Below are 111,419 nucleotides of genomic sequence, written 5' to 3' on the forward strand. Positions count from 1 at the left end.
CGAGGAATTCGTTGACCGCTGCGGCGAAGCCGTCGGGGTCGTTGGCGTAGACGAAGTGGTCGGTGTCGAGTTCGACCAGGCGGGTGTGGGGGCGACGCTCGGCCATGGCCTGGGCCTGGTCGGCGGGAATGGCGCCGTCGCTGCCGCGGATGATCAGGGCGGGGCAGGTGCCGGCGAGCCAGTCGGTCCAGTGGTCGCCGTGGACCTGCTCTTCGGAGTCGATGATGTCGAGTGGATGGAACGGCAGGCTCCAGGTGCCGTCGGCGCGTTCGCGCACGAGCGCACCGAAATGGCTTGCCAGTGGGCCCATTTCGTCGATGAGCTGTCGTCGGGTGGGCGCCTGGTGGGGCAGGGCGCGCAGGAATTCGAACGGGTTGGTGCCGTCGAGTCCGAGTGATACGGCCATGTCGGCGTTGATGATCGCCTCGACGCGTTCGGGATGCCGGGCGGCGAGCTGGTAGGCATTGAGCCCGCCGACCGAGTGCCCGAGCAGCACCGCCCGCTCCAGGCCGAGGTGGTCGAGCAGCGCCAGCACGTCGGCGACGTATCCCTGACGCGAGTAGTCCGCCGGGCGGTCGGAGTAACCGTGTCCGCGCTGGTCGAGTGCGATCAATCGCCAATCGGGACCGAGGCGCTGGGCCAGCCCGGTGAAGCTCTCGGCGTCGGACATGTGGCCGTGCAGTGCCAGCAGCGGGCGTCCGGTGCCGCCGAAGTCGAGGTAGGACAGGCTGCGGCCGGCGATGTCGAAGGAGGTGCGGATGGTCGTCGTGGTCATTGTCGGGCTCCGTTCTCGTTGTGCTGACATGACAGTAACGAGGGTTAGACAAATGTGCAAGACATTTGTATAAGACGGAGGTTCTACGTTGTTTCCGCAGGTGAAGGTGGTGGTGAGGAAGGAGGGTGCCGGTGACCCCATGGCGCTCGCTTGGTCATGTTGCGAATCTCGGCCCTCGTCCGATGATGCCTATAGCACCGTGTCGACGCGGTGCGCAGCCGCCGCTTCGGCGGCCCGGAGAGGAATGATCGCTATGCCGAGCGATGTCGATGATCCCCGTCCCACCGGTGCCGACAACACGCCGGACGAGCCCGCTCCCGTACCGGTCGAACTGCCGCCCGACCGAGATTGGGTGAAGTTCGAGCCGGTTATGCGGGAGGCGGTGCCAACCGATTTCCTGACGCGGCCCTTCGATCGTGACGAGGGATGAGTGACCAAGGCAAGGAATACGCGGCTCACATCGCCGGTGAACTGAAGGCCGAACACGATCGGCGCGATGCCGTGAACAGCCGTGCCGCAGCGTCACTCACCGCGACCACGGCTCTGGTCACGTTGGTGGTCGCCGTATTCACCGTCTTGAAGGGTAAGGATTTCACCCTCGACGGAGGCGCCAAACTCACGCTCGTCGTCGCTCTGCTCGCGATGCTCGCCACCGCCGCGCTGTCGCTGCTCGCCGGATTGGCGAAGTCCTACGACGCCGTCGATCTCGACACGCTGCGCGCCATGACGAACGCGCACTGGACCGATTCCGAAACCACCGCGCGCAATATCACCGCGTTCTGCAACATCCGCTCACTTGAGACACTGCGCAAAGGAACGAACCTCAAGTACCGAATTCTGTGGGTGGCCGGAATCTGCCAGATCGCCGCCGTCTTCGCCTTGATCGTGTGCACGGGCTTCGTCGTCCTCTGACACGCGCGTTCAGCGCGAGTTTCGGAAAACGGCACGGATTTCGGCGGCGATCGGCGCGTCGTGCGGGGTGAACCGCCGATTGGGTTGAAACGGTGTGTCCCGCATCGCAAGTCGTCACACTGGAGGCAGACAACGGTGTTCCCTCTTTCGGTAACGACTACTGGGGTTGTTCGACATGACTACAACGAGGGATCTCGAGGGCTCGCTGCCGCAGCTGGCCCGACGCGCATGGCAGATGATCGCGGCAACCGGGGTGTTGTCGGTTCTGCTGGGCGTTCTCGTTCTGGCCTGGCCCGGTCCGACGCTCGTCGTCGCCGGGGCGCTGTTCGGCATCTACTTGGTGGTGTCGGGAGTGCTGCAATTGGTCGCCGCATTCGGTGAGCACGCGCCGCCCGGACTGCGAGCATTGGCATTCATCAGCGGTGCGCTGTCGCTGATTCTGGGTTTCTTCTGCTTCCGTGACGTGCTCGAGTCGATTCTGCTGCTGGCCTTGTGGATCGGCATCGGCTGGATGTTCCGCGGCGTCACCCTGCTGATGGCCGCGCTGTCGGACCCGGCGGTGCCCGCCCGGGGCTGGCAGGCATTCTTCGGACTCGTCGTCGTGGCCGGCGGCGTCGTTCTGATCGTCTCCCCGATCCGCTCGCTCACGGCGCTGACACTCGTCACCGGATGGTGGCTGATCGCCCTCGGCATCGTGGAAATCGCCCACGCCATCCGAATGCGCCGCAGCGCCACCGAATCCCAGGGCGGGCCGTAACGACATTCGGACCCGCCCGGCGGGTGGTCCGTTTGCGGACGAGCAGTGTGTAATGCGTCGATGTGAACTCTCTCAGTAAGGGAGAGGCCTCCGATGTCAGCTGTTCGTGCCTACAAGCAACCGTCTGAGTAATCCTGCGAAAGATCGCTAGCGTGCCCTCATGGACACCATGGCGGTTGTGGAAGACCTCGACGTCCCGGTCGTCTCGGCTGCCGAGACAAGCGGACTGGTCGTCGAGATCGCGGCAATGGACTTGGAGCCGCCCGCTCTGACGGGCCGGGTCCTGCTCCACTGTGCCGATGGCGCACCCCGTCGGGTGCCGACCGTTCTGACCGACTGGGCCATCTCGATGCTGGCCGCCGACCGACTCCACCGCCGCACCGACGGCACCTCGCTGTTCCCCTGCCGAGCCGAATTCAGGATCGTCGACGGAATCATGGAAGTCACTGTGCTGTGAGCCAGGGCGAGAATTCGCGGATCGGAACTCGCGGACTCCTCCCGGTGCCGCCGTCGAAACTCGTACCGGCCGAAGATAATTCGCATCGCCTCGGACCGGCCCGGAGCGTCGAACACGCATGCCGTTCGATCGTGTGACTGGGGTTGTGACAATGCGTGGCGGTGATCGCCCTGTTTACCGAGATTGGTTGGGGCGAGGTTATCTGCGGGTTAGTTCGAGGCGCAGGACCTCGGCGACGGCGTGTGGGCGGAGTGAGGGGGCGAGGTGGCCGCCGGGGATAGAGATCGTGTTGATGCCGAGTAGGTTGGCGAGGGCGTGTGTGCAGGAGGGGATTATGCCGGTTGTGGTGGTTCCCACGGCGGGCAGGAGTTTGCTTGCGTGCTGGCGGAGGGCGTCCGGGTCGGGGTGGTAGCGGCGTACTGCCGGGGCGTCGTGTGTGAGGAAGTAGGTCAGGTTTGCGGCGCTGTCGGCGTCGGGGATCGGAAGGGCCGTGCCGTCTTCGCGGTCGGTGGGGTCGAGTTCGATCAACTGGGCGAAGCGGGACATTGCCGCGGCCACGCCGGCCGTGCGGTGGGTCTGCTCGATCTCGCGTTGCGTCTCGGCCAGTGCGCTTCGGTCCGGTTCCGGCAGGAGTGCGGACAGCGGTGGTTCGTGTGCGAGCACCACGCGCACGGCGCCGGGGTGCCGGGTGAGCAGTTCCAAGGCGACGACCGCGCCGATGCTGCTGCCGAACACCGCGGCAGGGGCGTCGGTCACCGCGGCGAGGACGGCTGCGGCGTCGTCGGCGTGCACGGACAGCGTCGCGGGCCGGGCTGGTGAACTGCTGCGGGACAGTCCGCGCCGATCGAACGCGACCACGGTGAAATCGGATTCCAGCCGCGCGGTGAGTTCGGCGTAGGCGTCGGCGTCACCGGCTCCGCCCGGGAGCAGCATCAACACCGGCCCCGCCCCGGTGGTCCGATAGAAGATCCGGGCACCGGTGACCTCGAGTACGCCCTCCATCACGCACCCCACGATCGCCCGTGCGTCCGCGCGGCGGGCCCGCCCTGAGCCCGGCCGGACTGCGCTTCCCGAGGTGCTGGTGACAGCATGTCGTGCATCACTACTCCCGAATTCTGTGTTCACTGCGCGGGGCCCCGGAGCTCCGGGAGTGCCGCCAGCATCAGGCACAGACCGAAAAGTGTTGCGGGGAAGGACTGCTCGATGATGCCGAGTAGGGTGACAACGGCGCAGACGAGGAATGCCGCGTAGCGTGGCCGGTTGTGTGCGTTCCTCGGCATCGGCGTCATTTCCGTTGGGGGCGAGGTCAGGGGGTGCACAGCCCATCGTCGGTGCCCGGGGTGGTGGTGGGCGAGTGACAGTTCTCGGGAGCTGTCGTGTCGGAGACAGGGAGCCGAAAGTGTCTCGTATGCCGGAGGATTTGCGGGTGCGCCGCACTCGTGTGGCGCTGCGTAACGCGGTGATCGAGCTGGTGGAGCAGCACGGGTTCGACCGTGTCACCGTGGCGGCGATCTGCGAGCGGGCGATGGTCAGCCGCGCGGGCTTCTATCGGCATTATCGCGATAAGTATCAGCTGGTGGAGCACATCTTCGACGACGGGGCCGCGGTGCTCGTCGACGGCGCCGACGAGCCCGGCGCCGCGGACCCGGCGACCCGGTTGCGGCGGTTCTTCGATCATGTCGCCGCCCATGACCGCTGGTATCGAGTATTGCTCGGCCCCAAGGGAAGTCCGTGGTTCGCCGCGCGGGTGCACCGCAGCTTCACCGGCATGCTCGACGCGCGCCTGCGGCTCGACGAGCCCGGCGCGGACCTGGTCGCCACCGTGCTGGGCGGCATGCTCACGCACACCCTGATCTGGTGGCTCGACCACGGCCGTCCGATGTCCTCCGCCGCGCTCGCCTCGTACTGCACCGCGTTGGCGGGCGCGGTCGTCGAGCGCGCGCACCAGCTCCCCGCCGCGACGGCCGAAACGCCCACCTGCTGAACATGTTTCGGACGGCCATCGGTACGCGTCCGGCTATCCGAGTCGATCGACTGTTCGCGCCGCGGCCGCCGCGCCGGATTGGTAGCACGCTTCCAGCGACGGGCTGCACAGGTAGTCTCCGGCCAGCTCCAGCCCGGCGATATCGCTCAGCTCGTGCTGTACCTTGCCGACGAACTCGGTGTGGAAGGGCGGATAGCCGCAGTAGCCGACGGTGCACCGCCATGCCGCAACGGTTCGGCGGGTCGGCACGGGCTTGTCGAAGTGGTTCGTGAGGCGCCTTTCGGCGTCGGCGAGCCACGTCCGAAGTTGTTGCGGAGTAGGAGGTTTCGTGCCGGGCCGACCGGTGAACGTATATCGGACGAGTTCGCGCCGGTCGGTGCTCTGCACAGCGGCCGTGCGGCACGACGCATCGTCCAGGGCGAGTACGGCGAGGTCCGGGGGGAAGAGGCCGCGGTCGTATTCGACCAACGCGACGGTCGCCGGCCGGTACCGCAGCCGGGCGAGCAGCGCCGCCAGCGCCGGGAATTCGTCGGCGACCAGGTCGGCGGCGGCCCTGGCGGGTGTCGCGAGGACCACGGCGTCGTAGTTCGTTCGCCGGTGCACGCCGTCGGGATCGATGACCTCGAGGCCGCAGACGCGCCCTTTGCGGACGATCAAGCGTGTCGCCGTGGTGCTCGTCCGCAGCCGCACCCGCTGCGCGAGTGCGGCGATCACCGGCGCCAGACCGTCGCTGAGTTGCTCGAAGTCGTCGCAGACGGTGGCGGCGGTGGCGCCGAAGGAGCCCAGGTAGACGTCGTCGGGGTCGGCGCCGTGCGCCCAGGCGGTCATCGGCCGCAGCACCGCGTCGGCGATCTCCGGACCGAAATGCGCGCTCAGGGGCTTGTGGTCGCCGATCTCCGCCAGCTTCGCGAAATAGCGCGAGTCGGGTCCGCCGTCGGCGCCGCGGGCCCGTGTCATGAGGTATGTCAGCTTGGCGATGTGGTGCGGTGCCGCCCCCATGTCGATCAGGTGCCGACCGATTCGAGCCCTGACACGCGGGTCCAGGTCGTGGCCCGCGCCGTCGGACACCCGGACCGGCGGTACCGGGTACGGTTCGAGCGCGAAAGGGCCGAGCGCGCCGAGGAATTCGCGCACACCGGTGTATTTGTGCCCGATCAGTCGGGCGCCGGCCAGTACCGATCGTCCGCCTATCCGCCCCGCGCCGAACCGGCCGCCCGCGGTCGGCTGCCGTTCGATGATCTCGACTCGGCAGCCCGCTCGGTGCAACTGGAAGGCGGCGGCCGATCCGGAGATGCCACTGCCGACGACCGCGACGTCACCCGCCATGGTCAATTTCCGAGCCAGTAGTGGCGGTGGCTGAACGCATAGGTGGGCAGCGGGATTCGCCGCGCGCCGCGATGCCAGGCGGCCCAGTCCACCGCCGTGCCCGCCGCGTGTGCGCGTGCCAACGCGGTCGCGAGGACCGCGGCGTCGTCGGCCTCGTGGTCGCCGGGCGACAGCACACCGGCGGTGACGACGTCGGACGCGGCGCCCTCGACGGCGTCGCACACAACGGAAGCCGCTGCGCCGCAGCCCAAGTCGAGGAAGATCGACGCGGTCTCCGTGAGGGCCGCGGCCGCCTCCCGAACCAAGGTCTCGTCACCGGCCGTGTCTCCCTCGGCCGCGACGACCTTCTCGACCGCGTCGGACAGCGAATAGTCGCCGCGGAGATACGCCTGCGCGATCTTCCCGACTCCGGCGCCGATCGCGCGGTCGACGCGCACTCCGAGGGAACTCAGGAGTCGATGGACGGCGACGGTGGTGGCGAATGTCGCGGGCGCGGCGATATCGGTTGGCGGCGGCGGGGATTCGATATCGAAAGCCACAGTAGGCAGGTGGGGGACGGCGGTGGAGAACGCCTGGCACACCTCGTCGAAACTGTCGCGGAAGGCCGGGAACGCGGCATGGAGTCCGCGCCCGCTGCCCGGCCGCCAATGCCACTCCGGCGGGAACACCAGCACCGTCTCGGCATCCGGTGATGCCGTGCCGCGCACCACAACTGGGGAGTCGCGGTCGGCGGCGAGCGCGGCCGAGCCCTCGACCATGTCGTCGTATTCGTGTCCGATGATCAAGCCGCGGTGAGCAAGCCGCGCTCTCGTCGCCGCGAGCGAATAACCTATGTCGTCGAGTCGCGGGCGGTCCGGCTCGGTCAGCCGCTCGACGAGGCGGCCCGCCTGCGCTCGTAGTGACTGTGGTGAATGCGCCGACACCACCCACACGTACACCGGCGGTCGCGGTCGCTCGTCACAGTGTGAATCTTCTTCTGCGGGCGCCTCTTCCATGACCACGTGCGCGTTGGTGCCGGTGATGCCGAACGACGAGACCGCCGCGCGGCGCGGCCGCCCGGTGTCGGGCCAGTCCCGCTGCCGGGTAACGAGTGTGAGCCTGTCGGGCCGCCACTCGACATGCGGTGTGGGATGGTCCGCGTGGAGGGTCGGGCCGACGATCCCGTGCCGCATCGCCAGCACCGTCTTGATCATTCCGGCCACGCCCGCCGCGGCAAGCGTGTGGCCCATGTTCGATTTGATCGATCCGAGCAGCACGGGCTGCTCGCGATCGCGTCCATAGGTGTCGAGCAGGGCGTTGACCTCGATCGGATCGCCGAGCACGGTCCCGGTGCCGTGGCCTTCGACGACATCGACGTCACGGGACGAGAGACCGGCGGCACCCAGCGCGTCTTCGATCACGCGCCGCTGGGCCGGGCCGCTGGGGGCGGTGAAGCCGTTCGAGGCGCCGTCCTGGTTGACCGCGGTTCCCCGCACGAGCGCCAGCACCTGGTGTCCGTGGTGACGAGCTTGCGAGAGTCGTTCCAGCAGAAGCACTCCCACGCCCTCCGACCAGCCCGTGCCGTCGGCCGCCGCGCCGTAGGCCTTGCAGCGTCCGTCCGGCGCCATGCCGCGTTCGGTGCCGGCGGCGAACATGTCCGGGGTGGCCATGACGGTGGCGCCGGCCACCACCGCCAGCTCGGTTTCCCCCGACCGCAACGAGCCGACGGCCTGGTGGAGGGCCACCAGCGACGAAGAACAGGCGGTATCGATCGTCACCGCGGGACCCTCCAGCCCGAAGCTGTAGGCCAGCCTGCCCGAGGCCGCCGACGCGGCCACCCCCGTCATCAGAAATCCGGCCAGGCCGGCGAGCTGATCGCCCGCCAGTGGGCGGTAGCGCCCGTCCAACCGGGCGTAGGAACTGGCGAACAGGCCGACGTAGACACCGGTGTTGCTGCCGCGCAACGTCGTCGGGTCGATGCCGGCGTCCTCGAACGCTTCCCAGGTCACCTCCAGGAGTTGTCGTTGCTGCGGGTCCATGGCCAGCGCCTCGCGCGGGCTGATGCCGAAGAACCGGGCGTCGAAGTTCCCCGCGTCGTGCAAGAAGCCGCCGCGGGCGACGACGCTGTGCCGATCCGGGTCCATCCCCGCCAGGACGGCGGTATCCCAGCCGCGTGCGGTCGGGAAGCCCGTGATGACATCGCGCCGCTCGAGCACCATCTGCCACAGTGCGGCCGGTGAGTCGACGCCCCCGGGGTACCGGCATCCCATACCGATGATCGCGATCGGTTCGCGGGCGCGAACTTCCCACTGGCGCAACTTCTCTCGCGCGACGTGCAGCTTGTGCGCGGCGGTGCGCACATAGGTTCGCAATTGTTGCTCGTCAGCCATGTGATTCCCCCTCGACCGCGCTCAACGGTCTGCGGTCACGGCGGTCAGGTGCATGAACGACACGATGAACCGGCCCGATTCGGGCACCATGCACAGCAGGGTGTCGCCGGGGGAGATCATGCCCTCGGTCATCATTTCGTCGAGGATCAGATAGATGCTCGCGCTGCCGACATTCCCGACTCGGGTCAGGTTGCTGTACCAGTTCTCCTCTTTGCCGGCCCGCACGCCGCGGCGTTTGAATTCGCCGAGCAGCAGCTCTTTCATCCGCTCACTGGAGTAGTGCACGGGAAACCAGGTGACCTCGGCGGGATCGAAACGGTCTGTGCCGAGCAGGCGTTCGTATTCGGCGATACCGACATCGACCAAGTGCGGCAGCAGCGACAGTTTCTGTCGTGGCGCCATGGCCCCGTCGCGGACGGCCTCGGTGGCGGTGGCGTAATCGCCCCAGGTCTTCGCGCACTCGTTGGAGTTGCTGCCGAAGAACATGCACGCCTGTTCGGTGTTGGCGTACGAGGTGAGCGAGATCCAGTCGATGCGGAGGCTGACCCCCTGCGGGGCGGGCTCGTCACGCACGACGACGGCACCGGCGCCGTCGGAGAGCATGTAACGCAGAAACGCCGTCTCCATCGGAAGCGAACCGTTCTCGACCACGGACCGCATCTCGGCGTAGCGGGAGCTCTTGAATCCGCGGGAGGCGAATTCGCTCGCCACCACCGCCGCGGTGTTTTTCTCGCCGATAGCGACCTGCAAGTACGCGTCTTTCAACGCCATCATTCCCGAGCTGCAGATGCCGTGCGCCGTCATGACTTCCATCGGCGCGTACCCGAGTTCGCCGTGGATCATGCTGGCGTGGCCCGGGCCGAGCAGATCCGGAATCGTGGTCGCCGCTGCCAGCAGCTGCACCTCGCCGTCGGCGAGGCCCGCCCGGTCGACTGCCCGGCGCACCGCCTCGGCGGCCATCCGGGTGTTCGAGTAGACCGTGCGCTGCTCGGTGTCGATGGCATAGTGCCTGGTCTTGATGCCGCTGTTGGTGAGGATCATGTCCCGCAGGTCCGCGGACGCCAGGCCGGCGCGGCCGATGTAGTCCTCGATCTCCTCGTTCGGCACCGGCGGGCCGGGCAGGAAGTGGCCGGTGGCGGTGATGTAGGCGCTCATCCGGTCACGCTCCGGTGTTGCTCTGGTCCGCGGCCAATTTGCTCTCCAGAAGTTCGGTGAAGTCCCGGAAGGTCCGGACGCCCGCGATACGCTCGTCGTCGAGCTCGATTCCGTAGTTCTTCTTCACCAGGTCCGCGATGGCGAGCAAACCCAGCGAATCGACACCGAGTGCGGTCAACGCGGAGTGCGTCTTGATTTCCTCCGGCTCGATCCCGTAATGGGATTCGAGATACCGGAATATGTCCTGCTGAATATCTTCCGCGATCGACATGTCACACCTCGGTTCACTCTGCCGGGCCGGCTCGCTGTCGTCCTGAAGCCTGCGCCGCCAGTGTGGCACCGGGAAATGTTCGCAGTCAACAGATCGTCCCCGAATATGCTTGCGGGACAATCTATTTCGATCGGCTCAACCCCTACGCCCGCACCCCTACGGCGGGCGCGCGGCGCCTTGACCGGGTAGCGGGCGCTCCGATACGGTCCGAGCGCTCGATATTTTTTTCATTTCGGCACGGCCCCGAAGGTGGCGACGCCATGGAATCCGAATATTCATCCGAGACCCCCGCTGTCCGGCGCGCGGTCGTGTTTCACTACTCGCAGACCGGCCAGCTCACTGACACCGTCGAGGCGTTCACGCAACCTTTGCGGGCGGCCGGCTGGCAGATTCGCCGAGTCGATATCGCACCGGCGCACGGGTATCCGCTCCCGTGGTCGCTGCGCCGCTTTTTCGGCATCTTCCCGGACTGCGTGAATCCGGCCGCCGCCATCGATCTGAAGACAGCTCCGGACCAGCTGCGCACCGATCCCTCGGAGCTGGTGATCCTCGGGTATCAAATCTGGTTTCTCGCGCCCTCGCTGCCGATGCGGACATTGCTCAATCAGGGTCCGCATCTGGTAGCCGGACGAAATGTCTTGTCGTTGATCGCCTGTCGGAACATGTGGTATTCGGCGGCGCTCGAGGTGGACCGGCGACTCGGCCGACTCGGCGCGGAGCATCTCGGGGTGGTCGTCGCGACCGATACGCGTCCGCAGTTGCTCACCATCCTGAGTACGCTGCGCTGGCTGCTGCACGGCAAGCGCGACGGCGCGGTCCTGGGCCGGGCGGGCGTCACCGAGGCGGAACTCGAGCGAATTCGCCAGTGCGGCACGGCTTTCGCGCGCGGCGATACGCCGGTGTCCGGTGCCCGGGTGGTGCACCATCTCGCCGCGGCCGACCGCGCGGCCGGCCGGCTGTTCCGCTACTGGGGCGCGCTGATCCGCTCGGTGTCGCGCCGGCGGCTGCTGTCGGCGGCGGTCCTCACGGCGTTCGTCTGCTGGCTGACCGGCGCCATCGTGCTGATGCCGCTGATCGCGCTGCTGGCGCTGCCGTGGCGCCGTCGCATCGATCGGACCACGGACACCGCGCTCGCGCCCCTGACCCAGCTCCGCCGACCGCTCGGCGCATTCACCGACGCGATACCGGATTTCACGTTGCGCCGCGGACAGGACGAGGTTGCCGCCGCCGAGCTGGCCGCCGACGGCATGGCCCTGCTGTTCTGCGCCGCGTCCGGACGCGCCTGGCAGGACGCGGTCGGCTACGTCAGGATGATGGACACCACGCCGATCACCGCCGTCCCGCTCTCGCGCAGCACCGACCCGTCCGAGCCCTGCCACCGCGATCCGTCGGGTGCGGTGTTCGACACCTACGGACTGTCCGGCGGCGTCGCCGTCCTGCTCCGGGACAGCGGCACGGTCGCGTCGGTCCTCCCCGGGAGCGACCCCTACCAGGAACTCATCGGAGCGGTCCGCGTCCGGGCCCAGTCCGCGGCGAACGAGCGGTCATGACTCGATACGGTCCGAAAGTCCTGCCGCCCGTGTGGATCTCCCGTATCGCCGGATGGGCGTACACGCGGTTTCGCCGGCTGTTGTCGCGCGTCGTCCCGGCTCCTCTGGCAGTGCTGGACCTCGCCAACGGATGGCTGCCCACCCAGGCCATCTACGTCGCCGCGGCTCTGGGCATCGCCGAGATGCTGGAGGACGGCCCGCTCTCGGCCGAGGAGATCGCCCGCCGAGCCGACGCCGACCCCGGCAGTACGTATCGACTGCTGCGCGCGCTGTCCGGCTACGGCATCTTCACGCACCTGGCGTCGGATCGCTTCGCCCTCAACGCCATGGCCGAGCCGTTGCGTACCGCGTCGCGGCAGACCGTCCGGCCGCTGGTGCTCGCGTCGGGTGATCCGGTGCTGTGGGCCACCCACGGTCAACTCCTCGGCGCCGTGCGCACCGGTCGATCGGGACACGAATTGGCCCACGGCACCACCGGTTTCCGTCATCTGGAAGCGGCTCCCGAACTCGCCGCGAAATTCCACGAAACAATGCGGGTGACGACCGCGATGAGTGTGCGTCCACTGCTGACGGTGTACGACTTCGGGCAATTCGGTCGCATCGTGGACGTCGGGGGCGGCTCCGGCGAGCTGGTCGCCGCCATTCTCCGGGCACACCCGGGGCTGCGCGGCACCGTCTTCGATCTGGCGTCGGCGACCGGCCGTGCTTCCGAAACATTCAGGCGGGCAGGCGTTTCCGATCGCGGCGCCATCGAGAACGGCTCCTTCTTCGATGCCGTGCCGCCCGGCGCCGACGCCTACCTCCTCAAGAACATCATCCACGACTGGCCGGACGAGACGGCCGTGGAAATCCTGCGCTCGGTGCGCTGCGCCCTGCGTCCGTCCGGCCGATTGCTCCTGATCGAGTGCGTGGTGCCGAGCGATCGCAACCGGCCGCACTTCAGCCACTGGCTCGATCTCCAAGTGATGCTCACCATCGGAGGCCGCGAACGCACCCGCGACGAATACGCGGAACTGTTGGCACAGGCGCAATTTCGGATAGACCGGATCGTTCCGACCATCACCCCGCTGTCCGTCGTGGAAGCCGTCCCGATCTGACCGGCGGGCGTGGCGGGTGTCAGCCGGTCGTACTCAGCCGGAACCGTAGTTCGGTGCGCCTGCGTACCTGCAACTTTCGGTAGACCCGCGTGAGGTGCTGTTCCACCGTGCTGGTGGTGATTCCCAGGGTGACGGCGATATCGCGGTTGCGCAGACCACGCGAGGCCAATTCCGCCACCCGCTGTTCGGCTTCGGTCAGGTTCTGGTTCGTCGATTCCGGTCTGGGTATCGGCGGCTCGCCGACGAGCCGCCGGACCAGTGGTTCCGCGCGGCATTGCCGCGCCAATCGCACCGCCGATCGTCGGATCGCCTGCGCGGGATCGGATTCGCCGGTCGATTCGAGAGCCTCCGCCAGATCGGCCAGTGCGGTGGCATGTTCCAGACGGTCGTCGGCGTGCCGCGCGATCCATTCGGCACGGCGCAGCAGTGGAATACGATCCGGCGGCGGGAGTGTGGCCGCGAGCAGTCGCAGCGACACCCCGGCGCTCGGATGTCCGTGCACCGTACCCACGTGGCGCAGATGCTGCTCGGCCGCCGCCCGTGCCCGAGCCGGCTCGCCGGCGTGCAGGAAACCGAGCGCCAGGTCGTTGCGCCAGGCCACCAGTCCGGCGATATCCAATTCCCAGCGGCGCATCAGGGCGCCGCCGAGTTCGAAGTCCGTCAAGGCATCCTCGACGCGGCCCGTCGCCAATGCCAGATGCCCTCGCGCGTGCAGGTACGGCAATGCCAGGCGGGACTCGAACACGCTCAACGGCACGTCGCGATCCAATTGGAGATAGGCCTGCTCGTATTCGCCCGCGACAGTGAGTGCTCGCACGTGGTAGGCCAGCGGCCGCGCCACGAGCATGCCTTGGTTGGCGGCCGGGACCTGATTCAATGCGCGCACCGCGCATTCGGCCGCCGTCTCGACATCGCCTTGCCGCACCGCGATCTCGGCCCGCAGGCCGGCGAAGATCGCACGCCACGTAGGGGACGAGCGCGCGACGGCCTCGGCCGACACCGCATCGCACCACGCCGCGGCGACATCGAGATCACCGGCATAAATCAGCGCCTCCAGCGCGGCGCTCAATGCCTCGACAGTGCCGGAATCCAACCGAAATCGCGACAGCAGGCGATGCGCCACGATCGTCGCCGCGGAACCCGCGCCGTCCGCCAATGCCGCGACCAATTGCGTGGCGAGCGGATACACCGTGCCGGTCTCCGGCGCGCTGGGAATCGGCCGCGATTCGCTCCGTACCGATTTCGCCGACGATTCCGGATAGGTGTAGCCGACCCACTCCCGCAGAAAGGCGGACTCCGCGTCCGGAGCAGCCCGTTCCAGCAACTCCATTGCGGTCCAGGCGTCGTCGATGCGGTCGTGCCACAACAGGAACCGCACCGCGCTGCCCAGTGACAGCGACGGCAGCGTGCCCGCCCGGACCGCCGCGTGGACGCGGGCGAAATTCCGGGTGGCCGCGGACGGATTGACCCGCCACTCCACCGTGGTCTGCAGCGCGGCCAGCGCCGCTCGCTCCTCGGTATGGGTGGCGATCCGGTAGGCGGCGTCGAGGTATTCGGCGGCACGACCGATCCGATCCAGGACGAGCGCTTGCTCGGCGGCGCCGCGCAAAACCTTTGTCGCCCAGGGATAGCGCGGGCCGCCCGCCCACAGCAGCTGGTCCGCGACGGGCATCGGTTCCGCGCGGTCCCGATACAGCACGACGGCAGCCGCTTCGTGAAGACGCCGCCGTCTCTCCCACCGCATCGCGTGCCGGACGAATTGTGCGAGTTCACAATCCCGCAGTCGTAATCCGTCCAATACGCCGTCGGTCTCGAGAATATTCACAATCCGTTGCACCGCCGAGGTCTCGACGGACAGCACCGCTGCAATGCGCTCTAGGGAAACATTCTGATCGAGTATTGCAATCGCCTCGGTTACGGCGGTGAATTCACCGCCGAGTTCGAGCAGCCTCCGATGCACCTCCGATGCGGCCACCCGGTCCCCGACCGGGGCATACTGCGTGGTAGTGGGCGTGGTCGCCGGGCCGTCGGCACCCGCGTTCTCGAAGTCGACATGCATCAGCCGCTCCCCCTTCTGATGCCCGAACCTGCCGGACTCGTCGAGGCATTCGGGAAATATTGTGATGTGAGCGACAGCGCTGTCGCGGTAAGCCTGCGGCACCGAATTTTCCGATGAGCACGCGGCTACGCAACAAGAACTCGATTCCTCAGATAACCGGAGCCCGCGCTCGATTGTCAACCTGAGATTCGCGACATCGGCACCGATAGGGGGTCCCGATTTTCTGAACGGGGGAGGGCGCGGTTCGCCGCGATATCGGTTTACCGGTTGTCGTACGCGGCCACGTCGACCGGTGTGGCCGCGGCTGCCGTCTCGCCGGTGCCGTCAGGAAGCGCTTCGCGGTGCGTCACCGGCCTTGTGGGTGGTGCGGGGATCACGGTCGTCGTTCGGGCGGACGGTGATGACGATTTTGCCGCGGGCGTGGCCGGTTTCGAGGGCGCGGTGGGCGGTCGCGATGTCGTCGAGGGGGTGGGCGGCGTCGACGATCGGGTGGAGTTCGCCGGTGTCGACGTGATCGGCGAGGGTGATCAGGTCGGCGCGGCGGGGACGGATCGCGGTCAGCCGGATGCGGGGGCCGAGAGTGAGCAGCGAGAGTGCTGCGGGGCCGAGGGCGGTGGGACTGAGCGACAGGATGCGCCCGCGCCGGTGCAGCAGGCGGCGGTAGGTGGGGAGATGGGAGCCGTGGCAGTCGAGCACCGCGTCGAACGGGCCGGTGAGGGTGGTGGGGTCGGTGTAGTCGGCGACGTGGGTGGCGCCGAGCGCGCGACACAACTCGTGGTTGGCGGGGCCGGCCAGGGCGGTGACGGTGACGCCGGTGGCGGCGGCGAGCTGGATGGCGGTGCTGCCGACGCCGCCCGCCGCGCCGACGATCAGAAGCCTGTGCCCGGCACGGACTTTCAGGATCGCGTGTAGTGCGCGCAGGGCGGTGACGCCGACGCTCGGAAGCGCTGCCGCCTGGCGGAGGTTGAGGGCGGCCGGTGCGGGGGAGAAGGTGTCGGTTCCCGCGGTGATGTAGTCGGCGAGCGAGCCGGTGCGCCCGGTGGGGTCGGCGAGGAATCCCCACACCCGCTGCCCGATCGCGGCGTCGGTGACCTTGCCGCCGACCGCGGTGATCTCGCCGGTGAAGTCGAGACCGCTGCGTTTGGGGAACCGCCGGCGCGAGACCAGCTTCATCTGCCCCGCACGGATTTTGACGTCGGCGGGATTGACCGCGGCGGCGTGGACGCGGATCAGCACCTCTCGTGGGCCCGGGCGGGGACGCGGGACCCGGCGGACGCACAACACCTCGGGTCCGCCGTAGCGGTCGTATTCCACCGCCCGCATGGTGTCGGCCGCCGCGATACCGGTGACGCGCGGAGACGGGATGGTCGTGTCGGTCATGTCGAAAACCTCTTCGGGACAGGTCGTTTCGATCGGGCGTGCTGTACCGACGATCGTGCTGTCCGGGCCGAGGAGCGGCCAGTGACAACCCGGGCGATCCGTCTCGTTACCGACAGGGAGCCGTCATTGTCACGTATCGAGAATCTGCCGGATAGCGTCGTCGCCGACGAGCCGCTCGCGGCTGCGCCGAATGTCCCGGAGCTCCCGGAAACCTAGGCGTCGGAAACCGGTGGGACGGTCAGGAGGGTGTGGTAGGTGGCCGTGTCGGGGGGTTCACCGACGGGGCGGCCCTCTGCCTCGACCCAAGCGTGTGCCGCAGTGGGTGCGGTACGTACTCCGGTGCACCAGGTCGGCCAGGTGCCGGTGAGGCGGCACAGCACTGCGGTGGCGAGGGAACGTTGCAGGCAGTACCGGCCGGCGCACCGGGTACTGACCGCGGTGACGGCCTCGCGTGCCCGGAGCGCTCGGGCGTGGTCGGCGGGTGCGGCGCCGCGACGCAGGAGGGTCAGCACCGCGCGGAGGCGGCGTGGGGAAAGTCGCGCGAGGACTCGCGCGACTGCGACGGCGATGTAGGGGCCGACGCGTCGCGACAGCGGCGGCGGAGTGGCCGCGGCCAGGATCTGATCGTGGTTCATGAGGATTCGACGAGGTCGGCGCGGGCCAGCTGGGTCAGAAGGTCGGCGACGTCGGCCGCCGCGCGCTCGCGGGCGACCGGCCGGGATTCGGTCAGTCGGCGGACCACCTCGTCCTCGGCGACACCGTCCAGCAGGGCGGCGAGGATCTCGGTGCCGGTCGGGTTGAGCTGCCAGTATCGGCCGTTTCGTTCGTCGAGGAGAATCGTGCCGTCTGGCGTAGCGCACAGACTGACGTCGTCGCGGAGTCGGTTCATTTCCAGGCGCTCCTTCGCGGCCGTCCGTGGATCGTGGGGGTGTCGGTGCGGGATAGGTAGGTGGGGACGGGGTGCGCGGCGAGATCGCGTAGCCATTCCTCGGCCCCCAATGTGTTGTCCAGCTGAGTGAAGCCGCCGGTGAGCATGGCCGGACCGGCGACCGCGCGGCGCAGTGCGGGTGCGTCGACCAGGCCCCTGGCGGCGAGGCGGGAATCCTCGGCCCAATCCATGAGTTCGCGGCGATGCGCCCGCAGGCCCCGGAACCATTCTTCGGTGCAGTGATCCTTGGTGCTGCGGTGCAGAATTCGCGGCGGGACGATGCCCCGCATGGCCGCGGCGAGCAACGGTTTGTACGACCACGGGTCGCGCGCGTGTTCGGGGAGAACGCTCAGGCAGGCGTTCACAATGGAGTCGTCGCAGAACGGGCTGTCGGTGTCGAGGCCGGTCTGCTCGGAGATCTGGGCGAGAACCCGGGCTCCTCGACCGGCTTCCCGGATCTGATGTATCCAGGCATGTCTTCCGCGATCGTCCGACAAAGGTGTCGCCTCGCCCGCGGCGGAACGCAGGAGTTTCCCGAGCATGCGGGCGGCGTCCTCGTCGGCCCACGGCGGCAGCCGGAATCTCTCACCCCATTCGCCCGGCGTCGATGCGATATCGGTATCCCGCAGTCGGCCATTCGCCGCGAGAAGCCAGCGGGAGTAGGTGCTCCGAGAGGCCGACAGGCGAATGCTCGCGCCCAGGCTCCAGCGGCCGCGCGCCCGCAATCCGGTGAGGTGCCGCAGCGCCGCCAGTGGACGGCGGCGCAGGAATCCGTGCACATACTGGGCTGGTGGCACGACGAGATAGTCACCGCCGTGACCGGTCAATCGGAGCGAGGCGCCTCGCGCGACCATGAGTTCGGCTATCGCGCGCTGCTGCGCACGGTCGCGGACGATGCCCATGGGTTCATCCGCGGGAGGGTGGCGATGAGCCGAATCCGCGAGAAACTCGGGCAATTCGAGCGATGGAAAGACGAGCCGTTCGACCCCGGGCAGATGTTCGGCGGCGTATTCGGCATAGGCGTGGTCCTCGTTGCCCGGAGCCGACCAGTGCAGAGAGGCGGTGACCAGGCGAGCGCCGGCCTGTGCGGCGAGGAAGCACACCGACGTCGAATCCATTCCGCCCGACAGATCCGCGCCGACGACCTCTCCCGGACGGACCCGCAACGCCACCGCCTCGCGCAGGGCGCGGCGCAGTGCGGCGGCGCCCTGATCGAATCCCGCGTCGGCGGGCGGGGGCCGCCACCACCGCGTCGTCCGATGTGTCCCCTCACGTGCGAGCAGTAGCGCGTCATCGGGTGCGACGGCGTGCACTCCCCGCCACATCGCGCGGCCGCTCAATGGATAGGGCAGCACGGGATAAGCGAGGTGAGCCGCCAATTGCCGGTCGTCCACGTCGGCGTCGATCAACCAGGCCAAGGTGCGCGCCCGGTCCGCGCCCACGGTCACACCGTCGACCGTGGCGTGGAAGCACCTGCGTGAGCCCGACGCCGACCCACGGAGATAACAACTGCCGTCCATGGAAGCGAGCAGATGGTAGCTGCCGGAAAGGGCCTCGGCAGCCGTTTCCACGTCGGCCGGGCCGCGCACTCGGCGCACGCGCGTTTCGAGTTCGGCGGGCGAAGCGGAGGACTTGCCGAAGACGGCCAGGACCGAATTTCCGGCCCGCGCCACCGTCACTTGATCGTCGCGCCAATTGCCGAGCAACCAGGGCCGTCCGGACGGATGCGGAATCGCCCGGTCGGCCCGCGAGCGCAGCCGCGCGAGCGTGTCGCCGATTCGGATGTCCGGCACGCAGACGAACCAGCATGGCGTTTCGTCGCGCATGATCGATCTCCCTTGCGCAGAAAGGCGAATGGCCCGGGACCGGTGCGGCCACGGGCCACCGCGGCACACGAACTAGTAGTTGGAGCCCCAGGCGCTCGGGTAGCCCTCGATGATCACGTAGCTCGCACCCTGTGTCACCTCGGCGAACTTCCCGACCTCCACGAGCATCGGCGGTTCGTACACGGTGTCGTCGTCGAATCTCCGGACGGAATCCATTGCGGTACCTCGATTCTGTCGATGCCTGCTCCGAACGTTCCGTGCCGTTCGAAGCCCGGCCACGCTAAGGCCGGGCGGCCGGGAGGGGTCCCGCGCCCGAGGTGAGGTGTCGCGTTTTTGCAATCGCGGACGGTGGTGGTGCTGCGAGGCTGGTCGCCAGTTGTTCTGTTGCGGAAGGAAAGCTCATGGCAGTCGCTACGTTGAAGATGCTCACCCTGGACAGTGCCGACGCGCGGCGAGACGCGGAGTTCTGGGCGGCGGCGCTCGGCTGGGAGATCGCGCACGCGCAGGCGGAGTACGCCATGCTCACCGGTCCGGATCACGCCCTCGGGTTCGGCACCGTCGCGGATTATCAGGCGCCCGCCTGGCCGAACGAGAACGGCACCAAGCAGTTCCACCTGGATCTGGCGGTCGAAGACCTCGAGATGGCCAGTAAGCAGCTGGTCGAGCTGGGCGCTACGGTGCCGGAGTTTCAGCCGGGCGAGACCTGGCGGGTGCTGCTCGACCCGAGCGGCCACCCGTTCTGCCTTACGCTCGCCGCCAACTGGGGTTAGACCAGGGGGTCGCGCTAGAGGTGCGCATCGTGGGCGAGGCGCACCGATAGAAATACCGCACAGTCGGTACAGGATGAGTCCGGCGGGCGGCAGCCCCATGAATTCGGGGCGAGGTGGGCACATTCTGCGTGGGTACGGTGGATCTCACCGCCGAAGCCCGAGGTCGGGGGTACGCCGTCGGACTCCGCGGTGCCCAATCATTCTCGTCAGATCGGAGTTGCCCCATGCGATTCGTGGGCTTGCTCGCTCTCGGCGCCGCCGCGACACTCACTGCGGTCGCGTACGCCGACGCCGCCGGACCGGACACCACCGCCGCACCGGCGCCGACCGTCACCGTCGCACCGCCCACGACCGACCCGACCACCGTCGCACCGCCGACCACCACTGTCGCGCCGCCGACGACGACCGTGGTGCCGCCGACCACGACCGTGGCGCCCACGACGACCGTCGAACCGCCGACCACCATCTCACGGTCCCCGGAAACGACGACTACCACGCCGCCCCCGCCGGCACGGGAAGGGTTCTACTGCGGCAACGGATTTCGCGGATACGAAGTGCGCGCGGACTACATCCCGTGCGATACGGCCCGCCAGGTGACCGACGCTTATGCCGCCGAGTACCCGCGCTGGGCCTCCGGCGTCGTGATCACTGTCTCGGCGGCCGGGGCGAGCTGGGATTGCAGGCAGCGGTTCGACTTCGACGAGGACTATCAGGAGTGCGTGAACAGCGCACGCCCGGCCCAGCGCGCACTGCTGTACTCGGAGTTCGGATTCGCCGGGGCGGGGACGGGTTCGTCGGGCCGATAACGCCCCGCGCCGCATTCGCGGCCGGTCGGCTCAGCCCTGCACGACTACGTCGTACACGCTCGCGCCCCCGTTCGGGCACCAGACCGACACTTTCCGCGGTCCGGGAGGCACGTTGTCGTACAGACCGGATCCTTCCACCCGGGCGACAGCCTGCCCAAAGCCGGGTCAGGCGGTCGCGTCGAGGGTGGCGCGGGCTGTGGTGACGGTGGCTGCGGCTGCTGAGCAGGCGTCGTCGACGGTTCGGCGGCCGAGCCCGCATGCGGTGGCTACACCGTAAGCGGTACGCCCCGAAGCGTTTTCGAAGAGTTCCAATGCCCGGATGCTGTCGTCGACAGCGTCGGGGCTGACGACACCGGCGATGAGTTGCCAGTCGGGATCGAGTCGCCGCAGTGGACGGTAGAACGCCGGGTCCAGCGGCGCCGGGTCGGCTCCGTAGGCGCAGGGGACGTGCACGACCGGCAGCGGCACTTCGCGCTGACGCAGCAGCCGGGAGACCCGGCCGAGCAAGTCGACCACCGGCCCCAGGCTGTCGGGTGTGAGGAGGTTCTTGTGTTTGTGGTCGCCGTAGCACAGGTGCAGGGTCGTGGCCGCGCCGATCTCGTGGGTGCGGGCGAGGAAACCGCCGAGCTGGCGGGCGAGCAGCGGCCCGAACGACCACTGGGACCGCAGCCGCGCGGCCTTCACCATGCCGAGTGTCGCGATGGGCGACTCCACCTGCCATATCACCCGATCCCCGTATCGAGCTGTCACCTCGGACATTTCCTGTAGCACCGCGGCGGTGAACACCGGCAGCTGCCGCAGGGCGGCGACGACCACATTGAGGTTGCGGACCGCGGGCGCCACCGGCAGGCCGAGCGAAACCGCCGCGCCGGCGAAAACGTAGAGTGCCAAATCCAAGGGATTGGGCTGGCTGATCTGTACTCGCTTGTCCGCCAACTCCGGCCGATCCCGCTGCAGCGCTTCGAATTCCGAGACGATGGCACCGATTCGCTGCACGCGCCCCATCGCCACATCACGTGGTTCCAGGACGTGGCCGGGCCGCACACCGTAGCTGCGCATATCGCTGTAGTCGGCATAGTCACCGGGGCGGAGGACTTCGAAGGCCTCGCGGTTCTCGAGAGCGCGCAGATAGCCGACGACCCAGCCCGCGTCGAGGTCGCGCGGCACCGCGGTCAGCGGCCAGCCGGCACTGCGATCGGCGAACCACTCCAGGATTTCTCGATCGCCCGTCATCAGTGCCTCGGGCAGGCTACCGACGAAATGCGCGTACCTGGTCACAGCGGCTCCGCTCGCTCGATCGGCCGCGGAGAACCGGCGGGTATCGCTACGACGACGCTCGTCCTGCGGCGCGATGTGTGGACGAGCGGATCGTATGCCGGTCCGCGGGCGGGCGGTTCGCCGTGGCTGGGAAGGTAATCACCGCTCACCAGCGGCGCCGGGAGTGCTGCTCCGGTCCCGACAGCTTCAGGATCGGCTCAGCGAGGCCGCCTCGCGCTGCCACGAGAGCAGTGTCTGTTCCCACGTGTGGTGTATCCGGTCGAGGCCGGGGAGTCCGGCGCTGGCTCGGAAGCATGCGCTGGCGGTGTCTCCGTTGACGAGGAGGAGCACGCTCAGCGGGAGGCCGCCGAGGGTGGTGGTGATCGGGTCGATCGCGGTGACAGGGTCGCCGTGCAGCGCGAGGGCATGGCGCAGAACGACATTCGACACCGAGGTCGGAGCGCGGCGCGGGGTCGAGAGCGCGGAGAAGGTCGCGCGCATGGCCCATGCGGGCGTGGTGTCGAAGTTGCGGCGCAACGCTGCCCGGACGGTGGGCGACTTCAACGGCACGGTGGCGTCGACGGTGCCGGCGAGCCGTTTGTCGAAGGGGAGCGGCGTTCCGGGCAGCCGGAGGTAGGAGATGGATGTTCTGTTGCCCGCCAGCGCGACCTCGTCCGGGCGGCGCACGTTGGCCGACACCAGGAACGGCATGTCGGGCAGGTCGGCGCCGCCGCGCACCTCGCTCTGCCAGTCGGCGAGCACGTGGGCGAGCGCCGCGACGTACACGTCGTTGCGGGTGCAGTCGAAAGCGCGGGCGATGTCGGTGAGCGTATCGGTGGGCACGCGGCTCCAGGCGAATCCGACCTCGTGGGTGGGCCGGCACCCGGGCACATCCCAGGTGCCCATGCCGCGGAGGCTCCGCAGATCCGTTGCGAGGCACTGCATTCGCGTGCGGATCGACGCACGCGGAGACTGCGCGAAGCCGTGATACGCCGCCGACGATTCGCTCTCGGGGACGCCGGGCGCGAACAGCGACTCCAGTGTGCGAAGCATGCCCGCGCCGTCCTGCGCGCTGTGGTGCACCAGATACAGCAGGGCGTATCGATCCGGCGCGTAACCACGTAGCAACCACATCCGCCAGTGCGGCGCGTCCTCCGGCAGCGGCGTCTTCGCCAGCTCGACGACGGCCTGCTCCAGCTCTTCCGCCACGGGCACAACGTGTTCGGCGACGTGGCCGTTCAGGTCCACCTCGTCGACCACCGACCAACGCCGCGCTCCCCGCGGTATCCAGGCCGCCAAAGCCGGGAGCGCGGCCAGCCGGCTCGCGATGTGCTCACGAATGTCACCCAGCTGCGGCGGTTGCCCGTCGAAGTGCAGAACCGCGCCGATATTCAGCTGAATTTCGGAAGAGACCAAACCACGTAGCGTCCGATCCATTGCCGTAGTAGGCATGTCGAGGGTGCTCATCCTGCGGTTCCCTTCCAATCTGCGGCTTCGGCGGCAGCGCCGCGTCCACGGCAGCTTTCCACAGCGTCGGGGCGGCCGCAACGCGTGTGGTTGTATATCGTTGAGCGGCAGCCGATTCGCCGATATCGGAGGTGCCGGGCGTGGGTTCGGCGGCGTTGCCGCGCGGGGAGCCGCTGGCCAGGCAGCCGGTGGCTGCGCCGATCCGCCGGGGGAACAGGAAGATTGGCACAACTACGCGGCGGACAGTAGGCTGCTCGGCGCAGCGGCACATGTTCGGCGGCCGAAAGCGGGAATGCGTGAATGCCCGCGTCCCCAGCAGACACGAATATGCGGAGTCCCATTCTTGAGTACCACACAGCCTCGGCCGAAAATCTCGGCCTGCCCGGTCGTCCACGGCTCACCGATAGCCTCCGAAGGCCCGCGGGTACCGCTCCACTCACCGGAATTTGCTGCGGATCCGCACCGCGCTTACGACGAAATGCGGAGAACGTACGGCTCTTTGGCTCCGGTCGAACTCGCGCCGGGCGTGCCGGCCACATTGGTGGTCGGGTACACCACCGCGCTCCGAATCCTCAACGATCCCGAACACTTCCCCGCCGACCCACGCGTCTGGCAGCAGAACATTCCGGCCGACTGCCCCGTCCGGCCACTGATGGAGTGGCGCCCCAACGGAACTCGGAACGACGGGGCGGTGCTCCAGCGCTACCGGCAGGCAATTACCGGAAGTATCAAAGCGGTAGATCTCTACACTCTCGATGCCACCGTGGAGAAGATCGCCATCCCGCTGATCAACGGCTTCTGCCAGACCGGTGCCGCCGATCTGATCAGCCAGTACGCGCTGCCGCTCGCATTCGCGGTCACCGATTCCATGCTCGGCTGCCCGCCGGAGATCGGACAGCGAGTCGCCTCGGGCATGGTCGCGATCCTCGAAGGAACCGATGCCGAAGCGGGCAACACGATGATCGCCGAGGCCCTGCTGGAACTGCTGGCCCTCAAACGGTCCGAGCCCGGCAACGACATCACCTCGCTGCTGCTCCAGCACCCCGCCGAACTCGACGACTTGGAGATCATTCACCAGCTGACGAGTTTCTACGGCGGAATCGAATTGGAACAGAACCTGATCGGCAACACCCTGCTGCTGATCCTCTCCGACGAACGCTTCGGCGGAAGCGTCGTCGGGGGAAACCTGTCCACCCGCGACGCGCTCGACGAAGTCCTGTTCGACAATCCGCCGCTGGCGAACCAGCTCACCACCTATCCCCGTCAGCCGGTCCTCATCGATGACGTCTGGCTGCCCGCACATCAGCCGATCGTCATCAGCATGGCCGCCTGCAACAACGACCCCGCGATCCGCACCGGGAATCTCACCGGCAATCGCTCGCACCTGGCGTGGGGCATCGGGCCACACGCCTGCCCGGCGCAGTCGCTGGCCTACCTGATCGCTCAGGGCGCGGTCGATCAACTTCTCGACGCGCTGCCCGACATCCGGCTGGTCGTATCGGCCGACGTGCCGGCCTGGCGGCCCGGCCCCTTCCACCGCGCTCTGGCGGCCCTGCCGGTCACCTTCCCTCCCTCTGTTCCGTTGCGCGGGTAGACGTTCGAGCGCAGGTCAGGGGATTCGGGTGCCGAGCGCGGCGACGGCTCGGTCGGCCGCGATCAGGGCGCTGTTGATCGAGATCTCGCCGCGCATCCCCGGCGCGGCGACCATGTCGCCGACGAGGTAGACGTCGTCGCCGCGGTCGATGGCGGGGCGGTCGTGCCAGGTGTGGCCGGGCAGGTCGAGTGCGCCGGTGCGGTTCCTCGCCGTCGCGGTGCGGTGAAAAGTGGTGCGGGAGCGCCGGTCCGGGATGGTCAGGTCGGCGAACGCCTCGAGTCGACGATGCGCGTCCGGCGCGGATTCACCGGCGCGGATGGGCATCTGCAGTTGGTAGAGCGACTCGCCGGCCGGGGCGACGGTGTCGTCCTGCATGGTGTAGCTCTCGTGGAAACCGCCCTCGTCCAGGTCGAATACCAGTGTCCGGTCGCGGCGGGAGGCGGTGACCGCGATGTCGAGCAGCGCGGTGTGGCCGCTGCGCCAGTCCAATGCGGGGTCGCCGAGCAGGCGGCGGGCGGCGTGCAGATCCGTCGCGACGATCACCGGACCACCGGTGGGCACTTCGTCGATCCGGGCGCCGGTCTCGATCCGCACACCGAGTTCGGTTGCGCGAGTGGTCATGTCGTCGATGACGTGCTGCCATCCGCCGCGCACCCAGCGCACCGCCGGAACCGCGGGACCGAACACCCGGCGGATCAGACCCCAGACGAAAGCCGCTGAGAGGCCGCCGGTCTCGGCGTCGTAGGTGACGACGCTGATCGCGTTGGCCAGCTGTGTCGCGGTGTGCTCGCCCCACCGCGAGGCGGCCCAGCTGTGGAACTCGACGTCGACCGGCGCCTTGGTGCCGGTGCTCGCCTGCGCGCGAATCATGCCCGGCGGCGGCACCTTCCGAATGCGACCGCCGGCCCGGAAACCGAGTCGCGCCCAGCCGCCGATGCCCGGCCATCCCAGGTCGGAGACGAAGCCGTGCCGCTTCAGCCATGCGTAGTGCGGGCCGTCCGCGTAGAACACATGCGCGCCCTCGTGCACCACATACGGCGGGGGTGTGGCGCGGCCGCGGCCGCCCAGGCGGTGATGTGCCTCGAAAAGCCGTACCGGGACGCCGGTTTCGGCGGCGGCGATCGCCGCGGTCAATCCGGCGAGCCCGCCCCCGATGACGGTGAGGTGTGCGTTCACGGTGTCCCCTCTTCCTCCGCGCCCGCCCGGTGCAGGCGGGCGACGACCATTTCCGCCGTCGCGCGCAAGTAGCGCTCGGGATCGACCTGGGTGGGGTGCTGCCCGCCGAAGGTGTCGCTGATCAGCCAGTAGTGCGCGATCGCGCCGACCAGCACCGCTGCGGTGGCCTCCCAATCCTGGCTCGCGCCTTCGGGTCCGGCGAGCTCGAGCAGGCCGCGCAGGACCGCGGTGACGAACACCATGTACTCGTCACGGCGGAACACCTCGAGTACGGCGGTGTCGATCGAGTTGTCGCGCAGCAGGATTCGGTTGACGTCCCGGTCGTGTTCGAGCCGGTTCAGACCGATGCCGAACAGCATGGTCAACTTGTCGACGGTCGAGGCGCCCGGGGCGAGCGAATCCAGCCACGCCGTGATCGAGAAGTCCTCGGCCAGCAACGGCCCCCACTGGCCGCGCTCGCCCAGCCGTGTCCGGACCGCCTCGATCAGCAGCTCGTCCTTCGCCCGGAAATGCCGATACAGCGCGCCCGACCCAGCGGAAAGCCCTGCGGCCTTCTCGATCTGGGTCACGGTCGTGCGCGCGTATCCCTGCGCGCCGAACAGGCGCAACGCCTCGCTGATGATCCGATCCCGCGTCGAGTCGCCCATGACCACCTGTAAGTAAGTGCTTACTTTCATCCCAGCCTACGGCTGGAGCGCCGCCGCGCGCAACCGCGCCGCCGCGAAAACCTCCTCTGGTTCCCGCGAGTTCAGGAGTACAGCAAGGTGTTCACGACGCGTTGGGCGAATTCGCGGCTCGGGACCGGCAGGGGAGCGTGGTCGCCGTCGGCGATGATCCGCAGTGGCGGCTGTCCCGGCGCGGTGGTGAGCCGGGCCACGTAGGTGCTCTCGTCGATGCGCAGCAGTTCTCCCGGGGGCAGCGATTCGACTCCGCTGTAGTTCGTTTGGGGATCGAACACAATCCCGTACGACCACCAGGCGTCGTGACCGCTGGAGGGTTGGTCGCGAGCGCCGCTGGAGTAGGCGACGAGGCAGTAGTCGTTCTCCGGCGAGATGTCGGCCGGTGTCGTCAGCGGGCCGATGATGTCGAGAGCGACGGTGCACAGCCGATTGCTCCGAACCTGCACGGCGAGATCGCTGATGCCGACACCGGGCGATGGTGGCGTGGGGACGAACACCCTGTACCCGGGAAGCCGCGGCCCCGGGCCGGTGAGCCGCGGGACGACGGCCGAGGCGGCTTGGACGGCAAGGGATTCGGTGCTGTCGACCTGATCGTTGCCGGGCGCGGGGGATACGGTGAGGGAGAGCAAGGGCCTCAGGTTCAGGCCTGCGGGCAGATCGTCGACGAGCCGGACCGTCAGCACGGTGCCCGCGACCACGTCTCGGTCGGCGGTTCTGATCCTTGCGGTAGCCGGCTTGCCCGCGATCGGCGGACGCGAATCGCCGGTCGTGATGTCGCTCAACGCCAACCTGGCCCGCAGCCGCGTCGTGTACACGCCGCAGGAACCGTCGTGGTGTCGTCGCAGTATCGCCGCCTCGCCCAGGAACGTCTGCCATTGCTGCGGGCCCGCGGCCGCGCACAGCACCTGCGCCTGCGTCTCGGGCAGCAGGTCGGCGACCTGCTGCCCGGTCGGCATCGCGACCGGCCGCTCGGGATAGTCCGCCGGATCCGGTGGCGGTATCGGGGCGATCGACTGCGTCGTGGTTACGTCCCGCCGGGCGGCGTAGTCGTCGCTCACCGCGCAACCGGCCGACACCGACGCCACCGCGACCGCGGCAATCACCAGCCGAGCACATCGTGTGCGCATGACGACCTCTTCTCCGAATCGACGACGCTCCGGGCACACCGGGCTCGGTAGAGCGTCGCCTCTCGGTCTTGCCATTCGCTTAACAAGCCTTGCGATATCCGGGTAACCAGGCCGAACGGCGGCGCCTGCTATGACACCGGCGTGATGTCGAGCGAAAGGCGTTGTAGTGCGGCCAGTTCGCGGAGGACGGGCGTGCCGGTGGGGGTGATCGCGGCGGTTGTGCGACGTTCGTGGTCGATGGCTATCGCGAGGGGGGTCGTGGCGATGTTGAGTGTCCGAGGGAGGGTGTCGTTGTAGAAGTAGATCGGGAGCCAGGCGGGCAGGTGGGTTGTCTGGGACTCGCCTGCCGGGCCGGATTCGGTGAGGACCGTCAATCCCGGTATGGGCTCGTCGAGAGCGTTCAGCAGTCGATCGCAGTGGCCGCAGTGCGGGCTGACTATCAGCAGCACCGACGGTCGGCGGATTTCGTGGAGGGTGGTGACGGTCCCGTCCGCGGCGAGTAAGGGGAGTGGCGGAAGGAGGGCGCCGATCAGCAGTTGTGGTGGTCCGTCGTGTTCGAGGGTGAAATGTTCCAGCGCAGGCGCGAGCCGAGTGAGCAGCCCGATCAGAAGCACCGATTGCACGACGACGACTGCCGATACGGTTGCCAGGACGAGGATCCAGGGCCAGCTCATGCGGTCACCTTTCAGAATCGAGGACCGCACTCAGCGGCCGGTACAGCGACACCACCTTGCGACCGGCCGCCACCAGCTGTCGGCCCACAGACCCGAGGACCACCAGTAGCAGGGCCGCCCAGCCCGACTCGTCGGGCAATGACAACTGACCGGGCACGCGAGGACCCGGAACCGGGACGAGTGCATCGACGGGGACGATCACCACCACTGCCGCCATGGCGGCGAGCAACAGGTTCCGGGCGACCAGTGCCCACCCGATCTCGCGGTCGCCCGCGGAACCTCCACAGCCGCAGTCGAATCGGCGACCGCCGATCAGATTCGCGGCCATCGCGGCAGCGAAAACTATCAGCAGCAGGATCGCGGCGGCCATGGCGACACTCGGCACGACGCCGATGAACAACAGTGCGCCGCAACCGATCTCCAAGCCGATGACCGTTGCGGCTACCAGTGGGACCGCCGGTGTCGGCACCGATTCGTAGCGAGCGACCGCGCGTGTGAAGCCGCGCGGTGCGGCTGCTTTGCCGAGTCCGGCGGACAGGAAGATCACAGCGATCGCTAAGCGCGCGACGAGTAATACGAAACCGGCGACCTCGGTCAATACCACTGTCCCCCTACATGTTTCGGACGGGGGACACCGCAGGCCCATCGGGCGCGGCGCGAGAATGCCCGCCGCGGGTCGATCTCCGTCAACAGCCGCGCCCGGTGTTCCAGCTCTTGTCACCACAAGCCCCGAATGTCGCGGACTTGCGACAGACGACCTGGCCCGCGACGGCGGAACAGTCGTATCCCTTCTGGCCCAAGGCGGCCGCGAAATCCTCCGCATTCTGTCGCGCGCTACGCACGGGGTCGGCATGACAGTCGTAGACACACCTGCTGCCGGTGGTCTCGGACTGGTTGAGGGAGCACCGCTGCTCGCACATCTCGGTGTGCCGGGGCGTGCGGGCCTGCGCCGGTGCGTGGCCGATCGTCGCCGTGATCCCGGCGGTCATTGTCGCAAGGACGAGCCGGGCCATATCGCGTCGATTCATCGAGTCCCCTCGGACATGGTGAAGAGGCGGAGTTGCGGCGGGGGCGGATCACGCGTGGTCGAAGAACTGGACCCGAATGTAGACGAGTCCGCTGGTCAGCGCGTCACGGACACGCCGGGACGGTGGACGGCATCGCACGAAGTCTCGCCATCGATACGCGATTGCCGGGACCGGTCCCGGGGGCCGGTGTCAGGATCGGTGTCACCGCGAATCGACAAGGACGGGGTGAGACGGATGTGCCGGACGATGGAACCCGTGGGCGGACGCCGGTTGCCTGCCTCGCACGACAGCCTCGCCCGCGGCGTGGCGGCACCGGCGGCGGGGACGGTGTCGGCGCTGTCGCTGCTCGGCGGCGTCACCTTCGGCCCGAAAGAAGGCCGCGAGCTCGTCTTCGGGCGCAACCGGCCGCAGGTCCACGTCTGCCTCGGGGAGAACGACCTGCGGATCAGCCGCCGCCACGGCACCCTCGTCCACGGCGACGGCCGCTGGTGGGTCCACAACCTCGGCGCCGAGCCGATCCGGATCGCCGAAACCTGCCTGCTGTTCCGCAACGAGGAACCCGTGCCGCTCGAACCCGGCTACACACCGCTGTTCATCCGCGGCTCCGAACGACGCGAACACCTGCTCGAAATCTTCGTCAACGACGCCGAACTCACCGAACCCGGCCCACGCCACCGCCACGTGACCTACCCCGGCGTCTCCTACGACCTCACCGACACCGAACGCCTCGTCCTCGTCGTCCTCGGACAGCGCTACCTACGCCGCGAACCACGCCCGCAACCCTGGACCAGACAAGCCACCACCCACCTGCTCACCCAACTCCAACCCGACGCCGGCTGGAAACGCCGCCGCGTCGAGGAACTCGTCACCGCCGTCCGCCAGCGCCTGTCCCGCCTCGGCGTACCCGGCCTCACCGCCGACGAGGTACCCCAGCCGATCGGAAACATGCTCAACCACAACCTGATCCAACACCTCATGCAGTCGGGCACCCTCGTCCCCCGCGACCTCGCCCTCATCGACTTCGGCAGCGAGGACTGACGCGCCTTCGGATCATCACCCTCGCGCTTCGATGCCGAGTGTGCGTGGCGCTTGGCCTGATTAGGGGGTTCGACGGCCTATCAGGCGGGGCGGGGAGGGGGGTGGTGGCTCGATACTCGAGGCGTTCGGCGCGTCGAGGAAAGGTCGCCATGTCACCCACCATCGTTCTCGTGCACGGGGCATTCGCCGATGCCTCCAGTTGGGCTCCGGTTGTCGAGCGGCTGCTGGGGGAGGGGTTGTCCGTTGCCGCGCCGCCGGTGTTCAATCGGAGCCTGTCCGCCGACGCTGCCTATATCCGGTCCTTCGTCGAGCAGATCGACGGGCCGGTGCTGCTGGCCGGGCATTCGTATGGTGGCGCGGTCATCACCGTGGCGGGTCTCGCCGAGAACGTCGCCGGGCTGGTGTACGTGTCCGGTTACGCCTTGGACGAAGGCGAGAGTCTCGGGCAGTTGCAAGGCGGATTTCCCGACTCGGAACTGGCTGCGCACCTGGTGTATTCGACGTACCCCGGTGGCGGTACCGACGTCTCGGTCGAGGTGGCCGCGTTCCCGGAGATCTTCGCGGCCGGTCTGGACCGGCGGCGTGCCGCGGTGCTGGCCGTGTCGCAGCGTCCGCTGTCCGCCGCCGCCTTCACCGAGCCCGCCACCGCGGCGGCGTGGAAGTCCAAGCCCGGCTGGGGCATCGTCTCCACCGCGGACCGCACCATCAACCCGAAGGTCGAGCGGTTCGGCTACCGGCGCGCGGGGCTGCGTTCGATCACCGAGATCGACGGCCCGCACCTGATCATGCAGACCCACCCCGACGAGGTGACGGCCGTGCTCGCCGCCGCCGTCGCCGAATTGTCCTGAACCGCTTCGTTTCCCGCACCAGTCCCGGAAAGGGCAATCTCATGACCACCATCGTTCTCGTGCACGGCGCCTTCGCCGACTCCTCCAGTTGGAACGGCGTCGTGGAACGTCTTACCGCCCAAGGTCATTCGGTGCTCGCGGCCGCTAATCCGCTGCGCGGGCTGGACTCCGATGCCGCCTATGTCGCCTCCGTTCTCGATACCGTCGCGGGTCCGTGTGTCCTGGCCGGGCATTCCTACGGCGGCAGCGTGATCAGCGTTGCGGCACAAGGCAAAGCGAACGTGACCGCGCTGGTCTACATCGCGGCGTTCATTCCCGATGTCGGCGAGAGCGCCCTCGAACTGACCGACAAGTTCCCCGGCTCGACTCTCGGCCCGACGACCCGGTCCGCCGAGTACCCACTCCCGGACGGCGGCACCGGAACCGAGCTCTACATCCGCCAGGACGAGTTCCCCGGTCAGTTCGCCGCCGACGTCGACCCGGCCACCGCGCGACTGATGGCGGCCACCCAGCGCCCGGTCGCCCTCGCCGCCCTGCAACAGCCCGCGGCCGCGGCGGCCTGGCGGACGATTCCCGCCTACGCCCTGCTCACCACGGACGACAAGAACATCCCGATCGAGGCACAGCGATACATGGCCGGCCGCGCGGGCGCGATCAGCGTGGAAATCCCGGCCTCCCACGCGGTTTCGGTGTCGCGTCCGGCCGAGGTCGCCGAACTGATCGCGCGCGCCGCGGTGCGGTAGCCTAGTCGTTCTCGGGCGGCCAGACGTAGAAGCGCTCCGGGGTGATCCGCACGATCAACCGCTCGGCGTCCGGTTCCGGGGGCGGGGTAGCGCCGTTCATGTAGCGGCCGTACATCTCGTGCAGCAGCACCTTGTCGGGGTCGGCGGTGAGCTCGACGCGGCCGCGGACCTCGACGTAACGGCCGTCGTCCCGGCCGTAGAGCAGCAGGCTGACGCGCGGGTCACGCCGCATGTTGCGCGTCTTCAACCGGCCCTCGATGGTGCTGAACACGATGTCGTCGCCGTCGTACTTCACGAAGATCACCGACGATTGCGGGCGGCCGTCGGCGTTGGTGGTGGCGAGAATCGCCGCGTGCGGGCTGTCGATGAGCGTGCGGGCCGCCCGGTCGGCTGTTGTGGTCATGGGATCCGGTCCTTCCGTCTGGGGTTTCAGGGATACAGACCACGGCCGGGCGGAAAAGGAATCGGGTGCGGCGCGAGAATTTCGCACACATCCGCCGCGATACAGTTCGATGTCCCGGAGAGGAGGGGGCGTCGTGCCGACGGAGGACCGATCACCGAACGCCGAGTTCGCCGACCTGACGCAGCCGTACCGGCGCGAGCTGCTGGCGTACTGCTACCGCATGCTCGGCTCGCACGAGGACGCCGAGGACCTGGTGCAGGAGACCTACCTGCGGGCGTGGCGCGGTTACGACGGCTTCCAGGAACGCGCCTCGGTCCGCACGTGGCTCTACCGCATCGCCACCAACGCGTGCCTGACGGCGCTGGCCCACCGCAGCCGTCGGGTACTGCCCGCCGACCTGGGTGACGCCAGCGGAAACCCTTACGCCGCAACGGATCCCGCCGACAACGGCGTCGCGTGGCTGGGTCCGCTGCCGGACGCCTTGGTGACCTCGCCGTCCGACGATCCGGCCGCGGTGGCCGTGACCCGCGACAGCCTCCGGCTCGCGCTGATCGCCACGCTGCAGCACCTGTCCGGGCGTCAGCGCGCGGTGCTGATCCTGCGGGACGTACTGGACTTCCCGGCCGCCGAGGTCGCGGAGCTACTCGGCACCAGTACCGCCGCGGTCAAGAGCACCTTGCAGCGCGCCCGCGCTCGCGTCGACGGTCTCGCGCACGCCGCGGCGCACCGCAGCGAGCCGACCGATCCGCGCGGCCGCGCCCTGCTCGACGAATACATCGCGGCCTTCGAAAACGCCGATGCCATTCTGCTCGAGCGCATTCTGCACCGGGACGCGGTGATCGAGATGCCGCCGTCGCGCACCTGGTTCTCCGGCAAGCGGACCTGCGTCGCCTACCTGGCGAACCAGGTGCTCGGCACCCCGGGCACCTGGCGCATGCTGCCCACGAGCGTCAACGGCATGCCCGCCGTCGCGGCCTACCACCGCGACGACACCGGCACGTACATCGCCTTCGGAATCGGCGTCCTCACAACGGGTTCCGGCGGAATCACGCACATCGCCGTTTTCGGCGACCCCGACCTCGTCCGGCACTGCGGGTTGCCCGCCACTGCGGGCACGAGGTTTCCTGGTGCCGAACCGTGACAGCCGGATCGATCGCCGCCAACCCGACGGGCGATCGATCCGGGAACACGCGAACCGGCGATCGGTGGACGGCCCCACCGATCGCCGGTCGTACTTATCGAGTTGTCACCGGGCGAGCGAGCCGCGCAGGTCGGTGAGGGTGGCGCGGCGCTCGTAGGCGATCCAGGCGAAGATCGCGGCGAGGGCCAGCGGGAAGATCGCCATCGCGGGCTTGTCGGCGATGAAGGCCTGCGTGCCCGCGGCGAGCACGGTGAGCACGGCCAAGCCGACGGCGGCCAGGGCGGTCAGGCGCGGCACCATCAGGCCGATACCGCCGGCGACCTCCGCGACTCCGATGAAGATCAGCAGCCCGAGGGGGATGGTCAGATTCGCGGAGGCGTTCTCCGCCAGGGCGGTCGGCATCACGAGCTTCGGCCCGCCGGAGGCGATGACGAAGAACAGGCCGAGCACGATCTGCAGGGTCCACAGGACGCGGTGGCGGATCTTGCCGGGAACGGCGTCGGCGGTGAAGGTGGCAGCGGCGTTGGCGGTGGTCATTTCTTCGGTCCTTCTGGTCGGTCGCGCCGGGTTGGTGGCGCGTTCACCAGAAGAGACGGAGCCTCGTCCGAGGATTCATCGCTGTCCGCGAAAATTCTTCGGGAACGCGTCGTCCCTCGGACACGAGCGGGCCCCGGGACGATCCCCGGGGCCCACTCCTGTTGCCGGAGTGCATTCTTCGGGCACGTGCGGCGATGGCGCTCAGTAATAGTGCGCTCGCCCGCCGACCGGGCGGCCCACCGCGCCGAGCAGCGCGAGGATCGCCCCGACCACGAGGGCGATGATGCCCAAGGTCCACAGGACCGGGATGTTGAAGATGAACCCGAGGACCAGGAGAATGACTCCGATGGTAAGCATGGCGTACTTCCTCACTCCGAAAATATCTGTACGGCAATCGTTTCCAGCACTCGGCGCCTGAGCGTCTCGTGCCGACCAAACCCGCAATACCCCGATATCCGCGGACCTAACAGGAGGAGTGCGCCCGGCTACCGTCCGGTGAGTTCGGCGACCACCGGCGCGAACCTCTCGGCGTAGTCGGCGCCGAAGACGAAGTAGGAGAAGCCCAGCTCCTCCCGTCGCCGCTGGATCTCCTCGACGGCGGCCTTCGGGTCGTCCGGCAAGATGGCCAGCGCGCCCGCCGCGCGCAGCGCCGCGGGGTCGGTGTCGGGCGGCGCCATGTGCGGCGCGACGTAGTCGCCGATCACCGGCACGGCGAGCGCCAGTTCCACGTCCTCGGTGCGGAATTCGCGTGCCAGCCGCTCGACCTCGTCTCGGGACTGCGGCCCCAGCGCGAAGGTCACCGTGTCGGCGGCCTCGGCCGCCAGCGCGCGGGCCTTCGGTCCGAGGACGGCCATCGCGACCGGCGTGTGCAGGTCCGGGCCGTCGAATTCCCGCAACGCCCTGACGGTTTCGCGCACCTGGTTCAGTCGCTCACCCGGCGACGGGACAGGAATCCCCTTGTCGCGCAGCTCGTCCTCGATGCCCGGCCGACCGGTGCCGATGCCGAGCTCGAAGCGCCCGTCGGTCAGCAGCGACAGCGAATGCGCCTCCCACGCCGTCAGCCAGGGGGAGCGGAACGGCGACGCGTACACCCAGGTGCCCACGCGCAGGTCGGTCAGGGCGGCGACGGTGGCCAGCAGCGGGGCGGGCGCGGGCTGAGTGAGCGGGAAATCGGGGACCAGCAGCGTCGAGTAGCCGCTGTCGGCAATGCGGCGCGCGCGGTCGCGCCACGCCGGTAGGTCGGTCATGAGCGGGGCGACGACCCCGAATCGGAATGGTCTCGTCATGCCGTACTCCTCTCTGCGGTCGGCGAGAGCCTGCCGGCCGACGCGACACAGCCTGGATCGCTCCATGGTCGTTGGCATCGGTACGCCGTAGGTATAATATAAGTCAAAACTTATGAAGGAGGACGCGATGGCACTGTTGACCGATCCCGTGGAAGTGGCCGGACTCGTGGTCCGGGAGGTACGCAACGGCACCCGTGAGGGGGCGCCCACCAAAATCGCCGTCGCGCGGCGCACATACGCCACCGACCGGAAAGATCTGTGGCACGCGCTGACCGACAGCGAGCGGATTCCGCGCTGGTTCCTGCCGGTCAGCGGAGATCTGCGGGTCGGCGGTCGGTACGCGCTGGAGGGCAATGCGAGTGGTGTCGTCGAGCGGTGCGAGGCGCCGGAGCGGTTCGCCGTCACCTGGGAGATGGGGCCGCAGGTGTCGTGGCTGACGGTCACGCTCACGCCCGAGGGCGAGGGCACCGTGCTGGAGTTGGTGCACGAGGCGCACGTCGATCCCGATCTGTGGGCGCAGTTCGGGCCCGGCGCGGTGGGCGTCGGCTGGGACCTGGCCCTGATGGGGCTGGGCCTGCACCTGTCGAGCGGCGAGGCGGTGGATCCCGAGGCGGGCGCGGCCTTCCCGACCACGCCCGAGGGCCGGGCCTTCGTGCGGGCCGCCGCGGCGAGCTGGGCCGACGCCGCGGCCGCCGCCGGTGACGACCTCGCGCAGGCCCGCGCGGCCGCCGAGCGGACGACGGATTTCTACACCATCGAGCCCGAGGATTCGAATTCTTGACCGCTGCGTCGCAGGCGCGAATTTTCGACGCGCTCGGCGACCAGATCCGCCGCACCGTGCTGGAGCTGCTCGCCACCACCGGCGAGCAGCCCGCCGGCGCGATCGTGGCCGCCGTCCAGCGGGAGGCGAGCATCTCCCAGCCCGGCGTCTCCCAGCACCTCAAGATCCTGCGCGACGCGGGCCTGGTGACCGTCCGCGCCGAGGGCACCCGCCGCTTCTACGCCCTCGACCAGGCGGGCATAGCGGCCGCCCGAGCCTGGCTCGCCCTCCTCGCCGAGCCCCTCACCCAATTCGCCCAACCCATGGACGCCCTCGCCACCGAGATCGCCCGCGGTAAACGCGCTCGCCGCAGGGATATCCCCGACCTGCCGGAGGAGACACGAGCCGAAGGGGCCTGAGGTTCGCTCTCGTGCGCGGCTGCGGTTCGTGCGCGGTGGGCGCTCGCTACGGCAGGTGGGATCGGAGGAACATGCCGGACCGTGTCGGGCCGAGGGTTGTGCGGTGCGGTGGGTACGCTCGCGCGGAACCCGCGACAAGGAGTGTGTATGGGCGTCACCGCCACCGACAGCCTGGCCCGGATCGCGTTTCCGCTGCCGCCGTGCCCGGACGAGGATCGGGCGTTTCACGAGCAGTGGCCGGTGCGGCTGGGGGACACCGACGGCGACGAGCGCTTGCGGCTGGACGCCGTGGCGCGGTATCTGCAGGACATCGGGTACGACCACCTGAAGGTCGTCGAGGACGGGGAGCTGCATCCGGGGTGGATCGTGCGCCGCACCGTGATCGACGTGCTGCGGCCGATCGCGTTCGGCGACCGGGTGCACCTGCGGCGGTGGCCGTCGGCACTGTCGAATCGCTGGTGCAACATGCGGATTCAGGTGCGCGGCGAGGACGGTGGCCTGATCGAGACCGAGATGTTCCTCATCCACGTGGACATCGAGGGGGCGCGACCCGCCCGCATGACCGACCGCTTCATGGCGCCGATGCTCGCGGCCACCACCGAACACCGTCTGCGGTGGCGCGCCGCCCTGCGCGAGTCCACCGGCATCGACGCACAGGTGTGGCCGTTCCCGTTGCGCGTCACCGACATCGACCGCTACGGCCACGTCAACAACGCCGTGCACTGGGAGGCCGTGGAGGAGGCGATGGCGCGCTTCCCCGACAGCCAGGCCCTGCCCTACCGGGTGATCCTCGAGCACGCCGGCCCGGTCATGGCGGGCGACGACGTCCTCGTCCGCGCTTGGCACGCCGACTCCGCCCTGCACGTACAACTCGAAGTAGACGGCAGCGCACGCACTTTGGCCCGCATCGAATCGAATCTCACCGCTTAGAGCGGTCCGCGCCGGATCAGAGCCAGCGGCGGACGTGGGTGCGGTAGTCGGCGTAAACCTGGCCGAAACGTGTTGTGAGATAGCGCTCTTCGGGCTCGATGACCAGTCGGGTGACGAGCAGGAGCGCGAGGGGGAGTAGGAGGAGCGGCCACCAGGTGTCGGCGAGGATGCCGAAGCCGAGGACGGCCGCGGCGAGGCCCGTGTACATCGGGTTGCGGGAGAAGCGGTAGCTGCCGGTGGTTATCAGTGTCGAGACCGGTCGGTGCGGGACGATCGTCGTGCGGTGCCGCACGACCGCCGCAGCGCCGGACAGTGTGAACAGCACGCCTGCCGCGCCGATTACGGCCCCGGTGACGGCCCTCGGGAGGCCGCCGCCGAGGGAGAGGGGCAGGACCTCGTTCAGCAGGATGCCGCCCGCGAGCGCGGCGGCGTAGTAGAGCGGCGGCGGGATGTAGACGACGTGTGCGCCGCGTTCGGAGACGGAGCTGGCGGCCATGATCGGCTCACTTTCGATAGAGTGAAACTCTATCTAATAGATGACTACTCTGATGCGGTGGTTGTCAAGAGGCGATACGAGTCGGCGCACCGGCAGGACCAGGCGCGTCGGACCCGGCTGGCGGTGCTGGACGCGGCGCGGACCCTGTTCGTGTCCGCCGGCTACGGCGCCACCACCCTCGCGGCGGTCGCGCGGGAGGCCGGGGTGGCGGTCCAGACGGTGTACAAGATCTTCGGGAACAAGAAGACGCTGCTGTCGGACCTGGTGGACGTGACGATCGCCGGCGACGACGAGCCGACCGAACTCGCCCGGCGGCAGTTCGTGGACGACATCCGTGCCCTCGGCGACGCCCGCGCCAAATTGGCGAGGTACGCAACGCATCTCGCGAGCACCCATGCCCGGGAGGCGGAGATCATGCTCGCGGTCGAGAGCGCCGCCGCCGTCGACCGGGACGCGGCCGACATCCTGCGGAAGAACCGGGAGGAGCGGCGAGCGGGGATGACGATGTTCGCCGCGGACCTGGCCGAGACCGGCGAACTCCGCCCCGACTACTCCCGCGACATGATCGTCGACGTGCTGTGGCTGGCCATGGACGTGCGCAACTTCGAGTGGCTCGTCCGGCAGCGCGGGTGGAGCCCGGCGCAATTCGAGCGCTGGTACGTCGAGTCGGTGGCGGCGGCCATCCTGGTCGAGGGCGGAAAGTAGCGACGGAACGCACGGCTCGGTGGTATCGCAGAAAAAAGTAGTGGAATGGATCATTCCGTTCTGTTAGACTGGGAACAACAGGCCACGGAGAGCGCGGCCCGAAGGAGAGGCGAGAAGATGACCGAGAACACCGTGACCGAGTGGACCGTGCTGGACGAGGCGCACACCGCGCTGCGGACCGTGGTGCGCGGGCTGACGGAGGCGGACCTGCTCCGGCCGACGCCCTGCGCGGAATGGACTGTGGCGCAGGTGATTCAGCACGCGGCGGGAGATCAGGTCGCGTACGCGGCGTTCCTCACCGGCGGGCCCGGTCCGGAGGAGAACCCCTTCGCGCCGTCGGGCACCCTCGCCGAACCCGCCGAGGCCGTCATCGAGCGCGCGACGACCGCGGCCGCCGCCGCGTGGGCGACGGTTCCCGCCGACACCGCCGAGGTCTCGGTGCCGATCCCGCCGAACAAGCTGACCGCGGAGATGGGCGTCGGGGCGTGCGCGCTCGACGCCGCGGTGCACGCCTGGGATCTCGCGGTCGCGTCCGGCCAGCCGTCGCCGCTCACACCCGAACTGGCCCGGCGGCTGCTGCCGGTCGCACACACCCTGGCCGACCCGCTGCGCGGCTTCGCGTTCGCGGAAGCCTTGAGCGGCAACGACTCCGGCGATGTCGACGCATTGTTGCGCTACCTCGGCCGCGACCCCGAATGGCAGGCCTGACCCGCCGCGTCAGGGGCGGAAGACCGCCCGGACGCAACCCTGGTACTTGTGCTTGAACAGCTCGTATCCGCGTGCCGCGTCCTCCAGCGGCATGTCGTGGGTGACGAGGTAGGACGGGTCCAGGTCGCCCTGGCGGAGGTAGTCGAGCATGCGCGGCACGTACCGCTGGCCGTGCTGCTGGGCGGTGCGCAGGGTGAGGCTCTTGTTGGTCAGTGCGGCCATCGGGAACTTGTCGGTCAGGCCGTAGATGCCCAGGACCGACACGGTGCCGCCCTTGCGGCAGGCCAAGATCGCCTGCCGCAGCGGTAGAGCACCGCGAAAGCCGCTGTGCCGGTGAGACTGTCGGGTAGCGGTGTGCGCGCGTGCAGGGTCACCTCGGTGCCGAGGTTGTTCGGCGTCGCGCCAACACCTTTCGGCCTCGGCCACCGGCACCCCGATCGTGAGCGTCCGGGCGCGCCCGCCGCGGGACTCGACCTGCACGGCCTTCCCCGCGAGGGCGGTCAGCCGGCGTACGGCCTTGTCGAGGTAGGACATGAACTCTCCTGTCAGGCGGCCGGGCTGGGGCCGCCGACGGTGCCGGGGCGGGCGCTGCCGTGGCGGGTGCCGGTCGCGCGGGGCAGGATCAACCCGAGTAGCACCATGCCGGCGCCGAGGCCGAGGTGCAGCCAGTTGTCGGCGTTGTTCACGGGCACGAAGTTGGCGTCGCTGGACCGGTCGATGAGCAATCCGTACAACCACAGCAGCAGGTAGATCACGCCGCCGCCGAGCAGGAAGCCGCGTGCGGTGACGGCTGTGCGCGCGGCGAGCAGGCCGACGACGCCGAACAGCAGATGCACGATGTTGTGCAGCACCGATACCTGGAAGACACCGAGCAGTTTCGCGTCGGTGTGGTGACCGGCCCAGGTCAGAGTGTCGTAGTCGGTGGTGATGCCGGGAATGAAGCCCAGGATGCCCACCAGCAGGAACACCGCGCCGACCGCCAGCGAGCCGAACTGGACGACGGAGCGCCGATGCGTATGCGCGTCGAAGGTTGTCATGACGGGAGGCCTTTCGAATCGGCTGTACGGCAGCGCACGCGGTGCTGCCGTCGATGTCGGCGACTTACCCTCGGGTGTTCGGCGAAAACAGGCACCGGGGCGATCGGTCAGCCTGCGGCGTGGGACAGCGCGAAGGCGAGGAGGAAACCGGCCACGGTGATGGGGCCGATCCACAGCTGGGCGTCCTCGAACGCCTCCGGGATCATGGTGTCGGCGATCATCGTCAGGATCGCGTTACCGGCCAGCGCGGTGATCGCGGCGAGCACCGCCGCGGGCGCACCGCCGAGCGCGCCGTATCCGAGCATCGCCGCCAGTGCGCTGATTACCGCGATCCCCGCCCACAACCCGAACACGTAGCCGCGGCCGCGCCCGGCGCGCCGCATACCCGACGCGCTGGACAGGCCCTCCGGAATATTGCTCACGAACACGGCCGCGACCGTGACCGCGCTGACCGAGCCGCCGCCGAGCAGGCTGGTGCCGATCACGATCGACTCGGGTACGCCGTCGAGCAGCGCGCCCAGCGCGATCGCGGTCCCGGAACCCGACTGCTGTGCCTCGGACGGTTGCTGGTCGCCTGAGCGCTTGCGGTGGCGGGCGCCGTGCCGGGCCAGCGCCACGTTCGCGCCCGTGTAGAGCAGCGCCCCGCTCACCGCCCCGACCGCCGTCCACGCCATGCCGCCGCGCTCGTGCGCCTCGCCGATCAGCTCGAACGACACCGCCGACAACAGCACACCGCTACCGAAGGCCATCACCGCCGCGACCAACCGGGTCGGTATCCGGCCCAGATAGCCGGCCACCGCGCCGATCAGCAACGCCGAACCGGCCAGCAGACCCCAGCCGCCGGCCTCGAACACACCCGTCACCGCATCACTCCGCACACCTGGCTCATGAACTCGTCCGGGTCAGCGGGCGGCGGTCCGGCGGAGTTTGGCGTTGACGAACTCGCCCATGCCCCAGCGGCCCAGTTCCCGTCCGTATCCGGAGCGCTTGACGCCGCCGAAAGGCAAGCCGGGCAACGTCGTTCCGTGTTCGTTGACGTAGGCCATCCCGACCTCGAGACGGTCGGCGACCTCGGTGGCCCGGGGCAGGTCGGTGCTCCACACCGAGCCGCTCAGGCCGAAGCCGACGTCGTTGGCGATCCGCACCGCGTCGTCCACGGAGGCCGCGCGGTAGACCATCCCGACAGGTCCGAAGATCTCCTCGGTGTAGGCGTCCATCTCCGGGGTGATGTCGGTGAGGACCGCGGGCGAGAGGAACGCGCCGTCGCCGGGGGAGCCGCCGGTGCGCAGCGTCGCGCCCTGCCGCACCGCGGTATCGATCTGCTCGGCGACCGTGTCGCGGGCCGACACCGAGGACAGCGGGCCCATCTCGGTGTCGGGATCCGCCGGGTCCCCGACGACCGCGCGCTCGAACTCGGCCACCAGGCCGCGCACGAAATCGTCGTAGAGCTCGTCGAGGACGATGAAGCGCTTCGGCGAGTTGCACGCCTGACCCGCGTTCGACAACCGCGCCTGCGCGGCGATGCGGACGGTGCGGTCCATGTCCTCGGTGTCCAGCAGGACGAAAGGGTCGGAGCCGCCGAGTTCGAGGACCGATTTCTTCAGATTCTTCGCGGCCGTCGCGGCGACCGACGCGCCGGCCTTCTCGCTGCCGGTGAGCGACACCCCGCGGATCTCCGGCCGCGCCAGCAATTCGGCGACCTGGTCCGCGCTCGCGTACACGTTGATGTACACGTCGTCGGGGACGCCCGCTTCGTGCAGGACCTCGGCGATCAGCTGCGAGGAGGCGGCGCAGATCGAAGCGTGCTTGAGGACGATCGTGTTGCCCAGCAACAGGTTCGGTGCTACGAAGCGCGCGACCTGGTAGTACGGGTAGTTCCACGGCATCACGCCGACGAGCGGCCCGATCGGCAAGGTCTGCACCACCGACTCCTCTGCGCCCTGGGGGTCGAGGCGTTCGGTGGCGAGCAGGTCGGGGCCGTGCTCGGCGTACCAGCGATAGATGTCCGCGGACAGTTGCACCTCGCCCGCCGCCTGCTGCGCCGGTTTGCCCATCTCTCGCGTGATCACCGCCGCCAGCTCGGCCGCGCGCTTCTCGTACAGGTCCGCGGTCCGTGCCAGCGCGGCCGCGCGTTCGGCCACCGGCGTGCGCCGCCAGCTCTGGAATCCCGCGGCGGAACGCGCCGCGATACCGGGAATCCGGTCGTCGGCCAGGCCCGGGAATTCACGCTCGGTCGCGCCGGTGGTCGGGTTCGTCGTCACATAGCTGCTCACAACGCGCTCCTCCATGTCAGCGTCGGGTGCGAGTGGCCCGGTAGGCCACGTCGGCGCACTACCCCGCACACCGGGGGCTACGCACGGGCCGCTCGGCCTTCGCCTACGAGGCGGTGCGGGTTCGCGACAGGGCGCGCTCGCGGCGGGATCTGCTCGGCAGGGTTAGCCACAGCAGCATCCGCGTGATGCCGCGGGCTCGGGCGCGGCTGCGTTCGTCGAGGTCCAGCACCAGGTCCGACAACTCGCGGCCGAGGACTTCCGCGATGCGGCGGTCCACGTGACAGGCGATGGTCCTGGTCCAGAGCAATTGCGCCACAACGAATCCGACGATATGGACGATCACACCCAGGTCTGCCCACTGCCAGATCTCCAGGCTTCCGTCGACGCCGCCGCCGAGAAAGGAGAGCACCAGGTACGGCACGCTCACCACGAGCAGGGTGCCGACCACCGGCCGGTGCCGGGTCTCCCACAGCACGCCCAGGGTCGCGACGGCGCCCGCCAGCGCGGCCCACTGCTCGTCGGCGGAGAGCGTGCCGAACGCCGACCCGATCACCAGGACGGGCTGCCGCTTGCGAAACCGGGGCTGTATCCCGCCCAGGCTCCAGTTCGGCACCTTCCCTGCCGCCACATGCGGCGTCGGCGCACCGACCAGCGTCGCGAGTTCCGCAGCGCGACCGGAGATTTCCTCGAGATCCACCGACCAATGATCCCCGAGGCCGTCGCGGTTTCGGCCCCCGATTCGGCGTGAACTCCGTGACACTTACGCGCGGGGCCGTATCGCGGCTACTGTCGATTCCGTGACCTCACTCGATCCGGCGGCCCGGCGCGACGGGTTGCTGCGCGAGACCGATGGGCTTGCGGCGCTGTATCTTTCGGCCGACGATGCCGGGGTTCGGATTCCGACCTGTCCGGAGTGGACGCTGGCGAATCTGGTCGCGCACGTCGGCGGTGCGACGCGGTGGGCGGCGGCGATCATCGCCGAGCGGGCCACCGAGCGGGTCGAGTTCGCGCGGGTGCCCGGCGTGCGGCGGCCGCACGAGGTCGGGGAGGCCGCGCGGTGGCTGCGTGGTGGTGCGCGCGCGGTGGTGGATGCCGTCGACGCCGTCGGGTCCGAGACCCCGGTGTGGACGACCGCGGGGATCGTGCTGCCCGCGGAGTGGTGGATTCGGCGGCTGCTGCACGAGGCGCTCGCGCACCGCGCCGACGCCGCCCTCGCCCTCGGCCGCGAGGTCGAGATCGTCCCGGAACTCGCGGCGGACGGACTGGCGGAATTCTTCGGCCTCGTCACGGTGGTCACGCGGGCGCGGCCCCCGCTCGAAGCGGGACACAGCCTCCAGGTGCGCGCCACCGACACCGGCGACGTCTGGACCGTGTACCGCTCCGGCGACACCCTCACCTGCACCGACGACAGTTCCCCGGCGACGGTGACGATTCGGGGCACGGCCGCGGACCTGCTCCTGCTGCTGTTGCGCCGGATCCCCGCCGACGCCGCCGGACCCGCCACGACCGGAGATCCCGCCGTCCTCGCGACCTGGCTCGAACGCACCCGATTCTGACCGGCGGCGTCCAGCGTTTCTCCCGCCGAGCCGATAGCGGCTACATGCCGCCGGTCAGTGCCGGCGGAGCGGCGCGTGCTTCAGCTCGCGCAAGGCGGTTCGTAGTCCTTTTCGCCTGCCGGTCTCTGGGTCGACGCCGAAATGGGTTTGCATGCCTTCGCGAATCGCGAAGCGCAGCTCCGACGCGGTCTCCGGGGCATCGTCGGAGGTCGCGGAGAGCAAGGCGTTCGGGAGGGCGAGTTTGGCGATGGTGCGGAACGATTGGAGGTATTGGCGGCCGAGCGAACCGGTCGTGTACGGCAGGTCGTATTTGTCGCACAGCTCCCGGACCCGCACCGCGATCTCCTCGTAGCGATTGCTCGGCAGGTCGGGGAACAGATGGTGCTCGATCTGGTGACTGAGGTTGCCGCTCATGAAGCGCATCACCGGCCCGGCGCGAAAGTTGGCCGAGCCCAGCATCTGTCGCAGATACCAGCGCGGCTGATCCTCGGCCGCCAATTCCTCGGTGGTGAATTTCTCGGCGCCGTCGGGGAAGTGGCCGCAGAAGATCACCAGATACGCCCAGTAGTTGCGGACGATGTTGGCGGTGGCGTCGGCGGTCAGCGTGGTCTTCCAATTCCGCCCGGACAGCGCCGGGAAGATCAGGTAGTCCTTGGCCGCCTGCTTGCCGACCTTGGTGCCGATGATGCGCAGATCCTTGACGGCCTGCCGCCAGGTCTTCTCCTTGTTGCGCAGCTTCTCGACCTCGAGATGGTGCAGGGCGACGCCCCATTCGAAGAAGGTCCCGAGAATCAGGTTGTAGACCGGGTTTCCGATATTCCACCAGTGCCACGGCTGGTCGCGGGTGACGCGCAGGACGCCGTACCCGACGTCGTCGTCCATGCCGACGACATTGGTGTACTTGTGGTGGACGAAATTGTGCGAGTGTTTCCACTGCACGCTCGGGCAGGTGGTGTCCCACTCCCACGACGAGGAGTGCACCTCCGGGTCGTTCATCCAATCCCATTGCCCGTGCATCACATTGTGGCCGAGCTCCATGTTCTCGATGATCTTGGCCAGCGAGAGCATCACGGTGCCCGCGAGCCACGCGGGCCGCCGGTTGCTGAACATCAGGGTCGCGCGCCCGCCGACCGCCAGCAGGCGTTGCAGTGCGATGGTGCGGCGGATGTAGGTGGCGTCCCGCTCGCCGCGCGATTCCTCGATCTCGCGGCGGATGGCGTCGAGTTCGGCGCCCAGCGCCTCTACATCCTCGGGTGTGAGATGCGCGTAGGCATCAATGTCGGTGATGGCCATACAGTCTCCTAGAAATCGAGCGTGCACTCACCGGATACGCTGCTGATGCACGTCTGGATGCGTTCTCCTTCGCGTCGTTCCGCACCGGTGCGCAGGTCGCGCACGTAACCCCCGGCCAGCGGGACGACGCAGGTCTGACAGATGCCCATCCGGCATCCGAAGGGCAGTGCGATGCCCAGGTTCTCCCCGGCTTCGAGAAGCGTTGTCGCGCCGTCGATCTCGGCCTTCTTGCCGGAGACGGCGAAATGCACCGTGCCGCCCTCGCCGCCGTGATCGGTGCGGGCGATGGTGAACCGCTCGACGTGCAGGCGGTGGCGCAGCCCGCCGTTGTCGTAGTGCGACTCCATCGCGTCCAGCAGCGCCGGCGGCCCGCACGCCCAGCACTCCCGCTCGCGCCAGTCCGGCACCCACTCGTCGAGCCGGGCGACGTCGAATTTGCCGCGCTCCCTGGTGAGTTGGAGATTGAGATGGTAGCCGCGCGAGTCGGCGGCGAGCGTCTCCATCTCGTCGAGGAAGATGACGTCCTCGCGGGTGGGCGCGGAGTGGATGTGGCGGATGTCAGGGGTCTGCCCGCGCGTGGCGAGGGCGCGCAGCATCGCGATCACCGGGGTGATGCCGCTGCCCGCCGTGACGAACAGGATCTTGTCCGGAACCGGTTCGGGCAGATGGAAATCCCCCTTGGGCGCGGCCAGCCGGATGATGGTGTTCGGCGTGACGCCGTCGACCAGGTGGGTCGACAGGAAGCCGTCGGGGTTGGCCTTCACGGTGATCGAGATGGTCTTGTCCCGCGGCGAGCCGATGGAGGTGAGCGAGTAGGACCGCCAATGCCACCGGCCCTCGATCTGCAACCCGATGCCGACGTACTGACCGGGCCGATACGAGGCCGGGAAGCCCCAGCCGGTCCGGATGGTCACGGTGGCCGTGTCGGCGGTCTCCTTGACCACGTCGACGACCTTGCCGCGCAACTCGCGGGCGGTCCACAGCGGATTGGCCAGGCGCAGATAGTCGTCGGGCAGCAGCGGCGTGGTCGCCCGAGCCACCAGCCCGCGCAGGATGTTGATCTCCGGCCGGCGCGCGCCGACCCCCGCCGCGGGACGCTTGCTCCACTTCAACAGGTCCACAACAGCTACCCTCCTGTGTACAACCGTACACTGAACTTCCAGTGTGGCACAGTACACCGAAACGGCTCTGCCTGCGATTCGAGTCGCGAGAACCGAAAATCCGCATTACACAGCAGATCCGGTGGACATGCGTTCACTGATTTCTGCTCGACGTTCTCGACGTCCCGTCTTCGCAATAACCCGGCGGCGGGCCTCGAATCCACCGGCTCGCGCGGACGCTTGACCTTGTCACTGTGACAAGGTCTTCACTGGCTGTCGGAGGTGGTTCCCCGTGAACTCGACAGACGGAAATCAACAGGACACGCGCTTGCTCGACGCCCTGGGCGCCGGCGATTCGTCGACGCGGCTGCGGGCGGCGCTGACCGCCGGGACCCGCGCGGATCCCGGTTTCGCCGACGCGCTCGTGGCGAGATGCGCGGTCGAGCCGGACTTCTTCGTGCGCGACATGCTCACGTGGGCGCTGACCCGCCTCCCGGCGGAGCGCACGGTGCCGAAGCTGCTGGCGGAGTTGGGTTCCCGGCGGTCGCAGGCGCGCAGCCAGGCGTTGCACACGCTGTCCAAGATCGGGGATCCGGGCGCGTGGTCCGCGATCACGCCGTCGTTGCTGCGTGACGCGGACGAGGAGGTGGCGCGCAGTGCCTGGCGCGCCGCCGTCGTCCTCGTGCCCGAGGCGGAGCGGGCGCGCCTGGCGGCGGAGCTCGCCACCCAGTTCGGCAGGGGCGACCGGGAGCTACGGTTGAGCCTGAGCCGGGCGCTGGTCGCGCTCGGCGAGGCGATCGAACCGGTGCTGCGCACGGCGGGAGCGAGCGACGACCCGGAGGTGCGGGCGCACGCGGCGGCCACGCGGCGGCTGCTGCACGACCCCGACGCGGGATTCGATCTCGCCGTCGACGCGGCGCGGCGGGTCGTCGCGCTCGGACCGGACCGGGAGGAGACGACGACGTGCTGATCGGCGAGGTGGCGCGGCGCTCCGGGGTGAGCGCCCGGATGCTGCGCCACTACGACGCCCTCGGGCTGGTCCGCCCGACCGGCCGCACCGTGGGCGGGTACCGGGAGTACCGGCCCGAGGACGTCCGGCGGATCTTCCACGTCGAGGGCCTGCGTTCGCTGGGGCTGTCGCTGCGCGAGATCGGCCGCGCCCTCGACGATCCCGCGTTCGACCCGGCCACGCTGGTCGCCGATCTCATCCGCAAGACCGAGGAACGACTGCGGCGGCAGCGCGAACTGCTCGACCGGCTCCGCTCGGTCGACGCGGCCGGACCCGCCGACTGGCCGAGCGTCCTGCGCCTGGTCGAACTGCTGCACGGCCTCGGGTCGGAGCACGCCGCCCGCCGCCAGCAGGCCGTGCTCGCCCCGGCCGAGGACACGGCGATGCCCGCCGAACTGCTGGCCCAGGCCGTCCTCGCCGAACGGGACCAGAACGTCGCCGGCGCGCTGCGGTGGGCTCTCGCCCGCGCGGGCGGCGACGGCGCGGCGCTGCTGGCGTCCGGTCTCGAATCGCCGGACGCCGAGGTGCGGCGGCGCGCGGTGCTGGCCCTCGCCGAACTGCCGGGCGACGAGACGGCCGCACTGCTGACCGCCGCCCTCGGGAACGCCGACGAGACGGTCCGCCGGCACGCCGCGCTCACGCTGGGCGCGCGGGGTGAGACCGCCGCGGTGCCCGCGCTGATCGCCACGGTGGTCGCGGGACCCAACGACGTCGAGGCGGCCGAACTGCTCGGCGCGCTGGCCGCGGACGCCTCCTGGGCGGACCGGATCATGGCCGCGCTGGACGACGAGATCGCCACGCACGCAACCGATCCGGCCGCCCGGATCCGGCTCACCCAAGCGCTGGCCGAATTGCCGGGCACGCTGGCGCTGCCCACCCTGCGGCGGTTGTCCGACGACGACGACCGCGCCGTCGCGTTGCTCGCCACCGCCCTGGTGCGGGCACTCGACGAGCAGCAGTCCTGAGAGGTAGCGCTTCGGCCGCGCCGAATCGTCGCGCGCGTACGGACTTGGGGTAGGGGTCTACTCGCGACGCGCCCGCGAGGCCCGGCGGAGCATGCGGAAAGCGCGCACCCGCGCGTGCTTGTCAGCCGAAACGAGAGATCACCATGTCCGAGAAATTCTTGCTGCCGCCGCCGGGGCTGTTGCGAACCGAGACGCTGAACCTGGGCCCGGTCATCGAGCCGAAGTTCACCGACGCCAGGGATTGGGGCGAGCTGCTGCCGCCGGTGGCGACCACCCCGGTGGAATTCGAGTCGCGCAGCCTCGAGGCGATCGACGAGGCCGCTGCCATGGCTCCCGAGATCGCCTTGGCCGCAAGCGAAGTCGGCGAATTGATCGCCGGGAAGCGGTGCGGCGTCATCAGCGTCGGCACCCGGGCGACCGATCGCGACACCGAGTACCCGGTGGTCGTGCTGTACAACTACGACGACGACGTGACGGTGGAGGCGCTCGTCGACACCTCCGCGAAAGCCGTTGTCCGGGTGGGTACCTCGCGCACGCAGCCGGCCGTCAGCGACAAGGAGGAGCAGGACGCCATCGACCTGGTCCGGCGCGACGGACGGTTGCCGGGAGCGGGCATCGACGTCGCCACCGGCCGCGGCCTGATCGTCGAGGAGACCGACGTGCACAGCGCGCGGCACGGGCACCGGCTGGTCGACCTGCGCTTCGGCCCCGAGGACCGGCGGGTCCCCACCGCGTACGCCATCGTCGACCTGAGCGCCCGCGACGTCGCCGACGCGGGCGTGATCCCGGAGGGCAAACTGCCGGCCGGGTACGTCGGGGCACGGCCGAGCCGGGCCGCGGTACGGGCGGCCAGCGTGTCGGGCTCGGTGTCCTGGCCGCCCGAGGCGCCGGTGTGGACGTTCGGCTGGGACGTCATCGACGGCAACAGCGAGGCCATCGCCTTCCGCGACGTCTACTACCGCGGCAAGAAGGTGCTGTACAAGGCGAGCGTGCCGATGATCCGAGTGCAGTACGACCAGGGCGGCGGGCCCTACAAGGACCAGATGAGCACCGGCAACATGCAACGCCCGGTCGCGGTGTACGAAGGCAGCCCGGGAGACGGCTTCCGGTTCCTGGTGGTGGAGAGCTATCACATCATCGGCCGCTACCGCCTGCTCAACCGCTGGATCTTCCGCGACGACGGCATCATCCTGCCGCAGATGTACAGCGCCGGATTGCAGCATCCCTACAACCATCGCCACCACGTGTACTGGCGGTTCGATTTCGACATCGACGGCGCGGCCGACAACCTTGTGCTGCAGCACCTGCCGACCGGCCAGGACTGGGGATACGGTCCGGGGTGGCAGCCCAAGACGACCGAGGTCGCCGCGACCCACGCCGGCGACAATCGGTGGGCGGTGCTGAACAAGGCCACCAACCGCGGCTTCCTCGTCGACAAGGGACCCTTCGACGGGACCAGCGACTGGTTCTCCCGGCTGGACGTGGCCGTCGTGGCCTACCACGGCGAGGAGGATCTGCGCGGCGCGCTCGGCACCTCCACCGACGACCAGCTCGGACTGCACCTCAACGGCGAGAACGTCGACGGTCAGGACACGGTGATGTGGTACGTCGCCCACCTTGCGCACGAGGCGCACGACGGTGGCGACGAGTGGCACGTGTGCGGGCCGATCCTGCGGCACTTCCGCTACTGAGGCCGCCGCACCCCGCCCCGGCGATGTCACTACCGAACGGGTACTTCCGTTTGGTGTGCGTCACAGCCGGGGCGGTGTCCGCCGGAGTGTGATTACAGTTGCACAGGCTGGCGTTTGGGAAGCACGCTCGGCGGTAGCTACTCTTTGCGGGTTCATTCCAATCGAGGATGAGGACCGTGAAAACGCTTCCCGCAGTTGTCATTACCGTGCTCGTCGGCTCCATGGTCCTGCTGTGCGGACACCCCGCGCACGCCGAACCCGCCACCCCGCCACCACCGGGGATCGCCGGCCCGTCGCCGCTCCAGCAATGGATCGACGACACCGTTCCCGCACCGCAACTGGCCCCGTCGCCCGAACATCCCGCCGGGGCGAACCGGTCCGCGCTGTGGCACGCCATCCTGTCCGCCCCGACCGGCGACCCCACCTTCGACGCCTGGCCCGCCGATCTCGCGCAGCTGAGCCCGGGGGAGGTCATCGAGACCCGCGACGTGACGGCGACGGCCGCCGGGTTGATCAACGCCCCGATCGCTCGGGCGTTGCTGGTGAAGTACCGATCCACCTCCGCGACGGGCACGCCGTCGTTCGGCACCGCGACCCTGCTCGTCCCCGCCGCGCCGTGGGACGGGCCCGGTCCCCGGCCCGTGGAGGTGGACACGCTGCCGATCAACGCGCTGGGCCTGGAGTGCACCCCGGGCTACATGATCGCGCACGGCGACCGGGACAACAACGGCATCAACGTCTTCCTGCCGGGCGTGGCCACGGCGCTGACCAAGGGCCACGCCATCCTGATCCCCGATCACGAGGGCCCGCTGGTGTCCTACGCCGAGCCCACCGTCGCCGGGCACATGACCCTCGACGCGATCCGGGCCGTCCGGTCGCTGTTCCCGGACGAATTCGCCGCCAGCCGCTATGCCGTGACCGGCTACTCGGGCGGGGCGATCGCCTCCTACGCGACGACGATGCTGCTCGGCGAGTACGCGCCCGAACTGTCGGAGGTGCTGGTGGGCGCGGTCGTGGGCGGACTGGTGACCGATTACGGCGCGGTGGCGCACGTGTTCAACGGGCGCAGCGCCTCCGGAATCCTGCTGTCGGTGTCGCTGGCGATCGCGCGCGAACACCCGGAGATGTTGCGGTACATGAACAATCTCGCGCAGTGGGTGGCGACCTCCCCGCTGAAGAACATCTGCGGCGAGGCCGACGGGCCGCTCGGCGCGGTCGGCATCCCCATGGAGGTCGCCGCGAACATCGACAATCCGCTGGAGAGCGACATCGCCGCGCACATCGAGCGGCTGACCGACCTGACCGACCGGAAATCCGCTGTGCCGCTGTACATCTACCACGGCGCCGACGATTTCTGGATCCCCATCCAGGGTCCGCGCGAGATGTACCGGCAACAGTGCGCGCTCGGCGTGCCCGCCGAATTCCGCACGGTGCCGGGTGAACACGTGTCCGCGATGATCAGCGGAGCGGGCGGTGCGATCGACTGGATCGACGCGCGGCTGCGTGGGGAGCCCGCTCCCGACGAGTGCTCGTAACCGCGGCGGCGGCGTAAGACGAATGCGCCCGCCTGCTCCTCCGTCGGGAGGGCAGGCGGGCGCGTTGTCGTTGCGGGCTAACGGATTTCGCGGCGGGTCAGCATTCGCTCGGCGCGGGCTCGCCGCGCAACCGCGCGAGCAGCCAGTCGTCGAGCAGAGGGGACCCGGTGGCGTAACCGATCAGATGCTCGCCCGGCACGACTCGGAAGACGGCCGGCACGCCCTTGCCGCACTGCTGCCGGTGCATGCGCTGGGCGTCCTCGAGCGGAATCCAAGGGTCGTGCGCGCCGTGGTAGATGAACAGCGGCACAGCGGATTTGCGATCCGTGAGGTCCAGTTTGGCGAACATCGCGTCGGCCAGCGGGCCCTCGAGCGAGTTGCCGACGGTGGCCGCGACGTCCATCGGGAAGCCGACCACGCCGAGCGGGCCGTCGGCGTCGCCGCAGATGTCCTTGATCGGCGAGGTCGCCACCCACTGCGCGAGATGATTCATGTACGGCACCATCTCGGCGTGCTCGCGGGCGACCGCCAGCGCCACCGACAGCAGGATCCCGGAGGAGATGTTGCCGTTGAAGCGGTGGGCGACATTCCTGTTGTCGGTGACCAGACCGCCCGCGGCCGCCCCCACGACGGCCTCGGCCAGCTCCGGCGCGTACTCGTCGAGCAGCATCGCCGTCGCGTAGGCGGCGATCGCCCCGCCCGAGTAGCCGCTGACCACGAAGTGGCTGTCGGCGAACCGATTCGAGTCCGCCGTGCGGGTCGCGCGGATCGAGTCGAGGATCACGTGCCCCGCGACGTTCGGTTCGGCATAGGCCATCAGCGGGCCCTCGTGGTCGGGCACGAGCACCGCGTGACCCTGGCCCAGCGCCCACCAGATGGACGGCATGAACACGGTGAGGTCGGTGTTGGGCTTGTCGAGCAGTCCGTGCGACATCTGGAAGCCGGGCGTGCAGTGCGTGCCGAGGGAGTTGATCGGCAGCGCGTTCACCTCCACCGGCTGCGGCCCCGGCCCGGCCCACGGGGCCGCCGGGGTGATCAGGGTAGCGGTGCCGAACGACGGCGTGCCCGACGCCGAGGTGGACCGGAACTTCAGCAGCTCGGCGCGGGCGATCGGGGTCGCCATGCGCGCGGCCGTGGCCGTGGTGACGTCACGGGATTCGATGATCTGCCCGGGGCTCAGCTGTTCGAGGTGGTCGGGCCAGGCGTCGAAGATCGGGTCTCCGGTGGGCGTGGACAGGATCGCTTTCCACAGGGCGGCTTGGTCGCTGCCGGCGGGATGCTCGGGCGCGGAGGCCAGCGGCGGCGCGGGGATGGTGTCGTCGATCCACTGCTGGAGCGGGGACGGACCGGCCACGCCCGGTAGCGGCGTCGACGGCGGGGGGAGGGGCGGTTCGGCGTGCGCGGGGTGTCCGCCCAGCAGGACCATTGAGCTGACGAGCACGGTAACGACTACTGCGGGAAGCGTTTTCACGGTCCTCATCCTCGATTCGAATGAACCCGCAAAGATTAGCCATCCGGCCGGGAGCTACCAAACGGTTGCTTATGCGACTGTAATCAGCGGTTAAAACGGCCGGGGTGAGATGTGACGCGTCCCAATGGATCGCGCGCCGGTGCTGTGAGATGTGTGCTCGACCGCGGGAGAATGCCCGGTCGGATACCGACCGAACGGTATTGCGGGTCGGTGCAACAGCGTCCGGTATGCTACTCCGGTTAGCCTAACCGAACTCGCGCACTGTCGCGGGGGTCGGTGCGTTCGATCGGTGGATAGGGGTTTCGACGATGGAACTTGTCGCGTCGGCTCCGACGGTCGCCACCCAGCTCTTCGGCAGCGGTCTGCTGGGCGTTCGCGAAGGGCTCGAGACGGGCATCGTCGTGATGGTCCTGGCCGCCTTCCTCGTGAAGTCCGATCGCCGCGACGGCCTGAAGTGGCTGTGGGCGGGGGTGGCCGCGGCGGTGGTCATGGTGCTGACGATCTTCGCGGTGATCCACTACGGCACCTCGACGGTCGACGGGTTGGCGGCCGAGGCGATCGCGGGCGTGGCCTCGCTGGTCGCGGTGGTCGTGGTGACCCTGATGGTGCTGTGGATGCGCTCGGCCGCGGCGCACATCTCACAGGACCTGAAGCGCGGCATGGCCCGGGCGTTGCAGGGCGGCGGGTTCGCGATCCTGTTCCTGGCGTTCCTCGCGGTCGGTCGCGAGGGTGTCGAGACCGCGCTGCTCATGGTCGGCTACGCCGAGAACACCTCCGGCAGCAGCTGGCCGCTGGTCGGGCTGGTCGGCGGCGTCGCGATCGCGGCGGTGCTGGCGGTCCTCATGTACTACGGCGCGATCCGGATCGACCTGGCGATGTTCTTCCGCTACACCGGCGCGTTCCTGGTCGTGGTCGCCGCGGGCATCCTCGGCTACGGCGTGCGGGCGCTGCAACTGGTCGGCTGGCTGCCGGGCGGGGACCGGACGGCGTTCGACATCTCCGCGCATTTCGACCAGTCGTCGTGGTACGGCACGGTGCTCGCCGGCATCTTCAACTTCCGGCCGGATCCCACTGTGCTGCAAGCGATCGCGTGGGTCGGCTATCTGGTGATCGTGCTGGCGCTGTTCCTGCGGCCGGTGCGGCCGGTGCGGGACACGACGGCGGACGCGACCGAGCGAGTGCAGACTCCGGCCCGCTGACGCGCCGGGATGAGGGAAGGAATGAACCAGCAGTGAAACTTACGGCTGCCCCCGTGCGAACTGCCGCCGCGGCGACCCTGGCGGTCACCGGGCTGCTCCTGACGACCGCCTGCACGGAGAAATCGCAGGCCGGCGCGGGCGATATCGCGGTGACCTCCACCGACTCGGCGTGCGAGCTGGGCGGCTCGTCGGCGTCTACGGGGAACATCACCTTCGACGTCGCCAACCACGGCTCGAAGGTCACCGAGTTCTACGTGTTCGGCAGCAACAACCGGGTGATCGGCGAGGTCGAGAACATCGGGCCGGGCGTCTCGGGCAAGCTGACCGTGGAGATCACCGACCCGGGCACCTACGAGACCGCCTGCAAGCCGGGCATGGTCGGCAACGGGATCCGCCAGCAGCTGACCGTCACCGGCGAGAAGAAAGCCAAGACGGAGGTGCCGGCCGACGTCGACCAGGCCGAACAGCGCTATCTCGAGTACGTGCGCGGTCAGCTCGACGGGCTGGTCGCGCAGACCGGGTCGTTCGTCGCCGCGGTGAAGTCGGGCGATCTCGCCGGCGCGCGTAGCCAATTCGGCATGGCCCGGACGTTCTACGAGCGGATCGAGCCGGTCGCGTCGTCGTTCCCCGATCTGGACCCGAACATCGACATGCGCTGGGACGACACCGAGAACGGCACCCAGCCCTTCATCGGCTTCCACCGGCTCGAGCGATTCCTGTGGCCGCCCAAGCAGAGTGACGTCGGCGAGAAGGGCGACAGCATCGCCCCGGCCGACCTCGCCAATGCCGCCACCGACACCAAGCCCGCCATCGACGCCGAGGCGGATGCCTTGCTCGCCAACGTCACCAAGCTGCGGGACGAGGTGGCGAAGCCCGACTTCGTGTTCGAGACCCAGTCGTTCGTCAAGGGGCCGCAGGCGCTGATCGACGAGGTCGCGCAGACCAAGGTCGGCGGCGAGGAGGACCGGTATTCGCGCACCGACCTGTGGGATTTCGCCGCCAACATCGACGGCTCGGAAACCTTGATCGCCAACCTGCAGCCGATGATCGCGGCGAAGGACCCCGCGCTGATGGACAAGATCACCGGTCAGTTCCAGGCGGTGCGCGACGCGATCAACCAGTTCCGCAGCGGCGACGGTTACGTCGCCTACAACACCGTGACCGATCAGCAGCGAAAAGCGTTGTCCGACAAGATCGATGTGTTGTCGGCGACGCTCAGTCAGGTGCCCGGTCTGATTCTGGGCCAGTGAGCGACAGGAAGAGTCGGCGATGAGCGACACCGAAGACCCGGCCGCGGCGCGCACAACCGGTGCGGCGGGACGATTCTCCCGGCGCGCACTGCTCGGCGCGACCGGTGCGAGCGTGGCCGTCGGCGCGGCGGCGGGCGCTGCGGCCGGTGCCTTCGGCGTCGCCACGCAACCGCAGGGCGCCGATCGGGCGGTGCCGTTCCGCGGTGCGCGCCAGGCCGGGATCACCACCGCGGTGCAGGACCGCCTGCACTTCGCGGCGTTCGACGTGATCACCGACTCCCGCGACGAACTCGTCGACATGCTGAAGCGGTGGACCGTGGCGGCCGAGCGGATGACCCGCGGCGAGGAGGCGGTCCCGGGCGGCGCGACCGACCACGGCGCGCACCGGCCGCCCGCCGATACCGGTGAGGCACTGGAGCTTTCGGCCGCGTCGCTCACGCTGACCATCGGGTTCGGGCCGGGGCTGTTCGGGCCGACGGCCGACGCTCCGGCACGGCGCGACCGGTTCGGCCTGGCCGCGCGCAAACCCGCGGCGCTGGCCGACCTGCCGGTGTTCGCCAAGGACGCGATCGAGCCCTCCCGCAGCTACGGCGACCTCTGCATCCAGGCCTGCGCCGACGACCCGCAGGTCGCGGTGCACGCCATCCGGAACCTGTCGCGGCTGGGGCTCGGCGTGGTCAGCGTGCGCTGGTCCCAGCTCGGGTTCGGCCGCACCTCCAGCACCACGCAGACACAGGCGACGCCGCGAAACATGTTCGGGTTCAAGGACGGCACCGCGAACCTCAAGGCCGAGGAGACCGACCTGCTCGACCGCTGGGTGTGGGTGCAGGAGGGTGACGACCGCCCCGAGGCGCGGTGGATGACCGGCGGTAGCTACCTGGTCGCGCGGCGCATCCGCATGGACATCGAGCCGTGGGACCGGGCCTCGCTGTCGGAGCAGGAGGACGTGATCGGCCGCACGAAGCGGGAGGGCGCGCCGCTGGGACAGACCCGCGAATTCGACACACCGGATTTCCTCGTCACCTCGGGGCACAGCCCGGTCATCCCCGCCACCGCGCACGTGCGTCTGGCGCATCCGGACAACCTCGGCGGCGTGCAGCTGCTGCGCCGCGGCTACAACTTCACCGACGGCTCCGACGGTTTCGGCCACCTGGACGCCGGACTGTTCTTCATCGCGTACTGCCGCAACCCGCACAACCAGTTCGTGCCCATGCAACGCGCCCTCGCCAACAAGGACGCGATGATGGAATACATCACCCACACCGGCTCCGCCCTGTTCGCCTGCCCGCCCGGCGTCGCCGAGGGCCAGTGGTGGGGCCAGGCCCTTTTCGAGAGCTGACGCCGACTCGCTAACCGCCTGCCCGGCGCACCATCTCGGCGATCCAGACCGGGGCGTACGGGGAGGTGCAGTTCGGCGGTGTCGGATAGTCCGCGAGCACGCGCAGGCGTTCGCCGATGCCGATCGCCCGGGCGCGCAGATCGGGGTGCTCGATGCCGATCCGGGCGAGGCAGTGGTTCATCTCCCACTGGAGACGGTCCGGCGCGTCCTTCATCTCGGCCTCGATGCGGTCGAGCAGGTGCGCGAGGTCCAGGCCGTCCGGGCGTTTCGCCACGCGTTCGGCGGTCAGCGCCCAGCCTGCGGCGGCGACCGCGGGATCCGGGTCGTCCGACCACGCCAGGCGCAGGTCCTCGGCGTGCGGACTCTTCTTCGCCACGTAGTTGACGAGCCAGTCGTGCACCTTCGGCGTGCGGGCGCCGCGCACCATGGCGTCCAGCTCGTCGCGCCCGAACGCTTTAGGACGGCAGATCAGGGTGGCCAGCAGCTTCGCCGCGGTGTCGTCGGTCTTCCACAGCGCGCGGGCGAGGTCCTGCTGTGTCTTCAGCCGTTTCGCGATCGCGCGCAGCTTGCTCAGGTTCACGCCGTGGTCGTCGCCGTGCTTCTCGTTCACCGCGCGCGCCTTCGGATCCTCGAGTGCGGCCAGTTCGGCCAGCACCTCGGATACCGTCGTCTCCGTCACCGCGGGGCCTCCCGTCCGTTCGCGTGCGGCCCAGCCTACGAGGTGTTCTCCGGCGCGGCCTTCGATCGAAGGTGTTGGCTGGAGGTGTGCTGGGTATGGAGGGGGCATGACATCTCTGAGTTCGGTCGAGCGGTTGCTGGGCGAGCTCACCGCCCGGTACGGGTCGGTGGAGGCGATGTTCGAAAGCTTGGATCTGCTACGGGCCGATCCGGGTGCGCCGACCGCGGTGCTTCCGGTGGTGGCCGCCGCGAGTGGCGGCCGGCACCGCGCGCGGTGACAATGGCCGCTGTCGCGGCGGGCCCGGAGGTGCTCGGCCCGCGGTGACGGCGGAGAGGGGAGGACGGTTGTGAGGATGGAACCCACTGTCGACGTGCGGCGGGCCCGCGACGCGCTCGTGCGCGCGCAGGCCTTCGCGGCGTCGGCTCGCCGCATCGTCGAGCGCGACCGCGAGAACCAGGTCGCCGCCCGCGCGAGCATGCTCCGCGCCGGGCAGCGCCAGCGCGACACCGCCGCCCGCCTCGCCGACCTCCAGGCGTCGCACCGGGAATTCCTGCGGACCCTCGGCGACCGCCCGGCCGCCTGAACGTCGCCGGTGCCGTACGGTCGGTCGAGTCCTACGGAGCACGTGACAGGAGCAGCGCATGCCGATCGAACTCGACCTCACCGCCGACGAACTGCTGTCCACGACGCGGGCCGTGCGCAAGCGCCTGGATCTGGATCGTCCGGTGCCGCGGGAGGTCGTGCGGGAGTGCATCGAGCTGGCGGTGCAGGCTCCGAGCGGTTCGAACCGGCAGGGCTGGCACTGGGTGGTGGTCACCGACGCCGAGAAGCGGCGCGGGCTGGGTGAGCTGTACCGCCGTGGCTTCGAGGCGTACGCGGCTTCGCCGGAGTACCCCGGGAATCGGCCCGCGAGCGACCCCGAGGCCGACGCGGTGCGGCAGCGGGTGGCGGGTTCGGCGGCGTATCTGGCCGAGCGGATGGGCGAGGTGCCGGTCCTGATCGTCCCGTGCCTGTCGGGACGGGTCGACAACGCGCCGAGCGCGCGCAGCGCGTCGTTCTGGGCCTCGCTGTTCCCGGCGGTGTGGAGCTTCTGCCTGGCGGCCCGCTCGCGCGGTCTCGGAACCGCCTGGACCACACTGCATCTGGGCTACGAGCGGGAGGCGGCCGACCTGCTCGGCATCCCCTACGAGCAGGTGTCGCAGGGCGCGCTGCTGCCCCTCGCGTATACGAAGGGCACGCGCTTCAAGCCCGCCGCCCGCAACGACCTGGACGGGATCGTGCATTTCGACAGCTGGTGAGAGCTGCCGCTACGACCGCGCCGCCCGCGCTCGTCTGCGCCGAGGAACTCCACGAGGCGCTGGCGGCGGGGCGCGGCGTGCGGTTGTAAGTTTCCCTTCGTTCTCGGTCGAAACCGCGTACGGCCTGTGATCTTTCCAGTTATGTTAATGGGGATTCTGACCGGTTCGCAATGAGGAGAACGACATGAACGTGTGGATTCTGATCCAGGGTCTGCTCTACCGCTTGGACATGGGGTCGGCCGGGTTCGGCGGCCTGTAGGTCTTGTGATCGCGGTCACGCTGTGCTGTCATCGAGATACTGAGATACACGGAATGTATCTCTGTATCTATTTCTCGATGAAGAGGTCGACAGCATGGATGGGCTCGGACTCAGCAGACGTGACGCGTTGCGGGCAGGCGGCGGATTCTTGGGGGCCGTCGGTGCGCTCGCGCTGGGTGCGCGGACGGCACGGGCGGAACCGTGGACGTGGTCGCCGGACGGTTCGGTGGTGGGCAGCGGGGAAGGCGCCGATCCGCTCGGGGTCTGGGACGACCGGGCCGACCCGGTCCTCGCCGACATCCTCGAGCACGCCGACGTGCCGCAGGTCAACCGGCTGTTGCAGGGCTGGACGCGCAACGACCAGCCCCTCCCGGCCGGGCTGCCGCCAAATCTGCGCGATTTCATCGAGGAGGCCCGCCGGCTGCCGGACTGGGCCGATCACGGCAAATTGGCCACCTCGTTCGAATTCAACAAGAAGCGCGGCACCTACCTCGGTGTGCTCTACGCCTTCGCCAGCGGGATGATGTCCACGGTCATTCCGCACGAGGCGCGGGCGGTGTACTACTCGCGCGGCGGTTCGCATCTGAAGGACCGGATCACCAAGACCGCGAAACTCGGATACGACATCGGCACGGTCGACGCCTACGCCCCGAGCGGCCAGATGATCGTGACCTGCGTCAAGACCCGGATCATCCACGCGGCCGTGCGGCATCTGCTGCCGCAGTCCCCGCACTGGCCGGCGGAGCACACGCCGATCAGCCAGGACGACATGATGGTCACCTGGCACAGCCTGCCCACGACCATCGTGCGCACCTTCCGTGCCTGGAACGTGCCGATCCCCGCCGCCGAATCCGAGGCGTACCTGCACAGCTGGCAGTTGGCCGCACATCTGCTGGGCATCCGCGACGAATACATCCCGGCCTCCTGGGACCAGGCCGAGTCGCAGGCCCGGCAGGTGCTCGACCCGATTCTGGAGCCGACGCCGGAGGGTATCGATCTCGCGCACAAACTGCTCGATCTCGGCGTCAATCTCGATCTCACGCTGCTGAGCAAGCCGATCCTGGGCGCGTTCACCCGGTTCGTGCTCGGTGACAAGATCGCCGACTGGCTCTACATCACCCGGGAGCCGGTGTGGGATCCGCTGCTGCGGTTCAGCTGGGGACCGTTCGTGGCGGTGCGCGAGGGCATTCTCAACATCGTGCCGCCGACGGAGAACGCCTACTGGATGTTCGACGAATTCCTGCGCCAATTCGCGCTGTGGTACCTCGCCGAATTGCGGATGCCCATCAGTATCGAGATCCCGCAGACGAACCGGTAATTCGGCTGCGCACCGCTGCCACCCCGGGCGCGCCGGCCCGGGGTGTCAGCGCAGTCCGAGGCTGTGGTCGGTCGGCGGCACGGACTCCCCGGTGGTCGGCGCGGGCAGCGCGACGTCGGCGCCCAGCCCCATCTCCGCCGCGGACGTACGCACCGCGTCCACCACCAGCAGCAGCGCGGCCCGGCGCGCGGTGTTGGTGCGGTAGGCCAGCGACACGGTCCGGGTGAGGACGTCGCCGAGCGCCACGATGTCCACGCCCGGCGGGCGCAGCGCCAGGCCGAGATCCGACACCAGCGTCACGCCCAGTCCGGCCGCGACCATCGCCATCGCCGTCGCCTGCTCCTCGACCTCGTGGTCGATGCGCGGTTCGAGCCCGGCCGACTGGAACGCCAGCCGGACCGCGTGCCCGAAATTCGACCGGGCGGGAGCGAGGATCCACGGATGCTCGGCCAGTTCGGCCAGCGTCACGCTGGCCGCCGGGACCGCGCCCGCGGGGACGGCCGCGTGCAGCCGCTCGACCGCGATGATCGCGCGCTCCAGGCTGCGGTCCCAGGTCATCGGATAGTTCGAGTAGTCGAGCACGAACGACAGGTCCAGGCTGCCGTCGCGCACCGCCGCGGCGGTTGCCTCGGGCGCAAGTTCCTTGGTACGCACCAGGATTCCGGGATGGGTGCGCGCCAGCGCGGTCAGCGCGTCGGGCAGCAGGCCCGAGGCCACCGAGGCCCACACGCCCGCGGTGAGCTTCGCGGTCACCGATTCGCCGGCCTCCTCGAGGGCCTGGGTGGCGCGCTCGACCGCGGCGAGGATCTCCTCCGCGTGCTCGGCGAGCAGCACGCCGAGATCGGTCAGTTGCACCCGCCGGCCCCGCCGCTCGAACAGCCGGGTGCCGACATCCCGTTCCAGCTGCGCGAGCTGCTGCGATACCGCCGACGCGGTGTAGTGCAGCGCCGTGGCGGCGGCCGTGATGGTGCCGCGCCGGTGTAGTTCCCGCAACATTCTCAGACGAGGCAGCGACAGGTCCATGAAAACGAGCCTAAGGGGAACGGCAAGCGGGCGGCACTTGCCTGACCTGGTGAGGAGGGCCACCGGCGCGCCTTGTGCAGCAACGCTGAACACGGCCGTGAACGAACCGTAAATAGACGTACGGCCGGGTGCGAACGCAGTCTGGTGACATCGGATTCGAGCCATCGGCCAGGGACGACGAGGTCCGGACGGGAAATTTGCGCGACTCGGCGTTCCCCGTGGCGGTGGCGGCCCGATCGAGCAGGAAGAGGAGGTAGTTCGCCGTGACGACGTTGCAGAACCCGGCCGGGGAGACCCCGCAGTTGACCGCGCAGACCGTCCCGACCGTCCCCATGGCCGCAGCCGTCGCCGTACCGGCGGTGCGCCGATCCGAGCCGTACATGCGGCTGCAGTGGACCGACGCGCACACCGGCGCCGTCGGCTACCTGGTGGTGCACACGTTGCGCGGCGGGCTGGCCACCGGCGGCACCCGGATGCGGGCCGGCTGCACCCTGACCGAGGTCGAGGACCTGGCGCGCGGCATGGCCAACAAGACCGCCACCTTCGACCTGCCCATCGGCGGCGCCAAGGGCGGCATCGACTTCGACCCCAAGGACCCGCGCGCGGTCGAGGTGCTGGAGCGCTTCTGCGAGGCCATGCGCCCGTGGCTCGACTCGCACTGGGTGACCGCGGAGGACCTGGGCGTCCCGCAGCACCTGATCGACGAGGTCTTCGACAAGCTCGGCCTCGGCCAGAGCTACCACGCCGCGATCCGCCGCGCCGCCGACCCGGCCGCCACCCTGGAACGGGTCCGGCGCGGGCTGAACGCGGCGGTCGAGGGCGGCTTCCTGCTGGGCGACGTGATCGGCGGCTACGGTGTCGCGCACGCCTGCCTGGCCGCCGCGGTCTCCTGGGGCCGGCCTCCCGCCGAGACGACCGTCGCGATCCAGGGCATCGGCACCATGGGCGGCTCGGCGGCCTACTACCTGCACGAGGCGGGCATGAAGGTCACCACCCTGGCCGACGCCGCCGGCACCCTGCACTGCGCCGACGGGCTGGACGTCCCGGCGCTGCTGGAGCTGCGCGACGGTTTCGGCGAGGTCGACCGGTCCCGCCTGCCCGCCGGCATCGAGCAGCTGCCGCGCACCGCGATCCTGTCCGCCGACGTGGATATCCTTGTGCCCGCGGCGATCTCGTACGCGATCACGCCGGACAACTCCTACGACATCCGGGCCCGCGTCATCGTCGAGGCCGCCAACGCCGCCACCACGCCGGAGGCGGAGGCCATGCTCGCCGCCCGCGGCATCCCGGTGCTGCCCGACTTCGTCGCCAACGCCGGCGCGGTGGCCTGGGCCTGGTGGCTGCTGCTCGGCGAGGTCGACGACACCCCGGAGAACTCCTTCGACCGGCTCCGCACGATCATGCACGGCAAGGTCGCGCAGCTGCTGTCCGCGTGGACCGACGGCGGCGTCACCCCGCGCGAGACCGGGCACCGCTGGGCCGACGACCCGGCGCCGATCGCCGGGGCGGTCGTCATTCCCTGAGTCGCGGTGCGGCGGACGGGGTTCGACTTGTTGTATGTGAGAGTCGTCCGCGTCCGCCACTGTGATCTACTCCGGAGATCTCCGGCGACCGGGTCCGCGCGTGTCGATACCGCTTAACGTCCACTGGGCACAGCACAGTGGTTCGGAAGGTGGCACAGGGCGTGGTCGGTAGTAGCCAGGCGAAGCTCGATGAACTGGTCAAACTCCTGGCGATCGCCGCGGAACCGGCGGGCGAGGCCGGGGTGGCGAAGCGGCGGAAGAAGGGCATCCCCAGCGTCCGCGAGCGGATAAACATGCTGCTCGACCGGGGCACCTTCGTCGAAACCGGCGCGCTGGCACGCCAACCCGGACAGCCCGACGCCCTCTACGGCGACGGCCTGGTGACCGGGCGCGGCGCGATCGACGGCCGCCCGGTGGTGGTGATCGCCCACGACCAGACGGTGTACGGCGGGTCGGTCGGCGTCACGTCGGCGCGCAAGTTCGTGCGCGCGCTGCGGCTGGCCTACGACAACGCCTGTCCGGTGGTGACGATCAACGACTCCGGCGGCGCCCGCATCCAGGACGCGGTGGGTTCGATCGCCTCGTTCGGCGACATCTCCCGCGCGCTCGAGCGCCTGTCGGGGTATGTGCCGCAGGTGTCGATCATCCTGGGCAAGTGCGCGGCCGGTTCGGTGTACGGGCCGATCAACACCGATGTGCTGATCGGCACCGAGGATTCGTACATGTTCGTCACCGGTCCGGAGGTGATCAAGGCCGTCAACGGCGAGGACATCTCCGCGGCGGAACTGGGCGGGGCGAAGGTGCAGGCCGAACGCGGCACCCTGCACCACGTCGCCGCCACCGAGCGGGAGGCCTACGAGTGGGCGCGCGCCTACCTGAGCTACTTCCCGTCCAGCTGCGTGGACCAGCCGCCGATCGTCAATCCCGGCCTGGAGCCGGAGATCACCGACACCGACCGCGAACTCGACCGGATCATCCCGGATTCCGACCGCGCCGGCTACGACATGCACGAGATCCTGCTGCGCATCTTCGACGACGGCGAATTCCACGAGGTGCGTGCGGCTTTCGCGCCCAACCTGATCACCGGGTTCGCCCGCGTCGACGGCGCGCCGGTCGGCGTGATCGCGAATCAGCCACTGGTGCTGGGCGGTTCGATCGACGCCGCCTGCTCGGACAAGTCGACCTACTTCATCCGGCTCTGCGACGCCTTCGGGATCCCGCTGGTGTTCGTCGCCGACACCCCGGGCGTGCTGCCCGGCCTCGAGGAGGAACGCAACGGCGTGATCATCCGCGGCGGCCGCGTGCCGCGCGCGATCATCGAGGCGACCGTCCCGATCGTCAATCTCGTGGTGCGCAAGTCCTACGGCGGCGCGTACGGCATGATGGCCGCCCGCCAGGTGGGCGCCGACATCAGCCTGGCCTGGCCGACGGCGCGGATCGCCGTGATCGGCGCGGAGAGCGCGGTGGACCTGGTCGGCAAGCGCCAGCTCGCTGCGATCCCGGAGGAGCATCGCGCCGCGGCCCGGGAATTCATGATCAACCAGTACAACGAGACCGTCGCCACGCCGTGGATCGCCGCCGAACGCGGCTACATCGACGCCGTCATCGAACCCGCCACCACCCGCCTGCAGATCCGCAAGGCCCTGCACCTGCTCCGCAGCAAACGCCCCACCACCCCGCAGGCCAACCCGCGCAAGCACCCGCTCTATCCCATGTGAGGCAAGGGGATTCGGTCACGCGGGGGAGACGTGGGCGGCGTCGCCGGGCGCGCGCGCCGGTTCGGCGACGCGGCGGATCTCCTCGGCCACCAGGCGCGGTTCACGCAGCAGCACATAGTGGTCGGAGTGTTCGGCCACCACGTGGCGGCCGCGCGGGGAGCGGGCGGCGCTGCGGGCGTGCGCCTCGTTGAGGGTGCGGCGCAGTTCCTCGTCGACGCCGTTGCCGGGGCGGCCCGCCGAGATCACCGTGACGGCGAGATCGCCCAGCCGCGGCGGGTTCTCGCGGTAGGCGGCCAGGTCGTCGAGATAGGTGCGCTGCTGGTCGGCGAAGGTCCGCATGGCCCGGGTGGTGAAGCCCTCGCGGCGCAGGTCGCGGCGGGCGTCCGGCGGGAGCGGCGCGGTGATCGAGCGATAGAACAAGCGCAGCAACCGCATTCGCGCCGCGAGCACCGCCAGCGCCACCGTCCGCCGCTCCGCCTTGCGCACGGCGGGACCGAACAACGCCTGCTGGCCCTCGTCGGTCGGGTCGACCAGGACGAGTCCCGCCACCCGCTCGGGTCGCGCGGCCGCCGCGGCCCGCACGATCGGCCCGCCCGCGCTGTGCGCGACCAGCACGTACGGCCCGGGCCCGAAGTGGTCGAGCACCTCGCCGAGATCGGTGGCCATCCGGTCCAGGGTCCGCGACCGCGGATCGGGCTCGCTGCGGCCCAGACCCGCACGGTCGTAGACGATCGCGCGCGACCATTCCCCGACCAGCGGCTGGATCAGCGCCCACAGCGACCGGTTCACCGCGGCGCCGGACTCGAACACGACCGCCGGCGCCCGCGAGTCCGCCGGGCCGGGCAGCACCATCGCGTGCAACCGGCGGCCGTCGGAGGTCGTGACCCAGACACTGTCCCCTTGCGTGTGACGCTCGGACCTCGGCGGTTCGGCCTTCGGCACCGGTACACCCTTCCCTCGCGACGATGGTGGTTCGCGCCAGATGCGCTGGCGGGCAATCGATCAGCAGCCTACCGCCGGACGGCGGGCGCGCCGCGGGAACCGGCCGGTGCGTACCCGGATCGGCGGTACGAGACCATTGCGGTATGACAGACATGCCTTCCATGTTCGAGATCGACGACGACGGCCGGTATCTCCCGCAGAAGTGGGCGTACGGTCGCTGGGGGGCGAACATGCTCAACGGCCCGGCCGTCTGCGCCGCGGCGGCGCGCTCGCTCGAACGCGCGCACGGCCGTGCCGATTTCATCCCCGCCCGGTTCACCATCGACCTGTTCAAGGCCGCCGCCGGGGAACCGCTCGAGGTGCACACCGAGGTGGTGCGCGCCGGGCGGCGCATCCACATCTCCGCGGCCCGGGTCTGCCAGGGCGAGGTCGAGGTCGCGCAGGCGCGTCTGGTGCAACTGCGCGCCACCGACGCCCCGCCCGGCGCCGAATGGCATTCCGAGCACCCGTTCGACCCGCCCGCGGACCCGGGCCTGGACTGGTGGTACCGCAGCGCGCACGACTGGTCGACCGCGCTCGCCGACCACCAGAACGCCGGCCGCAAGAGCCTGTGGGCCGTGCCGCTGGGCGCGGTCGAGGGGGAGGAGCGCAGCCCGTTCGTGCAGGCGGTCGTCGCCGCGGAATCGACCAGCCTGGTGACCAATTGGGGCTCGCAGGGCATCGGCTACATCAACGCCGACCTGACCGTCGCCCTCGACCGGGTGCCCGTCGGCGACCGCATCGGCCTGCACGCCGAGAGCCACCTCACCGCCAACGGCATCTCGGTCGGCACCGCGACCCTGTTCGATTCGCGCGGCCCGATCGGCACCGGCATGGTCACCGCGCTCGGCAACGCGGCGGCGCGGATCGACTTCTCCGGATCCTGACCTCACAAGGGGGTAGCAGCGGCCTGTGATGGTGCGGCCCTGGTTAGCATCGGTGTACACCATCGAGGACACCCCGAGGACTTGCGTTGACTAACGACCATCTCGACCGCTGGAACGCTCACGAGGCTTCGGCGGAGGCGATGATTCCGATCATCGGAAAGCTGTACCGCGAGAAGGGGGTGACGATCCTGCTGCACAGCCGGTCGCTGGTGAACAAGTCGGTGATCAGCATCCTGCGCACGCATCGCTTCGCCCGGCAGATCGAGGGCGAGGAACTCTCCATCGAGGAGACCCTGCCGTTCCTCGAGGCGCTGCGCGAGCTGGACCTGGGCCCGTGCAAGATCGACCTGGGCCGGCTGGTCGCCGCCTACCGCGCCGAGGGGCACGGCCGCTCGGTGCCCGAATTCGCGGCCGCGGTGCTGGCCGAGGTCACCGACGGCAACAAGGCCGAGCCGCAGGGCCCGCGCGATGTCGTACTGTACGGTTTCGGCCGGATCGGCCGGCTGGTCGCGCGCCTGCTCATCGAGAAGGCCGGCTCCGGCAACGGGCTGAACCTGCGGGCCGTGGTGGTGCGCAAGGGCGGCCCGGAGGATCTGGCCAAGCGCGCCTCGCTGCTGCGGCGGGACTCGGTGCACGGGCAGTTCAACGGCACCATCAAGGTCGACGCCGACAACGACACGATCATCGCCAACGGCAACGTCATCCGGTTCATCTACAGCGACGACCCGACCACGGTGGACTACACCGCCTTCGGGATCGACGAGGCGATCCTGATCGACAACACCGGCAAATGGCGCGACCGCGAAGGCCTGTCGAAGCACCTGCGGCCGGGCATCGCGAAGGTCGTGCTGACCGCGCCCGGCAAGGGCGACGTGCCGAACATCGTGCACGGCGTCAACCACCGCGGGCTGGACCTGTCCGAGCGGATCGTCTCGTGCGCGTCGTGCACCACCAACGCGATCGTGCCGCCGCTGCGGGCGATGGACGACGAATTCGGCATCGTCCGCGGCCACGTGGAGACGGTGCACTCGTTCACCAACGACCAGAACCTGCTGGACAACTACCACAAGGCCGACCGCCGCGGCCGTTCCGCGCCGTTCAACCTGGTGCTCACCGAGACCGGCGCCCGTTCCGCGGTGGCGAAGGCGATGCCGGACTTCAAGGCCAAGCTGACCGGCAGCTCGATTCGCGTTCCCACACCGGACGTCTCGGTCGCGATCCTGAATCTGCAACTGGAGCGCGAGACCACCCGCGAGGAGGTGCTCGAGTACCTGCGCCGGGTGTCGCTGGCCGGGCCGCTGAGCCGCAATCTCGACTACACCGCGGCGACCGACGTGGTGTCCAGCGACTTCATCGGCTCGCGCGCGGCCTCGATCGTCGACGCCAACGCCACGATCGTCGACGGCGACACCGCCATCCTCTACCTCTGGTACGACAACGAATTCGGCTACTCGTCGCAGGTGGTGCGGACGGTGCAGTACATCTCGGGCATCGAGTACCCGACCTATCCGCGCGAGGGCGCGGCCGAACCCACCGGGGGCGTGCCGGTTCCGGCCGACGCGCACTGAGATACGGCGAAAACCATTGCGGGCGTAAGGGCTTGGCGGCGTGCTACGGCGTCGCCATTCCGTCCGACGATCGCGCCCGGGCGAGTTCGGTGATCGCACTGGTCGCGTGCCGGTCGAAGCGATCCCGGCCGATGTCCAGGGCGCCCTCCAGCCAGGGCCGGTAGAGGAAGGCCATCGCGCCGAAGATGGCGTGGGCGTTGAGCCGAATGTCGGTCTCGTCGGCCGGATTCCGTTGTAGTTCGGTGCCGGCCAGGCTCATCGCGATGGGCGCGGTGAACTCGACGATCAGCGCGTTGCCGCGTTCGCCGAGCGCCCGGGTCGCCTGCGACTCCACGAACATGATGCGGCCGCGCCGCGGGTCCTCGTCCATGTAGTCGGTGAAGCGGGCCACCACGTAGGCGAAGATGCCGTCCGGGTCCGGGGGCGCGGCGGCCAGCGCGCCGAGCAGCCGGTCGCGCGCGCCCAGCACTACCTCGTCCAGCACGGCCACCTGCAGGGCGTCCAGATTCGTGAAGCTCTCGTAGAAGTACCGCTCGGTCAGCCCCGCCTCCCGGCACACCGCCCGCATCGACATGCCGGCCGCTCCGACGGTGCCCATCAGGTGCAGTCCCGCGTCGAGGAGTTGCCGGCGGCGGGTGGCCGTGCGGTCGGCGGGCTCGCGGCCCCGCCAGCGCCGCGACTCGCCCCGGGGGTCCTCGGTGGCGGTTGACATGTCGGCATCCTCTCACAGCGGCGGGCCGGATTGATGTTGACATCATGCGCTGTTGACAGCATGTGATGTCATCCTTAACCTTGACGGAATACCCGCCCCGGTCGGGACATATTCGCAGCTCCACCCGCATATTCGACAAGTGCGAGCGTTTCGAGGAGAACGCCATGAGGTTCGGTCAGGCAGCGCAGTCGCTGGTGTTGAACATCCTTCGCCCCGGCGGGCTGCTGTCCGCGGTGCAGATTCAGCGACAGGCGCATCTCACGGGCTGGAGCACGCGCACCGCGCTGTCGCGCCTGCAGGCCCGCGGCCTGATCGTCGCCATCCCGCACCGGGGCTGCTGGCAGATCAGCGACCGCGGCCGCGAAGTGGCGGCCACGGCCCGGAGCGTGAGGTGAGGTCGTGAGCTCGCTACGCCCGTTGATGTTCGGCTATCTGCGCGACGATTTGGTCGACGATCCCGCCCGCTGGGAGAGCCGCATCGCCGAGGAGGCGGCGGCCGCGGGCTTCGAACTCGGCGAGGTCTTCCACGAACAGAAATTGGATACCGGCCTGCTGCCCCCGCAGTTCCTGGCGCTGATGGACGCGCTGCGCCGCGCCGACGCGCACGTCGTGGCCATCCCGACCGGGCACCTCAGCGGTCACGCGGTGCCGGAGATGTGCCTGGTGGACCGGCTCGAGCACGGCGCGGGCACGCGGATCCACGAGGTGCGGGCGCACTCGCTGGCCGGCTGAGGCCTCACTCGGCGGCGGTCTGCGCGCGGGTCTCCGCACGACCCGACATGTGCACGAGCAGCAGCCCGACCGCGGCGAGCAGGAAGTTCTGCAGCGCCGCCGACGACGCGTTCACCTGCTTGTTGGCCCACATCCGGAACCACTCGCCGCCGATGGTGAGGAACCCGCCGGCGAACAGCAGCACCGCCATGGTCCAGCCGAGACTCGACAGCTTCGCGGCCACCGCGGTGCGCGCGGCATCGCGCCCGAGCAGCGCCCACCAGCCCGTCACCGCGGCGGCCAGCAGCACGAACGCGATCAGGTACTCCCAGATCACGATCAGGATGTAGGCGACGAGCAGCACCGTGCCGTTGGTGATCGCCCGCCAGTCGGTGCCGGAGTGGTGGATGGTGGCCTGCATCGACAGCACCGCCGCCACGCCGCGCCGGTTGGTGTCGGTGTCGATGCAGTTGGTGACCGCGACGATCAGGTAGTACAGCCCCGTGATCGTGGCGAGCACGGCGACCGCCGCCTCCCTGCTGCCGGCCGCGTCGAGAAACCGTTTACCACCGAAAGCCATATCCGCCACCCAGTTTCGATCGGCACCGCTCGAGAGACGGCAGAATGGTACTTCGCGGCGAGGGCTCGCGCCATCGGGCCGCGCGCCGAGGTTTCACCGGCGGCGGCGCGGCTATCACGCAGCCGTGTCACCTGATATCGACGCGGGTGGCCACCGCGATCGCGCGACCGTCGTGGTCGGCGTGCTGGCCGACCCGGACCTGCCCGCGCAACTGGCGCAGCGTCTCGCCCGCACCCTGCCGGGTGTGCTGACCGACCGTGTCGACGACGGGGTCCGGTGGCGGGTCGAGGTGGTCGCCGACCCGTTCGAGGCGATGTACCCCGACTACGACAAGCTGATGGACAAGGCGCACGAGCGGGTCCGCACCACCGAGTGGGACCTGGCGCTGTGCGTGACCGATCTGCCGCTGCGCGGCCCGGACGGCATCGTGGTCGCCACCGTCGACGCCGCCTCCCGGGTCGCGCTGATCTCGCTGCCCGCGCTGGGCGGACTGCGGTTGCGCCGCCGCCTCACCGACTTGGCCGCGGCCTTGGCCGCGCGGATCGAACCCGCCGGCCGGCCCGCGGCCGACCTCGTCGACGACCTCTCGCGGTATGTGGGGTCCCGGGTACGCGTCGAGCAGGCGCGCAGCGACACCGAGGCGCACGTGCTGCGGTCCCGCCGGACCGGGACGGTGCGGCTGCTGGCCGGGATGGTGCGTGCGAATCGGCCGTGGCAGTTGCTGATCGGGCTGTCCACCGCGCTGGCCGGCGCCCTCGCGGGCACCGCGTTCGGCGTGCTGTACTCCACCATCTGGCAGCTGGCGACGGCCCTGGGACCGGCCCGGCTGGCGGGCAGCACGCTCGCCGCGCTGGCCACCCTGACGGTGTGGATCATCGCCGGCCACGGCCTGTGGGAGCGGCGCGAAACCATGGGCGCCGCAACGGATCCGGATCGTCCGCTGCGCAACGCGGGCACGGTGGTCACGGTGCTGGCGGGCGCGGCGGCGTTCTTCCTCGCCCTGTACGCGCTCGCGCTGGCGGCCGTCGCGCTCGTCATCCCGCCCGACTATCTGGCCCGCACCCTGAGCCGGCCGGTGACCGCCGCCGACTACGCGACGATCGCGCTGACCGCGACGATTCTCGGCACGATGGCCGGCGCCGTGGGCTCCGGCCTGGAGGACGACGCCACGGTGCGCAAGGCCGCCTACAGCCGGCGCAGCCGCGAGCGCCGGGCGCGCGTCGAGCAACGCCGCGGCGGCGGCGAATGATCGGCAACGCCGTGGGTATCCGCCCCGCATGACACGACAGGTGTTCGCTCCCGGGGACGACACCCGCATCGCGCGGCCCTGGGGCCCGCGCACCCCGTACGGCCGGGGCCAGGACTGGCCCGAACGCGTCGACATGTGCTTGCAGGACGGCGTGACCGAAGCGGACGTGCAACGGTGGGTCCCCTCGGCGTCGGTGCTGCACTCCAACGGCGACGCCTTCGACATCGCGGTGCGCGACGGGCGCATCGTCGGGGTGCGCGGGCGCGCCCGCGACCGGGTGAACCACGGCCGCCTCGACGTCAAGGACCTGTACGCCTGGCAAGCCGAGGCGTCCGCGGACCGCCTCACCACGCCGCAGATGCGCGCGGGGGACCGGCTGGTGCCCTGCGACTGGGACACCGCGATGGACCACATCGCCGCCCGCGCCCGGGCCCTGCTCGACGACCGCGGCCCGGCCGCGCTCGGCTTCTACACCAGCGGCCAGCTGTTCCTCGAGGAGTACTACACGCTGTCCGTCGTCGCGCGCGGCGGCATCGGCACCAACCATGTCGACGGCAACACCCGGCTGTGCACGGCCACCGCGGCCGAGAGCCTCAAGCAGTCCTTCGGCTGCGACGGGCAGCCCGGCTCCTACACCGATTTCGACCACGCCGAGGTGATCGCGCTCTACGGCCACAACGTGGCCGAGACCCAGAGCGTGCTGTGGTCGCGCATCCTCGACCGGCTCGCGGGGCCGCAGCCGCCCGCGCTGGTGGTCGTCGATCCGCGCCGCACCGCGGTCGCCGAGCGGGCCACGGTGCACCTGGCGCCGCTGCCGGGCACGAACATGGCGCTGATGAACGCGCTGCTGCGGGAACTGATCGGCAACGAGTGGATCGACCGGAACTACCTCGACGCCCACACGATCGGATTCGACGACCTGGCGCGCGAGGTCGCCGACTGGACGCCGGAACGCGCGGCGGCCGTGTGCGAACTCGACGCCGCGGACATCCGGCGGGCGGCGCGCCTGCTGGGCACGGCCGAGCGGGTGGTCTCCACCGTGCTCCAGGGCTTCTACCAGGCCCACCAGGCGACCGCGAGTGCGGTGCAGGTCAACAACATTCACCTGGTGCGCGGCATGCTCGGCCGGCCGGGCTGCGGCGTGTTCCAGATGAACGGGCAACCGACCGCGCAGAACACCCGCGAGTGCGGCGCCGACGGCGATATCGCCGGATTCCGCAACTGGGCCAACCCCGAGCACGTCGCCGACCTGGCGCGGCGGTGGAACGTGGACTCCGCCAAGCTGTCTCACGACGCGCCGCCGACCCACGTCATGAAGATGCTGGAACTCGCCGAACAGGGTTCGCTGGGCATGCTGTGGGTGTCGGCCACCAATCCCACGGTGTCGCTGCCGGATCTGGCGCGGGTCCGGCGAATCCTGTCCCGGGACAACCTGTTCCTAGTCGTGCAGGACATATTCCCCACGGAGACAACCGCTCTGGCCGACGTGGTGCTGCCCGCCGCCGCATGGGGCGAGAAGACCGGCACGTTCACCAACGCCGACCGCACCGTGCACCTGTCCGAACTGGCCGTCACGCCGCCGGGACAGGCCCGATCCGACCTGGAGATCTTCCTCGATTTCGCGCGGCGGATGAACCTGCGCAACCGCTACGGCGGCCTGCTCCCGTCGTGGTCCACACCGGAGGAGGCGTTCCGGGAATGGCAGCGGTGCAGCGCCGGAAGACCTTGTGACTACAGCGGTCTGAGCTACGCCCGGCTGCGGGAGGGCGGCGTGCAGTGGCCCAGCACGCCGGACCGGCCGGGCGGCACCGAACGCCTCTACGCCGACGGCCGGTTCTTCGCCGATCCCGACACCTGCGAGAACTACGGCAAGGACCTGGTCACCGGCGACCCGGTCGACGCCGACACCTACCGCGCCCGCAATCCCGAGGGCAAGGCGATGATCAAGCCGGCCCCCTACCTGCCCTCCCCGGAACCGCCCGACGCCGACTATCCGATGGCGCTGATCACCGGGCGCACCATCTACCACTTCCACACCCGCACCAAGACCGGCCGCACACCGGCGTTGCAGGCGGCCGCCCCCGAGGTGTGGGCGGAGATCTCGCCCGCCGACGCCCGCGCCGCGGGCATCGCCGACGCGGACCTGATCGAGATCACCACCCCGCGCGCGAGTATCCGTGCCCGCGCGCGGTTTTCGGATATTCGTCCCGGCGTCGTCTTCGTGCCCTTCCACTACGGGTACTGGGACGCCGGCGACCGCGGCCACGACCGCGCGGCCAACGAGCTGACCCGCACCGACTGGGATCCCGCGTCCAAGCAGCCGCTGTTCAAGTCCGCCGCGGCGCGTATCCGCCCGGCGCCCTGACGCGGCGTACCGGTTCGGCATCGAGGCAGCGGGTACGCGCAGGAAGACGACGACACGCATGATCACGAAGCGAAGGAGGCCGAGATGACGTCGAACGACACCGGCGGGAACGGGCTGACGGCAGTCGCCCTGGTGTGCACCCTCAAGCCCTCGCCGACCGAGTCCAGCAGCAACCTCATCGCCGACCAGGTGCTGGCCGAACTGGAGAAACACGGCGTGTCCGGATCCACCCTGCGGGTCACCGACTTCGACGTGCGGCCCGGCATCACCGCCGACGAGGGCGACGGCGACGAGTGGCCGCAGATCCGGGCGCGGGTCGCCGCGGCGGACATCGTCCTGATCGCCACGCCCACCTGGGTCGGGCACATGTCCTCGGTCGCGCAGCGCGTGCTCGAGCGCCTCGACGCCGAACTGTCCGAGACCGACGACGCCGGCCGGCCGGCCATGTACGACAAGGTCGGCATCGCGGCGATCGTCGGCAACGAGGACGGCGCGCACAAGATCGCGGCCGACCTGTTCCAGGCGCTCGACGACATCGGCTTCACCATCCCCGCCCAGGGCTCCACGTACTGGAACGACCAGGCCATGGGCAGCACCGACTACAAGGATCTGGACAGCACCCCGGACGCGGTCGCGAGCACTACCGCCACCCTGGCCCGCAACGCCGCGCACCTGGCCCGCCTGCTGCGCGCCGACGGATACCGCTGACCCGAGGGCTCCGAGGAGAGAACGATGGACGAGAGTCGGCTGGCCGAGAAGATCGCCGCGGCGGCGCGGGAGGCGGGCACGACGGTGGCGGTGGCCGAATCGCTGACCGCGGGCCGCCTGTCGGCCGCGCTGGGCGCCGCGCCGGGCGCGGGGGACTGGTACCGCGGCGGCGTCGTCGCCTATTCGACGCTGGTCAAACGCCGGGTGCTGGGCATGCCGGACTGCTCGCCCGTATGCGAGAAGGCCGCGTCGGCGCTGGCCCGCGGCGCGCGGGAGCTGCTGGTGGCGGACGTGGCGGTGGCGGTCACCGGGGTCGGCGGCCCGGATCGGCAGGACGGCGAACCGGTCGGCTCGGTGTGGTTCGCGGTCGCCACCGCGGCGGGCGCGCGGTCGGTGCACCGGGACTTCGACGGTGACGCACCGCAGATCGTCGACGCCACTGTCGATTACGCGCTGCGACTGCTGCTCGACGCGGTCGGCGGGGACTGACGCCCCCCTTGCGAACGAAGCCCGTTTCGCCCGATTCCGCTACTGCCGCAGCCTGATTCGCCGAACGGCGACCATTCTGTTTGGTAAGATCACCCGCGCCGGCGTCGGCCGGAACGGGTGATCACTTCTCTACGTCGCCCGGCGAAGGACACCACAGCCCCTGCGGCGAAGGGAGTTCGGCGGCATATGACAGCTGATTTCGCCGAACGTCTGAACAAGCTCTTCGAGATGGTGCATCCGCCGGGGCGCAAACCGCACACCAACGCCGAGGTGTCCGACGCGCTCACCGCCGCCGGGCACTCGATCTCCAAACCCTATCTGTCCCAACTGCGTTCGGGCCGCCGCACCAATCCTTCCGCCGACACCGTCGCCGCGCTGGCGCGTTTCTTCAAGGTCGACCCCGCCTATTTCACCGACGACGTCTACGCCGCCAAGATCGACCACGACCTCGAACTGCTGGCCCAGTTGCGCGGCTACGGGCTGCGCCGGCTGTCGAACCGCGCCTTCGACCTGTCCGAGGAGTCGCTGAACCTGCTCACCTCCATGGCCGACAAGCTGCGCGCCAGCGAGGGCCTGCCCGTCACGGAGCACGAGTGAGCCGCCGGACCGCGGGACCGAAATCCCCGCGAAATCCGGAACGCGGCCTGAGCTGGGCGGATAAACAGCGAATGTTTGCTGAGTAGTGACTATTGGCCGAGTGTCCGGTATGTTCCGGGGCATGGCGGATGCTAGCCAGTTGCTCACCTACCAGGTGACGATCTCCCGGCCCGACAACTACGGCGACTCGTGGTGGCAGGTCGGCAATGCCGGCACGCCCGCACAAGCCGCCGCCGCGTTGTCGGAGCTGGCTGCCCGCTGCGCGCTCGAACTGCCCGCGCCGGCCGGTCAGTGCTGGTTCGCGTGCGACGTCCGCTGTGCCGACGACGCTCAGGTCGAGTATTTCATCGGTGCGATTCGCGCGGCTCAGCTGTGCGATCAGCTGCGCGCGACGGCGGCCCGGATCCTCGATGTGACCTCGGCGGGTCCGCGGGGTGCCGGTGAGGTCGAGTATCCGGTGCCGCCGCGCCGCGGAACGCGCTAGTCGGGCGTTCAGTTCTCGCGTTCCGGGTGCCCGCCCGGGGGTCCCACGCGCGTGTGCACGGTGAGCAGCAGATGGTCGAAGTCCGCGCGGACCGCCGGCGGCGCCGGGAGGACGGTGTCGAGTTCGGCGATCAGCTGGGCGCACAGGTCGCGCAGCTTCACGTTGGTCTCCTGCGAGCGCCAGCGCAACACGTCGAACGCCTGGTGCGCGTTGATCCGGTAGACGCGCATCAGTACGCCCTTGGCCTGTTCGATGACGGCCCGGGACTCGTAGAGCCCCGGCAGCGTCTCGTCGAGGACCTCCTGGCGCTGCGCGGCGAAGGTCTCGGTGAGATCCAGGTAGTACCCGGCCGTGCCGACCACGACGCCCTCGTCGTCGATGATGCGGTCGGCGAGGACCACGGCCTGGTGCTCGCGGCCCGCGGTGTCCAGGAAGCGGTGCCGGCTGGAGAACGAGGCGCCGGAGCGCACCGCCTTGGTCAGGATCTCCTCGACGTGCGCGCGGTCCTCGGGATGTTTGTGGGCGAGCAGCAGTTCGGTGGTCGGCACGATCTCGCCGGGGCGGTACCCGTGCATGGCGAATATCTCGTCGGACCACTCCCAGCGCTGGTCGGCGAACCAGAAGCGAAAGCTCCCCACGGTCCGCCTCGGCGAAGGATAGGTGTCCGAATCGTCGCCCGCCGACTCGTCGACGATTCTCCCGGTCTGCTCCGTCACGGGCAAAGTATTACCGGACCGCACCGGAAAATCCATCTCCACCAGCACTTTCGGGTCGGGACTGCCAGCATGTGAGGCTACCCGGTGCCGAAGACCCAGGTGGAAAGGGGTCGTTTCACCTCGGTGACGCTACGCCCGCCTTCCGGCTGCGAGGCGCGCGACGCCTTACCGGTCAGGTGCTCGAGTGCGGCGCGGTGCGGCACGTGCTCCACGACGCGCTCGCGCAGTCGGTCGGTTCCGCAGACGCCGCGGCATCGCCCGGCGGCCGGTGGCCGCATCGGGGCGCCAATCACGCCCGGATAACTGTGCCCGGCGGTAGCGAATAAACGGTTTTTCGTGGAAATCGCGACGTCTCCGGCGTGCCGTCATTCTCAAGGTTGCGTTGTGAATGTTGCATGAGTAAAAGTGCTGTATCCGGGTCGGGAAATTCAGCGATAGGGGCACTCTGTGATCGCGACAGGCAAGGCTGAGATGAAAGCCCTCGCCCGTGGGGTCGAGCGAGGGTCCGTCGCGCTGTCCCTGCTGGTCTGTGTGTTGCTGACGGGTGGAATAGCCGCGATAACGCAATCGTGGATTACATCTGCAATTGCATTTGTGCTGATATTTCTGGGATTGGCGGTGACGTTCCGGATCCTGCGTCCCTGGCGATAGCGGCCGCCCGCCGCGGCCGGCAACGACCGAGCATTCCGCACGCGTTACGGGGTGGTGCGCAGCGGCTGCGCGGTATCGGAGCCCGGTTCCCGTTCCGGCTCGGGCGCCGCGGTCTCGTCCGGCTTCCCGCGGACCTGCCGGTGCAGCCAGCGCTTGATCTGCTCGGCGCGGGTGGCGCGGGCGGGCCAGAACTCCTGCACGGTGGCATTGAATTCCGCGCCGAGGATCACCGCGAAACCGAGGAAGAAGGTGAACAGCAGGAAGGCGATCGGGGTCGCGAGCGCGCCGTAGCTGATCCCGGTGCGGGTCACCCACGCCAGGTAGCGGCGCAGCGCGTCGCTGGCGGCCATGAAGAACACGCCCGCCACCAGCGCGCCGCCGAACAACCGGTGGAACGGCAGCGAACGGTGCAGCGCGAGTTTGTACAGCGTGGTCAGCCCGAGGATGAGCAGCAGACCGGTGCCCGGGTAGTAGAAGCTGTCCAGCAACCGCAACCCGGGTTCGCGCCAGCCGTCGGGCAGCACCCGGCCGATCAGGGTGGGGCCCAGCGCCACCAGCGGCAGCACGAACACCGCGGCCACCAGGAACAGCACGTACAGCAGCAGCGCGAAGATCCGCTGCCAGACCGGGTGCCGGGCGTCCTGCTGGTCGTGCGCGGCCACGATGGAATCGACGAAGGTCGCCATCGCCGACGAGCCGGCCCACAGCGACAGCACGAAGCCGACCGACACCACCGCGCCGCGCCCGCGGCCGAGCACGTCGGCGACGGTCGGGGCGATGAGATCGTCGACCACGGTGGCGCTGAACAGGTTACGGCTGAAGCTGATGATCTTGCCCTCGACGATCAGCACGGTGTCGGGCCCGAACCAGCCGCCCACGTAGCCCAGACTGCCGAGCAGCCCCAGCAGCAGCGGGGCCAGCGACAGCGTCTGCCAGAACGCGGCGGCGGCCGACTTGGCGAAGATCGAATCGTCCCACGCCTTGTCCGCCACCCGCACGATCAGCCGCCAGGTCCGGACCAGCGCCCGCGCGGCGCGCCGACGAACGCCCGCGCCCGGACCGGGTGCGGCGCGGTCGTCCGGAGGGGGTGCGTGCGCGTCCATCGTGCCTACAGCATCACCTACCGCCGGGCCGAATAGGCAAACAGTCGGAAAACGTGTCGCTCGGTATGGGTGCGGTGGTGGGCAAGGTCACAGCGGTCGGCCGGATCGCCGTCGAGGAGCCGGGACCCGGTGCCCGACCGCCTGCCGCGACACGCCCGGAACGCGGGCCGGGCCGGGTTTTCGCCGACGTCGCGGGAGGCGGCGGTGGCCACTGAAAATCGCGCCGTCCGGATGGCGCGGGGCGGCGGGACGGACCGCGACGCGGCCTCACGCGATTGGCTTGCTGTCGGTGCGGGTCGCTAATCTCTCTGGAGTGACTTCGGGTGGTGCTGGTTCGTTACGTGCATGGCAGCGCAGGGCTCTCACCAAATACCTGACGACGAAGCCACGCGACTTCCTCGCGGTCGCGACGCCGGGCGCCGGTAAGACCACGTTCGCCCTGCGGCTGGCTTCCGAGCTTTTGGCCGACCGCACCGTCGACCAGGTGACGGTGGTCGCCCCCACCGAGCACCTCAAGCATCAGTGGTCGGCCGCCGCGGCGCGCGCCGGGATCGCGCTGGACTCGAACTTCTCCAACTCCACCGGCGGCACCTCGGGCGACTATCACGGCGTGGTGGTGACCTACGCGCAGGTGGCCTCGCATCCCTTCAAGCACCGCGTGCGCACCGAGAACCGCCGCACCCTGGTGATCCTCGACGAGATCCACCACGCCGGCGACGCCAAGAGCTGGGGCGACGCGGCCGCCGAGGCGTTCGGGGACGCCACCCGCCGGCTGGCGCTCACCGGTACCCCGTTCCGCAGCGACGACTCGCAGATCCCGTTCGTCAACTACGAGCCCGACGAATCGGGTTTCCCGCGTTCGCGCGCCGACTACGCCTACGGCTACTCCGAGGCGCTCGCCGACGGCGTCGTGCGGCCGGTGGTGTTCCTCGCCTACTCCGGCGACGCGCACTGGCGCGACAGCGCGGGCGAGGAGTACTCCGCGCGCCTGGGTGAGCCGTTGAGCGCCGAGCAGACCGCGCGCGCCTGGCGCACCGCGCTGGATCCGGCGGGCGACTGGATGTCGAAGGTGCTCGGCGCCGCCGACACCCGGCTGCGCCAGCTGCGCGCCACCGGCATGCCCGACGCGGGCGGCCTGGTGATCGCCACCGACCAGGAGCGCGCCCGCGACTACGCCGAACTGCTGGAACACATTTCGGGGACGCGCCCGGCGGTGGTGCTGTCCGACGACCCCACCTCCTCCGACCGGATCGGCGAGTTCGCGGCGAGCACCGAGCCGTGGATGGTGGCGGTGCGCATGGTGTCCGAGGGCGTGGACGTGCCGCGCCTGGCGGTCGGCGTGTACGCCACCAGCGCCTCCACCCCGCTGTATTTCGCGCAGGCGATCGGGCGGTTCGTGCGCGCCCGCCGCCCCGGGGAGACCGCGAGCGTCTTCCTGCCCTCGGTGCCGGTGCTGCTGGACCTGGCGGCGCAGCTGGAGATCCAGCGCGACCACGTGATCGGCAAGCCGCACCGCGAGAAGAACGGCCTCGAGGACGAGATGCTGCTCGAGGCCAACAAGCAGAAGGACGAGGCGGGCGAGGAGGAACGCAAGTTCGTCGCGCTGGCGGCCGACGCCGAGCTGGACCAGGTGATCTACGACGGCGACTCGTTCGGCACCGCCACCTTCGCCGGCAGTGACGAGGAGGCCGACTACCTCGGCATCCCCGGCCTGCTGGACGCCGAGCAGATGCGCGCGCTGCTGCGCGACCGGCAGACCCGCCAGGTCGAGGAGCGCAGCGCGGCGGCCGCCGGCGCCGAGTCGGGCCCCAGCGTCGCCGCCGCGGCCGAGCGCGTCGCCACCGCGGACCGCCTCGGCGAACTCCGCCGCGAACTCAACAGCCTGGTCGCCATGCACCACCACCGCACCGGCAAACCGCACGGCGTCATCCACGGCGAACTCCGCCGCGAATGCGGCGGCCCCCCAACAGCTCTCGCCACCGCGGACCAACTCTCCGAACGCATCGCCGCCCTCCGCCGCATGTAACCCGGCACCCGGCGGTCAGACATCCCGGCCGCTTTCGGCCGGGATCCATGCCTGCTCGCGTGGATTCCGGCCAGAAGCACGCCGGAATGACGGGGAACCTTGGGCGGGCCTGCTCAGCTTGCGGGGACCGCGTCCGGCCAGGCGGCCAAGGCGCGGTCGATAGCGCGCTGGAGCTGGTCCAAGTCTGCGCCGTCGCGGGCCTGGACCGACAGGCCGAACAGGACGGTGGCGTAGAAGTCGGCCAGTTCGGCGGTGTCGGTGGCGGCGGGGAGGTCGCCGTCGGCGATGCCGCGGTCGAGGCGGCGGCGGATGTCTCGCACTGTGTCCCTGCGCTTTTCGGTGAGGAAGTCGCGCACGGCGGTGTTGCGGGTGGTGTAGGTGGACCCGGCCAGCACCACCATGCACCCGCGCGGCGTGGTGCCCTCGACGTAGGCGCGGGCATTGTCGCGCAGCATGGCCTCGACGGCGGCGCGGGCGGTGGGCTGCGTGCGCAACGCCCGCGCGGTGTACCCGCCCTCGGTGCTGCCGTAGAGCCCGACCGCATCCCGGAACAGCTGCTCCTTGCTGCCGAACGCGGCGTAGAGGCTGGGGGAGTTGATGCCCATGGCACCGGTGAGATCGCTCATCGAGGCGCCTTCGTACCCGTGCTCCCAGAACACCTCCATCGCGCGCCGCAGCGCCTGCTCGCGGTCGAAGCCGCGGGGTCGGCCACGTTCCGCCACGGCAGCTCCTTTCTGTGTCGATCGTTAAATATACCCCTTGACGCCGCGCCGCGGGATCTGCTTGGCTCATTTATGTACTGATCGACACAGAATTGAGGAGCAGCATGAACGACCTGACCGGCACCGTGGCACTCGTGACCGGAGGCAGCCGGGGCATCGGCGCCGCGATCGCGCGGCGGCTGGCCGAGGCGGGCGCCGACGTCGCGCTGACCTACCGCGCGGGAGCGGACAACGCGGCGAAGGTGGTGGCCGAGATCGAGGCGCTGGGCCGGCGCGGGCTGGCCGTGCGGGCCGACAGCGCCGACGCGGGCGAGACCGTCGCGGCCGTGCACCGCGCCGCCGCGGAACTCGGCCGGCTCGACATCCTCGTCAACAACGCCGGCATCTTCCCGGCCAAGCCCTTCGAGGAGTTCACCCTCGACGAGATCGACCGCGCGCTGCACATCCACGCCCGGGCGGCGTTCGTGGCGGCCCAGGCCGCCGTGTCGCACATGGGGGAGGGCGGCCGGATCGTGAGCATCGGGTCGAATCTGTCCGAGCGCGCGCTGTTCGGCGGTCTGGCGCTCTACAACCTGAGCAAGTCCGCGCTCAACGGATTCACCAAAGCCCTTGCGCGCGAACTCGGTCCGCGCGGCATCACGGTGAATCTGGTGCAGCCGGGGTCCACCGACACCGACATGAACCCGGCCGGCGGCGACCATGCCGGTCAGCAGTTGCAGTTCAATCCGCTGGGCCGGTTCGCCGGGCCCGACGACGTCGCCGCCATGGTGGCCTTCCTGGCGAGTCCAGCGGGCCGGGCGGTCAACGGCGCGGTCGTGACCGTCGACAGCGGCACCAACGCCTGAGTGCGGCCGCCGCGGGCGAGGCGTCCGGCCACTGCGGCGAGCCGTCGTCAGCCCGCGAAATACCGTCCCGGCGAGACACCGACCGCGCGCCGGAACGCGGCGACATAGGCGCTGGCCGAGGCGTAGCCGACGCGCTCGGCCAGCCGCGCCAGCGGCAGCCCGCTCGCCAGCAGCGGCAGCGAGGCCGCGAGCCGGACCTGAGTTCGCCACTGCCCGAAGGTGATTCCGGTCTCGGCGAGGAACAGCCGGGCCAGCGTGCGCGGGCTCGCGGCGGCGGCCGGGGCGAACTGCGCGAGGGTGCGGGGGTCGGCCGGGTCGCGCAGCAGCGCGTCGGCGACGACGCGGGCCCGCGGGTCGGCGGGCAGCGGCGCGCCCACCGGGGTCACCTCGACCGGTTCGAGCAGATCGAACACCACGGCCTCGGCGCGCCGCCGCCGCTCCTCCTGGAGCCGGTCCGTGCTCGGCAGCAAAGCCGCTGTGGCGCGGGGATTTTCGTGGTCTCCGGTGAGGTAGTCGAACAGGTCGTGCAGCAGGCGGTCGACGCGCAGCAGGGTGGGTGCGGCGAAACGCACCGGGCAGCGGTCCGGTTCGAGGAAGATGCCGCGCATCGCCGCGCCCTCGGAGGTGCCGGTGCGGTGCGGGGTCCCGCCGGGAATCCACAGGGCCCGGGTCGGCGGCAGCACCCACTGGCCGCCGCCGGTCTCGACGGTCAGCACTCCTCGTGCGGCCCAGGCGATCTGGTGCTGCGGGTGCCGGTGCGGGTCGAACCAGTGCCCGGCCGGGAGCGCTCCCACGCCGAACACCATCGCGGTGGGACCGGCGGGCGCGGCGAATTCGGGCAGGTGTCCGTTCTGCGACACAATCTGGCAGCGTAGCGTCTCGTGGTCAGCGGCGGGGACTCCTACCGTCACGGGCATGGGAATGAATCTGCTGCATCGCCTGCTCTGCCGTTCCGCCGCCTGGGAGCGCACCAGCGCCACCCGCATCGTGCCGTGGGCGCTGTCCGGGGTGGAATTGGGCGACTCCGCCCTGGAGATCGGGCCCGGCTACGGCGCGAACGTCGAAGCCTTGCGGCGGCGGACGCCGGCGCTCACCGGGCTGGAGATAGACCCGGCGCTCGCGGAACGCCTGCGCGCCCGCAAGTCCGGGCGCCTGACCGTCCTCGACGGCGACGGCACCGCGATGCCGCTGCCCGACCGCGAGTTCAGCTCGGTCGTGTGCTTCACCATGCTGCACCACGTGCCGTCGCCGCCCCGCCAGGACGCCTTGTTCGCCGAGGCGTTCCGGGTGCTCCGCCCGGGCGGCGTCTTCGCGGGCAGCGACGGCCTCGACAGCTTCGGCTTCCGCCTCATCCACCTCGGCGACACCTGCGTCCCCGTCCCGCCCGACACCGTCACCGACCGCCTCGCCCGCATCGGCTTCACCGACATTGAAGTGGAAACCGGCACAACAAGTTTCCGCTTCCGAGCCCGCCGCCCATCCTGAGCCCGGTGCGCCCGGTGGGCTAACGGGTGTTCGTCAGCGGTATCGGATTGCCGGTCGGGCTGAAAAATGTTGCGGGGTCGAGGGTGTCGAGTGGGGTCCAGCGTGGGGGTGGGGTGTCGGGATCGGTCGAGGTGGGGGAGGACTCGCGGTAGCCCTGGAGATCCAGTGCCAGCCAAGGGTTCTCGTCTATGCGGAGGGCGAGGGCGTAGCAGGTGGCGAGCAGGTGCAGGCAGCGGGGATTGCGGGCCGAGCAGGAGCAGTCGGAGTTGAGAATGCGCGGCGCGACGGGGATGCCGGCGGCGCGCAGGTCCGCGTGTACCGTGTCGGCGAGTTCGCCCGCGTCCGGGGGCAGGTGCGCGGCGATCGCCGTGCGCACGGCGGCGGGCAGGGGCGCGAGTTCGAGGTGGGTCACCGAGGCCTGCGCGCCGCGGTGGATGGCCGCGCGCACCGTGCGACCCTCGATCTCCAGCCGCACGCTGTCGTTGCGGGCGATCCTGCGGGCGCGGGGGAGCAGTGGTTCGGGCCGGGTGACGGTCAGCGGCTCGGCCAGCCGCACCCAGTCCCGGCCCCACGCGGTGTAGCCGAAATCGCTGTCGGGCAACTCAATTCCCTCGCTTCCGGCGCAGGATCTCCAGCAGGTGCTCGTCGTCGAGGCGGGCCAGCGCGGCGACGCCGGTCGCGGTGCCGCCCGGTCCGGCGTCGGTGAGGTCGGCCAGCGCGGACTTGCGGCCGTGCATGCCCGCGATGTGCTCCTCGACGGTGGTCCCGGTGGTCAGCGTGGTGACGGTGACCGGCCGGGTCTGCCCGATCCGGTGCGCCCGGTCGGAGGCCTGCGCCTCCACCGCCGGATTCCACCACCGGTCGTAGTGCACGACGTCGGCCGCGCGGGTCAGCGTCAACCCCGTCCCGGCCGCGCGCAGGCTCAGCACCAGCACCGGCGGCCCGTCCGGAGCTTGGAAACGGCGCACGATCTCCGCGCGGGCGTCGGCGCCGAGGCCGCCGTGGAAGAACGGCGCGGTCACCCCGAACCGTTCGGCGCAGTGCCGGACCAGCAGTTCCCCGGTGCGGCGGTACTGGGTGAAAACCAGTGTGGGGGAACCGGTGTCGAGATTGTTGGCGAGCAGGTCCGCGCAGACGTCGAACTTGCCGGAGCGCCCGGCCAACTCGTCCAGTTCGCCGGTCACCAGCCCGGGGTGGTTGCACACCTGCTTCAACGCCGTCAATGCCGCGAGGACCCGGGTCTGCCGCTGCGCGCCGCTGCCGAAGCCCTCGGCCGCCGCCTCCTCCAGCAGCCGGTCGTACAACCGCTGCTGCTCGTCGGTGAGATCGCACACCAGATCGCAGTGGATCTTCGGCGGCAGCGCGGCGGCCACCTGAACTTTCTTGCGCGCCAGCACGATCGGCTCGAGGGTGTCGCGCAGCCGGACCGCGGCCGTTGCGGAGCCCTCGTGGATGGGCCGCACGAACCGCCGCCGGAACTGCGCCTTGTGCGTGAAGGCCCGCGGCACCACCAGATTGAGCAGCGCCCACAGTTCGTCGAGGTGGTTCTCCACCGGCGTGCCGGTCAGGGCGACCCGCGCGCCTGCGGGCACGGCGCGCGCGGCTCGCGACACCTGGGTACGTGGATTCTTCACCACCTGCGCCTCGTCGAAGATCACTGTCTCCCAGTGCTTTTCGGCGAGGGCTCGGCCGTGTACCCGCAGCGTGGGATACCCGGTCACCACGATCGTGTCGGCCTCGAGGGCACCGAGTTCGCCGCCGCGCCACACGACGGGCCGCAGGCTCGGCGCGAACCGCTCGATCTCCAGGGCCCAGTTGCCGACCAGCGACGTCGGGCACACCACCAGTTGCGGACCCGAGTCGGCCCGGCCGAGCAGGTAACCGATCGCCTGCACGGTCTTGCCGAGGCCCATCTCGTCGGCGAGCACCGCGCCGCCGTGGACCTCGGTGGTCTCGCGCAGCCACGCGATCCCGCGCGCCTGGTACGGCCGCAGTTCGGCTTTCAGCGTCGTCCGCAGCGTCGCACCGACGGCCCGCGTGTCGAGGCAGGCCCGCACCGCACGCTCGGCCGACACGACGGCGGTCCTCGCGGCATTGGGCACCGCGTGTCCGGCGGGTGGCAGGTCGACCGTCTCCTGCTCGCCGCCGAGCACGGCGCGCCAGGCGGTGACCGATTCGCTCGGCTCGGCGATCGGCAGCGCCGCGAAGCGTTCCGGCTCGGCGAGGACGCAGTCGACCGCGGTCACGGTCAGGCTCGTGCCGTCCGGCGTGGGCACGGCGAGGGGAATGGATTCGGCGTCGGCGTCGATCTCGGGGGCCGAACCGTGCCGAGTCCACAGCGCGAACATGTGTCGGTCCGGAAGATAGGTGGCATGCGTGGTGGGCAGGGGGACCCTCCTGATCTGCGTACTCTGTACGAGGTATTGTAACTTCGTACAGAGTACCGATATTCCGCGAGGAGCGTCGTGACCGACGATTCGGCCGCCCACCAGGCGAAACAGCTGATGAGCCTGCTGTGGCGACAGGCCCTGCCGCCGCGGCCGGGAGCACGCGGGCCCAAGCAGGCCGTGAGTGTCGACGAGGTGGTCCGGGCCGGGATCGAGATCGCCGACCGCGACGGCTACGACAAGGTGTCCATCCGCGCGGTCGCCGCCGAACTCGGCCTGGGCCCGATGAGCCTGTACACCTACGTGCCCAGCAAGGAAGCCCTGATCATCCTGATGGTCGACGCGGTCGCCACCGAGGACGCGCCGATCGAGGCGAGCCTGCCGCTGCGCGCCCGCATGGCCGCGATCGCCGAACGCGTGCGCGCCGAGCTGATCGCGCACCCCTGGCTGCTGGAGGTGCCGCCGTGGCGTCTGGTGCTGGGCCCGGGCCGGCTGCGCCGCTACGAGCGCCAGCTGGCCGCCCTCGACGGCGCCGGGCTGTCCGACCTGGAGATGGACCGCGTGATCGCGGTGCTCTCGGAATTCGCCACCGGCAACGCCCGCATGGCGGTGGCCGCGCGCCGCAGCGCCCGCGAGATGAGCGACGCCCGGTGGTGGGAAGTGCACGGCCCCTTGCTGACCCAGGTCATGCCCGCGGCCGAGTTCCCGCTGTCGGCGCGGGTGGGAGCGGCCGTGGGCGAGCTGTATCAGGCGCCCGGGGACCCGGAGGGCGCGTTCGAATACGGCCTGGACCGCCTGATCACCGGCATCGAGGCCGGGTCGGCACACTGAGCCCGCGCACGCGAAACGGGCGGCCGCGTGGCCGCCCGTTTCCGAGTGTTCTGTTGAAGGGTTCAGTTGTCGATCGGACTGAAGGAGCTGATTACAGCGCCGGTGCCGACTCTGTGTCGATCACGGCTTCGAGTTCACGGAGACGGTCCATGTGCTCATTGGCGTGATGTTGGCAGAAGAGCAACTCGCCACCACCGGGAAGGATCGCGCGAACTCGCGCGGCCGCCCCGCAGCGGTCGCAACGATCGACCGCGGTCAGTGGGGTGCTAGTCAGTGTTCCTGGCATGACTCCTCCGTCCTGGCTCCCGGCGCAGAAGACCGTTCACCTGGTGTGGGGCCCGCGGTCCCTTCCGCGAGCTCGCTACCGCTACTTCCCAGCAGGGGCTATGACTACTTTGTCAGACGTTCGGGACGGGGGCTTTGTTCCCGGAGATGTTCCTTTGTGTTTTCCCTAACACGACCAGGCGTTTCGCTGAAAGCGAACACCGGGCGGCGCGGGCGGAGCATAGGTACCCACTTCCGTGAACAGGCCGATCCAGTTGTCTATCCGGAGACTACCCCGGGGCACCGACAATCACACTCCACTCATGGCAAACTTCGAGGCCACCGGGGGTTTTCGAGGGCGTGCCGCGGGCCTGGTCAGCGGCTATGGTCGAGCGATGGACGTCGAAGATGCCCGAAATGCCAAGGCAGGCACCCTGGTTCACCTGTGCGGCCGGGCCGAGTGGGAGGCCGACCGGGCGACGGGGGAGCGCCGTCCGCCCTCGCTGGCGGAGGTCGGGTTCGTGCACCTGTCGACGCCGCGGCAAGTGCATCTGCCCGCCCAACGGCTGTTCGCCGGGCGGCAGGATCTGGTGTTGCTGTGGCTCGATCCCGGCCGCCTCGACGCGCCGGTGCGCTGGGAGCCCGGCGTGCCCTCCGATCCGGCCTCGATGGTCTTCCCGCACCTGTACGGTCCGCTGCCGCTGACCGCCGTGGTCGCGGTCACGGACTACCGGCCGGGCCCGGACGGCGTCTTCGCACCGCCGGAGGCGCCCGCCTGACCGTTCGCGACCGAGCGTCCATTTAGGCTGGGACCGTGAACGTCGACGTGACAGCCCTGCCCGGCATCGGGGTACGCAAGGATTTCGAGGTGCGATCGGGCCGCCGGGTCGGCGTCGTCGCACACCGGGACGGCGGTCTCGATCTCATCGTCTCCAAACCGGACGACCCCGACGCCTGCGCCGCGCAGGTGCCGCTCACCACCGACGAGGCCGCGGCGCTGGCCAACCTGCTCGGCGCGCCGCAGCTGGTGGAGAAGCTCAACGCCGACCATCGCGACATGCCGGGGATCATCACGCGGCAGCTGCCGATCGCGGAGCGGTCGCCGTATCAGGGCCGGATGCTGGGGGAGACGCGGATGCGCACCCGCACCAAGGCCTCGATCGTCGCGGCGATGCGGGCCGGGCAGGTGCACCCGTCGCCGGGGCCGGATTTCGTGCTCTCCGCCGGTGACGTGCTGGTCGTCGTCGGCACGCCGGACGGTCTGGACGCGGCCCTGGCGATCCTGACCGACGGGTGAGCCGGTGGGCTCCACCGCGCTCGCGCTGACCCAGCTCGGTTCGATCCTGTTCGTGCTCGGCGTGCTCGGGCGGGTGGCCGGCCGCTTCGGGATGTCGCCGATCCCGCTGTATCTGCTGGGCGGCTTGGCGTTCGGCGACGGTGGGGTGATCCGGCTGGAGTCGGCCGCCGAGTTCGGTCACATCGCCGGTGAGATCGGCGTGGTGCTGCTGCTGTTGCTGCTCGGCCTCGAGTACACCGCCGCGGAACTGGTGACCGGGCTGCGGCGGTCCTGGCTCGCGGGCCTGTTCGACATCGTGGCCAACGCGACGCCCGGCGTGGTGGTGGCGCTGCTGCTGGGCTGGGGCGTGGTCGGGGCCGTCACGATGGGCGGGGTCACCTACATCTCCTCCTCGGGGATCGCGGCCAAGGTGCTCAACGACCTCGGGCGGCTCGGCAACCGGGAGACGCCGGTCGTGCTGTCGATCCTGGTCTTCGAGGATCTGACGATGGCGGTGTATCTGCCACTGCTCACCACGCTGCTGGCGGGTGTGGGTTATCTGGCGGGGTTGCGGTCGCTGGCGATCGCGCTGCTGGCGATCACCTGCGTGCTGGTGGTGGCGCTGCGCTACGGGCGGTACGTGTCGGCGATCGTGGACTCCGAGGACAAGGAAGTCTTCCTGCTCAAGCTGTTCGGCGCGGCGCTGCTGGTGGCCGGGCTGGCATCGGCGCTGAACGTGTCGGCGGCGGTGGGCGCGTTCCTGCTGGGCATCGCCATCTCCGGATCGACCGCGCAGAACGCGGCCAAACTGCTGGAGCCGCTGCGCGATCTGTTCGCGGCGATCTTCTTCGTGGCGTTCGGGCTCAACACCGACCCGCGCGCCATCCCGCCGGTGCTGGGCTGGGCGGTGCTGCTGGCCGTGGTGACCGTGCTGACCAAGGTGGCCACCGGCTGGCTGGCCTCGGCCCGGCTGGGCGTCCGGCGGATGGGCCGGGCGCGCGCCGGTGCCGCGCTGGTCGCGCGCGGTGAATTCTCCATCGTCATCGCGGGACTCGCGGTGACCGTGGGCGCGGTGGACGGCGAACTCGCCGCGCTGGCCTCGGCCTACGTCTTCCTGATGGCGGTGCTGGGGCCGGTGGCCGCCCGGGTGGTCGAGCCCGCGGTGCGATGGGCACAGCGCGCATTCCGGACCGCGCCCGCGTCCGGTTGATCCCGCCTGCTCCGCCGGGTTCCCTGAACTCGGCCCGGGCTCGTGCCCGGACGCCGTTGCGGAGGTATCAGGCCGAATCGGCTGGGCCGGCGGGGGATTCGTGTCGGCGGCCGGCTCGTTTCTCCAGTCGTCGTGAGAGCAGGAGTGCTCCCGCGCCCACCAGGAGACCGATGAGGACCGCGGTCAGGTGGCCGTAGTCGGTGAAAGTCCGTCCGCGCCAGGCCAGTAGCGCGAACCAGCCCACCAGGCCCGCCGCCCACACCGGCCGCGCCACGCCGGGCAGGTGGTAGGCGAGGGCCGCCAGGACGGCGCAGAACCCGTAGGACGCACCGACATCCGAGGTCACCGCCACCTTGAGCGGGATCATCCGGTGGTCGACGGCGTAGGCGATGCCGGTGACCGTGATCAGGGTCGCGCCGACGTGCCCGGCGGCGAACACCAGCACCCAGCGCACCGTGCCCAGCCAGCGCTCGGCGAAGGCCATCACCGTGAGGAAACCCAGCACGATCGTCCACGGGAAGCCGCCCTCGGTCCAGAACGCCGAGGCCACCAGCACCTGCACCGGGTCGTGGCGCATGTTGTGCAGATTGGTCGACGCGGACAGGATCAGGCGGTGCCCGGCGATGTCGCTGATGCCGCGCAGCGTCCACCAGGTGACGAACAGCGTGAACGCGTAGGCGCAACTCGCCGGTGCGCCGCCGAGGAAGCGGTGCACCGCCCGCGCGGCGCGGTACACCCGCTCGGGACCGTGCCACCACTGCCGCACGGCCCGCACGACGGCCTCGGCATCCAGGGGCCGGATCCACGGGGAGCGGTAGTGGTTCAGGACGGTGGCGGCCACGTGATCAAGTGTCCCCGGTGCCCGCGCGCCCCGCCCGGCGACGCGCCACGAAGTGGCGACGCACACGCCGACGACTCGCCCGGCCGATCGGGAGACGCCGGGGACATCGCCCGGCAACAATTGCCAACCGAACGGCAACATCCTCCGGCCAGAATCGGCACGGAGACAGTTCCCGAGCGGCGGAGGAGGACGGCGTGACGATCTACCGCCGACAGCTGGGCGGCACCACCTACACCTTCGACGGCCTGGTGGATTTGCTGGCCAAGGCGACGCCGCGGCGCAGCGGCGACGAATTGGCCGGGTGCGCCGCCCATTCCGACGCCGAGCGGGCCGCGGCGCAGTGGGCGCTGGCCGACGTGCCGCTGCCGGTGTTCCTGACCGAGCCGGTGGTGCCGTACGAGACCGACGAGGTGACCCGGCTGATCATCGACACCCACGACCGGGCGGCGTTCGCGCCGGTAGCGCACCTGACCGTGGGCGATCTGCGAGATCGGTTGCTGGCGGCGGCGGCTCGCGACGACGCGGCGGAGCTGACGGCTCTGGCCCCGGGCCTGACGCCGGAGATGGTGGCCGCGGTCGCCAAGCTCATGCGCAATCAGGACCTGATCGCGGTGGCCCGCGCGGTCCGGGTGACCTCCGCATTCCGGACCACGATCGGTCGCCCCGGCACCCTCGCGACCCGGTTGCAGCCCAATCACCCCACCGACGATCCGCGCGGCATCGCCGCGGCGGTCCTGGACGGGTTGCTGCTGGGCTGCGGGGACGCGGTCATCGGGATCAACCCGGCCTCCGATTCCCCCAGGGCCACAGCCGATCTCCTGCGCCTGCTCGACGACGTGCGCCTGCGCTACGACATTCCGACGCAGTCCTGCGTGCTCGCCCACGTGACGACCACGCTCGACCTGATCGCGGCGGGCGCGCCGGTGGACCTGGTGTTCCAGTCGATCGCGGGGACCGAGGGCGCCAATTCCGGTTTCGGCGTAGGTCTTTCGCTGCTGCGCGAGGCGAACGAGGCGGGCCGGTCGCTGCGCCGCGGCACGGTCGGCGACAACGTCATGTACTTCGAGACCGGTCAGGGTTCGGCGCTGAGCGCGGGCGCGCACCTCGGCGTCGACGGCAAGCCGGTGGACCAGCAGACGCTGGAGGCGCGCGCGTACGCCGTTGCGCGAGAACTGGATCCGTTACTGGTGAACACGGTGGTGGGCTTCATCGGCCCGGAATACCTCTACGACGGCAAGCAGATCGTGCGCGCCGGGCTCGAGGACCACTTCTGCGGCAAACTGCTGGGCCTGCCCATGGGAGTCGACGTGTGCTACACCAACCACGCCGAGGCCGACTCCGACGACATGGACACCCTCCTGACCCTCCTGGGCGCGGCCGGTGCGGCTTTCGTCATCGCCGTCCCCGGCGCGGACGACGTCATGCTCGGCTACCAGAGCCTCAGCTTCCACGACGCCCTCTACGCCCGAAAGGTGCTGGGGCTCCAGCCCGCTCCCGAATTCGCCGCCTGGCTCGACCGGATCGGCCTGCGCGACGCACACGGCCGCATCCGGGAAGTGCCACCGCTGTCCTCGCCCCTGCGCGCCCTCGCGGGGTCGTCATGACTGTGCGGAAGGTGGAATCCGTGGCGAATCAAGAGTTCTGGGACGAGCTTCGGAAGACCACCCAGGCGCGGATCGGCCTGGGGCGCGCGGGGGACGGTCTACCGACGCGGCGAGTGCTGGAATTGGCCGCGGCACACGCGCAAGCGCGGGATGCCGTGCACGCCGCGCTCGATGTGGCGGCGCTGACGGCGGAGGTCGCCGAACTCGGGCTCGGGACTCCGGTACATGTCCGCAGTCGCGCGGCGGACCGCTCGGAGTATCTGCGTCGGCCGGATCTGGGCAGGCTGCCCGAAACCGATCTCGCGCAGGCGCTTTCGCCCGCCGGAGCGGATATCGCGGTCGTACTGGCGGACGGGCTGTCGCCACGCGCCGTGCACGCCCACGGAGCCGCCGTGCTCGCGGCGCTGAAAGACGCGCTGGCACAGGAGTATCGGTTCGCGCCACCGGTCGTGGCGACCCAGGCGCGCGTCGCGCTCGGCGACCACATCGGGCAGGCGCTCGGCGTCGAGACCGTGCTGGTGCTCATCGGCGAGCGGCCGGGCCTCTCGGTGTCCGACAGTCTCGGGATCTACCTCACCCACCGTCCCCGGCCGGGATGCGCCGACTCCCAACGCAATTGCGTCTCCAACATCCATCCGCCGGAGGGCCTGGGCTACGCGGCGGCCGCGCGGGTGACCGCCGATCTGGTGGCGGGCGCGCGGCGGCTGGGCCGCTCGGGGGTGGAACTCAAGGACACCTCCGACCGCGCCGCGGTGGACCCCGGCAGTCCGGGGAGCCCCCGTCATCCACGTCGGCGGGCGGCGTCGAATTCGGTCGGCGGAACATCGGAAGGCGTTGTGCGACTGGGCCAGTAGCGGCTGGCGTGCTGGCCGCGGATGCGGGTGAGATCCGGCTCGTCGACATCGGTGATGCCCACCTGCAGCAACAGCAGCAGGGTGACCATGCTGACGCCGACGATCAGCGGGGTGAGCAGCTGGTGCGCCTGCGCACCGCCCGGCGCGTGCAGATGCGCCCCCATCCGGGCGTGCATGGCGAACATGCCGGTGTAGTGCATGCCGCACACCGCCAGGCCCATGATCAGCGCCGCGCCGCCGGTGGCGGCCAGCCCGCGCACGTGCAGCGCGAACCACAGCGCCGCGGTCGCCGCGACGACCGCGATGACCAGCGACAGCACCACGATCCACGGGTCGTAGTGGACCGCCGCGTCCGTCTTCATCGCGTACATGCCCGCGTAGTGCATGGCGCCGACGCCGAGCCCGGTAACGGTGCCGCCGATCAGCAGCGCCGAGCCGTCGCCCCGCCGCCGCACCACGATCGACAGCCCTACCCACACGACCGCCATCGCCAGCGCCGCGCTGATCAAGGTGATCGGAATGTTGTAGCGGATCGTCGCGTCGGAGACCGAGAAGCCCAGCATCGCGATGAAATGCATGACCCAGATCCCGGTGCCGCCCAGTGCGACGGCCGCCGTGGCGATCCAGCCGTCCGGCCGGCCGCTGCCGCGGGCGCGGACCATGCAGCGCAATGCCAGCAACGACCCGACGACCGACATGAGATACGCCAGCGCAGGCGTGAGCCATCCGTAGGTGAAGTGGTTGATTTCCAGCATGCGCACTCCTTGCCAGAACGCTTCGCGCCGACTGCTGCACGGCGACACGCCGGACACTAGCCACGTACTCGCTGGTAGTAAATTTGCAGCAGAATAATCAGGGAAATTAGCTGAGTTTGCTGGGCCGGATGCGCGCAGGTAGCGGGCGTGCCGGGACACCGAGGCCCGTCGCAGAAGCCGTGTTCAGGCCCCTTGACACTCCATGATGGCCGAGCAAACCGACCGCACGCTCTGCGCGAACCCGCCTACATCGGCGGCATGGGCCGCAGATCGAGCCGATGCATCATCCGATCGACCAGATCGGGCGGAATGCCGGGCTCGCGCCGCGCCGCCAGCGCCTCGGTGCGTCCGGCCTCGAGCACCTCGTTGCTGATGGCCCGCATCTTGCCGGTGAAACGCAGGCTGCGGTCCACCGCCTTGCTGTCGTCCGCGGCCTCGGCCGCCTCCGGATCCGCGCGGACCAGGCGGCGCTCGAATCCCTCGCGCATCCGCTGATAGATCTCGTCGGGCAGATCCTCGCTGTCGGCGATCTCCTCCAGCCGGGCCAGCTCGGCGCGCAGGATGCGAGTCCACAAGCGGCGCTCCAGTATTCGCTCCTGCTCGGTGTCGGCCTGCACGTGCGTCGCCCGCACCACCGCCGGCAGCGTCGGCCCCTGCACCAGCAGCGTGAACAGCACGACGGCGAACGCGATGAACAGCACCTCGGCGCGCCCCGGGAACGCCGCCCCCGCGTCGGTGCCCAAGGGCAGCGCCACCGCCAGCGCGACGGTCACCACGCCGCGCATGCCCGCCCACCAGGTGACCACCGACTCCCGCCAGGTGTGCGGCTCGTCGGTGTCGCGGCGTCGCCACCAGCGCTGGAACAACTCGGTGGTGACCAGCAGCCAGACCAGCCGCAGCAGCACCACCACGGCGATCACCGCCGCCGCGCCGCCGAGCAGCCGCTGCCAATCCGGGCCGGTCGCGGCGAGAACCGTGGTCAGCTCCAGGCCGATCAAGCCGAACGCGACGCCGGTGACCAGCAGATCGATCACGTCCCAGAACGAATCCCCGACGATGCGGTAGGCGCTGTCGCTGAAATCGGCGGCGGCGTCGGTCAGATACAGCGCGCACACCAGCACGGCCAGCACCGCCGACCCGTGCCACGCCTCGGCCAGGCCGTAGGCGCCGAACGGCAGCAGCAGCCCGAGCGCGACCTGCCAGGCGGCCTCGCCGAGTTTGCGCATCAACCGGCTGCCGGCCCAGCCCAGCGCGAGACCCACCGCGACCGCGACCACCGCCGACAGCAGAAAGTCGAACACGGTGTGCCAGGCCGAGAACCGGCCGGTGACCACCGCCTGCACCGCGACGTTGTAGAGCACCACCGCGGTCACGTCGTTGAACAGCCCCTCGCCCTCCAGCACCGCGACCAGGCGGCGCGGCAGCCCCAGACGATCGGCCACCGCGCTCGCCGCCACCGGATCCGGCGGGGCGACCACCGCGCCGAGCGCCACCGCCGTGGCCAGCGGCACGGCCGGGTACCAGGCGTGGAAGACCGCCGCCACCGCGACGGCCGTGGCGATGACCAGCCCGACCGCACGCAGCAGGATCGGACCGGCGTTCGCGGCGAACTGCTGCCAGGAAGTTCGGCGGGCGGAAGCGTAGAGCAGGGGAGACAGGACCAGCGGGAGGATCAGCTCGGGGTTGATGTCGAGGTTCGGGACGAAGGGGAGGACCGCCAGGGCCAGGCCGAACAGCGTCATGAGGACGGCGGGGGCGAGGCCGGTGCGGCGGCCGAGGGGCTGGGCGAGGATGGTGGCGAAGGCCAGGACGAAGACGAGTACCAGTTGGTCCATAATTTTGGCCTCCGCTTCGCTCCGGCGGGCCGGGGCCCTCGAGCCCCGGGCCTTCCCTCCTCCGCTCCTCCGCTTCGCTCCCCCGCTCCGTCAGTCCAGGCCCGGGGCGGGCCCCGGCCTTGGGGGTGAACCTTTGAGGAGGGGTTTGCGATGATGCGGGTGTCGTGCTGGGATGCGGGTGTTGTGCTGGTTCGGGGGTTCGTGCTGGTTGGTGGCTTGGCGGGTTGTTTGCCGCTCGACCTCGAGTAGTATTGCCGCTCAACGCGAAACGCCGCCGGAGGTTCCGGCGGCGTTTCGCGTATCGGTTGTGCTACCCGTCAGTCGAGGTAGTCCCGCAGGACCTGGGAGCGGCTGGGGTGGCGCAGCTTGCTCATGGTCTTCGACTCGATCTGGCGGATGCGCTCGCGGGTGACCCCGTAGACCTGGCCGATCTCGTCGAGGGTGCGGGGCTGGCCGTCGGTGAGGCCGAAGCGCAGCCGGACCACGCCGGCCTCGCGCTCGGACAGCGTCTCCAGCACCGACTGCAACTGGTCCTGCAGCAGCGTGAAGCTCACCGCGTCGACCGCGACGACCGCCTCGGAATCCTCGATGAAATCGCCCAGCTGCGAGTCGCCCTCGTCGCCGATGGTCTGGTCCAGCGAGATGGGCTCACGCGCGTACTGCTGGATCTCGAGGACCTTCTCCGGCGTGATGTCCATTTCCTTGGCGAGTTCCTCGGGCGTGGGCTCGCGGCCCAGGTCCTGCAGCAACTCGCGCTGGATGCGGCCCAGCTTGTTGATGACCTCGACCATGTGCACCGGGATGCGGATGGTGCGGGCCTGGTCGGCCATGGCGCGGGTGATGGCCTGCCGGATCCACCAGGTGGCGTACGTGGAGAACTTGTAGCCCTTGGTGTAATCGAACTTCTCGACCGCGCGGATCAGGCCCAGGTTGCCCTCCTGGATCAGGTCCAGGAACGCCATGCCGCGGCCGGTGTAGCGCTTGGCCAGCGACACCACCAGGCGGAGGTTGGCCTCCAGCAGGTGGTTCTTGGCGCGGTTGCCGTCGCGCATGATCCACTGCAGGTCGCGGCGGGACTGCACGGGCAGCTTCTCGCCCTTGTCGGCGAACTCGCGCAGCTTCTCGGTGGCGTAGAGCCCGGCCTCGATGCGCTTGGCGAGTTCCACCTCCTCCTCGGCGTTGAGCAGCGCGACCTTGCCGATCTGCTTGAGGTAGGCGCGCACCGAGTCGGCGGAGGCGGTGAGCTCGGCGTCCTTGCGGGCCTGCCGCAGCGCCTCGGACTCCTCCTCGTCCCAGACGAAGTCGCCGGAGGCCTTGTCCTTCTCCGAGGGCTCCTCGGCCTCGGCCTCCTCTTCGGCGGCGACCTCGTCCTCGGCGATCTCCTCGCCCTCGTCGGCCAGGTCGTCCTCGGAGACTTCCAGGTTGTCGAGATCGTCGAGTTCGATCGACTCGTCGTCGAGGGTCTCGTCGGTCTCGTTCTCGGCGCCCGGAGCGCCCTTCTTCGCCGCCGCTTTCTTGGCCGGCGCCTTCTTGGCCGCCTTGGCCCCGGCCTTCTTGGCGGGCGCCTTCTTGGCGACGGCCTTCTTGGCGGGGGCCTTCTTCGCGGCAGCCTTCTTGACCGGCCGTGCTGCGGTACTTTCGAGGGAGTCGGCGGCTTCGGCCGATTCGGCGGTCTCTCGGGTATTCGTGGCTACCACGTACGCCCTTTCGTGACGGTCTCGTGCGGCGTCACGCCAGAGTCATCATCCGGCGGAGCGGTTCTGTCGGGGTTAAACCCGGCTCTCCGGCCGGGGTCGGTTTCCGGCTCACCGCCGGTCATGCGTTCCATTGTAACGATCCGGACGGAGTGCGATGCCGCAGCCTCGCTGGTTGCCGGGTAGATCATGGCGCGATACCGGCGTCGACGGCCATCGCGGCGCCCACGATCCCGGCCGTGTTGCGCAGATGCGCCGCCACCACGGGAGTCCGGTTGCCCAGCAACGGGATCCAGTGCTCCGCGTCGCGGCTGATGCCGCCGCCGGCGACGAAGACGTCCGGCCAGAGCAGATTCTCCAGGGTGACCAGCACCTTGGTCACCTGTGCCGACCACTCCTTGTAGGACAGCTTCTTTCGTTCCTTCACCGATGAAGCGGCGCGGTGCTCGGCTTCCTTGCCGTCGACCAGGATGTGCCCGAACTCGGTATTGGGCACCAGCGTGCCGTGGTAGAGCAGCGCCGAGCCGATGCCGGTGCCGAAGGTCAGCAGCATCACCAGCCCCTCGGTGTGGCGCGCCGCGCCGTAGCGGTCCTCCGCCATCCCCGCGGCGTCGGCGTCGTTGAGCACCACCACCTCGCGGCCGCCGAGGGCGAGGGAGAACAATTTGCGGGCGTCGGTATCGATCCACGCCTTGTCGATATTGGCCGCCGTGCGGGCGATGCCGTTGACCACCACGCTGGGCAGGGTGAGGCCGACCGGGCCGTCCCAATCGGCCTGGGCGACCAGTTTCGCCACCGTTTCGGCGACGGCGTTCGGCGTGGACGGCTGCGGCGTGGCGATCTTGATGCGTTCGTGCGCGAGTTCACCGGTGGCGAGATCCACCACGGCGCCCTTCACGCCGCTCCCCCCGATGTCGATACCGAAAGCTTGCCCCCGAGCGGACATTGACAGTCTCCTCGTTTCCCTGTGGTGCCGGCCCTGATCGCAGTGCGCGCGGCACGATACACGGCATTGTGTGACGGGTTGCGCGACCACCGGATCTGTGTCGTGCCCGACAAGCCTAATGCGCGGGGTGCGGGATCTGTGCTGCGATGGATGTCGTGCGCGATACGAATCCGTCAGTGACCGCCGCCGCCATCGACCCCGGGACCGCCGAGCCGGACCCGGCCGACGCCGCCGAGATCGCCGAATTGCGCCGTGTCGCAGTGCATCTCGCGCAGACCGCCGCCGCCCACGTGCGGGCCCGCCGCCCGCAGGTGTTCGGCGCCGGGGAGGACGCCCAGGGGGCGGTGCGGGCCAAGAGCTCACCCACCGACCCGGTAACGGTGGTCGACACCGAGACCGAGGAGGTGATCCGCCGGCTGCTCGCCGACCTGCGTCCCGGCGAGCGGGTGCTCGGCGAGGAGGGCGGCGGCACCCTGGGCGGCGCCGCGGAGATCGTGTGGGTGGTCGACCCGATCGACGGCACCGTGAACTTCATGTACGGCATCCCGGCGTACGCCGTCTCGGTGGCCGCCATGCGCGACGGGCGCTCGCTCGCCGGTGCGGTCGTCGACGTCGCCGCCGGGCAGACCTACAGCGCCGGGCTGGGCGCCGGGGCCACCCGCACCGAGCCGGACGGCACCGCGGTCACGTTGCGCTGCACCGAGGTCGACTCGGTCCGAATGACGTTGCTGGCCACCGGCTTCGGCTACGGGGCCGCGCGCCGCGCCCGGCAGGGCGAGCTGATCGCCGGGCTGCTGCCGCACGTGCGCGACATCCGCCGGATCGGCTCGGCCGCGCTGGACCTGTGCATGGTCGCCGCAGGCCGCGCCGACGCCCACTACGAGCACGGGCTCAACACCTGGGACTGGGCCGCGGGCGCGCTGATCGCCGCGGAGGCCGGCGCCCGGTTGGTGCTGCCGCCGGCCGGAACGGTCAGCAAGACCGGGGAGCTGGTGGTCGCCGCCGCGCCCGGGATCGCCGACGAATTGCTCGAATTGTTCGATCGGCTCGGCGTGTCGGAGGCGATCCCGGAGAACTAGGCCGCGCGGGCGACGCCGCTCAGCAGGTGCCCTTGCGGGCGGCGTCGAGCAGCGTGGAGTCGATGGCCGGGCCGCCGGGCGCCGGGTTCTTCAGCGACCGCAGCACCTCCTCGGCGTCGGTGGACGGGCGCACCTCGTTGCCGAACAGCGAGCCGAGCGCCAGGTCGACGGTGTCGTCGTTGCGCTTGTCCTCGATCAGCTCCGCGCACGGGGAGACCAGCTGCACCGCGGCCGCGGCCGGGCGGCCGTTGACGCCGAACCGAATCTGCCCGGTGCACACCAGATCACCGTTGAGGTAGACCGGATCGTTGGCGAACTGCGGTGCGGGCGGACTCGCGAAACCCAGATCGCTGAGCCGCGAGGCGATGTGCTCGGCCAAGCCGCGCTGGCCCGAAGCGTTGTAGACGCGCACCTTCGACTGGGTCAGCGGCGCCGGCTCCACGTCCTGCAGGCGCGACGGGGACACCCGCTGGCCCAGCGGCGCGGGCTGCGGCGCGTTCGGGTCCGCGACCGGGGAGGGGGAGTTGCAGGCCATGGCCGCATGGCTCTTGCCCTCGGTGGTCAGCGCCTTGATCCACACGATCGCGCAGATCAACGCCAAAATCGCGACCAGCGCGACCCAGGGCTGGTAGCGGCGGCGCAGAAACGGGCGCCCTTTGTCGTCGACGGCGCTGCCTTCGGTGATCAGTGAAACCACACGCACACCTTACGAGTTCGCGCCGCACATTCCCGCATGCGGACACCGTGTGCGGGCCGCGGCGCGCGGCGCGGCGATTCCTGGACGCGGGCCCGGGTCGTTCGCGCCGCACGTCCGGCGGTGCTGTGCGACAGATATCGCGGGGGTAACGATTCGCTCGACGCCCGGGCACGGATTCGGCGTTGTCCAGGGGTGGCGATGACGATTACCCCCTCAGTTTCGACGCGCTCGGGTTTTGATTGCGACTTTTGCCGTCCTGTCCGCTATTGTCTGGCGGCCGATTCGAATCGACAGAGGTGAATCAGGGCCGAGTTTTCGGGAACAACCAGGGCATGTCCTGCGTTGACCGAGCGCGATCCGGTACAGGTCCGCCAGATCTGGCCCGGTCGGCGACCGGTGTACACGTGACGTACACCACCGGCGGGGCGGTGCTCGCCGAACCGATTCCCACAGGAATCGGCAGAGGCGGGGCCGGTCCGGGATATACGGAGTAAGGACGAGGGGAAGACGACATGGCAACCGACTATGACGCACCGAGGCGTAGTGAAACCGACGAGGTGTCGGAGGACTCGCTGGAGGAGTTGAAGGCTCGTCGCAACGAGGCCGCGTCCGCCGTCGTGGATGTCGACGACAGCGATACCGCGGAATCGTTCGAACTTCCCGGCGCGGACCTGTCCGAGGAAGTGCTGTCGGTTCGGGTGATCCCGAAGCAGGCCGACGAGTTCACCTGCTCGAGCTGTTTTCTGGTTCATCACCGCAGCCGGCTCGCCAGCGAGGCAGGCGGTCAGCTGATCTGCATGGATTGCGCGGCCTGAGCGCCCGGCAGTAAGTGATATCGACCCGCGCTCGCCGCAGCGAGCGCGGTGGTTGATCGTGCGTGCCCGGCGCAGCATGACCGGCGGCGACCGCCGGTCAGCTGGCGTCGCGTACGCCGAGTGCTTTCATGACCCGTTCGGGACGGCGCGTACTGACCAACCAGTACGGCGCCGGATCGTCCGGGTCGTCCAAGACCAACAGCACCAACGGGCCGATCCAGGCCCGATGCTGCACGTAGGCGGCCGGGTCGAGCTGCCTGCCCAGCGCCGCGCTCTTCGCGCTGGCCGGTACCGCGGCTGCCCGGGCGACATACGTTACCGGCAGATGCGCACGGTCCGCGCGCAATTCGACCGTTCCGTTCGCATCCGGCCCGACCTCCACGCGATGGCGGCTCAGCCACAGCAGCGCCCACACCGGCACCGGCAGCAGCAGCACGTAGGGCAGCCAGGCCCGGATCCCCGGCGCGCCCATGTGCACCTCGGCGGCGAGCAGGCCGGCGATCGCCAGGCCCACGGGCCACCACCACAGCGGCACCCACAGTCGCTCGGAGTAGGCGGGGGCGCTGGTGTCGGGTCGGCTCATGGTCTCGGGCGCTGCGGAGGAGGGGGCGGATTCGGGGGCCGCCGCGGACTGGTCGGACACCTCATCAGACTAAGTCAGCGGGCGGCGCCGGAGTGCGGCGGGAGCAGGTCGTTCCGCCGCTCGCGCTCCGGCCATGTCGCTGTCACCGCGGCGCGGCGACCGCGTAGGCTCGCTGTACGTGACCGGTATTCCACCTATACCTCTGCTGCGGCTCGATCCCGGCATCCCCGTCCCCACGCGCGCCCACGCCGGCGACGCGGGCGTGGACCTGTGCACCACCGAGGACGTCATCCTGGAGCCGGGGGAGCGGGTGCTCGTCGGCACGGGTATCGCGGTAGCGCTGCCGATCGGCACGGTCGGCCTGATCCACCCGCGGTCCGGGCTGGCCGCCAAGACGGGACTGTCGATCGTCAATACCCCCGGCACGGTCGACGCGGGATATCGCGGCGAGATCAAGGTCTGCCTGATCAACCACGATCCGCGCACGCGCATCGAGCTGCGCCGCGGTGACCGGATCGCGCAGCTGCTGGTGCAGCGGGTCGAGCTGGTCGATTTCGTGGAGGTCGGCGAACTCGACGACACCGCGCGCGGCGCGGGCGGTTACGGGTCCAGTGGCGGGCACGCCAGCCTGGTCGCCGACGGCGCCGCCGCCGGCAAGGAGGCGTGACGATGTTCGGACGCAAGCGCAGACAGGGCGGCGACGACCTTCCTCCCAGACGGCGCTACGACGACGACACCTGGTACGACGAGGACGAATACGACGCCGAGGCGGAGTACGAGGAGTACGACGAGTCGGCCTACCGGACCGACGAGAACCCTGTCTACCGCACGGACGAGACGCCGGAGTACCGCACGGACGAGACGCCCCCGTACCACACGGGCCAGCAGCCCGCCTACCGCACCGGCGAGCTGCCCGCCCAGCGCGCCGCCCGCCCGCCCGCCCCGCGCCCGCCCGCGCAACGGCCCGTGCCGCCGCGCGGAGAACCGCCCTACCGGACGGGCCAGCAGCCCGTGTACGGCACGGGCCAGCAGCCGGTCCATCGGCCGGGCGAGATGCCCGCGCAGCGGGAACCCGGCCCCGGGATCGGCGGAATACCTGCCCACCGCGAGCCCGGCCTCCGGGCCGGCGGAATCCCCGGGCCGCGCGAGCCCGGCCCGCGAACGGGCGGATTCCCCACCCAGCGTGAGCCCGGTCCCGGAACGGGCGGCTTTGCCGCCCACCGTGAATCCGGGCCGGGCACAGGCGGATTCGCTGCTCAGCGCGAGCCCGGCCCGGGAACGGGTGGTTTTCCCGTCCAGCATGACCCCGCTGCCGGAACGGGTGGTTTTCCCGCTAAGCGTGAGCCTGGCCCGCGAACGGGTGGGTTCCCCACTCAGCGTGAGCCCGGTCCGGGAACGGGTGGCTTTGGTGCTCAACGGGATCCAGGTCCCGGGACGGGTGGTTTCGCCGCTCAGCGTGAACCGGGTCCGGGAACGGGTGGTTTCGCTGCCCAACGTCCGCCTGGCCCCCGGGCCGGTGGTGTGCCCGCGCCGCGCGAACCCGGCTCCCGGGCCGGTGGTGTGCCCGCCCGGCGGGAGCCCGGCCCTCGCACCGGTGGGATTCCGGCTCAGCGTGAACCCGCGCCCCGGACGGGTGAGACGCCTGCGTATCGCACCGGGCAGCAGCCGGTGTATCGCACGGAAGAGCCGTCCGCCCAGCGCGATTCCGCTGCCGGGACCGATGAGCCCGCGTACCGGACCGGGCAGCAGCCCGCCTACCAGACGGGCCGTCAGCGCGCTTACCGGACCGGGCAGCAGCCCGTCTATCGCGACGAGGATTTCGACGATGTCGCCGTGCCCCGCCGCGGCGACACCACGGACCTGTCGGGGCGCACCGGCCCCTACGACTACGAGGATGTCGCCGACCTGCTCGAGGACATCGCCGACCAGCGCCTCGACCTGGGCTCGGTGATCCTGCCGGTCCCCGAGGGCGGTCAGTTGCAGGTGGAGATGACGCCCGACGGCACCCCGCAGGCGGTGCACCTTGCCACCCCGCACGGCCGGCTGACGGTGGCCGCCTACGCCGCGCCGAAATCGCCGGGGCAGTGGCGGTCGGTGGTCAACGATCTGCGTGATTCGCTGCGCGGCGACGGCGCGCAGGTGTCGGTGCAGACCGGTCCCTGGGGTCGTGAACTGCACGCCGTCACCCAGGGCGCCGACCTGCGGTTCATCGGCGTGGACGGCTACCGCTGGATGCTGCGCCTGGTCGCGGCGGGTCCGACCGGCGCGGTGGACGAGGGCCAGCCGCTGGTCGAGGCGGCGCGAGCGATCGTGAGCGAGACGGTCGTGCGCCGCGGCGAGGAACCCCTCCCCGTGCGCGAACCCCTCCCCGTGGTCCTGCCCCAGGAACTGGCCGACCAGCTGACCGCCGCCCACCAGCAGCAGATCGAAGCCCAGGAACAGGCCCGCGCGGCCCAGGCGGCCGAGGCCCAGGCCCACGCCACCGGCCAATACCCCACCATCACCCCGGACGAGCCCCCACAACCCCGCCGCGGCACCGAGGGCTCCGCCATGCAACAACTGGGCCTCAACTAACAGCGCCCGGCGGACCTCGACCAACCGGCAACCGGCCGGTGCGCCCACCGCCTCGATAGAGCCACCGCGCACCGGCTTACGCCATTCCCCCGACCCGGACCACTTGTCTCCCCGGGGTACACGACCCGATCCGCGACTTACAGGCGCGGGTCGGGATGGCGCGGTGCGCCCGGCGCGGGTCGGGGACGGCTCCGCAGTACGCGGCACGGATCGGGTGGTGGCTCAGCGGTGCGCGGCAGGGGTGGCTCAGCGGTGCCGAGCAGGGGTGGCTCAGCGGTGCAGGGCAGGGGTGGTTCAGCGGTGCTGAGCAGGTCTGGCTCAGTGGTGTAGAGCGGGGTGGGTCAGCGGTGGGTGGTGTGGCGGCCGGGGAGGCGGGACAGGCCGTGGCAGCCGAGGATGGCGGGGTCGGCGCCCAGTTCGGCGAGGGTGATGCGGTGGAGGGTGGCGTGCGGGATGAGGGCCGCCCAGCGCTCGGCGACGGCGAGCGGGTGGACCGGGTCGTCGACGGCGGTGACGACGGTGGTGGGAACGGTCAGTGCCGCAAGGGTTTCCGGGGTGGGCCAGGGGTAGGCGGCGGCCTCCTCCAGGGCGTCGGGCAGGTGCGGCCACTGCGCGGTCCAGGACTGCGTGAGCGCCGCGCCGAGCCAGGCCGGGCTGCTCGCGCGCATGCGTTCGACGACGGCGTCCAGGCCGTCGGCGCGCAGCTGGGCGGCGGTGGCGGCGGCACTGAGCGCCGCCGGGCAGTCTCCGGCGTCCGCGCCGGTCCAGGCGGGCAGTGCGGCGATCACCCCGAACGCGGAATCGCTGTGCGCGCAGGCCCATTCGACCGCGATGGCGGCGCCCAGCGAGATCCCGGCGGCCAGCACCGGCCCGGACCGGGCGGCGGTGTCCAGCGCGGCCCGGCAACTCGCCACCACCGCCCGCGGGTCCGGTTCCACCGCCAGGAACGGCAGATCCAGTGCGGCACAGGCGGGTCCGAAGGCGCGGCGGGCGAAGTCGGCGTCCGAGCCGGTACCGGGCAGGGCGACGACGAGGGCCGGGCGGGGTAGATCGGGCACGCGCCGAAGCCTACGCGGCGACCCCCGCGATCCTGGTGAGGGCGCGGGTATCGCCGCAGCGTGGCGGGCCGCCCCGCCCGCTCGCGGTGACGTGCGCCACGCCGATGATCTCGAGGTGGAATCACGGGGCGCGGTGGGTACCCACGGGTGTAAGCGGGCTCGCGTAGCGAGGGTGGAACCGCCCATCTACAGTTGGCGATATACGGCCGCTCGGCCGGTCGTGTGGGAAACCCGACGACGTGTGACCCACGCCGTCTGCAGTGCAGGAAGTGTTGCAAAGATGCCTTTCACGGGCGGAAACAGGGCAGAATCCGGAGTTGCCGGGCGCAAGGCGGGCCCCGACAGCGGGTACTTCCGCCGTCTGGGCCGTCGGCTGACCGCCGATCTGGACCGTCTCGACGCCGAGGAGCTGGCAGAGACGTCTGAGGCCTCGGGAGCCTGCCGAGCGGACGAGTGCCGGCGCGGCGAGGAGGTCACCATGCTGGGCAAGCTGCGCAGCGTGGAGGCGTGCCCGAAGGCCGCGGGGGCGAACCTGCAGGCCGAGTTCTACGACGGCACCGACGCGGTGACACTGGTGTGGATCGGGCGGCGGCGCATCCCCGGCATCGATCCGGGACGCCGTATCCTGGTGCGCGGCCGCATCGGGGAGCGCGATGGGGCCAAGGTGATCTTCAACCCCTACTACGAACTACGTGAGAACTCCTGACGCATGCCGATACCCCCCAGCGACGATCGGACCGATCGCTTCGCCGTCGTAGCCAGCGACCCGTCCACCGGGCCGGAACCCGCCGAGCGCGACGACCCTGAGCCCGAGCCCCCCGCGCAGGAGACCATGCTCGAGCAGCTGGGCGGCTTCAGCGGCCTGATCTACTCCACGCTGCCGGTGCTGGTCTTCGTCCCGGCCAATGCCCTGTGGGGGCTGACGGTGGCGATCTGGTCGGCGCTGGGCGTCGCGGCCGCGATCCTGGTGTGGCGGCTGGTGCGCCGCGACCGGGTGCAGCCGGCGATCTCCGGTTTCATCGGCGTGGGCGTGTGCGCGTTCATCGCCTACCGGATGGGCGCGGCGAAGGGCTTCTTCGCGTTCGGCATCTGGGCCAGCCTGGTGTACGGCGGCGTGTTCCTGGTGTCGCTGCTGGTGCGCTGGCCGCTGGCCGGGGTGATCTGGGGCTGGCTCAACGGCCACGGCACCGACTGGCGCTCCGACCGCCGCGTGCTGCGCCTCTACGACCTCGCCACGCTGGTGTGGGTGCTCGTCTTCGGCGCCCGCTACCTGGTCCAGTCGCGGCTCTACGACCACGACGCCACGGGCCTGCTCGCGGTGGCCCGCATCGCGATGGGCTGGCCGCTCACCGCGCTCGCGCTGCTGGTCACGATCTGGGCCGTCCGCAAGGCCGGGCATCTGCCCCGCGCCAAGAACGAGAGCGGCCCGGCGAAGCACGCCGCCTGATCCCTCCGCGATCATGAACCCCACGGCGTGTCCAGCCGAACAACCAGGTGTGCCCACACCTTTGGGGGCCCCGCGCGTATCCAGGTGGGGATGAACCCACCCCTGGGGTACCTATTTCGCGACCTCGGTTCATCGCACGATCGTTGGTGAGATCAGCGATCGGCGAAAGGATCCCCAGTGGGTACCGAGGGCAGCACGGTGGCAATGCAGGACCGGCCGAAGGGTCGCGGCACCCGGTCTCCGAAGACCGGCGCCGCCAACTCGGAGAGCCGGAAGGCGGCGGCCGAGCTGGATCGGCTGATCGGACCGGCGGCCGCGGGGGACCGGCAGGCCGTCACCGAGATCGTGAAGATCGTGCAGCCGCTGGTGCGCCGGTACTGCGCGGCCCGCATCGGCGGCGGCGGTCACCTGCACGTCACCGCCGAGGACATCGCCCAGGAGATCTGCATCGCGACCGTGCAGGCCATTCCGCGCTACCGCGATCAGGGCAAGTCGTTCCTGGCGTTCGTGTACGGCATCTCGGCCAACAAGGTGGCCGACGCCTTCCGCCGCGCCCAGCAGCAGCCCGCGTATCCGGTCGCCGAATTCCCCGACGAGCCGTCGACCGCGGCGGGCCCGGAGGAGATGGCGCTGGTGTCCGAGCGTCGCCGCGCCACCCGCGAGCTGATGAAGGTGCTCGCGCCCGCGCACCGCGAGGTGCTGGTGATGCGGATCGTGCTGGGCTGGACCGCCGCGCAGACCGCCGAGGCCATCGGCACCAGTCCCGGCGTGGTCCGGGTGATGCAGCACCGCGCGCTCAACAAGCTGCGCGCCGAACTCCAGGTGTCCTGACCTCAGTGCGTGGCGAAGCCGTTGACGCCCAACGCCTTCCGCAGCTCGTCCTCGGCCTCCACCGACGACACGAACAGCAACTCGTCCTCGCCCTCGAGCGGATCGTCGGCCTGCGGCACGATGACCCGGCCGCCGCGCAGGATCGTCACCAGGGCGGCGTCGCGCGGCAGTCGCAGCGTCCGCACCGCCTTGCCGGCCAGCGGGGTGTCGGCCGGCAGGGTGATCTCGACCAGATTCGCCTGACCCTGCCGCAGCGTCATCAGCCGCACCAGATCGCCGACCGACACGGCCTCCTCGGCCAGCGAGGCCAGCAGCCGCGGCGTGGACACCGCGACGTCCACGCCCCACGAGTTGTCGAACAGCCACTCGTTGCGCGGGTCGTTGACCCGGGCCACCACCCGCCGCACCCCGAACTCGGTCTTGGCGAGCAGGCTGAACACCAGGTTCGCCTTGTCGTCGCCGGTGGCCGCGATGACCACCTCGTACTCCTGCAGCCGGGCCTCCTCGAGCAGTTCCAGCTCGCAGGCGTCCCCGTGCACCCAGGTCGCGGCGGGCACCGCGGCCGGGTCCACGTGGTCGATGCGGCGTTCCAGCAGCATCAGCTCGTGCCCCCCGCGGAGTAGCTCCTGGGCGATGGATCGGCCGACCGCGCCGGCCCCGGCGATCGCTACCTTCACGACTTGTCCTCGCTCGACGGGGGATTGGCGGCGAGCGCGGCGGCCGCGCCGACGCTGCCGGAGGTGGCCGCGACGTAGACGGTGTCGTCGGCCTGCAGCACGGTCTTGCTGTTGGGCAGCACGCCCTGTCCGAACCGGATGAGGAACGCGACGCGCGCGCCGGTCTCCTCCTCCAGATCGCGCACGGTCCGCCCGTACCAGTCCTCGTGCAGATCGAGGGCGGTGACCGCGACGGTGCCGGTGGGGTCGCGCCAGGTGGCGCCGTCCTCCTCGTTGAGCAGCGCGCGCAGGAACCGGTCGGTGGTCCACGGGACGGTGGCGATGGTCGGGATGCCCAGGCGCTCGTAGACGGCGGCCCGCTTGGCGTCGTAGATGCGCGCCACCACGCGCTCCACGCCGAAGGTCTCGCGCGCCACCCGGGCCGAGATGATGTTGGAGTTGTCGCCGGAGGAGACGGCCGCGAAGGCACCGGCCCGTTCGATCCCCGCCCGCTCCAGCACGTCCCGGTCGAAGCCGACGCCGGTGATGCGCTCACCGCCGAAGTCCTTGCCCAGGCGCAGGAACGCGCTGGAATCCCGGTCGATCACGGCCACTTCGTGACCGACCCGGACCAGGGCGCGGGCGAGTGCGGAACCCACTCGGCCACACCCCATGATCACTACGTACACCGTGCCAACCCCAATTCCCGGAAACCGTGATGTGCGGTCTGGTTCCCTGCGCTGGGAGGAACCGTACCCGCTGTCCATCGACCCCAGCCACGTTCCCCCTCCTTCGGCGCTTCAAACCGTTGCGAGGCCGGGACGGGCGGGATCGGCATCCGCGGAGCAAACCGCGGCGCGGCGCGCGGGCGGCGAGGTCACGGCGGCTGGGCGCGACTGCGGGCGACTGCCTTATGCTCGCAGGAGTGTCCAAGCTGACGACGGCCGCGAAACGAATGGTGGTCGGCCGCCCATTCCGTAGCGATTCCCTGGGGCATACGCTGCTGCCCAAGCGAATCGCGCTGCCGGTATTCGCCTCCGACGCCCTCTCGTCGGTGGCGTACGCGCCCGAGGAGATTTTCCTCGTGCTGTCGACGGCGGGACTGTCGGCCTACGTGTACGCGCCCTGGGTGGGGCTCGCGGTCGCGGCCGTGATGGCGGTCGTGGTGGCCAGTTACCGGCAGAATGTGCACGCCTACCCGTCCGGCGGCGGTGACTACGAGGTCGCCACGGTCAACCTCGGACCGACAGCGGGCTTGACGGTGGGCAGCGCGCTGCTCGTCGACTACGTGCTGACGGTCGCGGTGTCGATCTCGTCCGCGGCGTCCAACATCGGCTCGGCGGTGCCGTTCGTCGACACCCACAAGGTGTTGTTCGCGGTGGTGGCCATCGTGGTGCTGACGGCGATGAACCTGCGCGGCGTGCGCGAGTCCGGCACCATGTTCGCCGTCCCGACCTACGCCTTCATGATCGGCATGTTCCTGATGCTGGCGTGGGGGTTCCTGCGGATCGAGGTGTTCGGCGACGACGTGCGCGCCGAGTCGTTCGGACTCGCGCTGGAGGGCAACGACTCCCATCTGCAGGGCATCGCCTTCACCTTCCTGATCGCGCGCGCGTTCTCCTCGGGCTGCGCGGCGCTGACCGGTGTCGAGGCCATCAGCAACGGCGTGCCGGCGTTCCGGAAACCCAAGTCCCGCAATGCCGCGACGACGCTGCTCATGCTCGGCCTGATCGCCATCTCGCTGCTGATCGGCATCATCCTGCTGGCGAAGCGGATCGGGCTGGTGTACGCCCACGACGCGGGCGATCTGGTCGGCGCTCCCGCGGGCTACCAGCAGAAGACCCTGATCGCGCAGCTCGCGCACGCGGTGTTCTCCGGCTTCCCGGCCGGGTTCTACTTCCTCACCGTGGTCACCGCGCTGATCCTGGTGCTGGCGGCGAATACGGCGTTCAACGGGTTCCCGGTGCTCGGTTCGATCCTGGCGCAGGACCGGTTCCTGCCGCGGCAGTTGCACACGCGCGGTGACCGGCTGGCGTTCAGCAACGGCATCCTGTTCCTCTCCGGTGCCGCGATCGCGTTCGTGGTGCTGTTCGGGGCCGAGGTGACGCGGCTGATCCAGCTCTACATCGTCGGCGTGTTCGTGTCGTTCGTGCTGAGCCAGACCGGCATGCTGCGGCACTGGACCAGGTTGCTGCGCACCGAGACCGATCCGGCGCTGCGGCGGCGCATGAAGCGCTCCCGGGTGATCAACGGCATCGGGCTCACCATGACCGGCGCGGTGCTGATCATCGTGCTGATCACCAAGTTCCTGGCCGGGGCGTGGATCGCCATCGTCACCATGGCGGCGATCTTCGTGCTGATGAAAATGATTCGCCGGCACTACGATTCGGTTTCCGCCGAACTCGACGAGCAGACCTGGGACGGGGTGCTGCCCAGCCGCACCCACTCCATCGTGCTGGTGTCCAAGCTGCACCTGCCGACCCGCCGCGCCATCGCCTACGCGCGCGCGACCCGGCCCGACGTGCTCGAGGCGGTGACGGTGAACGTCGACGAGCCCGACACCCGGCAGCTGGTGCGCGAATGGGAGAAGAGCGATATCCCGGTGCCGCTCAAGGTGGTCGAGTCGCCGTACCGCGAGATCACCAAGCCGGTGGTCGATTACGTCAAGCGGGTCCGCAAGGATTCGCCGCGCGACGTGGTGACGGTGTTCATCCCCGAGTACGTGGTGGGCCACTGGTGGGAACAGTTGCTGCACAACCAGAGTGCGCTACGCCTGAAGGGCCGCCTGCTGTTCGAGCCCGGCGTGATGGTGACCAGCGTCCCGTGGCAGCTGAGTTCGTCCTCGGCCAAGGCCGGCCACGGCATGGAGCACGCGCCGGGCGCGGTACGCCGCGGGTACGGCGAGCGGTCGTGAGCGCGCGGGTCGTGCGGGTGCGGCGAGGGGTCGGGAGAACGCGGGTGGCGCGAGTACGGCGAGCGGTTGTGGGTGCGCGAGTGGCGCGAGCACGGCGTGCGGTTGTGGGTGCGCGGTTGGTGCGGGTGCGGCGTGCGGTTGTGGGTGCGCGGTTGGTGCGGGTGCGGCGAGCGGGCGTGAGTGCGTGGGTGGTGCGATGAGCGGGACTGGTTGGGAGGGGGAGGTTTTCGAGGTTCGGTTGGGTGCGCCGGGGCATGGGGGATTTTGTGTTGCCCGGTACGAGGGGCGGGTGTTGTTCGTGCGGCACGGGCTGCCCGGCGAGCTGGTGCGGGCGCGGATCACCGAGGACCGGGGCAAGTCGTTCTGCCGTGCCGATGCCGTCGAGATCCTGGAGCCGTCGCCGGACCGCGTCCC

Annotated in this window: 115 protein-coding genes and 1 pseudogene (2 of these 116 cut by a window edge); 61 read left to right on the forward strand and 55 right to left on the reverse strand. The window is 70.0% G+C overall.

What is annotated here, in order from left to right; genetic code table 11:
* Window positions 1-775, reverse strand: the 5' portion of a protein-coding gene (locus IU476_RS26385) for an alpha/beta fold hydrolase (protein ID WP_195104469.1). The gene continues 14 nt to the left of window position 1, outside the view; the window shows 775 of its 789 coding nt (coding positions 1-775); it begins with the start codon at window positions 773-775; the stop codon falls past the left edge of the window.
* A 253-nt stretch (window positions 776-1,028) separates the two neighbouring features.
* On the opposite strand from IU476_RS26385, the gene IU476_RS26390 reads away from it, so the two are divergent.
* The 4 genes from IU476_RS26390 to IU476_RS26405 all read left to right on the forward strand — a co-directional run bounded on the left by IU476_RS26390 (window position 1,029) and on the right by IU476_RS26405 (window position 2,901).
* On the forward strand, window positions 1,029-1,205 hold the full coding sequence (locus IU476_RS26390) for a hypothetical protein (protein ID WP_195104470.1): 177 nt from the start codon (window positions 1,029-1,031) through the stop codon (window positions 1,203-1,205).
* Window positions 1,202-1,687: a hypothetical protein gene (locus IU476_RS26395; RefSeq protein WP_195104472.1), complete on the forward strand. Its 486-nt coding sequence runs from the start codon at window positions 1,202-1,204 to the stop codon at window positions 1,685-1,687. Before IU476_RS26390 ends, IU476_RS26395 begins: the two co-directional genes overlap by 4 nt.
* A gap of 175 nt (window positions 1,688-1,862) precedes the next feature.
* Window positions 1,863-2,444, forward strand: a complete 582-nt coding sequence (locus tag IU476_RS26400; RefSeq protein WP_195104474.1) for an HdeD family acid-resistance protein — start codon at window positions 1,863-1,865, stop codon at window positions 2,442-2,444.
* 160 nt (window positions 2,445-2,604) lie between these two features.
* Entirely contained in the window at window positions 2,605-2,901 is a 297-nt protein-coding gene (locus IU476_RS26405) for a hypothetical protein (RefSeq protein WP_195104476.1), read from the forward strand.
* Window positions 2,902-3,099: 198 nt separating this feature from the next.
* On the opposite strand, the gene IU476_RS26410 is transcribed toward IU476_RS26405, so the two are convergent.
* Window positions 3,100-3,903, reverse strand: coding sequence for an alpha/beta hydrolase (locus IU476_RS26410; protein ID WP_228824389.1), 804 nt, complete (start codon window positions 3,901-3,903; stop codon window positions 3,100-3,102).
* Between the two features lie 406 nt (window positions 3,904-4,309).
* Between IU476_RS26410 and IU476_RS26415 the strand changes: the two genes are divergently transcribed.
* The gene (locus tag IU476_RS26415) at window positions 4,310-4,885 is read left to right on the forward strand and encodes a TetR/AcrR family transcriptional regulator (RefSeq protein ID WP_195104480.1); all 576 of its coding nucleotides are present in this window, start codon (window positions 4,310-4,312) and stop codon (window positions 4,883-4,885) included.
* Between the two features lie 33 nt (window positions 4,886-4,918).
* Here the strand turns inward: IU476_RS26415 and IU476_RS26420 are convergent, their stop codons facing one another.
* Genes IU476_RS26420 through IU476_RS26435 form a run of 4 tightly spaced genes read right to left on the reverse strand, consistent with a single transcriptional unit; the run spans window position 4,919 to window position 10,006 of the window.
* Window positions 4,919-6,211, reverse strand: a complete 1,293-nt coding sequence (locus tag IU476_RS26420) for an FAD-dependent oxidoreductase (RefSeq protein ID WP_195104481.1) — start codon at window positions 6,209-6,211, stop codon at window positions 4,919-4,921.
* A 2-nt stretch (window positions 6,212-6,213) separates the two neighbouring features.
* On the reverse strand, window positions 6,214-8,580 hold the full coding sequence (locus tag IU476_RS26425) for a type I polyketide synthase (RefSeq protein ID WP_195104483.1): 2,367 nt from the start codon (window positions 8,578-8,580) through the stop codon (window positions 6,214-6,216).
* A gap of 21 nt (window positions 8,581-8,601) precedes the next feature.
* Window positions 8,602-9,735 (reverse strand): 3-oxoacyl-[acyl-carrier-protein] synthase III C-terminal domain-containing protein, encoded by a 1,134-nt coding sequence (locus IU476_RS26430; RefSeq protein ID WP_195104485.1) that lies wholly within the window; start codon window positions 9,733-9,735, stop codon window positions 8,602-8,604.
* A gap of 4 nt (window positions 9,736-9,739) precedes the next feature.
* Window positions 9,740-10,006, reverse strand: a complete 267-nt coding sequence (locus IU476_RS26435) for an acyl carrier protein (protein ID WP_195104487.1) — start codon at window positions 10,004-10,006, stop codon at window positions 9,740-9,742.
* A gap of 260 nt (window positions 10,007-10,266) precedes the next feature.
* Here IU476_RS26435 and IU476_RS26440 point away from each other — a divergent pair, with 260 nt between their 5' ends.
* Window positions 10,267-11,556, forward strand: coding sequence for a hypothetical protein (locus IU476_RS26440; RefSeq protein ID WP_195104489.1), 1,290 nt, complete (start codon window positions 10,267-10,269; stop codon window positions 11,554-11,556).
* Entirely contained in the window at window positions 11,553-12,653 is a 1,101-nt protein-coding gene (locus tag IU476_RS26445; RefSeq protein ID WP_195104490.1) for a methyltransferase, read from the forward strand. Before IU476_RS26440 ends, IU476_RS26445 begins: the two co-directional genes overlap by 4 nt.
* A 19-nt stretch (window positions 12,654-12,672) precedes the next feature.
* Here IU476_RS26445 and IU476_RS26450 read toward each other — a convergent pair whose 3' ends face one another.
* From IU476_RS26450 to IU476_RS26475, 6 genes are all read right to left on the reverse strand, one after another.
* The gene (locus IU476_RS26450) at window positions 12,673-14,892 is read right to left on the reverse strand and encodes a helix-turn-helix transcriptional regulator (RefSeq protein ID WP_195104493.1); all 2,220 of its coding nucleotides are present in this window, start codon (window positions 14,890-14,892) and stop codon (window positions 12,673-12,675) included.
* A gap of 144 nt (window positions 14,893-15,036) precedes the next feature.
* Window positions 15,037-16,092: an NAD(P)-dependent alcohol dehydrogenase gene (locus IU476_RS26455; protein WP_195104494.1), complete on the reverse strand. Its 1,056-nt coding sequence runs from the start codon at window positions 16,090-16,092 to the stop codon at window positions 15,037-15,039.
* A gap of 212 nt (window positions 16,093-16,304) precedes the next feature.
* On the reverse strand, window positions 16,305-16,727 hold the full coding sequence (locus tag IU476_RS26460; RefSeq protein WP_195104496.1) for a lasso peptide biosynthesis B2 protein: 423 nt from the start codon (window positions 16,725-16,727) through the stop codon (window positions 16,305-16,307).
* Window positions 16,724-16,981, reverse strand: coding sequence for a lasso peptide biosynthesis PqqD family chaperone (locus tag IU476_RS26465; protein ID WP_195104498.1), 258 nt, complete (start codon window positions 16,979-16,981; stop codon window positions 16,724-16,726). The genes IU476_RS26460 and IU476_RS26465 overlap by 4 nt, the downstream gene beginning before the upstream one ends.
* Window positions 16,978-18,846, reverse strand: coding sequence for an asparagine synthase-related protein (locus tag IU476_RS26470; protein WP_195104500.1), 1,869 nt, complete (start codon window positions 18,844-18,846; stop codon window positions 16,978-16,980). Before IU476_RS26470 ends, IU476_RS26465 begins: the two co-directional genes overlap by 4 nt.
* Before the next feature lie 72 nt (window positions 18,847-18,918).
* On the reverse strand, window positions 18,919-19,062 hold the full coding sequence (locus tag IU476_RS26475; RefSeq protein WP_195104502.1) for a lasso RiPP family leader peptide-containing protein: 144 nt from the start codon (window positions 19,060-19,062) through the stop codon (window positions 18,919-18,921).
* 185 nt (window positions 19,063-19,247) lie between these two features.
* Between IU476_RS26475 and IU476_RS26480 the strand changes: the two genes are divergently transcribed.
* Both IU476_RS26480 and IU476_RS26485 read left to right on the forward strand, forming a co-directional pair.
* On the forward strand, window positions 19,248-19,616 hold the full coding sequence (locus IU476_RS26480) for a VOC family protein (RefSeq protein WP_195104503.1): 369 nt from the start codon (window positions 19,248-19,250) through the stop codon (window positions 19,614-19,616).
* Between the two features lie 224 nt (window positions 19,617-19,840).
* Entirely contained in the window at window positions 19,841-20,422 is a 582-nt protein-coding gene (locus IU476_RS26485; protein WP_195104504.1) for a hypothetical protein, read from the forward strand.
* Window positions 20,423-20,587: 165 nt separating this feature from the next.
* On the opposite strand, the gene IU476_RS26490 is transcribed toward IU476_RS26485, so the two are convergent.
* Window positions 20,588-21,700 carry a hypothetical protein gene (locus IU476_RS26490; RefSeq protein WP_195104505.1) on the reverse strand — a complete coding sequence of 371 codons (1,113 nt, stop codon included), beginning with the start codon at window positions 21,698-21,700 and terminating at the stop codon, window positions 20,588-20,590.
* A 186-nt stretch (window positions 21,701-21,886) separates the two neighbouring features.
* Window positions 21,887-23,095: a wax ester/triacylglycerol synthase domain-containing protein gene (locus tag IU476_RS26495; protein ID WP_195104506.1), complete on the reverse strand. Its 1,209-nt coding sequence runs from the start codon at window positions 23,093-23,095 to the stop codon at window positions 21,887-21,889.
* 550 nt (window positions 23,096-23,645) lie between these two features.
* On the opposite strand from IU476_RS26495, the gene IU476_RS26500 reads away from it, so the two are divergent.
* A complete protein-coding gene (locus IU476_RS26500; RefSeq protein WP_438944073.1) occupies window positions 23,646-24,740 on the forward strand; it encodes a cytochrome P450 family protein in 1,095 nt (364 codons plus the stop codon).
* A gap of 15 nt (window positions 24,741-24,755) precedes the next feature.
* Here the strand turns inward: IU476_RS26500 and IU476_RS26505 are convergent, their stop codons facing one another.
* From IU476_RS26505 to IU476_RS26530, 6 genes are all read right to left on the reverse strand, one after another.
* On the reverse strand, window positions 24,756-25,916 hold the full coding sequence (locus tag IU476_RS26505; protein ID WP_195104507.1) for an NAD(P)-binding protein: 1,161 nt from the start codon (window positions 25,914-25,916) through the stop codon (window positions 24,756-24,758).
* Window positions 25,913-26,563 carry a TetR/AcrR family transcriptional regulator gene (locus tag IU476_RS26510; RefSeq protein WP_195104508.1) on the reverse strand — a complete coding sequence of 217 codons (651 nt, stop codon included), beginning with the start codon at window positions 26,561-26,563 and terminating at the stop codon, window positions 25,913-25,915. The genes IU476_RS26505 and IU476_RS26510 overlap by 4 nt, the downstream gene beginning before the upstream one ends.
* Window positions 26,564-26,664: 101 nt before the next feature.
* Window positions 26,665-27,723, reverse strand: coding sequence for a hypothetical protein (locus IU476_RS26515; protein WP_195104510.1), 1,059 nt, complete (start codon window positions 27,721-27,723; stop codon window positions 26,665-26,667).
* Window positions 27,724-27,851: 128 nt separating this feature from the next.
* Window positions 27,852-28,397, reverse strand: a complete 546-nt coding sequence (locus IU476_RS26520) for a hypothetical protein (RefSeq protein WP_195104512.1) — start codon at window positions 28,395-28,397, stop codon at window positions 27,852-27,854.
* Between the two features lie 4 nt (window positions 28,398-28,401).
* Entirely contained in the window at window positions 28,402-28,995 is a 594-nt protein-coding gene (locus tag IU476_RS26525; RefSeq protein WP_195104513.1) for a MauE/DoxX family redox-associated membrane protein, read from the reverse strand.
* Window positions 28,996-29,083: 88 nt separating this feature from the next.
* Window positions 29,084-29,425: a hypothetical protein gene (locus IU476_RS26530; protein WP_195104515.1), complete on the reverse strand. Its 342-nt coding sequence runs from the start codon at window positions 29,423-29,425 to the stop codon at window positions 29,084-29,086.
* A 246-nt stretch (window positions 29,426-29,671) separates the two neighbouring features.
* On the opposite strand from IU476_RS26530, the gene IU476_RS26535 reads away from it, so the two are divergent.
* The 3 genes from IU476_RS26535 to IU476_RS26545 all read left to right on the forward strand — a co-directional run bounded on the left by IU476_RS26535 (window position 29,672) and on the right by IU476_RS26545 (window position 32,054).
* Window positions 29,672-30,463, forward strand: a complete 792-nt coding sequence (locus tag IU476_RS26535; RefSeq protein ID WP_195104517.1) for an FHA domain-containing protein — start codon at window positions 29,672-29,674, stop codon at window positions 30,461-30,463.
* A 149-nt stretch (window positions 30,464-30,612) separates the two neighbouring features.
* Window positions 30,613-31,311 carry an alpha/beta hydrolase gene (locus tag IU476_RS26540; RefSeq protein ID WP_195104518.1) on the forward strand — a complete coding sequence of 233 codons (699 nt, stop codon included), beginning with the start codon at window positions 30,613-30,615 and terminating at the stop codon, window positions 31,309-31,311.
* 41 nt (window positions 31,312-31,352) lie between these two features.
* Window positions 31,353-32,054 carry an alpha/beta fold hydrolase gene (locus IU476_RS26545; protein ID WP_195104520.1) on the forward strand — a complete coding sequence of 234 codons (702 nt, stop codon included), beginning with the start codon at window positions 31,353-31,355 and terminating at the stop codon, window positions 32,052-32,054.
* A gap of 1 nt (window position 32,055) precedes the next feature.
* Here the strand turns inward: IU476_RS26545 and IU476_RS26550 are convergent, their stop codons facing one another.
* The gene (locus tag IU476_RS26550) at window positions 32,056-32,457 is read right to left on the reverse strand and encodes a PPOX class F420-dependent oxidoreductase (RefSeq protein WP_195104522.1); all 402 of its coding nucleotides are present in this window, start codon (window positions 32,455-32,457) and stop codon (window positions 32,056-32,058) included.
* A gap of 109 nt (window positions 32,458-32,566) precedes the next feature.
* Here IU476_RS26550 and IU476_RS26555 point away from each other — a divergent pair, with 109 nt between their 5' ends.
* On the forward strand, window positions 32,567-33,598 hold the full coding sequence (locus IU476_RS26555; protein ID WP_195104524.1) for a sigma-70 family RNA polymerase sigma factor: 1,032 nt from the start codon (window positions 32,567-32,569) through the stop codon (window positions 33,596-33,598).
* A gap of 105 nt (window positions 33,599-33,703) precedes the next feature.
* On the opposite strand, the gene IU476_RS26560 is transcribed toward IU476_RS26555, so the two are convergent.
* The 3 genes from IU476_RS26560 to IU476_RS26570 form a co-directional block, all read right to left on the reverse strand.
* Window positions 33,704-34,135, reverse strand: coding sequence for a DoxX family protein (locus IU476_RS26560; RefSeq protein WP_195104525.1), 432 nt, complete (start codon window positions 34,133-34,135; stop codon window positions 33,704-33,706).
* Window positions 34,136-34,336: 201 nt separating this feature from the next.
* Entirely contained in the window at window positions 34,337-34,492 is a 156-nt protein-coding gene (locus tag IU476_RS26565) for a DUF6131 family protein (protein ID WP_195104527.1), read from the reverse strand.
* A gap of 128 nt (window positions 34,493-34,620) precedes the next feature.
* Window positions 34,621-35,421 carry an LLM class flavin-dependent oxidoreductase gene (locus IU476_RS26570; RefSeq protein ID WP_195104528.1) on the reverse strand — a complete coding sequence of 267 codons (801 nt, stop codon included), beginning with the start codon at window positions 35,419-35,421 and terminating at the stop codon, window positions 34,621-34,623.
* Between the two features lie 127 nt (window positions 35,422-35,548).
* Here IU476_RS26570 and IU476_RS26575 point away from each other — a divergent pair, with 127 nt between their 5' ends.
* From IU476_RS26575 to IU476_RS26585, 3 genes are all read left to right on the forward strand, one after another.
* Window positions 35,549-36,202 carry an SRPBCC family protein gene (locus IU476_RS26575; protein ID WP_195104530.1) on the forward strand — a complete coding sequence of 218 codons (654 nt, stop codon included), beginning with the start codon at window positions 35,549-35,551 and terminating at the stop codon, window positions 36,200-36,202.
* Complete coding sequence (locus IU476_RS26580; RefSeq protein WP_195104532.1) at window positions 36,199-36,600, forward strand: ArsR/SmtB family transcription factor; 402 nt, start codon at window positions 36,199-36,201, stop codon at window positions 36,598-36,600. Before IU476_RS26575 ends, IU476_RS26580 begins: the two co-directional genes overlap by 4 nt.
* 147 nt (window positions 36,601-36,747) lie before the next feature.
* The gene (locus IU476_RS26585; RefSeq protein WP_195104534.1) at window positions 36,748-37,530 is read left to right on the forward strand and encodes an acyl-[acyl-carrier-protein] thioesterase; all 783 of its coding nucleotides are present in this window, start codon (window positions 36,748-36,750) and stop codon (window positions 37,528-37,530) included.
* Between the two features lie 16 nt (window positions 37,531-37,546).
* On the opposite strand, the gene IU476_RS26590 is transcribed toward IU476_RS26585, so the two are convergent.
* Window positions 37,547-38,026 (reverse strand): methyltransferase family protein, encoded by a 480-nt coding sequence (locus IU476_RS26590; RefSeq protein ID WP_228824371.1) that lies wholly within the window; start codon window positions 38,024-38,026, stop codon window positions 37,547-37,549.
* A 57-nt stretch (window positions 38,027-38,083) separates the two neighbouring features.
* Between IU476_RS26590 and IU476_RS26595 the strand changes: the two genes are divergently transcribed.
* Both IU476_RS26595 and IU476_RS26600 read left to right on the forward strand, forming a co-directional pair.
* Window positions 38,084-38,731, forward strand: coding sequence for a TetR/AcrR family transcriptional regulator (locus IU476_RS26595; protein WP_195104536.1), 648 nt, complete (start codon window positions 38,084-38,086; stop codon window positions 38,729-38,731).
* Between the two features lie 117 nt (window positions 38,732-38,848).
* Window positions 38,849-39,439, forward strand: a complete 591-nt coding sequence (locus tag IU476_RS26600) for a TIGR03086 family metal-binding protein (RefSeq protein ID WP_195104538.1) — start codon at window positions 38,849-38,851, stop codon at window positions 39,437-39,439.
* Between the two features lie 9 nt (window positions 39,440-39,448).
* Here IU476_RS26600 and IU476_RS26605 read toward each other — a convergent pair.
* The 5 genes and pseudogenes from IU476_RS26605 to IU476_RS26625 all read right to left on the reverse strand — a co-directional run.
* Window positions 39,449-39,751: pseudogene (locus IU476_RS26605) on the reverse strand (glutathione-dependent formaldehyde dehydrogenase); the annotation flags it as partial.
* A gap of 233 nt (window positions 39,752-39,984) precedes the next feature.
* Window positions 39,985-40,476, reverse strand: coding sequence for a DUF4383 domain-containing protein (locus IU476_RS26610; RefSeq protein ID WP_195104540.1), 492 nt, complete (start codon window positions 40,474-40,476; stop codon window positions 39,985-39,987).
* Window positions 40,477-40,583: 107 nt separating this feature from the next.
* On the reverse strand, window positions 40,584-41,339 hold the full coding sequence (locus IU476_RS26615; protein ID WP_195104542.1) for a ZIP family metal transporter: 756 nt from the start codon (window positions 41,337-41,339) through the stop codon (window positions 40,584-40,586).
* A gap of 39 nt (window positions 41,340-41,378) precedes the next feature.
* The gene (locus IU476_RS26620; RefSeq protein ID WP_195104544.1) at window positions 41,379-42,749 is read right to left on the reverse strand and encodes an NAD-dependent succinate-semialdehyde dehydrogenase; all 1,371 of its coding nucleotides are present in this window, start codon (window positions 42,747-42,749) and stop codon (window positions 41,379-41,381) included.
* Window positions 42,750-42,852: 103 nt separating this feature from the next.
* Window positions 42,853-43,446, reverse strand: coding sequence for a hypothetical protein (locus tag IU476_RS26625; RefSeq protein ID WP_195104546.1), 594 nt, complete (start codon window positions 43,444-43,446; stop codon window positions 42,853-42,855).
* Between the two features lie 100 nt (window positions 43,447-43,546).
* Here IU476_RS26625 and IU476_RS26630 point away from each other — a divergent pair, with 100 nt between their 5' ends.
* A complete protein-coding gene (locus tag IU476_RS26630) occupies window positions 43,547-44,305 on the forward strand; it encodes a maleylpyruvate isomerase family mycothiol-dependent enzyme (RefSeq protein ID WP_324194327.1) in 759 nt (252 codons plus the stop codon).
* Window positions 44,306-44,359: 54 nt separating this feature from the next.
* Here IU476_RS26630 and IU476_RS26635 read toward each other — a convergent pair whose 3' ends face one another.
* Complete coding sequence (locus IU476_RS26635) at window positions 44,360-45,598, reverse strand: fatty acid desaturase family protein (protein ID WP_195104548.1); 1,239 nt, start codon at window positions 45,596-45,598, stop codon at window positions 44,360-44,362.
* A gap of 8 nt (window positions 45,599-45,606) precedes the next feature.
* On the reverse strand, window positions 45,607-46,719 hold the full coding sequence (locus IU476_RS26640; RefSeq protein WP_195104551.1) for a ferredoxin reductase: 1,113 nt from the start codon (window positions 46,717-46,719) through the stop codon (window positions 45,607-45,609).
* 271 nt (window positions 46,720-46,990) lie between these two features.
* On the opposite strand from IU476_RS26640, the gene IU476_RS26645 reads away from it, so the two are divergent.
* The 4 genes from IU476_RS26645 (at window position 46,991) to IU476_RS26660 (ending at window position 51,898) form a co-directional block, all read left to right on the forward strand.
* The gene (locus IU476_RS26645; RefSeq protein WP_195104553.1) at window positions 46,991-47,668 is read left to right on the forward strand and encodes a HEAT repeat domain-containing protein; all 678 of its coding nucleotides are present in this window, start codon (window positions 46,991-46,993) and stop codon (window positions 47,666-47,668) included.
* Entirely contained in the window at window positions 47,662-48,672 is a 1,011-nt protein-coding gene (locus IU476_RS26650; RefSeq protein WP_195104554.1) for a MerR family transcriptional regulator, read from the forward strand. Before IU476_RS26645 ends, IU476_RS26650 begins: the two co-directional genes overlap by 7 nt.
* A 143-nt stretch (window positions 48,673-48,815) precedes the next feature.
* Window positions 48,816-50,363, forward strand: coding sequence for a hypothetical protein (locus tag IU476_RS26655; RefSeq protein ID WP_195104555.1), 1,548 nt, complete (start codon window positions 48,816-48,818; stop codon window positions 50,361-50,363).
* 176 nt (window positions 50,364-50,539) lie between these two features.
* Window positions 50,540-51,898, forward strand: coding sequence for a lipase family protein (locus IU476_RS26660; protein ID WP_324194328.1), 1,359 nt, complete (start codon window positions 50,540-50,542; stop codon window positions 51,896-51,898).
* Window positions 51,899-51,995: 97 nt separating this feature from the next.
* Here IU476_RS26660 and IU476_RS26665 read toward each other — a convergent pair whose 3' ends face one another.
* The gene (locus IU476_RS26665) at window positions 51,996-53,369 is read right to left on the reverse strand and encodes a lipase family protein (protein ID WP_324194329.1); all 1,374 of its coding nucleotides are present in this window, start codon (window positions 53,367-53,369) and stop codon (window positions 51,996-51,998) included.
* A gap of 308 nt (window positions 53,370-53,677) precedes the next feature.
* Here IU476_RS26665 and efeU point away from each other — a divergent pair, with 308 nt between their 5' ends.
* The 3 genes from efeU to efeB are packed head-to-tail and all read left to right on the forward strand — an operon-like array spanning window position 53,678 to window position 57,157.
* Window positions 53,678-54,568 carry an iron uptake transporter permease EfeU gene (gene efeU / locus IU476_RS26670; protein WP_195104556.1) on the forward strand — a complete coding sequence of 297 codons (891 nt, stop codon included), beginning with the start codon at window positions 53,678-53,680 and terminating at the stop codon, window positions 54,566-54,568.
* 53 nt (window positions 54,569-54,621) lie between these two features.
* Window positions 54,622-55,818 carry an iron uptake system protein EfeO gene (gene efeO, locus IU476_RS26675; protein WP_324194331.1) on the forward strand — a complete coding sequence of 399 codons (1,197 nt, stop codon included), beginning with the start codon at window positions 54,622-54,624 and terminating at the stop codon, window positions 55,816-55,818.
* Window positions 55,819-55,837: 19 nt separating this feature from the next.
* Complete coding sequence (gene efeB, locus IU476_RS26680) at window positions 55,838-57,157, forward strand: iron uptake transporter deferrochelatase/peroxidase subunit (RefSeq protein ID WP_195104559.1); 1,320 nt, start codon at window positions 55,838-55,840, stop codon at window positions 57,155-57,157.
* Window positions 57,158-57,167: 10 nt separating this feature from the next.
* Here efeB and IU476_RS26685 read toward each other — a convergent pair whose 3' ends face one another.
* A complete protein-coding gene (locus IU476_RS26685; RefSeq protein WP_324194333.1) occupies window positions 57,168-57,836 on the reverse strand; it encodes a DNA alkylation repair protein in 669 nt (222 codons plus the stop codon).
* A gap of 106 nt (window positions 57,837-57,942) precedes the next feature.
* Here IU476_RS26685 and IU476_RS26690 point away from each other — a divergent pair, with 106 nt between their 5' ends.
* From IU476_RS26690 to IU476_RS26705, 4 genes are all read left to right on the forward strand, one after another.
* Window positions 57,943-58,113: a hypothetical protein gene (locus IU476_RS26690; protein WP_195104561.1), complete on the forward strand. Its 171-nt coding sequence runs from the start codon at window positions 57,943-57,945 to the stop codon at window positions 58,111-58,113.
* Window positions 58,114-58,188: 75 nt separating this feature from the next.
* Window positions 58,189-58,419, forward strand: a complete 231-nt coding sequence (locus IU476_RS26695) for a hypothetical protein (protein ID WP_195104562.1) — start codon at window positions 58,189-58,191, stop codon at window positions 58,417-58,419.
* Window positions 58,420-58,483: 64 nt separating this feature from the next.
* Window positions 58,484-59,134: a nitroreductase family protein gene (locus tag IU476_RS26700; RefSeq protein WP_195104796.1), complete on the forward strand. Its 651-nt coding sequence runs from the start codon at window positions 58,484-58,486 to the stop codon at window positions 59,132-59,134.
* A 353-nt stretch (window positions 59,135-59,487) separates the two neighbouring features.
* The gene (locus tag IU476_RS26705) at window positions 59,488-60,711 is read left to right on the forward strand and encodes an oxygenase MpaB family protein (protein ID WP_195104563.1); all 1,224 of its coding nucleotides are present in this window, start codon (window positions 59,488-59,490) and stop codon (window positions 60,709-60,711) included.
* A 45-nt stretch (window positions 60,712-60,756) separates the two neighbouring features.
* Here the strand turns inward: IU476_RS26705 and IU476_RS26710 are convergent, their stop codons facing one another.
* Complete coding sequence (locus tag IU476_RS26710; protein ID WP_195104564.1) at window positions 60,757-61,734, reverse strand: LysR family transcriptional regulator; 978 nt, start codon at window positions 61,732-61,734, stop codon at window positions 60,757-60,759.
* 263 nt (window positions 61,735-61,997) lie between these two features.
* On the opposite strand from IU476_RS26710, the gene IU476_RS26715 reads away from it, so the two are divergent.
* Window positions 61,998-63,257: a Glu/Leu/Phe/Val dehydrogenase dimerization domain-containing protein gene (locus IU476_RS26715; RefSeq protein WP_438944074.1), complete on the forward strand. Its 1,260-nt coding sequence runs from the start codon at window positions 61,998-62,000 to the stop codon at window positions 63,255-63,257.
* 161 nt (window positions 63,258-63,418) lie between these two features.
* Window positions 63,419-64,975, forward strand: coding sequence for an acyl-CoA carboxylase subunit beta (locus IU476_RS26720; RefSeq protein WP_195104801.1), 1,557 nt, complete (start codon window positions 63,419-63,421; stop codon window positions 64,973-64,975).
* A gap of 15 nt (window positions 64,976-64,990) precedes the next feature.
* Here the strand turns inward: IU476_RS26720 and IU476_RS26725 are convergent, their stop codons facing one another.
* A complete protein-coding gene (locus IU476_RS26725) occupies window positions 64,991-65,917 on the reverse strand; it encodes an alpha/beta fold hydrolase (RefSeq protein WP_324194334.1) in 927 nt (308 codons plus the stop codon).
* A gap of 143 nt (window positions 65,918-66,060) precedes the next feature.
* Between IU476_RS26725 and IU476_RS26730 the strand changes: the two genes are divergently transcribed.
* Both IU476_RS26730 and IU476_RS26735 read left to right on the forward strand, forming a co-directional pair.
* Window positions 66,061-66,843, forward strand: a complete 783-nt coding sequence (locus tag IU476_RS26730) for an acyl-CoA thioesterase domain-containing protein (RefSeq protein WP_195104565.1) — start codon at window positions 66,061-66,063, stop codon at window positions 66,841-66,843.
* Between the two features lie 86 nt (window positions 66,844-66,929).
* Window positions 66,930-68,411, forward strand: coding sequence for a glyceraldehyde-3-phosphate dehydrogenase (locus tag IU476_RS26735; RefSeq protein WP_195104567.1), 1,482 nt, complete (start codon window positions 66,930-66,932; stop codon window positions 68,409-68,411).
* Between the two features lie 43 nt (window positions 68,412-68,454).
* On the opposite strand, the gene IU476_RS26740 is transcribed toward IU476_RS26735, so the two are convergent.
* Window positions 68,455-69,123 (reverse strand): TetR/AcrR family transcriptional regulator, encoded by a 669-nt coding sequence (locus tag IU476_RS26740; protein ID WP_195104568.1) that lies wholly within the window; start codon window positions 69,121-69,123, stop codon window positions 68,455-68,457.
* A 164-nt stretch (window positions 69,124-69,287) separates the two neighbouring features.
* Between IU476_RS26740 and IU476_RS26745 the strand changes: the two genes are divergently transcribed.
* A complete protein-coding gene (locus IU476_RS26745; RefSeq protein ID WP_195104570.1) occupies window positions 69,288-69,518 on the forward strand; it encodes a type IV toxin-antitoxin system AbiEi family antitoxin domain-containing protein in 231 nt (76 codons plus the stop codon).
* A gap of 4 nt (window positions 69,519-69,522) precedes the next feature.
* Entirely contained in the window at window positions 69,523-69,855 is a 333-nt protein-coding gene (locus tag IU476_RS26750; RefSeq protein ID WP_195104572.1) for a hypothetical protein, read from the forward strand.
* A gap of 4 nt (window positions 69,856-69,859) precedes the next feature.
* Here IU476_RS26750 and IU476_RS26755 read toward each other — a convergent pair whose 3' ends face one another.
* Window positions 69,860-70,414 carry a DUF2165 domain-containing protein gene (locus IU476_RS26755; RefSeq protein ID WP_195104574.1) on the reverse strand — a complete coding sequence of 185 codons (555 nt, stop codon included), beginning with the start codon at window positions 70,412-70,414 and terminating at the stop codon, window positions 69,860-69,862.
* 124 nt (window positions 70,415-70,538) lie between these two features.
* Here IU476_RS26755 and IU476_RS26760 point away from each other — a divergent pair, with 124 nt between their 5' ends.
* The 6 genes from IU476_RS26760 (at window position 70,539) to IU476_RS26785 (ending at window position 76,306) form a co-directional block, all read left to right on the forward strand.
* A complete protein-coding gene (locus IU476_RS26760) occupies window positions 70,539-71,663 on the forward strand; it encodes a hypothetical protein (RefSeq protein WP_195104576.1) in 1,125 nt (374 codons plus the stop codon).
* Between the two features lie 28 nt (window positions 71,664-71,691).
* Window positions 71,692-74,028, forward strand: coding sequence for a molybdopterin oxidoreductase family protein (locus tag IU476_RS26765; RefSeq protein WP_195104578.1), 2,337 nt, complete (start codon window positions 71,692-71,694; stop codon window positions 74,026-74,028).
* An 84-nt stretch (window positions 74,029-74,112) separates the two neighbouring features.
* On the forward strand, window positions 74,113-74,736 hold the full coding sequence (locus IU476_RS26770) for a flavodoxin family protein (RefSeq protein ID WP_195104580.1): 624 nt from the start codon (window positions 74,113-74,115) through the stop codon (window positions 74,734-74,736).
* A gap of 24 nt (window positions 74,737-74,760) precedes the next feature.
* Window positions 74,761-75,225 carry a CinA family protein gene (locus IU476_RS26775; RefSeq protein WP_195104582.1) on the forward strand — a complete coding sequence of 155 codons (465 nt, stop codon included), beginning with the start codon at window positions 74,761-74,763 and terminating at the stop codon, window positions 75,223-75,225.
* 186 nt (window positions 75,226-75,411) lie between these two features.
* Entirely contained in the window at window positions 75,412-75,822 is a 411-nt protein-coding gene (locus tag IU476_RS26780) for a helix-turn-helix domain-containing protein (protein ID WP_195104584.1), read from the forward strand.
* Window positions 75,823-75,943: 121 nt separating this feature from the next.
* A complete protein-coding gene (locus tag IU476_RS26785) occupies window positions 75,944-76,306 on the forward strand; it encodes a hypothetical protein (RefSeq protein WP_195104586.1) in 363 nt (120 codons plus the stop codon).
* An 8-nt stretch (window positions 76,307-76,314) separates the two neighbouring features.
* Here the strand turns inward: IU476_RS26785 and IU476_RS26790 are convergent, their stop codons facing one another.
* A complete protein-coding gene (locus IU476_RS26790; RefSeq protein WP_438944075.1) occupies window positions 76,315-77,022 on the reverse strand; it encodes an ANTAR domain-containing protein in 708 nt (235 codons plus the stop codon).
* Between the two features lie 695 nt (window positions 77,023-77,717).
* Window positions 77,718-78,776 carry a YihY/virulence factor BrkB family protein gene (locus tag IU476_RS26795; RefSeq protein ID WP_195104590.1) on the reverse strand — a complete coding sequence of 353 codons (1,059 nt, stop codon included), beginning with the start codon at window positions 78,774-78,776 and terminating at the stop codon, window positions 77,718-77,720.
* A gap of 313 nt (window positions 78,777-79,089) precedes the next feature.
* Here IU476_RS26795 and IU476_RS26800 point away from each other — a divergent pair, with 313 nt between their 5' ends.
* Window positions 79,090-80,802, forward strand: coding sequence for a DEAD/DEAH box helicase (locus IU476_RS26800; RefSeq protein ID WP_324194335.1), 1,713 nt, complete (start codon window positions 79,090-79,092; stop codon window positions 80,800-80,802).
* A 113-nt stretch (window positions 80,803-80,915) separates the two neighbouring features.
* On the opposite strand, the gene IU476_RS26805 is transcribed toward IU476_RS26800, so the two are convergent.
* A complete protein-coding gene (locus IU476_RS26805; protein ID WP_195104595.1) occupies window positions 80,916-81,524 on the reverse strand; it encodes a TetR/AcrR family transcriptional regulator in 609 nt (202 codons plus the stop codon).
* Between the two features lie 104 nt (window positions 81,525-81,628).
* Between IU476_RS26805 and IU476_RS26810 the strand changes: the two genes are divergently transcribed.
* Window positions 81,629-82,369: an SDR family NAD(P)-dependent oxidoreductase gene (locus tag IU476_RS26810; protein ID WP_195104596.1), complete on the forward strand. Its 741-nt coding sequence runs from the start codon at window positions 81,629-81,631 to the stop codon at window positions 82,367-82,369.
* 47 nt (window positions 82,370-82,416) lie between these two features.
* Here IU476_RS26810 and IU476_RS26815 read toward each other — a convergent pair whose 3' ends face one another.
* Window positions 82,417-83,229 (reverse strand): helix-turn-helix domain-containing protein, encoded by an 813-nt coding sequence (locus IU476_RS26815; protein WP_324194336.1) that lies wholly within the window; start codon window positions 83,227-83,229, stop codon window positions 82,417-82,419.
* A gap of 55 nt (window positions 83,230-83,284) precedes the next feature.
* Between IU476_RS26815 and IU476_RS26820 the strand changes: the two genes are divergently transcribed.
* Window positions 83,285-83,854: a class I SAM-dependent methyltransferase gene (locus tag IU476_RS26820; protein ID WP_195104598.1), complete on the forward strand. Its 570-nt coding sequence runs from the start codon at window positions 83,285-83,287 to the stop codon at window positions 83,852-83,854.
* 19 nt (window positions 83,855-83,873) lie between these two features.
* On the opposite strand, the gene IU476_RS26825 is transcribed toward IU476_RS26820, so the two are convergent.
* Both IU476_RS26825 and IU476_RS26830 read right to left on the reverse strand, forming a co-directional pair.
* Window positions 83,874-84,455: an SWIM zinc finger family protein gene (locus tag IU476_RS26825; protein WP_195104601.1), complete on the reverse strand. Its 582-nt coding sequence runs from the start codon at window positions 84,453-84,455 to the stop codon at window positions 83,874-83,876.
* Between the two features lies 1 nt (window position 84,456).
* Window positions 84,457-86,202 carry a DEAD/DEAH box helicase gene (locus tag IU476_RS26830; RefSeq protein ID WP_195104605.1) on the reverse strand — a complete coding sequence of 582 codons (1,746 nt, stop codon included), beginning with the start codon at window positions 86,200-86,202 and terminating at the stop codon, window positions 84,457-84,459.
* A 156-nt stretch (window positions 86,203-86,358) separates the two neighbouring features.
* On the opposite strand from IU476_RS26830, the gene IU476_RS26835 reads away from it, so the two are divergent.
* On the forward strand, window positions 86,359-87,072 hold the full coding sequence (locus tag IU476_RS26835) for a TetR/AcrR family transcriptional regulator (RefSeq protein ID WP_195104808.1): 714 nt from the start codon (window positions 86,359-86,361) through the stop codon (window positions 87,070-87,072).
* Window positions 87,073-87,163: 91 nt separating this feature from the next.
* Here IU476_RS26835 and IU476_RS36340 read toward each other — a convergent pair whose 3' ends face one another.
* On the reverse strand, window positions 87,164-87,358 hold the full coding sequence (locus IU476_RS36340) for a DUF7455 domain-containing protein (protein ID WP_024805954.1): 195 nt from the start codon (window positions 87,356-87,358) through the stop codon (window positions 87,164-87,166).
* Between the two features lie 373 nt (window positions 87,359-87,731).
* Here IU476_RS36340 and IU476_RS26840 point away from each other — a divergent pair, with 373 nt between their 5' ends.
* The 3 genes from IU476_RS26840 to IU476_RS26850 are packed head-to-tail and all read left to right on the forward strand — an operon-like array spanning window position 87,732 to window position 89,822.
* Complete coding sequence (locus IU476_RS26840; protein WP_195104607.1) at window positions 87,732-88,115, forward strand: DUF952 domain-containing protein; 384 nt, start codon at window positions 87,732-87,734, stop codon at window positions 88,113-88,115.
* A 35-nt stretch (window positions 88,116-88,150) separates the two neighbouring features.
* On the forward strand, window positions 88,151-88,633 hold the full coding sequence (locus IU476_RS26845) for a cation:proton antiporter regulatory subunit (RefSeq protein WP_195104609.1): 483 nt from the start codon (window positions 88,151-88,153) through the stop codon (window positions 88,631-88,633).
* Window positions 88,634-88,637: 4 nt separating this feature from the next.
* The gene (locus IU476_RS26850) at window positions 88,638-89,822 is read left to right on the forward strand and encodes a cation:proton antiporter (protein ID WP_195104612.1); all 1,185 of its coding nucleotides are present in this window, start codon (window positions 88,638-88,640) and stop codon (window positions 89,820-89,822) included.
* Window positions 89,823-89,889: 67 nt separating this feature from the next.
* On the opposite strand, the gene IU476_RS26855 is transcribed toward IU476_RS26850, so the two are convergent.
* Window positions 89,890-90,663, reverse strand: coding sequence for a rhomboid-like protein (locus tag IU476_RS26855; protein WP_195104614.1), 774 nt, complete (start codon window positions 90,661-90,663; stop codon window positions 89,890-89,892).
* 194 nt (window positions 90,664-90,857) lie between these two features.
* Between IU476_RS26855 and IU476_RS26860 the strand changes: the two genes are divergently transcribed.
* On the forward strand, window positions 90,858-92,267 hold the full coding sequence (locus IU476_RS26860; protein WP_195104616.1) for an ethanolamine ammonia-lyase subunit EutB: 1,410 nt from the start codon (window positions 90,858-90,860) through the stop codon (window positions 92,265-92,267).
* Window positions 92,264-93,121 carry an ethanolamine ammonia-lyase subunit EutC gene (gene eutC, locus IU476_RS26865; protein WP_195104619.1) on the forward strand — a complete coding sequence of 286 codons (858 nt, stop codon included), beginning with the start codon at window positions 92,264-92,266 and terminating at the stop codon, window positions 93,119-93,121. Before IU476_RS26860 ends, eutC begins: the two co-directional genes overlap by 4 nt.
* On the opposite strand, the gene IU476_RS26870 is transcribed toward eutC, so the two are convergent.
* From IU476_RS26870 to ppgK, 4 genes are all read right to left on the reverse strand, one after another.
* Window positions 93,049-93,876, reverse strand: coding sequence for an MHYT domain-containing protein (locus IU476_RS26870; RefSeq protein WP_195104622.1), 828 nt, complete (start codon window positions 93,874-93,876; stop codon window positions 93,049-93,051). The two genes, eutC and IU476_RS26870, sit on opposite strands and share 73 nt — an antisense overlap.
* Before the next feature lie 245 nt (window positions 93,877-94,121).
* Window positions 94,122-95,711 carry a Na+/H+ antiporter gene (locus IU476_RS26875; RefSeq protein WP_195104624.1) on the reverse strand — a complete coding sequence of 530 codons (1,590 nt, stop codon included), beginning with the start codon at window positions 95,709-95,711 and terminating at the stop codon, window positions 94,122-94,124.
* A 317-nt stretch (window positions 95,712-96,028) separates the two neighbouring features.
* Window positions 96,029-97,408, reverse strand: coding sequence for an RNA polymerase sigma factor (locus IU476_RS26880; protein ID WP_195104627.1), 1,380 nt, complete (start codon window positions 97,406-97,408; stop codon window positions 96,029-96,031).
* A 184-nt stretch (window positions 97,409-97,592) separates the two neighbouring features.
* Window positions 97,593-98,351 (reverse strand): polyphosphate--glucose phosphotransferase, encoded by a 759-nt coding sequence (gene ppgK / locus IU476_RS26885; protein ID WP_195104629.1) that lies wholly within the window; start codon window positions 98,349-98,351, stop codon window positions 97,593-97,595.
* A gap of 146 nt (window positions 98,352-98,497) precedes the next feature.
* Between ppgK and IU476_RS26890 the strand changes: the two genes are divergently transcribed.
* On the forward strand, window positions 98,498-99,430 hold the full coding sequence (locus tag IU476_RS26890) for an inositol monophosphatase family protein (RefSeq protein WP_195104631.1): 933 nt from the start codon (window positions 98,498-98,500) through the stop codon (window positions 99,428-99,430).
* 19 nt (window positions 99,431-99,449) lie between these two features.
* Here the strand turns inward: IU476_RS26890 and cei are convergent, their stop codons facing one another.
* Window positions 99,450-100,127, reverse strand: coding sequence for an envelope integrity protein Cei (gene cei / locus IU476_RS26895; RefSeq protein ID WP_195104632.1), 678 nt, complete (start codon window positions 100,125-100,127; stop codon window positions 99,450-99,452).
* A 512-nt stretch (window positions 100,128-100,639) separates the two neighbouring features.
* Between cei and IU476_RS26900 the strand changes: the two genes are divergently transcribed.
* Complete coding sequence (locus IU476_RS26900; RefSeq protein WP_195104634.1) at window positions 100,640-100,942, forward strand: DUF4193 domain-containing protein; 303 nt, start codon at window positions 100,640-100,642, stop codon at window positions 100,940-100,942.
* A gap of 97 nt (window positions 100,943-101,039) precedes the next feature.
* Here the strand turns inward: IU476_RS26900 and IU476_RS26905 are convergent, their stop codons facing one another.
* Window positions 101,040-101,525, reverse strand: a complete 486-nt coding sequence (locus tag IU476_RS26905) for a DUF3093 domain-containing protein (RefSeq protein ID WP_195104810.1) — start codon at window positions 101,523-101,525, stop codon at window positions 101,040-101,042.
* Between the two features lie 178 nt (window positions 101,526-101,703).
* On the opposite strand from IU476_RS26905, the gene dut reads away from it, so the two are divergent.
* Window positions 101,704-102,192 carry a dUTP diphosphatase gene (gene dut, locus IU476_RS26910; RefSeq protein WP_195104636.1) on the forward strand — a complete coding sequence of 163 codons (489 nt, stop codon included), beginning with the start codon at window positions 101,704-101,706 and terminating at the stop codon, window positions 102,190-102,192.
* 1,001 nt (window positions 102,193-103,193) lie between these two features.
* Window positions 103,194-104,099, forward strand: a complete 906-nt coding sequence (locus IU476_RS26915; protein WP_324194340.1) for a DUF3710 domain-containing protein — start codon at window positions 103,194-103,196, stop codon at window positions 104,097-104,099.
* Window positions 104,100-104,440: 341 nt separating this feature from the next.
* Here the strand turns inward: IU476_RS26915 and IU476_RS26920 are convergent, their stop codons facing one another.
* The gene (locus IU476_RS26920) at window positions 104,441-105,157 is read right to left on the reverse strand and encodes an alpha/beta fold hydrolase (RefSeq protein ID WP_195104638.1); all 717 of its coding nucleotides are present in this window, start codon (window positions 105,155-105,157) and stop codon (window positions 104,441-104,443) included.
* A gap of 280 nt (window positions 105,158-105,437) precedes the next feature.
* On the opposite strand from IU476_RS26920, the gene IU476_RS26925 reads away from it, so the two are divergent.
* The 3 genes from IU476_RS26925 to IU476_RS26935 all read left to right on the forward strand — a co-directional run bounded on the left by IU476_RS26925 (window position 105,438) and on the right by IU476_RS26935 (window position 107,435).
* Window positions 105,438-105,863, forward strand: a complete 426-nt coding sequence (locus IU476_RS26925; RefSeq protein ID WP_228824375.1) for an OB-fold nucleic acid binding domain-containing protein — start codon at window positions 105,438-105,440, stop codon at window positions 105,861-105,863.
* A 3-nt stretch (window positions 105,864-105,866) separates the two neighbouring features.
* Window positions 105,867-106,604, forward strand: a complete 738-nt coding sequence (locus tag IU476_RS26930; RefSeq protein ID WP_195104640.1) for a DUF3159 domain-containing protein — start codon at window positions 105,867-105,869, stop codon at window positions 106,602-106,604.
* Window positions 106,605-106,808: 204 nt separating this feature from the next.
* Window positions 106,809-107,435, forward strand: a complete 627-nt coding sequence (locus tag IU476_RS26935) for a sigma-70 family RNA polymerase sigma factor (protein WP_195104817.1) — start codon at window positions 106,809-106,811, stop codon at window positions 107,433-107,435.
* Window positions 107,436-107,437: 2 nt separating this feature from the next.
* Here the strand turns inward: IU476_RS26935 and IU476_RS26940 are convergent, their stop codons facing one another.
* Entirely contained in the window at window positions 107,438-108,112 is a 675-nt protein-coding gene (locus IU476_RS26940; RefSeq protein ID WP_195104642.1) for a potassium channel family protein, read from the reverse strand.
* A complete protein-coding gene (locus tag IU476_RS26945; RefSeq protein WP_195104645.1) occupies window positions 108,109-108,780 on the reverse strand; it encodes a potassium channel family protein in 672 nt (223 codons plus the stop codon). The genes IU476_RS26940 and IU476_RS26945 overlap by 4 nt, the downstream gene beginning before the upstream one ends.
* 236 nt (window positions 108,781-109,016) lie before the next feature.
* Between IU476_RS26945 and IU476_RS26950 the strand changes: the two genes are divergently transcribed.
* A complete protein-coding gene (locus IU476_RS26950) occupies window positions 109,017-111,005 on the forward strand; it encodes an APC family permease (protein ID WP_195104649.1) in 1,989 nt (662 codons plus the stop codon).
* Between the two features lie 196 nt (window positions 111,006-111,201).
* Window positions 111,202-111,419, forward strand: partial view of a class I SAM-dependent RNA methyltransferase gene (locus IU476_RS26955; protein WP_195104651.1) — the beginning only. 1,078 nt of this gene lie beyond the right edge of the window; only the first 218 of its 1,296 coding nucleotides appear in the window; it begins with the start codon at window positions 111,202-111,204; its stop codon lies off the right edge, out of view.

This window comes from Nocardia blacklockiae (assembly GCF_015477355.1).
GTDB lineage: Bacteria > Actinomycetota > Actinomycetes > Mycobacteriales > Mycobacteriaceae > Nocardia > Nocardia blacklockiae.

Excerpts from the sequence above, each read along its gene's own strand:
- IU476_RS26390 (WP_195104470.1), top strand. The coding sequence starts at position 1,029 with ATGCCGAGCGATGTCGATGATCCCCGTCCCACCGGTGCCGACAACACG.
- IU476_RS26395 (WP_195104472.1), top strand. The coding sequence starts at position 1,202 with ATGAGTGACCAAGGCAAGGAATACGCGGCTCACATCGCCGGTGAACTG.
- IU476_RS26400 (WP_195104474.1), top strand. The coding sequence starts at position 1,863 with ATGACTACAACGAGGGATCTCGAGGGCTCGCTGCCGCAGCTGGCCCGA.
- IU476_RS26405 (WP_195104476.1), top strand. The coding sequence starts at position 2,605 with ATGGACACCATGGCGGTTGTGGAAGACCTCGACGTCCCGGTCGTCTCG.
- IU476_RS26410 (WP_228824389.1), bottom strand. The coding sequence starts at position 3,903 with ATGGAGGGCGTACTCGAGGTCACCGGTGCCCGGATCTTCTATCGGACC.
- IU476_RS26415 (WP_195104480.1), top strand. The coding sequence starts at position 4,310 with ATGCCGGAGGATTTGCGGGTGCGCCGCACTCGTGTGGCGCTGCGTAAC.
- IU476_RS26420 (WP_195104481.1), bottom strand. The coding sequence starts at position 6,211 with ATGGCGGGTGACGTCGCGGTCGTCGGCAGTGGCATCTCCGGATCGGCC.
- IU476_RS26425 (WP_195104483.1), bottom strand. The coding sequence starts at position 8,580 with ATGGCTGACGAGCAACAATTGCGAACCTATGTGCGCACCGCCGCGCAC.
- IU476_RS26430 (WP_195104485.1), bottom strand. The coding sequence starts at position 9,735 with ATGAGCGCCTACATCACCGCCACCGGCCACTTCCTGCCCGGCCCGCCG.
- IU476_RS26435 (WP_195104487.1), bottom strand. The coding sequence starts at position 10,006 with ATGTCGATCGCGGAAGATATTCAGCAGGACATATTCCGGTATCTCGAA.
- IU476_RS26440 (WP_195104489.1), top strand. The coding sequence starts at position 10,267 with ATGGAATCCGAATATTCATCCGAGACCCCCGCTGTCCGGCGCGCGGTC.
- IU476_RS26445 (WP_195104490.1), top strand. The coding sequence starts at position 11,553 with ATGACTCGATACGGTCCGAAAGTCCTGCCGCCCGTGTGGATCTCCCGT.
- IU476_RS26455 (WP_195104494.1), bottom strand. The coding sequence starts at position 16,092 with ATGACCGACACGACCATCCCGTCTCCGCGCGTCACCGGTATCGCGGCG.
- IU476_RS26460 (WP_195104496.1), bottom strand. The coding sequence starts at position 16,727 with ATGAACCACGATCAGATCCTGGCCGCGGCCACTCCGCCGCCGCTGTCG.
- IU476_RS26465 (WP_195104498.1), bottom strand. The coding sequence starts at position 16,981 with ATGAACCGACTCCGCGACGACGTCAGTCTGTGCGCTACGCCAGACGGC.
- IU476_RS26470 (WP_195104500.1), bottom strand. The coding sequence starts at position 18,846 with ATGCGCGACGAAACGCCATGCTGGTTCGTCTGCGTGCCGGACATCCGA.
- IU476_RS26475 (WP_195104502.1), bottom strand. The coding sequence starts at position 19,062 with ATGGATTCCGTCCGGAGATTCGACGACGACACCGTGTACGAACCGCCG.
- IU476_RS26480 (WP_195104503.1), top strand. The coding sequence starts at position 19,248 with ATGGCAGTCGCTACGTTGAAGATGCTCACCCTGGACAGTGCCGACGCG.
- IU476_RS26485 (WP_195104504.1), top strand. The coding sequence starts at position 19,841 with ATGCGATTCGTGGGCTTGCTCGCTCTCGGCGCCGCCGCGACACTCACT.
- IU476_RS26510 (WP_195104508.1), bottom strand. The coding sequence starts at position 26,563 with ATGGGCGACTCGACGCGGGATCGGATCATCAGCGAGGCGTTGCGCCTG.
- IU476_RS26515 (WP_195104510.1), bottom strand. The coding sequence starts at position 27,723 with ATGCGCACACGATGTGCTCGGCTGGTGATTGCCGCGGTCGCGGTGGCG.
- IU476_RS26520 (WP_195104512.1), bottom strand. The coding sequence starts at position 28,397 with ATGAGCTGGCCCTGGATCCTCGTCCTGGCAACCGTATCGGCAGTCGTC.
- IU476_RS26530 (WP_195104515.1), bottom strand. The coding sequence starts at position 29,425 with ATGAATCGACGCGATATGGCCCGGCTCGTCCTTGCGACAATGACCGCC.
- IU476_RS26535 (WP_195104517.1), top strand. The coding sequence starts at position 29,672 with ATGGAACCCGTGGGCGGACGCCGGTTGCCTGCCTCGCACGACAGCCTC.
- IU476_RS26540 (WP_195104518.1), top strand. The coding sequence starts at position 30,613 with ATGTCACCCACCATCGTTCTCGTGCACGGGGCATTCGCCGATGCCTCC.
- IU476_RS26545 (WP_195104520.1), top strand. The coding sequence starts at position 31,353 with ATGACCACCATCGTTCTCGTGCACGGCGCCTTCGCCGACTCCTCCAGT.
- IU476_RS26550 (WP_195104522.1), bottom strand. The coding sequence starts at position 32,457 with ATGACCACAACAGCCGACCGGGCGGCCCGCACGCTCATCGACAGCCCG.
- IU476_RS26555 (WP_195104524.1), top strand. The coding sequence starts at position 32,567 with ATGTCCCGGAGAGGAGGGGGCGTCGTGCCGACGGAGGACCGATCACCG.
- IU476_RS26560 (WP_195104525.1), bottom strand. The coding sequence starts at position 34,135 with ATGACCACCGCCAACGCCGCTGCCACCTTCACCGCCGACGCCGTTCCC.
- IU476_RS26565 (WP_195104527.1), bottom strand. The coding sequence starts at position 34,492 with ATGCTTACCATCGGAGTCATTCTCCTGGTCCTCGGGTTCATCTTCAAC.
- IU476_RS26570 (WP_195104528.1), bottom strand. The coding sequence starts at position 35,421 with ATGACGAGACCATTCCGATTCGGGGTCGTCGCCCCGCTCATGACCGAC.
- IU476_RS26575 (WP_195104530.1), top strand. The coding sequence starts at position 35,549 with ATGGCACTGTTGACCGATCCCGTGGAAGTGGCCGGACTCGTGGTCCGG.
- IU476_RS26585 (WP_195104534.1), top strand. The coding sequence starts at position 36,748 with ATGGGCGTCACCGCCACCGACAGCCTGGCCCGGATCGCGTTTCCGCTG.
- IU476_RS26590 (WP_228824371.1), bottom strand. The coding sequence starts at position 38,026 with ATGGCCGCCAGCTCCGTCTCCGAACGCGGCGCACACGTCGTCTACATC.
- IU476_RS26600 (WP_195104538.1), top strand. The coding sequence starts at position 38,849 with ATGACCGAGAACACCGTGACCGAGTGGACCGTGCTGGACGAGGCGCAC.
- IU476_RS26610 (WP_195104540.1), bottom strand. The coding sequence starts at position 40,476 with ATGACAACCTTCGACGCGCATACGCATCGGCGCTCCGTCGTCCAGTTC.
- IU476_RS26635 (WP_195104548.1), bottom strand. The coding sequence starts at position 45,598 with ATGGCCATCACCGACATTGATGCCTACGCGCATCTCACACCCGAGGAT.
- IU476_RS26655 (WP_195104555.1), top strand. The coding sequence starts at position 48,816 with ATGTCCGAGAAATTCTTGCTGCCGCCGCCGGGGCTGTTGCGAACCGAG.
- efeU (WP_195104556.1), top strand. The coding sequence starts at position 53,678 with ATGGAACTTGTCGCGTCGGCTCCGACGGTCGCCACCCAGCTCTTCGGC.
- efeB (WP_195104559.1), top strand. The coding sequence starts at position 55,838 with ATGAGCGACACCGAAGACCCGGCCGCGGCGCGCACAACCGGTGCGGCG.
- IU476_RS26690 (WP_195104561.1), top strand. The coding sequence starts at position 57,943 with ATGACATCTCTGAGTTCGGTCGAGCGGTTGCTGGGCGAGCTCACCGCC.
- IU476_RS26695 (WP_195104562.1), top strand. The coding sequence starts at position 58,189 with ATGGAACCCACTGTCGACGTGCGGCGGGCCCGCGACGCGCTCGTGCGC.
- IU476_RS26705 (WP_195104563.1), top strand. The coding sequence starts at position 59,488 with ATGGATGGGCTCGGACTCAGCAGACGTGACGCGTTGCGGGCAGGCGGC.
- IU476_RS26710 (WP_195104564.1), bottom strand. The coding sequence starts at position 61,734 with ATGGACCTGTCGCTGCCTCGTCTGAGAATGTTGCGGGAACTACACCGG.
- IU476_RS26730 (WP_195104565.1), top strand. The coding sequence starts at position 66,061 with ATGACAGACATGCCTTCCATGTTCGAGATCGACGACGACGGCCGGTAT.
- IU476_RS26740 (WP_195104568.1), bottom strand. The coding sequence starts at position 69,123 with ATGTCAACCGCCACCGAGGACCCCCGGGGCGAGTCGCGGCGCTGGCGG.
- IU476_RS26745 (WP_195104570.1), top strand. The coding sequence starts at position 69,288 with ATGAGGTTCGGTCAGGCAGCGCAGTCGCTGGTGTTGAACATCCTTCGC.
- IU476_RS26755 (WP_195104574.1), bottom strand. The coding sequence starts at position 70,414 with ATGGCTTTCGGTGGTAAACGGTTTCTCGACGCGGCCGGCAGCAGGGAG.
- IU476_RS26765 (WP_195104578.1), top strand. The coding sequence starts at position 71,692 with ATGACACGACAGGTGTTCGCTCCCGGGGACGACACCCGCATCGCGCGG.
- IU476_RS26770 (WP_195104580.1), top strand. The coding sequence starts at position 74,113 with ATGACGTCGAACGACACCGGCGGGAACGGGCTGACGGCAGTCGCCCTG.
- IU476_RS26775 (WP_195104582.1), top strand. The coding sequence starts at position 74,761 with ATGGACGAGAGTCGGCTGGCCGAGAAGATCGCCGCGGCGGCGCGGGAG.
- IU476_RS26780 (WP_195104584.1), top strand. The coding sequence starts at position 75,412 with ATGACAGCTGATTTCGCCGAACGTCTGAACAAGCTCTTCGAGATGGTG.
- IU476_RS26785 (WP_195104586.1), top strand. The coding sequence starts at position 75,944 with ATGGCGGATGCTAGCCAGTTGCTCACCTACCAGGTGACGATCTCCCGG.
- IU476_RS26795 (WP_195104590.1), bottom strand. The coding sequence starts at position 78,776 with ATGGACGCGCACGCACCCCCTCCGGACGACCGCGCCGCACCCGGTCCG.
- IU476_RS26810 (WP_195104596.1), top strand. The coding sequence starts at position 81,629 with ATGAACGACCTGACCGGCACCGTGGCACTCGTGACCGGAGGCAGCCGG.
- IU476_RS26820 (WP_195104598.1), top strand. The coding sequence starts at position 83,285 with ATGGGAATGAATCTGCTGCATCGCCTGCTCTGCCGTTCCGCCGCCTGG.
- IU476_RS26830 (WP_195104605.1), bottom strand. The coding sequence starts at position 86,202 with ATGTTCGCGCTGTGGACTCGGCACGGTTCGGCCCCCGAGATCGACGCC.
- IU476_RS26835 (WP_195104808.1), top strand. The coding sequence starts at position 86,359 with ATGAGCCTGCTGTGGCGACAGGCCCTGCCGCCGCGGCCGGGAGCACGC.
- IU476_RS36340 (WP_024805954.1), bottom strand. The coding sequence starts at position 87,358 with ATGCCAGGAACACTGACTAGCACCCCACTGACCGCGGTCGATCGTTGC.
- IU476_RS26840 (WP_195104607.1), top strand. The coding sequence starts at position 87,732 with ATGGACGTCGAAGATGCCCGAAATGCCAAGGCAGGCACCCTGGTTCAC.
- eutC (WP_195104619.1), top strand. The coding sequence starts at position 92,264 with ATGACTGTGCGGAAGGTGGAATCCGTGGCGAATCAAGAGTTCTGGGAC.
- IU476_RS26870 (WP_195104622.1), bottom strand. The coding sequence starts at position 93,876 with ATGCTGGAAATCAACCACTTCACCTACGGATGGCTCACGCCTGCGCTG.
- IU476_RS26875 (WP_195104624.1), bottom strand. The coding sequence starts at position 95,711 with ATGGACCAACTGGTACTCGTCTTCGTCCTGGCCTTCGCCACCATCCTC.
- ppgK (WP_195104629.1), bottom strand. The coding sequence starts at position 98,351 with ATGTCCGCTCGGGGGCAAGCTTTCGGTATCGACATCGGGGGGAGCGGC.
- IU476_RS26890 (WP_195104631.1), top strand. The coding sequence starts at position 98,498 with ATGGATGTCGTGCGCGATACGAATCCGTCAGTGACCGCCGCCGCCATC.
- IU476_RS26900 (WP_195104634.1), top strand. The coding sequence starts at position 100,640 with ATGGCAACCGACTATGACGCACCGAGGCGTAGTGAAACCGACGAGGTG.
- IU476_RS26905 (WP_195104810.1), bottom strand. The coding sequence starts at position 101,525 with ATGAGCCGACCCGACACCAGCGCCCCCGCCTACTCCGAGCGACTGTGG.
- IU476_RS26925 (WP_228824375.1), top strand. The coding sequence starts at position 105,438 with ATGCCTTTCACGGGCGGAAACAGGGCAGAATCCGGAGTTGCCGGGCGC.
- IU476_RS26930 (WP_195104640.1), top strand. The coding sequence starts at position 105,867 with ATGCCGATACCCCCCAGCGACGATCGGACCGATCGCTTCGCCGTCGTA.
- IU476_RS26935 (WP_195104817.1), top strand. The coding sequence starts at position 106,809 with ATGCAGGACCGGCCGAAGGGTCGCGGCACCCGGTCTCCGAAGACCGGC.